The following is a 96266-nucleotide window of genomic DNA, read 5'->3' as shown; positions in this document are numbered from 1 at the left end:
CAACGTCATCCTCGGGCTCGTCCCGAGGATCTGCCGAGGGTTGGTCTGGGCTGGAAGGGCATGGATTTTAACGCCGGTGGGCTGTCCATGACCGTTGTGCTGGCGGCGGCGTGCTTAGATCCTCGGGACGAGCCCGAGAATGACGTCGCTGGGTGTGGTTGGCGTGGTGGCATGCTGGCACGAAAGGCTGCCAGCACCCTCAAAACCCGATGGTTTCTTCAAACGCGTCCCAGGAGCGGGTGAGTTCGTAGCGGCCGATGCCGGGGAGGGCGAAGTGGCCGAAGTAGGGGCTGAGCTGGAATTCGGCGAAGGCTTCGCTGAGCTTGCCGACGGCGCCGACATAGATGGCCGATGCCAGGCCCGTGCGGTTGGCGCCGTGTTCGCAGTGGATGAGGAGCGGCTTGGGCGCATCTGCCATCAGCTTGGCGAGGCGCTCGGCCTCGGGGATCGGCAATAGCTTCGACGAGGACATCGGGAAATCGATCAGGGTGATGCCGGCTTTCTCAGCGGCGGCCGCTTCATTGTGGTACCAGTCCGTGCGCTCCTCGTCGCGCAGGTTGACGATGGTCTTGATGCCATAGGTATCGGCATAGGTGGCGATGTCAGTGCCGCTCGGCTGGGCCGAGCGGTAGAGCTCGCCGGGGATGACTTCGTGGAAATTTCCGGTGAGCTGGCCGATGCCGGCATGGCCGAGGACCAGGAGCACCGCGCCAAGCGCGAGGCCCGCGGGCCACTTCAGAAATTTCAGATATTTACGCGTCATGCCTTCACTTCTCAGCCGTCGTCGTGGCTGTTCCAGCGCCTCTGTCACAGCAACCACGCCTCAAATAGGCAGCCGGATCGCGCCGTGCCAGCGTTTTCGACGACCAGCCTCTTCAACGAAACGTGAGCGGTGGGCTCTAGCGGGCAAATGGCGCGATGATGTGGCGGCGGGGTAAGCGAAACTTCTCACGGGAAACTTAGGGGGCGAAACCTGCGGGGGACAAATGGCGCTTGCCAACCTTTCGGAAAGGATTGCGCGGCGATAATCGGCCATCACGGGAATCGGGACGCCATGGCCAAGACAGCGACACGCCGCAAGACATCGACACGCTCGCGGGCGGGAGCGAGAAAGAGCGGAGGCGGCAGCGCGCTTCCCTGGGTGGTCGTGGGTGCGCTCGCCTTTGGCGGCATCGCCGTCTACGACAACTGGAAGAGCGTGAAGCCGTTGCTCGCTTCGCATGCGCCTTCGCCATCGGCCTCGCGGCCGGTCAGCGTGGCGAAGAACACGCCGCGCGAGCGCGATGCGGTACGTGAGGCCATCAAGGATACGAGCCGTGATACGGGGCCGAGGCAGACGGCGTCGATCGCGCCGGTCTCGAAGATCGTGCCACCGGCGGCAGTGCCGATCCCGTCGTCCAAGGGGCCGGCTTCCGAAAGGGCGGAGCCGGCGTCCATCTCGCCAGTCTCCATTTCACCGGCGCAGACGCAATCCGCAAAGGCTGCCTTCGGCTATTGCGGGCAGGGCGAGCATATCAACTGCGTCGCCGACGGCAGCACCTTCTGGTACAAGGGCGAGAAGATCGTGATTGCCGATATCGTCAGCCCCGGCATCGACAATGCGCGTTGCGACGGCGAACGCAAGGCGGGCTTCGCGGCCAAGCTCCGGCTGCTCAACCTTTTGAATGCCGGGTCGTTCTCGATGAACGCCGCCGGCCAGCCCGACAAGGGGGCCGCACCCCGGGTCATCTCGCGCGACGGTCGCTCGATCGGCGCGCAGCTGGTGGACGAAGGCTTGGCGCGCAAGCCCGGCAAGGGCGCCTGGTGCGCCTGAGGATCGTTTAACCTACTTCTGCTTCGGCGCCTTGCCGTTGGTCTTGAAGACGGCGGAGAAGGCCGTGTCGGTGCTCTTGGCGCTGCATTCGATTGCGACCGGCTTCCCGTCATAAGGGTTGCCGAGCGTGCAGCTTCCCGAGACCTTGACCTGGCCGGTCATCTTCTGGCCGGCGCCCGTCACGACCATATCAAGCGGCAGCGTGACATTGCCCGCTGATGCCGGCTTGATCTTGGTGCCGTCGCCCTGAAAGCCGAGCATCTTGCCTTCTGCGGAAAAGATGAAGGTGACCTGACCGTTGACCAGCGTAACGCTGGCGATCTCGTTTTGGCAGGGCTTGGAGACATCGACCTTGCCGACGACGAGCTTGCTGCATCGGCCGGCCAGCGTTAGCGCGCCAGGCGCGCCGGGGAAGTTCTGCTGTGCCGTGCCCGCTGCCTGCGCGATCGATGCCGACAGAAGCGCGCCGGCGGTCAAGATTACCAGTTTCATTTCAATACCTCGTCATGCCTAAAGCGTGTCGCCACGGCACCGAGGCCATGACATTCTACTGTGTTCGAAATTGGTCAGCACGCTAGACTTTCAATGTCTTGGCACACAACTTCGCAGTCCAAGAAAAGCCACCAGAAATGGCTGCCGAAACCACTTTTACATATGCTCATCCGATAATAAGACCGTCGCGCCCCGTGTGGGGCGTTTTGAGGGGAAACATGAGAAACATCACGCTGTCGGCGGTCTCCGCCATCGCATTTCTGGCATTTACAGGCGTCTCTCACGCGGAAGACCTGGTCTTCACGCTGAAGAACGGCACCAACTCGGTGCTCACCAATTTCTATACCTCGCCCGTTGGCGTCAACGAGTGGGAAGACGACGTCTTCGGTAAGCAGGTGCTGACCCCGGGCGAGAGCATGGACATCACCATCGGCGACGGCCGCGACGTCTGCAAATACGACATGAAATTCGAGTTCGAGGAAGGCTCCAACCTCGACACGACCACCGACACGCAGGATCTCTGCGAAATGGGCTCCTATACGATCCACGAATAAGCGTTCGCGCGATACGCTCGACATGAAGAGGTCCGGCCCATCCGCCGGGCCTCTTTTCGTTTGCGCGCCTGCCTTGCCCGATGCCCGACAGCAAAACGCCCCGGAGACCGGGGCGGTGGTTGCTGCTTTGGTGCCGGGCACAATGCCCGACATCGTTAGCGGCAGACGCGGATGCTTTCCATGTGGTAGCCGCCGTCATAGGCGTTCTGGACCTGGCGATCCTCGAACCAGCAACGCGGCGGGGGCGGCGGTGGCGGGTCGATGTAGCGCGGGCCGGAATTGCCGTTGGCAATCGCGCCGCCGATCAGGCCGCCGATAACGCCAGCCGCAAGACCTCCGGCGATAACGGCGCCATCATTGTTGTGATGGTGGCGGCGCGGGGGTGGGGGTGGCGGCTGGTCGCGGTAGCCATAGCCCGGCGGGCGACGGTCGTAATACTGCGCCATTGCCGGCGCGGTGGTCGCCAGGACGCTGCTGAACGTGGTTGCGGCAACCACGGCGTACAGAGCCATCTTCTTCATTCGCATGCGTCTCCGTTAAGATCGAGAGGCTCGATAGCCACTCAACATGCCCAGAAGATGGCATTGGTTGGCTTAATGGATTCTGAACGAGGTTGGGGTGTGGACAGGTCTTGAAGCGAGTGGGTCGGGGCCTGTCGCGCCCGGCGGATCGGCGCAGGCCGCGTCGCCTCATGAAAAACATTTCGCCGACGAAGCGTCGATTGCGCGCTTTGGATAGCCGATTGCCGAAACGAAAAAGGGCTCAGCGATTTCTCGCTAAGCCCTTGACTATTCAGTCTAATCTGGATGGTGGGCGTGACAGGGATTGAACCTGTGACCCCTACGATGTCAACGTAGTGCTCTCCCGCTGAGCTACACGCCCATCCGATGTCGGCGCATAGACCACAAACCTATTTGGCCGTCAATAGGCCTTTTTCAGATTTGTGACATGGGCCCACAGAACCCTTAGGCCGCAAGCATTTTATTGACTTCGTCAACGAGGTCGCGGAGGTGGAAAGGCTTGGAAAGGACCTTCGCGTCCTTCGGTGCCTTCGAATCAGGGTTGAGTGCCACGGCCGCAAAACCGGTGATGAACATCACCTTGAGGTCGGGATCGAGTTCGGTGGCGCGGCGCGCCAGCTCGATGCCGTCCATTTCGGGCATGACGATATCGGTGAGAAGAAGGGAAAAGGGTTCTTCGCGAAGGCGGTCGTATGCGCTGGCGCCGTTGTCGTAGGACAGGACCTTGTAGCCTGCCTTTTCGAGCGCCTTCACAAGGAAGCGGCGCATGTCGTTGTCGTCTTCTGCAAGAAGTATCTTCTGAGTCATTATCCAGACCGCTGATCAGTGGAATTTATGCGTGAGTATTGGTCATTTACACTAGATTTCGGCCGGTAAACAACCGGTGAAGCGCCTGTGCAAAGCGTCATCCCCATGAGATAGTATGGACTTGGCGGCCTTCAACTGGCAACATGGGCGCGATAGCTGCCTGCCAGCATGGTTAAGAGGGAAACAGGTGGACGAGATTCCCGCGTACGAGCTTTTTGAGATACGGGAACCCGCGTCGCACACCATTCCATTCGTCTACAATTCCCCCCATAGCGGCCGCATCTATCCGCCAGAATTCATCGCGCAATCGAGATTGCAGGGGATTTCGATCCGCCGCTCGGAAGACCATTATGTCGACGAGCTGTTTTCGGCGGCAGGCGCGCTTGGGGCGCCGCTGCTGCTCGCCAATTTTCCGCGCGCCTATCTCGATGTGAACCGCGAGCCCTACGAGCTCGACCCGCGCATGTTCGACGGGCTCCTGCCTGCCTACGCCAATATCAATTCGCTGCGCGTGGCCGGCGGGCTCGGGACGATCCCACGCATTGTTGCCGAGAACATGGAGATCTACGCGCGTCGCCTGCCGGTGCAGGAGGCGCTCGATCGGATCGAGGCCGTCTACAAGCCCTATCACGCCGCACTGCGCCGGCTGATCGCGCGCACGCATGTGCAGTTCGGCTTCGGCGTCTTGATCGACTGCCACTCGATGCCGGGCAATATTCGCGTCGCGGGCGCCACGTCGCGGCCGGATTTCATCATCGGCGATCGCTACGGCACGAGCGCGTCGGCCGAGCTGTCGCGCATGGCGGTCAGCATCTTCGAGGAGATGGGCTTTGCCGCGATCCGCAACAAGCCCTATGCCGGCGGCTTCATCACCGAGCATTACGGCCGCCCCTCGCGCGGCCTGCACGCGCTGCAGATCGAGGTCAACCGCTCGATCTATGTCGACGAGGTGACGCTCGAGCGCCGCGCCGATTTCCCGCTCGTGGCCGCCGCGATCACTTCCTTCATGCGCCAGATGGCCGACTACGTCGCCAAGTTCGCCGGCGATACAGCGCTGGCGGCGGAGTAGGGTGGTTTTCCGAGCGCGTTGACGCTGGGGCCGGCTGGCTCTATTTTTTGGCTATCGGTCAATGGTGGTGACGATGGATATCGCAGCTACGGTTTTGGGAACTGTCAATGCGCCTTACGGGCGCAAGCTGACGGCCGCTGAGTTGGCGTTTTATCTGTCGCATGCGGGTGAGGCGACGACCGTACCCGGCCACATGTCGTCCTTCTTCGCGGAGGTGACCCCGCAGCTTCAGGCGGCGTTCGCGGCCTCGGTCGGCATTTCGCTGCCTGAATTGGTGGAGGCCGCCAGGGCGTTCTCCGTCTATTCCGGCGAAACCTACCCGTTGGCGGCGTGACGATCGGCGGTCCTCCGGATTGGAGGCGGCTTTTCCGCATCGCGACAAGCCTGATCGATCAGGTCAATCGCGCCTATCCTATTATCGACGAGTGGTCCTTCGGTGGTGGCACCGCGATGATGCTGCAGATCGAGCATCGGGACAGTCATGACGTCGATATTTTCCTGCCAGATGCCCAGGTGCTGGGCTATCTCGATCCCGCGAAAGCCGAATTGAAGTTCGATGTCTTTCCCGACGGGTACGAGGGGGATGGCGTCAAGTTCCAGAAGTTTGCCTTCACTGGGGTCGGGGAGATCGATTTTATCGTCGCTCAAGGACTGACGTCCGTTCCCTATGCTCGGGCCTCCGTCGAGAATTTGGATGTACTTCTGGAGACAGTGCCCGAGATCGTTGCCAAGAAGATCTATTATCGCGGGTCGTCCATTCGACCCCGTGACATTTTTGACATTGCCGCCGCTGCCGAGAGCCATGAGCGCGAGCTCGTTGAGGAGCTTCGGGGTTATCGCCCGCATGTCGAGGCGACGTTGTCAGCAATTGCCGGGCTCAATGCCGATTTCGTCTCGGCCGCTATCGCTCAGCTGATGATCCGGCCGGCGTTTCAGCATGTCGCGGCGACGGCGATCCAGCGTACTAATACTGTCTTGAAGATGGTGTAGCTTTTCAGCGTCAAAGTTGCGGACTTCGGCGGTTCCTCTTGGTTGCCATTCCAACCCGACAAAAAAAGACCGCCTTGCGGCGGTCCAAGTCTAGGGAGGAAACACCCAAGGAGGGTATTTACAGTCAGAAGACTGTAGGGAGACGTTACTATTGCAGTGCACAATTGTCAATCATTTTATTGCGGTGCGCAAAATATGTGCAGCCGGCTAAAAATTGCTGCTTCCGTTTGCAAAACGGGCCTTTTCGGCTATGGAAAGCGGCATCGACAGTCTCACACGGATGTCCCTCATGTTTCCTGATCGCACCTTCTTCAATCGACTCGCGGAAGCCGCCAAGGCCGAGACACTGCCGCGGTTTCGCTCCGGGACCGGCGTGACGAACAAGCTTGCATCCGGCTTCGACCCCGTCACCGAGGGCGACCGTGCGGCCGAAGTGGCGATCCGGGCGCTGATCGAACAGCATTTTCCCGAGCACGGCATTCTCGGCGAGGAGTTTGGCAATGTCGGGCTCGATCGCGAGCATGTCTGGGTGATCGATCCGATCGACGGCACGCGGGCGTTCATCTCGGGCGTTCCCGTCTGGGGGACGCTGATCGGCCTCTACAGAGACGGTCGGGCGATCATGGGGATGATCGAGCAGCCGTTTACCGGCGAGCGCTATTTCGCCGATGAGAGCGGATCCTATTACACTGGTCCTGAGGGCGAGCGGAAGCTTCAGGTGCGCGATTGCGCCGGGCTTGCCGATACGATCCTGTTCACCACCTCGCCGCATCTCTTCGTCGGCACCGAGATGGACCGCTATCGCGAGATCGAGAGCCAGGTGCGGCTCTTCCGCTATGGCACCGATTGCTACGCCTATGCACTTCTGGCGGCTGGGCATATCGATCTCGTCGTCGAAAACGGCCTGAAGCCCTACGACGTCGGCGGCATCATTCCCGTCATCGAGAAGGCCGGCGGCATCATCACCACTTGGGATGGCGGGCGGCCGGAGAATGGCGGCTCGATCATCGCCGCCGGCAGCCAGGCGGTCTATGACGCGGCGGTGGCGATCCTGCGACGCTAAACCGAGGGTTGTTCAGAACCGAGCAGGATCAGGCCCGGTTTTGTTAGGTTTAGACAATGTTCAATAGCATTGGTTGTTATCGATCGATGTGATCTCTCATCGGTTGTTTGTTTCGCGAAAACATGCGGTTACTTGACCGAGACCATGCTCGCAGGGGATGAACATTAATTGAACGGAAAGACTTCGCTGCAAATCTTGCCGCTGAAATGAATGTTTATGGACCTTTGCTTTTTCGGCGGTCCGCATTTCGGTTTGAGGCAAATTATAATGCAGCTTTTTTCTTTCGGATCCGCCGCGGGCGCCAAGGCCGTTCTTGATGCCGTCAGCCGTTCCCAGGCCGTGATCGAGTTCGACATGGCGGGCAAGATCCTCTTCGCCAACGAGAATTTCTGTCAGGCCATGGGATACAGCCTGATCGAGATCGTCGGGCGACCCCACAGTATGTTCGTCGATCCGGAAGAGGCTCGAAGCGCGGAGTACGCTGCCTTCTGGAAGGGCCTGAACAAGGGCGAGTTCGATCGTCGGCAGTACAAGCGCATCGCCAAGGGTGGGCGCGAGGTGTGGATCGAGGCCTCCTACAATCCGGTCTTCAAGGGCAGCACACCCTACAAGGTCGTGAAGTTCGCCACCGTGATTACCGATACGAAGCTGAAGAGTGCTGAAGATGCCGGCAAGCTCGATGCGCTCTCGCGCGCGCAGGCGACGATCGAGTTCACGCCGGACGGCCATATCCTGACAGCCAACGAGAATTTCCTGAAGACGCTCGGCTATACGCTGGAGGAAATCCGCGGGCGGCATCATTCGATGTTCTGCGATCCGGCCTATGCCGCAAGTGCGGAGTACAAGGAATTCTGGCGCGGCCTAGCGGCCGGGCAGTTCGCCGCCGACGAGTTCGCGCGCATCGGCAAGGGCGGCCGCAAGGTGTTCATCCAGGCCTCCTACAACCCGATCTTCGACATGAGCGGCAAGGTGTTCAAGGTCGTCAAATTCGCGACCGATGTCAGCGAGCGGGTGCGGGCCGTCAACGAACTCGCCGTTGGCCTGCAGGCGATGGCGGATGGCGATCTGGACCAGACGATCGAAAAGCCCTTCATCGCCTCGCTGGAGACGCTGCGCACCGATTACAACTCTTCGATCGGCCGGTTGCGGGCGGCGATGCAGGCGATCGCCAGGAACGCGACGCAGATCGCATCGGGAACGCGCGAGATCAGTGCGGCGTCCGACGATCTTGCCCGCCGTTCGGAATCGCAGGCTTCCTCCGTCGAGGAGACTGCGGCGGCGGTGACCGAGATTTCCACGACCGTTTCGGATTCGGCGCGCCGGGCGGCCGATGCTGGGCGGCTTGTCGACGACACGACGAAGAGCGCGCAGGATTCCGCCGATGTCGTCAAGCAGACGGTGGACGCCATGGCCAGGATCGAGCGTTCCTCGACCCAGATCGCAGGCATCGTCAGCGTCATCGACGATATCGCCTTCCAGACCAATCTTCTGGCGCTGAACGCTGGCGTCGAGGCGGCGCGTGCCGGGGAAGCCGGCAAGGGGTTTGCGGTCGTGGCACAAGAGGTGCGACAGCTGGCGCAGCGTTCGGCCGATGCGGCCAAGGAGATCAAGGCGCTGATCCACGATAGCGAAGCCTCGGTTCGTGATGGGGTGGCGTTGGTGGACAAGACCGGTGCGGCGCTGGAGGCGATCGCGACGCGGGTGCTGCAGGTGCACGACAATGTCTCGGGCATCGTTGTGGCAGCGCGCGAGCAATCGCAGGCGCTGGGCCAGATCAACGAGGCCGTGATGTCGATGGATCAGGATACGCAGCGCAATGCGGCGATGGTCGAGCAGACCGCGTCCGCCAGCCGCAAGCTGGCGGCGGAGGCGAGCGCGCTGTTCGAGCTGATCGGCCAGTTCAAGGTCGGCGACGAGCGAAGCGCGCGGGGCATGACGCCGCTGGCCAGGGTTGCCTGACGATCGCGATCTGGCGCGTCGGCGATGACGCGCCATTGGGGCGGGGCGAAGGGCCGACCGCCTGACAGTCCAGACAGATAGGCAAAGAAAAAGGGTTCCGCCGGCAGGCTGGAACCCTTTTTTGTTCGGTCATCTCCTAAGGCTGAGATCAGCCGCCGATGCCGCCGCGCATGCGGGCGGTGTCGAAGGCCGCCGGGCGCGGCGTCGGCACGGCCACTGCCGTCGGCACGGTGTAGGCAACGGCCTCGAAGGCGGCGGGCGCCGGCTCGGACGGGACATAGGCCTGCTGGACTGGAACCTGCAGCACGTGCTGCTGCTTGGCCTGCGCCTGCTGCGGCTGAGCTTGCTGGAACCGATCCTGCTGGAATTGCGGCTGCTGAGTTTGCGCCGGCTGAAGCTGGGCGGTCTGTACCTGTGCCTGCTGAACCTGCGGCTGTTCCATGCGGACCGCTTCGGCGGTCGTCTGCATGGGAGCGGCCTGCGGTACGGGGACGCTTTCCGGTGCTTCGTATGCGGTTTCGACGACGCCCTGCGCCATCGGGATCGGCTCGCGGGCCGGCGAGGCGGCTGGCGTCAGCAGCTCGAACTGCGCGGCCATCTGACTGTGAGCGGGCACGAAATTCATCGCGACTTCGTAGGCGGGGAGCGGCGAGGGGGTCTGCAGCTCGCCATCGGCACCGCGCTTCTCGTAGAAGGCATTGCCGCCGGCAACCGTCACGTAGTGCATGTTGTCGTAGGGGAACTTCATGCCGTCGGTGTGGAAGAACATGGCTTCCTTGACGGCGGGATTGCGCTCACCCTTCAAAAGTGCGTCGGCGGCCGCGTTGAGATCGGGCTCCGCCTGGGCCTTGACCTCACGGGTCATGACGCCGGGGGCGAACTGCTTGGCCTGCGAAACGACGCCGCAAATGGACTTGGGATAGGCCGGGGATGTCAGGCGGTTCATCACGACACTGCCGACAGCCATGTAGCCGTCGTGATCGGAATGCAGCGATTCGAAATACATCGCCCGCTTGAGACAGGTTCGGTCTTCCGTCGTGTAATTGTAGGTGACCTTACCGGGCGTGCCGGTATGCAGACGCTTGGTCGTCTGAATGCTGCCTGTGGTCTTTGGCGTGCTGGTGCAGCCCGTGGCAGCTAAGCCCACAATCATGATCCCGAAGAGAGATCGTCCCAATACGTAATGCGCCCTCAACGCCAGGTGCCCCCTATGTGATTAGTTCAGCCCTTATCGAAAAAGTGGGTAACTATTATCTTACAATCGTAAAAATTCAAACACCGCGTTACATTTTTGTCTCAAAATGTGATCGGGCCGGCCGGAACTTCACGATGCTGGACAAGTGGGGCGCGGAATGGGACCCGCCTAAGGCGCTCCGGCTCAGGTGCCGAAGCCTTCGAATTCCTCGGAAACCTCGGCATCCGCGCCCGGAATGAAGGCGTGGAAGGCGGCAAGTGCTGCCTGTCTGTAGACGTCGCGTTCCTGCAACACTTCGTGACGAGCGCCGTTGATCGGCACCAGCTGGCCGGCGCGGAAATAGCGCGAGAGACGCTCCTGGGCGATGTAAGGCACGATCGTATCGCGCGTCGGGGCTATCACGACGGTCGGGATGGTGATCGAAAAGAGGTGGTTCGGTGCTGTCACGCGCTCGATGGTCTTGAAGGATTCGACCAGCCAGCGCGCGGTGGGCGGGCCGAGCGTGAGATCGGGATTTGCCTGAGCGATCGCTACGTTGCGTTCGAAGCGGACCTCGTCCGATGTCAGCGGATTGTCGCGGAACGGTTTTTCCCTGAGCTTGCGCGACAGCGGGTGCGAACCGAGGCCGAGCGCGCAGGCCGCGGACGCGAGCCAGCGGATGGTGCCGGCGGAGGCTACCTGACCCGAGAGGCCGATGAAGGGCGCCGTCAGCACCATGCGCTCGATGCGCGTCGTCAGATAAGGAGCGGCCGACAGCGCGATCAGCGCGCCGGTCGAATGAGCCAACATATAGAAGGGCAGGCGGGTATCGGGCAGCACGACTTTCTCGAGGAAGGTATCGAGGTCATGCTCGTAATCGACGAAGCGGCGGACATGGCCGTAGTGACGCTTCTTCAGCATGCGGTCGGAATTGCCCTGGCCGCGCAGATCGAAGGTGGCGACCCAGAGGCCCTTGTCGGTCAGGTCGCGGATCGTTTCGTAATATTTCTCGATGAATTCGTTGCGGCCATGCAAAAGCACGACGGTGCCCTTGGCAACGGGTGCCTGGGAGCGGAAGACGGCGTAGCGCAGCTTCAGGCCGTCATGCGTCTCGAAGAAGCCTTCCGTGCGATTTTCCGGAACCGGATTGCCGGGTGTCGAAAACAGAACCTGTTCCATAGCCGTCAGCGCGCGCCCTTCGAAAGGATTCGGAATAGAAGTAAAGCGGATAGGCGATCGGCCTGTCAAATCAAAGAAAAAAGCGTTCCTGAGGTGCGCGTCGCCGGCGCCCGCTCAAAAAAGTGGCCGGCATGCGGGACCTGAGGGGAGCGCAGTGCCGGCCGGAGATCGGGCTGAAGACGAAGGGACGATACACTCCAGCCATCGAGCCAGTGTAACCCGATGACGCAATCTTTAGGCCCACGCGTCTGAACGGATGCCGAACTAGGTGTTCATGCGCGGTTCACGGTGGCTGGCCGCGGATTTTCAGTGGTTGTGGGCGGCCCTCAGAAAGGGTCTTGAAGTCCGAAAAAGCCATCCCCATCTCATGGTAGCGGACGCCAGAACGGGTCCGCGGAACCGTCCCGAAGCTGCCGATCAAGGGGTTTCTGGGGCAATTTATCGCAATCAGTCGCTTCCTCAGGAGGACATCATGCGTCACGTAGACTTCTCTCCCCTCTATCGTTCCACCGTCGGTTTCGACCGTCTCTTCACCATGCTCGACAGCCTGGGCCAGCCCGACCAGGGCCAGACGTATCCGCCCTACAATATCGAACGCACCGGTGAAAACACCTACCGCATCACCATGGCCGTCGCCGGTTTCGACGAAACCGAAATTTCGATCGAAGCGCAGGCCCATGCTCTCACCGTCAAGGGCGAGAAGAATGAAGACAATGCGGAAGGCTCCGAATTCCTCTATCGAGGTATCGCCAAGCGTACCTTCGAACGTCGCTTCCAACTCGCCGACCATGTCGAGGTGACGGCTGCTTCGCTGAAGAACGGTCTGCTCCATATCGACCTTCTTCGCAGCATTCCCGAGGCCATGAAGCCCCGCAAGATCGCGATCGCCGCCGAACCGGTGAGCGCGCCGAAGGCCATCGAGGCCCAGGTCACCAACTAAGTCACCAACGAACCAATCCCTCCCAGGATATGGCAACGAGGCGGCGTCCCCCACGGGGCGCCGCTTTTTTGTTGTCGGGTCACGCCGCCGATGCGGCGCGACCGGTCATGCCGGGTTGGCGGCCTGTTCCACCTCGGCGGCGGTGGCGCGGCGGTGGTGGGCGGCGGCGTATTTTTGGGCGATGACAGCGCAGACCATCAGCTGGATCTGGTGGAAGAGCATCAGCGGCAGGACGATGGCGCCGATCGCCTGGCCGGCGAAGATGACGTTGGCCATGGGAACGCCGCTCGCCAGGCTCTTCTTCGAGCCGCAGAAGGTGATGGTGATCTGGTCGGCTTCGTTGAAGCCCATCAGGCGGCTGCCGAAGGTGGTGGCGCAGAGCACGAGTGCCAGCAGAACCATGTCGGCGACGATGACGACCGCGATGTCGGACAGCGAGAAGGTGTGCCACAGACCCTCGACGACGGCGGTCGAGAAGGCGAGGTAGACGACCATCAGGATCGAGCCGCGATCAACAGGCATCAGGATCTTCTTCTTGGCGCGGATCCAGTCGCCGATCCAGGGCTGCAACGCCTGACCGACGATGAACGGCAGCAGCAGCTGCGTGAAGATCTGCAGCAGCGCATCCCACGAGAAGCCGCCATGGCCGCCGACCGAGAAGAGCAGGCCGACGAGGAGCGGGGTCAGGAACATGCCGAAGATGTTCGACGCCGAGGCCGAGCAGATCGCGGCCGGCACGTTGCCGCCGGCCATCGAGGTGAAGGCGATCGAGGACTGTACGGTTGATGGCAGCACGCAGAGGAAGAGAATGCCGAGATAAAGCGAATGCGGCAGGATCGAATCTGGGATGAAGCCGAGACCCATGCCGAGCAGCGGGAAGACGCCGAAGGTGGTGAGCAGGATCACCAGATGCAGCCGCCAGTGCAGCAGGCCCGCAATCACCACGTCGCGCGACAGGCGGGCGCCATGCAGGAAGAAGAGGAGCGCGATCGCGATGGTGGTCGCCGTGCCGAAATAGCCGGCGAAGGCGCCGCTCGCCGGCAGGATCGATGCAAGGATGACCGTGCAGACCAGGAGGATCGTGAAAGTATCGGGCAGGAAACGGCGCATGGGCTTGGTCTCGGCTTGTTCGGCATTGTAGCCGGCTTTTGATGGATCAATTCTGTTTCTTCCATTATGATACGCGATGCAAGAAATAACAGTTATCACGACGCGGGATAATCATGCTTGATCTTACGCAATTGCGCAGCTTCGTCGCCGTCGAGCAGATGGGGAGCTTCACGCTGGCCGCCGAGCGGCTGGGGCTTGGGCAATCGACGGTGAGCCAGCATATCCAGCGGCTGGAGACGTCGGTCGGGCGGCGGCTCTTGGCGCGCGATACGCACAAGGTGGTGCTGACGACGGATGGCGAGGCGCTGCTGTCGCATGCGCGCGCCATGCTCTCGATCGAAGGGCAGGTGCAGTCGCTGTTTGGCGGGCCAAGCCTGCGCGGCAAGCTGAGGCTCGGGGTTTCTGAGGATTTCGTCACCAGCCAGCTGCCCGGCGTGCTTGAGGATTTCGTGCGCTCGCACCCGTCGGTCGATCTGGAGCTGACGGTGGCGCTCTCGGGTGTGCTTTATGAAATGCAGGACAATGGCGAGATCGATCTGGTGCTCGCCAAGCGGCGGCTGGGCGACGCGCGCGGGCGGCTGGTCTATCGCGAGCCGCTGGTGTGGCTGGCGCGCGACCCCGACCATATCATGAGCGCGTCGCCTTTACCGCTGATCGCCTTTCCGCCGCCGAGCGTGACGCGGGCTATCTCGCTGGAGGCGCTGGGACGGCACCAGATTTCCTGGCGGATCGTCTGCACCTGCGGGAGCCTCAGCGGTCTGACGGCGGCGGCGCGCGCCGGGATGGGCGTGCTCGTGCAACCACGCAGCATGGCGCCATCGGGGCTGAAGGTGATCGGCAAGGGCAAGCTGCCGGTGCTCGAGGATGTCGAGTTCGTGCTGGTGCCGCGCAAGGGTGCGGACCAGGCGCTGGTGTCGGCGCTGTCGGACGATATTCTTTCCAAGGTCCGGAGCCTCAGGTCGAGCTGAGATCGTATGGCCGCTCGGATGGCACGATATGTGGTTAATCGATTGCCAGGCATTTTAAGTATCCTTCAACCCTGTCGCTTAGGCTTCTGGTTACCTTGGACCCCTTAGTTTGATCCTCGCTCAAGGTCGACGTTCGGGGCTACAGGGAGAACGGACGATGGTATATGGAGCGCTCTTCGTCTCCGGGCTGGTCGCCTGCGTGATGCTCATCGTCGTGGCCGGCCACGATAGCAAGACGACGGATAACGGGGCGCCGCCCTCCGCCGTGATGCTGCATCAGAATTAGACGTTCACGAGAATCAGAAGACGATCTCGATAGTGGTGATCCCGCCCTTGGGCGCGGATCACCATTGTCATTCACGCATTATCGCCATGGTTTTCGCGGTGTTGCCTTCACCGGATGCGATTTTCCAGACTTAGGTAGCCGTTGCCACCGATGACCGCAGTCGGCCCGAAGCGGACATAGCCTTCTGATGGCAGAACACATATTTATGGAGCTAGCCTTAAAGGATCCAAAGATTTTAGAAATGCGTCGGGAAGCTGCCCAATTTCAACAACATCGAATTCCTCGATGCCTGCGGGTATGACGCGGAAATCGTATGTCTCAAAAGAGCTGTCGAAAATTTCCACCTCCATCAGCGGATCATCCCAGCATATGCGCACTGTTGGAAAGGCACCCTCCAAAACTTCGGACGGTGACACCAAATTTGCGCTTGCGAAGCTTACAAAGGATGCGACCACAGACTTTGTGGATATGCCTATACGCCCGGAGAAATTTTCGACCGTTTCCAGAACTTTTTCCCACTCCATGCCAATTGCGCGCTCCGCCTGTGTTTGTTCGGGTTCCATCTAACTCTGATAGCAAATGACCGCTATTGGCGCGAAGCGGAAGACCGCAGTCGGCCCTAGGCAGACGTCGAATCCGCATCGATGGTCCTCTCCAACGCAACTCTTTCGGTGAGGATTGCACCAACAACAAGCTTAAAAAGATCGTTGCTGCGTGATGCGAATGACGGTTGATCGCCGATCCAGCCGAGAGCGCCGATCAACGCGAAAAGATCGTTTCCATCCAAGTCGCGACGAGCCACCTGGTCCGCCTGCGCCTGTTTTAGAAGACGCGCACCCGCCTCGCGTAGATCTTTACAGGAGGCATGGAGTGCAGACTCGGGGTCGGCCAATGCCGAGGCCATCATCGTCACAACACCGCTGTAGATCTGCACAAAAGAAACAGCATCACGAAGCCAGATCACGAGAGCGTCTTTTGACGACAGCGACGCTTCGAGCATGTCCGCTCTTTGGGTCAATTCCTCCAAACTCCTACGCAGCAAGGCATCCAGCAACGCCTCGCGTGTCGGAAAATGACGCGACAGCGTTGCCCAGCCGATATTTGCCCTGCGTGCGATGTCGCGCAGCGATGCGTTGACCCCTTGCTCCGCAACGACAGCGCGCGCGACCATAAGCAAGTGGTTGTAGTTCTCCCTGGCATCCGCGCGCATCGCTTCTCCTTGACAAACGGGCCATTGGCCCATTTATATGGATCAGTGGCCCGTTTGATATAACGCGACCACCATATGATCCACAAGAAGGAATGTTCTCTTGCGTTACAAGTTGTTTGGTAAGAAGACGGGATTACGGGTGTCCGAATATGTCCTGGGTACAGCGAACTTCGGGACGGCCTGGGGCGGACACGGCGCCGACTCGGAGGAATCTCGTCGCATCATTGACGCCTATGCCGATGCCGGCGGCAACTTCATCGACACGGCAAACGGCTACCAGGAAGGGCAGTCCGAAGAGCTGCTCGGCGACCTTTTGAGAGGACGACGAGATGAATTCGTCCTATCGACCAAATTTGCCGTCAAAACGAATGCAAGTTCCGGAATTCTCGTCACCGGAAACAGCCGGCAAGCTATGGTGTCCTCGGTGGAGGCAAGCCTAAAGCGCCTGAAAACAGATCGTATCGATCTCTTCTGGGCGCATGTCTCTGATGGCGTCACGCCGCTGGAAGAGCTCGTTCGTGGGTTCGACGATCTCGTACGGGCGGGAAAAATTCTTTATGCCGGCCTCTCGAACTTTCCCGCCTGGCGTGTCGCCCGCGCTGCAACTATCGCGGAGATCCGCGGCTCGGTTCCGATCGCCGGAATCCAAGTCGAACACAGCCTAGTCCAACGGGCAACCGAGCAGGATCTGATACCTGCCGCTCAGGCGCTTGGAATTGGCGTGGTTGCCTATTCGCCCCTCGGGGGCGGCGTCCTGACCGGTAAATACCGTCAGGTAAAGGATAACGCACGGCGCGACGAAGCTTGGGCTGGTGCGGGTTTCCAGCCGGAGAACACCCCGCAACGCACGGCGATCATCGACACGCTTATCGCCGTGTCTGCAGAGATCGGCGTGACGCCTGGAGAAGTCGCGATTGCCTGGGTCGCGGCAAAAGGATCTCTGCCGATTATCGGGCCGCGAACGCTGGCGCAGCTCGACACCAATCTCGCTGCGTCAAAGGTCAGGCTGGCTCCCACGCAGATTGCCAGATTGGAGCACGTCAGTGCTATTGCGCGAGGCTATCCTCACACTGTGCTTGACGATCCTCGGATTCAGGATCTTATCACTGCCGGGAAGATGGATCAGATCGACATGCCTGCTGAAACCGCCGCTTGAGTTCAGCTGCCGTGCATTCCAATCGCGATGAGCCGTTCATCGGCCGCTTTGTCGGCCGATGGGCCGCCATGCTGTAATGACCGCTGTTGGCGCGAAGCGGCCGGCTCTGAAGGTCGGCCATCGGCCCTTTGCGGTCATACCTTCGCTAGCAAGTCTATGAGGCCATCAGGGAAAACGGTGTCGCTGGTCTCTCGAAGCTCCTGTTTAGACCACCAGCGATGATCGGCCATCACCTTTCGTTCATTCTCGGTCCAACCTATGTCGGAGATGGGGCTCCGTTCGGCCCGGACACCGAAGAACCTTTCTTCGGCCCATACTACCTCGCCGTTCGTTAGAGGAAGTTCAAAGGACCGCCGACCAACTTCGCCGGTTAAATCCAAGCCAACAAGGCCCGTTTCCTCCTCCAACTCGCGCAATGCAGCCGCCTCAAAGGTTTCGCCCTTGTCGACAGCACCACCCGGCGTTGCCCAATATGCTTTACCAATCAATGGACCCTCGGCATGGGAGAACTTGAAAAGCAGGACGCAATCAAATTGGTCGATGACCAATAGTCGAGCAGAAGGTCGTGAACGCATAAAAAATCTCCTAGCATCCTCGTGTAGCATAGCACGCTCGACGCGACTCTCTACGACCGCTTTTGGCACGAAGCCGCCGCGCGCTGGTTTGGTGGCGACTGAGACCGGACTGCGCGATTTTCGGCCGGCACACAAAAATGTCGCAGCGAAATCCCCGGTCATCGGGATCAAAGTTTGATCTATGTCAAAGCTGCCGCGCGGGGGGCGACATAGCTTCCGGGCATGCGCCAGAAAACATTCATATCACGAAATTTTCGCCGGTTTGTCGCACCTCTTGCGCTGCTTCCTCTCAGCGGTTGCAATATGGTGGTGATGAACCCAACGGGGGATATCGCTCTTCAGGAGCGTAACCTCATCCTCGTCGCACTCGGCATGATGCTTCTCGTCGTCATTCCGGTGTTGACCCTGATCGTGGTCTTCGCGTTCCGATACCGCAAGGGCAAGGCGCCCGGCAGGTACGATCCGAACTTCACCCATTCGACGCCGATCGAACTGGTGGTCTGGTCGATCCCGCTCATGATCATCGCGTGTCTCGGCGTGGTCACCTGGATCACCACCCACAGCCTCGATCCCTTCCGCCCACTCGATCGAATTTCCGCCGACAAGCCGCTGGCCAAGGACCACAAGCCTCTCGATATCCAGGTCGTCGCCATGGATTGGAAGTGGCTCTTCATCTATCCCGAACAAGGCATCGCGACCGTCAACGAGTTGGCCCTCCCGGTCGATGTCCCCGTACGTTTCTCCATCACCTCGACCAACCAGTTCAACACCTTCTCGGCGCCCACGCTGGCGGGCATGATCTATGCGATGCCGGGCATGAAATCGATGCTGCACGCCGTGCTCAACCAACCGGGCGACAGCTGGGGCTATTCGGGCAACTACACCGGCGCCGGCTATTCCGACATGCGGTTCAAGCTGCACGGTGTCGATCAGGCAGGGTTCGACCAATGGGCCGCGGGGATAAAGGCCGCGGGCGAGACGCTGTCGACCGATCGTTACGTCGAACTGGACAAGCCGAGCGAGAAGGTGCCCGTCATGCACTTCTCCACCGTCGCCTCCGGTCTCTTTGATCGCGTTCTCAATCGTTGCGTGGTCGCCGGCACCGAATGCGCCGCCGACATCATGAAGAAGGATCGCGCGCTTGATCGCGACAATGGCGGCATGTTCGCGCCGCAGCCCATGGATCACTCGTCGATGAAAGTCAGCGAAGGGCAGATGAGCCAGGGCATGCCATCCATGAGCCACACCTCGACATCCGGCGACGTCACCGCCGCCGTTCCGGCCGCTCATGACCACACCAACACCGGCACCAACACTGGCACCAACAGTGGCGCGCTCGCCGCGCCTGAACAGCAGGGCTCCAATGCAAGACCATAGCTTCACCACGACAGTCTTCGGGCGGCTTACGCTCGAATCGCTGCCGATCCACGAGCCGATCCTTGTCGGCACTTTCATCGCGGTCGCCGCGCTCGGTCTGATCATCGTCGCAGCACTCACCTATTTCCGGCTCTGGGGCTATCTCTGGAAGGAGTGGTTCACCTCCGTCGATCACAAGCGGATCGGCATCATGTACATCGTGCTGGCGATCATCATGCTGCTGCGCGGTTTCTCGGATGCCGTGATGATGCGCCTGCAACAGGCGATTGCTTTCGGTGGCAACGAGGGCTTCCTGCACTCGAGCCACTACGACCAGATCTTCACCGCCCACGGGACGATCATGATCTTCTTCGTGGCGATCCCACTGGTCGTCGGCATCGTCAACTTCGTCATGCCGCTGCAGATCGGCGCGCGCGACGTCGCCTTCCCTTATCTCAACAACCTCAGCTTCTGGCTGACGGTCGCGGGTTCGGTGCTGGTGATGATCTCGCTGTTCGTCGGCGAATTCGCACGCACCGGCTGGCTGTCCTACGCGCCGCTGGCGGAAAAGGCCTTCAGTCCGGATACCGGGGTCGACTATTATCTATGGTCGCTCGAAATTGCCGGCATCGGCACGACGCTCTCGGCCGTCAACATGGTCGCAACCGTCATCAAGATGCGCGCGCCCGGCATGACGCTGATGAAGATGCCCGTCTTCACCTGGACCGCGCTTTGCAGCAACGTTCTCGCCATCGCCATCTTCCCGGCGCTGACGGCGGCCTTCTTCCTGCTGCTGCTCGACCGCTATCTCGACACCGCCTTCTTCATCAATGATCTCGGCGGCAATGCGATGCTGTACTGGAACATGGTGTGGATGTGGGGTCACCCCGAGGTCTACGTCCTGATCCTGCCGGCCTTCGGCATCTATTCGGAAATCACCTCGACCTTCACCGGCAAGCGCCTGTTCGGCTACGGCTCGATGGTCTACGCCACGGTCGTCATCACCATCCTGTCCTACCTCGTCTGGCTGCACCACTATTTCACCATGGGATCGGGTGCGAGCGTCAACGCCTTCTTCGGGATCGCCACGATGGTGATCGCCATTCCGACCGGGGCCAAGGTGTTCAACTGGCTGTTCACGATGTTCCGCGGCGAAATCCGCTTCGAACTGCCGATGATGTGGGTCGTCGCCTTCATGCTGACCTTCGTGGTCGGTGGCATGACGGGTGTGCTTCTCGCCGTGCCGGCTGCCGACTTCGTGTTGCACAACTCGCTGTTCCTGGTGGCGCACTTCCACAACACCATCATCGGCGGCGTCGTCTTCGGTCTCTTCGCCGGCATGACCTACTGGTTCCCGAAGGCCTTCGGCTTCAAGATGGACGAGTTCTGGGGCAAGGTTGCCTTCTGGGGCTGGGTCATCGGCTACTGGGTCGCCTGGACGCCGATCTACATCGTCGGCCTGATGGGCACCACCCGCCGCGTCAACCACTTCGACGATCCGACGCTGCAGCCCTACTTCGTCATCGCGCTGATCGGCGCCGTGATCATCCTCATCGGTGTGCTCGGCTTCGTCATGGCGATCGTCATGGGCATCGTGAAGCGCAACAAGCTGCGGGATGTCACCGGCGACCCCTGGGATGGCCGTACGCTGGAATGGTCGACCACGTCGCCTCCGCCTGCCTACAACTTCGCGATCACGCCCGTCGTCTACGAACTCGACGCCTGGCACGACATGAAGGAGCATGGCTACAAGCATCCGACCGAAGGCTTCCGCCCCGTCCACATGCCGCGCAACACCGCCACCGGCGTCGTCGTTGCGGCACTCGCCACGGCACTTGGCTTCGGCATGATCTGGTACATGTGGTGGTTGGCTGCCATCAGCTTCGCCGGCATCCTCGTCGTCTCGATCGTCCACACCTTCAACTACAGCCGCGATCACTACATCCCGGCCGATGCGATCGCGCTTACCGAAGGCAAGCGTGCGCAGCAGCCGGCAGCGAGGGCCTGACATGACCATTCAACTCGTCAACAAGGACGCCCAACGCGTCTACCACCAGCCCGAAGCCGAGGAGCATTATCACAGTGGCGGCGCCACGATGCTCGGCTTCTGGATCTACCTGATGAGCGATGCGCTGATCTTCGCCTCGCTGTTCGCCGTCTACGGAACGCTCAGCCGCAATTATGCGGGTGGGCCTCCGCCGCAGCACCTGTTCGAGCTGCCGCTGGTGGCGCTGAACACCGGCTTCCTGCTCGCATCGTCGATCGTGCTTTCGATCGGCATGCAGGCGATGGCAGCCGGACGGACGGCCACCATGTGGCGGCTGCTTGCCGTCACCGGTGTGCTCGGCGCGGCGTTCCTCTGCGTGGAACTCTACGAGTTCTCCTCGCTGATTGCAGAGGGGGCAACGCCGCAGCGCAGCGCCTTCCTGTCGGCCTTCTTCACGCTGGTTGGCACGCACGGCCTACACGTCTTGTTCGGCCTGATCTGGCTGGTCACGCTGCTGGTGCAGATCGCCCAGCGCGGACTGAATGAGGACAACAAGCGTCGCCTGATGTGCCTGTCGATGTTCTGGCACTTCCTCGACATCATCTGGATCGGCGTCTTCACCGTCGTCTACCTGTTTGGAGCACTTCGTTGAGCACACATCATCACACCGAACCCGCTCACGGCAGCAAGGGCAGCATCTGGACCGGCTCGATCCTGTCGATCATCCTGACGGTCATTCCGTTCTGGCTGGTCATGTCCGGGGCGCTGGAAAATGCCGCGGCGACCACCGTGATCATCTTCGCGCTGGCGATTGCGCAGATCATCGTCCACGTCGTCTGCTTCCTGCATGTAGACAGCCGCTCGGAAAACGGCTGGACGCTGCTCGCCTTCATCTTCACGGCCATCATCGTGGTCATCACGATCGTCGGCACGATCTGGGTCATGTACCACATGAACGTGAACATGATGCCGATGAGCGCAGGCGAAATGAGCAACATGTAAGTGAGGAGTGCGCGCCGCATGGCTGGGTGCGGCGCCATGAGGATCGGCCCGGTGATTTCGATCGCCGGGCCGATCGGCGTTTATGGGTTTGGGATCAGCTCAGGATGCGAGGCAGCTCAGGAAGCCGTCGACGTCCTTTTCCTCTGTCGCGAAGCTGGTGACGAGGCGGATCAGGATCTCGTCTGCGCCGACGAGATCAGGCGTGGCTGAGGGGATCGGCCATTCGTAGAATTTCGCGCCCTTGTCTTCCGCCGTCTTTCCGGCACTCTTCTTTATAATGGCGAAGACTTCGTTCGACGTTGTCGACCAGGCAAGGCGGGCCGAGTTGCTGGCGCCGATGCCCGCGCGCAGGCGGTCGGCCATGCCGTTGGCGTGGCCGGCGAGATCAAGCCACAGGCCGTTGTCCAGATAGGCGTCGAACTGGGCGGCGATGAAGCGCGACTTGGAGAAGAGCTGGGCGGCGCGCTTGCGGATGAAGGGCATCTCTTTCGCCTTTTCAGGATCGAAGACGACGATCGCCTCGGCACACCAGCAGCCATTCTTGGTGCCGCCGAAGGAGAGGATGTCGACGCCGCGCTTCCAGGTCATCTCGGCCGGGCTTGCATCAAGCGCCACCAGCGCATTGGCGAAGCGAGCTCCGTCCATGTGGAGCGGCAGCTTGCGCTCCTTGCAGATCGACGAGATGGCATCGATCTCGTCGAGCGAGTAGACGGTGCCGATCTCGGTCGCCTGGGTGATGGTGACGGCCGTCGCGCGGCCATGATGAACGGCGTTTTCAGGGAAGCCGGCGATCGCCTTGGAGAGCTTTTCCGGATCGATCTTGCCCAACTCGCCATCGACGGGCGACAGTCGCGCCTGGCTGAAGAAATCGGGCGCGCCGCATTCGTCGGCGATCACATGGGCTTCGGCGTGACAGAAGGTGATGCCGCCGGGGCGCTGGACGCTGGCAAGCGACAGCGAGTTGGCGGCCGTGCCAGTCGCCACGAAGAAAACGGAGACCTCGCGCTCGAAAATTTCGGCGAAGCGGGCCTCAACGCGGCGGTCGAGATCGCTAGTGCCGTAAGCGGCGGCGAAACCGGCGGATTCCTGCAGCAGGCGCTCGGCAATGGAACGGTGGGCGCCAGCCCAGTTGTCGGAAGCGAAGATCATGGAAAATGCCTGGGAAAAATGGAGGTGGGGGCGGGTTCGCATCGGAGCTTAATCCAAAGCTTCACCGGATCAAGCGATTGGGGCGCAACCCATCACAAAAATTGAATTCCGCAATCAAGAAACAATATAATACGAGATGGCGTAATTTTATGTCGCCAACTTGATTGATTTAGTAATCTTGATGCGCCAATTGACGTTTTTTTAATTTCTGGCTCTTGCGGAGCTGCTGCGTTTCTGGCATAGAACCGATGGATTAGGACAGGGTTGCTGTCCTATTTTGGCCGTCAAGGCCGAAGAGGCGCTGAGGGACCTTACACTCGTGGGGTTTCACGCTATAGTTCTTGGAGCGCGGACAAAGTTCCCGCACGGACCTATGGCAGGCGCGGAGCGCAACGGTTGCTTTGTCGGGAAAGGCTCTGTCTTCCCAGAGAAAGCCTGCCGCCGGCGACCGGATCTTCGATAATGCAACAGCGCTGTCATGCGCCGAACCTAAGATCAGGGACGGTGTGCGACGAAGAGCCGCCCGCACGATCGCGGGCTCTGACAGGAGGCAAAACGATGACGAAGAACACGCCATCCACTGACATCGACCAGTTCGCAGCAGCAGACATGCGCGCGGTGGCCGATACGCGTAAGTTCGCCAACGGTCTCCCGGGCAAGCAGGGCCTCTATGACCCACGCAACGAACATGACGCCTGCGGCGTCGGCTTCGTCGCCCACATGAAGGGTCAGAAGTCGCACCAGATCGTCAAGGACGGTCTCTTCATTCTCGAGAACCTGACGCACCGCGGTGCTGTCGGCGCCGACCCGCTGATGGGTGATGGTGCTGGTATTCTCGTGCAGATTCCCGATCGCTTCTTCCGCGAGGAAATGGCCAAGCAGGGCATCACCCTGCCGAAGGCCGGCGAATATGGCGTCGGCCATATTTTCATGCCGCGCGACGAAAAGCAGATCGCGCATTTCAAGAAGGTGATGCAGGACGTCATCTCCGAAGAGGGCCAGGTTCTCATCGGCTTCCGCGACGTGCCCGTCGATAACTCGTCGCTGTCGAAGGCGCCGGATATCGCTGCGACCGAACCGCATCACTGTCAGATCTTCATCGGTGCGGGCGATAGCGCCGCGACCACCGATGAATTCGAACGCCGCCTGTTCACGCTGCGCAAGGTGATCTCCAACCGTATCTATGACGAGTTCGACGGCGAGGAGAGCCACTTCTATCCGGTGTCGCTGTCGTCCTCGACGATCGTCTACAAGGGCATGTTCCTGGCCTACCAGGTCGGTGCCTATTACACGGACCTGTCGGATCCGCGTTTTGAGTCCGCTGTCGCGCTCGTGCATCAGCGCTTCTCGACCAACACCTTCCCGTCCTGGAAGCTGGCGCACCCTTACCGCATGGTCGCCCACAACGGCGAAATCAACACGCTGCGCTCCAACGTCAACTGGATGGCGGCGCGCCAGGCATCGGTGTCTTCGCCGCTCTTCGGCGAGGATATCTCCAAGCTCTGGCCGATCTCTTATGAAGGCCAGTCGGATACGGCCTGTTTCGACAACGCGCTCGAGTTCCTCGTGCGCGGCGGCTACTCCATGGCGCATGCCGTGATGATGCTGATCCCGGAAGCCTGGGCCGGCAACCAGTCGATGTCGAAGGAACGCAAGGCGTTCTACGAATACCACGCAGCGCTGATGGAGCCGTGGGACGGCCCCGCCGCTGTTGCCTTCACAGACGGCAAGCAGATCGGCGCGACGCTCGACCGTAACGGCCTGCGTCCGGCCCGCTACCTCGTCACGTCAGACGACCGCGTCATCCTCGCTTCTGAGGCCGGTACGCTGCCGGTGGCCGAAGAGGATATCGTCAAGAAGTGGCGCCTGCAGCCGGGCAAGATGCTCTTGATCGACATGGAAAAGGGCAAGATCGTCTCCGACGAGGAGCTGAAGACCGAGCTCGCGACCAAGCATCCCTATCGCAGCTGGCTCGATCGCACGCAGCTGATCCTCGAAGACCTGAAGCCGGTGGAGCCGCGCGCGCTGCGCCGCGACGTCTCGCTGCTCAACCGCCAGCAGGCCTTCGGCTACACCACCGAAGACACCAAGATCCTGATGTCGCCGATGGCGACGACGGGCCAGGAAGCCGTGGGCTCGATGGGCACCGATACGCCGATCTCGGCCATGTCGGAAAAGTCGAAGCTGCTCTACACCTACTTCAAGCAGAACTTCGCGCAGGTCACCAACCCGCCGATCGATCCGATCCGCGAAGAGCTGGTCATGAGCCTGGTGTCCTTCATCGGCCCGCGCCCGAACATTCTCGACCACGAGGGTGCGGCCAACGCCAAGCGCCTGGAAGTGCGTCAGCCGATCCTTACCAATGGCGATCTCGAAAAGATTCGCTCGATCGGCCACACGGAAGACCGTTTCGACACCAAGACGCTCGACTTCACCTATGATGTGGAGCGTGGCGCCGAAGGCATGCCCGAAATGCTCGACCGCCTCTGTGAGCGCGCGGAAGCGGCCGTCAAGGGTGGCTACAACATCATCGTGCTGTCAGACCGCCAGATCGGGCCGGATCGCATCGCGATCCCGGCGCTGCTCGCGACGGCCGCCGTGCACCATCACCTGATCCGCAAGGGTCTCAGAACCTCCGTCGGCCTCGTCGTCGAGACGGGCGAGCCGCGCGAAGTGCACCACTTCTGTCTTCTCGCCGGCTACGGCGCGGAAGCGATCAACCCGTACCTGGCCTTCGACACCCTGCTCGACATGCATGCCAAGGGCGAGTTCCCGAAGGAAGTGGACGCGTCCGAAGTCGTCTATCGCTACATCAAGGCGGTCGGCAAGGGCATCCTCAAGGTGATGTCGAAGATGGGCATCTCGACCTATCAGTCCTATTGCGGCGGCCAGATCTTCGATGCGATCGGCCTGCAGCAGGAGCTGGTCGACAAGTATTTCTTCGGCACCGCGACGATGATCGAAGGCGTCGATCTGAAGGCGATCTCCGAAGAGACCGTTGCCCGTCACACCTCGGCCTTCGGCAAGGACCCGCTGCTCGCGACCACGCTCGATATCGGCGGCGAGTACGCCTACCGCATGCGCGGCGAAAGCCATGCCTGGACGCCGGATGCGGTGGCCACGCTGCAGCACGCCGTTCGCGGCAACTCCGAGGATCGCTACCGCGAGTTCGCCGAGATGGTGAACACGTCTGCGCTGCGCATGAACACCATCCGCGGCCTGTTCAAGATCAAGACCGCTGAACAGATCGGGCGGAAGCCCGTCTCGCTCGACGACGTCGAGCCTGCAGTCGAGATCGTCAAGCGCTTCTCGACCGGCGCCATGTCCTTCGGCTCTATCAGCCGCGAGGCGCATACGACGCTGGCGATCGCGATGAACAAGATCGGCGGCAAGTCCAACACCGGCGAGGGCGGCGAAGAGAGCGATCGCTACTTCCCGCTGCCGGATGGTTCGGCGAACCCGGAACGCTCGGCGATCAAGCAGATCGCATCGGGACGCTTCGGTGTCACCACCGAATACCTCGTCAACGCCGACATGCTGCAGATCAAGGTCGCGCAGGGCGCCAAGCCCGGCGAAGGCGGCCAGTTGCCTGGCCACAAGGTCGATGCAACGGTCGCCAAGACCCGTCACTCGACCCCGGGTGTCGGCCTGATCTCGCCGCCGCCGCACCACGACATCTACTCGATCGAAGATCTGGCGCAGTTGATCTACGACCTGAAGAACGTCAACCCGACGTCCGATGTCTCGGTCAAGCTCGTCTCGGAAGTCGGCGTCGGCACGGTTGCCGCCGGTGTCGCCAAGGCGCGCGCCGACCACATCACGGTCTCCGGCTTCGACGGCGGTACCGGCGCGTCGCCGCTGACCTCGCTGAAGCATGCCGGTTCTCCGTGGGAAATCGGCCTTGCAGAAACGCAGCAGACGCTGGTGTTGAACGGCCTTCGTTCGCGCATCGCGCTGCAGGTCGACGGTGGCCTGAAGACCGGCCGCGACGTCATCATCGGTGCGCTTCTCGGCGCCGACGAGTTCGGCTTCGCGACGGCTCCTGTCATCGCCGCCGGCTGCATCATGATGCGCAAGTGCCACCTGAACACCTGCCCCGTCGGCGTTGCCACCCAGGATCCGGTTCTGCGCAAGCGCTTCAAGGGCACGCCGGAGCACGTCATCAACTACTTCTTCTTCGTTGCCAACGAAGTGCGTGAAATCCTGGCCTCGCTCGGCTTCACCAAGTTCGATGACATCATCGGCGCTTCGGAGCTGCTCGAGAAGGACGAGATGCTGGCGCACTGGAAGTCCAAGGGTCTCGACTTCAGCCGCATCTTCCACAAGGTCGAGGCGCCGAAGGAAGCCACCTACTGGACGACCCGCCAGAAGCATCCGATCGACGACATTCTCGATCGCAAGATGATCGCCGAGGCCGAGCCGGCACTCGCGTCGAAGACGCCTGTCAGCTTCGAAGTCGGCATCAAGAACGTCGACCGTTCGGCCGGCGCGATGCTGTCGGGCGAAGTCGCCAAGCGCTACAACCATCGTGGCCTGAAGGAAGACACGATCAACGTGACGCTTCGCGGCACGGCCGGACAGTCGTTCGGCGCGTTCCTGGCGCGTGGCGTGACCTTCAAGCTGATCGGCGACGGCAACGACTATGTCGGCAAGGGCCTTTCGGGCGGCAAGATCATCGTGCGTCCGCCTGAGAACTCGAAGATCATCGCTGAGGACTCGATCATCGTCGGCAACACCGTGCTCTACGGCGCGACCGAGGGCGAGTGCTACTTCCGCGGCGTCGCGGGCGAGCGCTTCGCGGTGCGCAACTCCGGTGCCATCGCCATCGTCGAAGGCGTGGGCGACCACGGCTGCGAATACATGACGGGTGGCGTGGTGGTCGTGCTCGGCGAGACGGGCCGCAACTTCGCGGCCGGCATGTCGGGTGGCGTCGCCTATGTTCTCGACGAGAGCGGCGATTTCGCCAAGCGCTGCAACATGGCGATGGTCGAGCTCGAGCCGGTTCCTGAGGAAGACGACCTGATGGAGAAGCTGCATCACCATGGCGGCGATCTCGCGCACAAGGGCCGCGTCGACGTCTCCGGCGACATGACCCGCCACGACGAGGAACGCCTCTACCAGTTGATCTCCAACCACCTGCACTACACGGAATCCACCCGTGCCAAGCAGATCCTGGACAACTGGGCGGAGTATCGTCCGAAGTTCCGCAAGGTCATGCCGGTCGAATACCGCCGCGCGCTCGAGGAAATGGAGCGCAGCCGGATGGGGATCGCCGCGGAGTGATTGGAGTTTGATTGGTTGTGTGATATGCTTTTGTCATATCACACAACGGAGGCGCCGATGAACGAGCATTCCAGTGCTGTCAGGATCGCACAGGTCTTTAACAACGGTCGTAGCAGAGCAATCCGCATTCCGAAGGAGTTCGAGTTCGACGCGGACCAGGTGGAGATAAGAATGGATGAAAATGGCGATCTGCTTGTTCATCCGGTTAAGAAAAAGACTTTGTTAGAGGTTCTGGCGACTTTGGAGCCGCTTGGAGAAGATGAGATGTTTGAGATCGATGACAGTGATCTTCTGCCGCTCGACGAAATCGACCTCTAATGATTTACCTTCTCGACACTAACACGCTTTCGGATCTTTCGAGCGACCCGCAAGGGCGGGTCAAACAGAACATAGAACGGTGCGGCATGGAAAATGTCGTGACCAGCGTCATCGTTGCTGGAGAAGTCGAATTCGGGCTGGAGTGGAAGCAGTCCAAAAAGTTGCGCGGAAACATGGACGCAATTCTGCGGTCGATCAGGGTGATGCCCCTGGAAGAGGCGGTTTGGCGTCGATACGGATGGCTCCGGGCGGACTTGAAGAAGAAGGGTACGCCTATCGGGCCTAACGATCTTTGGATCGCGTCGCATGCTTTGACGCTGGATGCGGTCATGGTCACGGCGAATGTACGAGAATTCTCCCGCGTGCCGGGATTAAAGGTTGAAAACTGGCTGCGCTGAACGAAAGAGGCGGTCATGAGTGTAAGGGAAGACAGCAGCATGGGTAAGGTAACAGGGTTTCTGGAAATCGACCGGCAGGTGGCGAAGTATCAGCCGGCGTCGGACCGTATCCGGCATTTCCGCGAATTCACGATCCCGATGTCGGACCCGGAAGTGCAGAAACAGGCCGCGCGCTGCATGGACTGTGGCATTCCCTATTGCCATGGCCCGACCGGCTGTCCCGTGCACAACCAGATCCCCGACTGGAACGATCTGGTCTACAACAACAACTGGGAAGCAGCGATCCAGAACCTGCATTCGACCAACAACTTCCCTGAATTCACCGGCCGCGTCTGCCCCGCGCCTTGCGAGGAAGCGTGCACGCTGAACCTCGAGGATGCGCCGGTTGCGATCAAGACCGTCGAGCAGGCGATCGCCGACAAGGCCTATGAGCTCGGCTTCATCCGGCCGCAGCCGGCTGCCGTTCGCACCGGCAAGAAAGTGGCGATCATCGGTTCGGGCCCTGCCGGCATGGCGGCTGCCCAGCAGCTCGGCCGCGCCGGTCACGAGGTGCATGTCTATGAGCGTGAATCCAAGCCCGGCGGCCTGCTGCGCTATGGCATTCCCGACTTCAAGATGGAGAAGAACTTCATCGATCGTCGCGTCGAGCAGATCTCCGGCGAGGGCGTGACCTTCCATTGCGGCGTCAATGTCGGTGTCGATCTGAAGGTCGAGCAGCTGATCGCCGATCACGACGCGGTTCTTTACTGCGGCGGTTCGGAAACGCCGCGCGAAGCAGGCATTCCGGGCTTCGATCTCGCCGGCGTTCACGATGCGATGCCTTATCTCGTGCAGCAGAACAAGCGCGTCGGCCGCGAAAATATCGACAGCGTCGGCTGGGCATCGGACCCGATCCTTGCTGGCGCCAAGCATGTCGTCGTCGTCGGTGGCGGTGACACCGCGTCGGACTGCGTCGGCACGGCGTTCCGCCAGGGGGCCGTGAAGGTCACCCAGCTCGACATCCGCCCGCAGCCGCCGGAGAAGGAAGACAAGCTCGCCGTCTGGCCGTTCTGGGCCACGAAGATGCGCACCTCCTCCAGCCAGGCCGAAGGCGTCGTGCGCGAGTTCCAGGTCGCGACGCTCGAGTTCGTCGGCGAAGACGGCGTCCTGACCGGCGTCAAGTGCTGCGAAGTCGATGAGCGCCGCAAGCCGATCGCCGGCACGGAGTTCATCATCAAGGCCGATCTCGCCTTCATCGCCATCGGCTTCAGCGGCCCGTTCACCACGAGCGTGCTCAAGGAACTCGACGGCAAGCTGACGCTCAACACCGACCGCCGCGGCTCGACCAACGTCGTTGCCAACGATCGCGACTACAAGACCTCGGTCGACAAGTTCTGGACGGCGGGCGACGTGCGCCGCGGCCAGTCGCTGGTCGTCTGGGCGATCCGCGAGGGACGCCAGGCGGCACGCGCGATCGACGAGGCGCTGATGGGCTCGACGGTTCTGCCGCGCTAAGCGGACGGGACGTTCGGATTGATTTTGGCTCGGGGCTGCCTTGCGCGGCCCCGAGCTTTTTTGTGCCTTGTGCAGCGTAGCTTTGAGAAAAGTCCTGAAGCAGTTGTGGAAACGCTTTCTCACCTGCTCGTGGTGTCTGCTTTGGGTGGTAACGTCCCGATCGGCGATTGTACTGCAGGAGATTGGCGTGGGTGCAAAAAGCGATCAGTTGGCGATTCTCACCTACCTGCATGCGCGGCTAGCGAATGGCGATGCTCGCTACTGCACCATCTCGACTATCAAGAAAAACACCGGTCTCAATAAAACTAACCACTACCTGTTAGCTTTAACCGATGACCTTGAAACGATGGGGTTGGTTATCACGCGGCAGGCATATCAGATGTCTGGAGGACGTTTGTTTCAGATTACCGCCTCAGGCTACGACGCAGTGGAAACAGGCAGAGTTCCCACTGCTGTTGATAGTGCAGCGTGGACTGGTCGCTTTAATCTTTCAGAATATCAGAAAGAAGAGATTCGTCGCATTCTCAAGGAAATGCGCGTTGTCATTGAAACGGCGAAGTTGTCGAACGCTCGAACGGCAAACGCGATGGCTTTGATAGAATCTGCCGAAAAACTGGTGGAGACTCCAGACCCTCTCTGGCCTGAGATCATGCGTCTTTTGCGCTCTCCGACACTCGCTAGTGTGGTGGGCATTGCCGGTCTCTTGATGGCATTCGTACAGATTGTCATGGCGGCGGCGAGTTCCTGACCGCTGTATGCCTCGTTCAAGTTTGGGCCATTAGCGTAACGCAGGGCCCCTTGCGACCTCAGCGCTTCAATGCGTAGCCGTGGACACGTTGCCGGCGTCCTCGCCGCTGCCACGGGAGACGTGGTTGTAGATGAGGAAGCCAGGCCCCCCACGCTACATACCGAGAAAGTCTATCTGGTGGCCCGCGCGTCAGTTCGGCGACTATGGACGGACTGTTTGTTGTACGGGGGTCAATGAATATGTCTTTTCGATCTGTCATCAGCATTGTCGCGGCTTTCCTATGCGTCGCGGCATCGCCAGCCGGGGCCTGGGAGCGCGCCGGTTACGTCAGTTATCCGGCGACGGCGAAGTGCCTGAGCGAGAACATGTGCCTGCTGGTCAGTTGCCCGGCCGTGGGTGCGCCGAGCTTCGAGATGCTGATCTACGAGCACGGCAAGGCGACGGGCGAGCCGTTCGATATCATCATCGATGGCCGCACGTTCACCTTCAATCTACCGGAGCGCGGCGCCCACGATCTCTATCGCTGGCCGCTTGCCGATGATTTCGCCGATGCCCTTCAAAAGGGGAGCCGGGCCAAGCTGGCTTTCGACCCGGTCGGGCTGCCCTATGCGTTTTCGCTGCGCGGAAGCGGGGCTGCCGTGCGGCGGGTGCTTTCCGGCTGCGGATCGTCGTCCGCGCCCGTCGTCACGGCGGCGGGATCGCGTGAGCGTCTCTCCGGCCTCAGCCCGGAGACGGATTGCCAGGTGGCCACGACGACAGGCGAGGTTGTGGATCTGACGTTGAAGGCATCCAGCCGGGAGATCGAGGGCTTCCAGTTCAAGGACAAGTACGGCACCGGCTACATAAACGTCGATCCGCCAGGCAATGCCAAGGTCATCCAGGCTAAGCTGATGACGATCATCGTTCCAGGTGCGAAGCTGAAGATCGAGGTGCATGGATGCGGTGCCGCCGCTCGCGTGGAGGTGTTGTCGGCGGTCGAGGTGATCGAGTAGGGGGCTGACTGGACGTCTCAGTCCCGCCGGCGCGATGGGATTGCGCCATGGTCAACGGCGATGCGGCGCTCTATGGTGCGCGGGCCATCGCTTCGCATGGCTATGCGGCAAGGAACAACACCGGATGCCATCCACCGAACTGCTGATCACCTTCTTCGTCACGACGGCGCTCTTTGCCTATATTCCCGGGCCGGCCATGCTTTACGCCGCCGCCCAGACGCTGGCGCGCGGACGGCGAGCGGGGTTTATGGCGACGCTCGGCATCCATGTCGGCTGCTATGTGCATGTGATCGCGGCCGCTGCCGGCCTGTCGATCATCTTTCATGCGGTGCCGGTGCTCTATATGGCGGTCAAGCTCGCGGGCGCGGCCTACCTGGTCTGGCTCGGCATCTCGCTGTTTCGCAGCAAGTCTCAAGGGGAAACGACGCTCGCTGCCATCGATCCTAAGTCCGGCCGGCGGGCCTTTGTCGAGAGCATCTCGATCGAGGTCTTGAACCCGAAGACGGCGATCTTCTTCCTGGCCTTCCTGCCGCAATTCATCGATCCCGTCGCCAGCTTTCCGGTCTGGCTGCAATTCGTGCTGCTGGGGACGATCGTCAATTTCATCTTCTCGTCGGCCGATATCGTCTGCGTGATGCTGGCTGGCGCCGTGGTTTCGAGGCTGAAGCGTTCGGGTTCGGCGCAGCGGCTGGTGCAGCGCGCGGGTGGCGGAATTCTGATCGGCCTCGGGGCGCATCTGGCGCTGCAGCGGAGCTAGTTGCTGCGATTGATTTGGGCTCGGGGCTGTCTGGCGCGGCCCCGAGCTGCAAGATCGCTTCTCCATCGCGGGAAGGGCTCAGAGGCCTGCTTCGGCCATCCAGAGTTCCGCATCGGCGCCGCCTGGAATACGCAACGGCGCGGATGGATCGGTCGCAGCCCGCCACACGGCTTCGGCCACGTCGGCGGCATGGGTCACCGGGCCGGTATCGTCCCGCACGTTCTTGATGAACTGCTGGAGCATCGGCGCATAGTCGGCATGATCAAGACCACGGAAATGGGGGCGCGCGTTTTCGCCGAAGCGGGTGGTTGGCGAGCGGCCCGGCAGAACGATATGCACGCGCACGCCGAATGGCTCCATCTCGACCGCGAGCGATTCCGTCAGCGCGTTCACGGCGGCCTTGCTGGCGCGGTAGACCCCGATGACCGGCAGCGTCTTCACCGTCACCGTCGAAGTGACGTTGATGACGACTCCCGCGCGTCGCTGGCGCATCTGCGGCACGACGGCCTGGATCATCGCCAAGGTGCCGATCGTGTTTGTCTCGAACAGGGAGCGCACGGTCTCCGGCGCGGTGAGCTCGATGGGCGAGGGAGCTCCGAAGCCGGCGTTGTTGACCAGCACGTCGATATGACCGGCTGCGGCCACGGCCTCGGCTATGCTTTTGGGGTCGGTGACGTCGAGCGCCAGGATGCGCAGGTGTTCGGACACAGGCAGCAAGTCGGGGTCGGGCTTGCGCATCGTTGCGATCACATCCCAGCCACGGTCGAGGAAGAGTTTCGCGGTCTCCAGGCCAAAGCCGGACGAGCAACCGGTGATCAGTATCGTGGGCATCTGCGTCTCCAATTGAAAAGGAATGATTGCAGGGTAGTGACCGCATGCGAGACTTGATATAGGCTGAAGTCTCAATTTCTTTAGCGATAGTCCTGATTGTGGCCGTTGATCCCCTTGCCGAAATCGTCACGCTGCTGCAGCCCACAGCACGTTTCTCGAAGCTGGTCGAATGCGCCGGCCTCTGGCGGATTGAACGCGAGGCCACGGGCGAGCCCTTCTATTGCGCTGTTATCGAGGGACGCTGCCGCGTGGCATTCGGGGAAGAGCCGCCGTTCATTCTTGAGGCCGGCGACTTCGTCCTGGTGCCGGCCATGCGTGATCTCGTCAATGAGAGCGTCGACGCGCCGCGCGATCTGCCCGCCATCGTTCCGAAGCAGATGAGCGACGGTCGCTTCCGTGTCGGTCGCCTCGATGGGCCGGCCGATCTGCGCATGCGCATCGGGCATTGCAGCTTCGGCTCGCCGGATGCGGCGCTTCTGGTTTCGCTGCTGCCCGATGTCGTTGTCGTTCGCGGCGAACCGCGTCTGGCGACGCTGATGCAATTGGTCGGCGAAGAGACGCGCGAGCGGCGGCCGGGGCGTGAGCTGGTGCTTGAGCGGTTGCTGGAGGTGTTGCTGATCGAGGCGCTCCGATCCGGCACGCAGCCAACGGGGGCGCCGGGGCTCAGCCGGGGTCTGGCGGATGAACGGCTGGCGGCAGCGCTGCACGCGTTGCATGAACGGCCGGCCCATCCCTGGACCGTGGCGGATCTCGCAATCGAGGCGTCACTCTCCCGATCGGCCTTCTTCGCCCGTTTCAGCCGTGTCGTCGGCCTGCCGCCGATGGAGTATCTGCTGGCCTGGCGCATGGCGCTCGCCAAGCAGCTGTTGCGCGGCCGCGAACTCGCGATGGATGAGGTGGCGGAGCGCGTGGGTTATGGCTCGGCGAGCGCGTTCAGCGTCGCCTTCTCGCGATATGCGGGCGTGCCGCCTGCTCGGTATGCCCGCAGTCAGCCTCTGCTTGAGAGGTGATCGACCAACACGCGCAGCTTCTGCGGCTGGCGGTGGCGGCGAGGGTAGTAGATGTAGAAGCCGTCGAAGGGTGGGCCGTAGCTTTCGAGAAGAGGTACGAGCTCGCCGCGCGCGATATAGGGCGCGAAGGTTTCCACCATGCCGAAGGTGATGCCGGCGCCCGAAGAGGCCATGCGCAGCATCATGCCCATGTCGTTGGTGGTCATGTCGGGATCGACCGCCACATCGAAATCACGGCCGTTCTCAGTGAATTCCCAGCGATAGGGGGCGGTGTCGGGTCTGGGGCGCCAGCCGATGCAGACGTGATCGACGAGATCGCGGGGATGTTGCGGCGCGCCGCGTCGCGCGATGTAATCGGGTGATGCGACGGCGCACTGGCGCTGGGCTGAAGAGACGGACACGGCCACCATGTCCTGCTCGATCACCTCGCCCAGGCGGATCCCCGCATCGAAGCCGGCCTCGACGATATCGAACTCGCCGTCGGTGATGGTGATATCCAGGCGCAGCTCCGGATATTTCGCCATGAAGCTTGCCAGCAGCGGGCCGGAGATGACGCGCTCGGCGATGGACGACACGGCGATGCGCAGCAGGCCCGATGGCCGCGCGCGGACCTCGCGCACGGCTTCGATCGCCTCCGCGACGCGGTCGGCAGGCTCCTTGACCAGGGATTGGAACAACTCGCCGGCTTCGGTCAGCCGCACGCTGCGCGTGGTGCGCTGGACGAGCGTGACGCCCAGCCGGTCTTCCAGCCGCTGCAGTGCCTGGCTGACGGCGGAGCGGGTCACGCCCAGCCGCTCGGCGGCGACGCGGAAATTGCGCGCTTCCGCGACGGCGAGGAAAACGGAGATGCCTTCGAACTGGTCGCTCATTGGTTAGAATAACTAACCAAGCTATCTCGGATTGGCAACTCGTTCGATGCCAATGTCGCCCCTATCTCTCATCCCATGGCAAGACGGAAGAGCCGTCGCCTGCAATCGCATCGGCCCTGCGAGGGCGGAAGAGGAGAGAGATGATGAGCGATCACCCCTATGTCGGCATGTGGATCACCGATGACGGCCGGGTTCGGCACGAGCTGCTGGCGAGCGGCCGATGCGACGAGGCACGCGGCAAACGCGAGAGCGCCTATCAGGGGCGCTACGAGGTTCGTGGCGCCCATATCGACTACTGGGACGACACCGGCTTCACCGCCGACGGCGACTTCGTCGACCGCGACACGCTGCACCATGGCGGCATGATCCTGCGCCGGCGCTGAGAACTAACGAAAGAGTGGGCGAAAAGCCCGGAAGGAGACGACATGACTGAGACTTCCCCCATCTGGTTCATTACCGGTGCTTCCTCCGGCCTCGGCCTCGCGCTCGCCGAAGCCGTATTGGCGCGCGGCTGGCGGGCGGCTGTCACGGCGCGCAAGCCCGGCGCGCTCGACGATCTGGTCGCGCGCTACGGCGATCATGTGCTGCCGCTTGCGCTCGATGTGCGCTCCAAAGCGTCGATCGACGAGGCGGTTGCTGCGGCGGAGAAGCATTTTGGCGGCATCGACGTGCTGGTCAACAATGCCGGCTACGGCTATCTCGCGGCGATCGAGGAGGGCGACGATCAGGAGATCCGCGACCAGTTCGAGACCAATGTCTTCGGCCTGATCGCGGTGACCAAGCAGGTGCTTCCCGGCATGCGCGCGCGGCATCGCGGCCATGTGTTCAACACGTCGTCGCTCGGTGGCCTCGTGGCGTTCGCGGCGACCGGCTATTATCACGCCACCAAATTCGCGGTTGAGGGCTTGTCGGAATCGCTGGCGCATGAGGTGGCGCCTGTTGGTATCAAGGTCACCATTCTGGAGCCGGGCGCGTTTCGCACCAACTGGGCCGGCAGTTCGATGATCGAATCGGCGACCGTCATCGACGATTACGCCGAGACGGCGGGCAAGCGAAGGGCCGCGACCCGTGCGGTCTCCGGCAATCAGCCGGGCGATCCGGCGCGTGCCGCAGCGGCCGTTATTGCGGCCTACGAGGCGAAGGAGCCGCCGTTGCGTCTGCTGCTTGGCGCGCCGGCGCTGAAGATCGCGCGCGAGCGGCTGGATGCGCTGCGGTCGAATTTCGATGCCTGGGCGGATGTGACGCTGAGCGCGGATTTTCCGAGCTGAGCCAGTTGAGCTGAGAAAGAGAGAGGCGGGCGTGCGAGCGCCCGCTTTTACTTGACCGAGACCTCGGCGGCCGATTTGGCGGCGGGGCGGCTGTAGTCGTCGACGCGGCCGGCCGGGGGCTTGGCCATCTCGCCATCCTGCACCAGCTTGTCGCGCGGCGACTTGGTGGCGCTGACGGGAATGGCGGCGCCGCCGAGAAGCGCCGTTCCGCCGTCGAGGTTGGGGTCGGAGAGCGCGATCGGGTCGGTGTGATCGGCCGGGTTCGACGACAGGCCGATCGCAGGCGCGCTGCTGTTGTCGAGGCGCACGAGATCGGGGCTTGCCTGGGTGCCGAGTATGCGGCGGGCGGGCTTCTCGACGTAGAAGGCGACCTTGCGGCGGCCTGCATCGGTCATGTTGATGCCGTCGGAGGTGCGCAGGCGCACCTGCTGGCCGTTGATGTCGGAGCCGGTGACGATGAAATCACCGCTTTCGCTGACGAAGCCATCCCAGATATCGACGAACTCGCCGCCGATCGATTCCACCTGCTTGCGGTATACCTGGTTCATCTGCGCCGCATCTGCCATCATCGAGGGTGAATCGAAGGCGGGCAGACCGACCCAGAGCAGCGGGATCTTTCTAGCCGTCACCGCCTTGCCGAAGGCGAGAACGCGGCGCTGGTATTCGGTGTACCAGCCATCGGTGCGGAACTTCTCCTTGCCGACATCGGTCACCATCTGCTGGCGGTCGTTGGCGCCGAGCATGACGACGACCATGGCGGGCTTGGCCTCGTCCATGAATTTCGTCAGCTGCGTCGGCCAGTCGTAATAATCGTCGCGCACGAGGCCGGAGGCCACATTGCTGTGGGTCTCGATGAGGATGCCCGGCGAATCCTGGAAGGCCGCGTCCATGCCGACGCCGAGACCGCCGGCCAGGAAGTCGCCGACGACAAGGATCTTCTGGGCGTTGTCGAGCTTCTCGACGACCTTTTCTTCCGGTGCGATCACGGGTGCCGCGCGTGGCGTGGAGACGGCGGCCTTGGGCGGCGCCTTCTTCTTGCGCTGGGGTACGGCGCGCGGCTGCGTGTACTGGCCGGGCGCCTGCGGGGCCTCGTCGATGTAGCGGCGGCCCAAGAAGAAATCCATGAGCGAGCGGCGCTGATAATAGCGCTGCTCCTGGGCTTCGGCCGAAACGGGCGGCAGGACAGAAGTGGAAAAGACCAGCACCGCCGCGCCCAACGCGCCCCAGCGGAGCATGCCGTGAACGCCACTCTTGGCTGTTGTCTGATCTACTCGTTTACGCATATCGGCCGCCCTGCATCGACGCTTATTTTCTCATGGAGCGGGACGGGCGTCCACACCCCAAAGCGCGGTGCGCGTGTTTTTGATCGCGACGTGACGGCTACTTGCGAAGCGCGTTCAGGAGCGGCAGCGAGGGCTCGCCATCCGCCTGCATGCCGATGCGGCCCTGGACGGCGGCGATCGCGGCCTTGGAACCGCTGCCGAAATTGCCGTCGACCTCGCCGTCATAATAGCCGAGCGCCTTCAGGCGGGTCTGCAGCTCGAACTTCTCCTTGACGTCGAGCGTGCCATCCGGGCGCGGCCAGCGCTGCTTCATGCCGCCATAGCCGGCGATCTCGTCGGCGAGCAGGCCGACGGCGATGGCGTAGCTGTCAGAGGCGTTGTACTTCTTGATGGTGTAGAAGTTGCTGGTCATCAGGAAGCCCGGGCCGTCATTGCCGGCGGGCATCTTCAAGACCGCCTTGCCGGAGCCGTCCTTGAAGCCCATGCCGCTCGGGCGCTTCAGGCCAAGGGCCGACCACTGCGACAGCGTCATGGTCTTGCCGACATGCTTCAGCGCGCTCGATGGAACCTTGACTTCGTAGCCCCAGGTCTTGCCGAAATCCCAGCCGTTCTTCTTCAGGAGATTGGCGGAGGTGGCGAGCGCGTCGGGAACCGAGTTCCAGATGTCGCGGTGGCCGTTGCCATCGGCGTCGACGGCGTAAAGCAGGTAGCTGGTGGGGATGAACTGGGTGTGGCCCATGGCGCCGGCCCAGGAGCCGGTCATGCCATCGGGCGAGATGTCACCGTTCTGCAGGATCTTCAATGCGGCGATCAGCTGCTTCTGCGCGAACTTGGTGCGTTTGGCGTCGGCATAGGCGAGTGTCGCCAGCGCGCGGGGCACGTAATGCAGCCTGTCGTCCTTCTCGAGCACTGCGCCGTAATTCGATTCCATCGACCAAATCGCCAAGAGAATCGTCTTGTCGACGCCGAAGTTCCGCTCGATCCAATTCAACGTAGAGGCGTGTTTGGCCATCATCTTGCGGCCGATCTGGACGGTATAAGGATTTACGCGAGAATCCACGTAATCCCAGATTTTCGTCGTAAATTCAGGCTGATAAGTAGCCTTTTCGAGCACCGTAGGGTCAGGGTCGCTGACGCCTGAGAAAGCTTTACGATAAGTTGCCTTGCTGATGCCATTTTGAGCGGCAGTTTGATAGAAGTCCGCGATCCACTTCTGGAACCGCTGGTCGGCCATGGCGTTAACAGGCGCCAGACTGGCGGATGCGGTCATGATGAATGCGAATGCAAGACCACGAAGGGAGATTTTGTGATTTTGAGTCATCGGCGGTCATCCGTCCTTTCGTTTCAGGCACAGCAGAGCGCAAAAATTCCGCTCAGGCCTGAGACTACCCGAACGGAGTCAACAAATTCTTTACCATGACGCACGAACACAGTCACTATTTGCAAAACCGTAGCAAATCTCATCTAATCCGATCAAAATCGCGTTATATTTCAAGCGTTAGAATCATCCCAGGAGGCCTGTGTGGCAGAGCATAAAAAAGTTCGCAAAGCTGTATTCCCGGTCGCCGGTCTCGGCACGCGCTTCCTTCCGGCCACCAAGGCCGTTCCGAAGGAAATGCTGACTGTCGTCGACAAGCCGATCATTCAGTATGTGGTGGACGAAGCGCTGGAAGCCGGGATCGAGCATTTCGTTTTCGTGACGGGCCGTAACAAGCACATCATCGAAGACTATTTCGACATCCATTTCGAGCTTGAGCAGACGCTGCGCGAGCGCAGCAAGAACGCCGAAATCACGCTGCTCGCAGGCCAGCTTCCCAAGGCTGGTACCGTGAGCTTCACGCGCCAGCAGGAGCCGCTCGGCCTCGGTCACGCCGTATGGTGCGCCCGCGAGATCATCGGCGACGAGCCATTCGCGCTGCTGCTTCCCGACATGATCATGAAGAGCGAAGCCAAGGGCTGCATGAAGGGCATGATCGACCTTTATGCCCAGAGCGGCGGCAACATCATCGCCGTGGAAGAGTGCGCGCCCGATCAGGCCCACAAGTACGGCATCGTCGGCGTCGGCGACGCGATCGGTGACGGCTTCCGCATCACCGGCATGGTCGAAAAGCCCGCCAAGGGCACCGCGCCGTCGAACTTCTTCATCAACGGCCGCTACATCCTGCAGCCTGAAGTGTTCAAGATCCTGGAAACCCAGGAACGCGGCGCCGGCAACGAGATCCAGCTCACCGACGGCATGCTGAAGCTCCTGAAGGACCAGGCTTTCGCCGGCTACCACTTCAAGGGCACGACCTACGACTGCGGCGCCAAGGATGGCTTCATCCTCGCCAACGTCGCCTTCGCGCTTGAGCGTGCGGATATCCGCCCGACCGTGATCGAAGGCTTCAAGGACCTGCTCAAGGGTCTCTGATATCAGGCGATCAAAGGGGAGGCCGCAGCGCGGTCTTCCCGATCGCTGTCAGCGTTTCAGCTTCAGACCGACGCCGGCTCGCCATTGCTGCGAGTCGGCGCCGACTTTTCTGGAGGTGAGTTCGTAGCCGATGGTGCTCGTCAGATCGAGATATCGGTTGATGTTCCAGGTCAGGCCGGCGCTGGTCGTATAGACCGTTTCGTCGCTGATCGTGCTATCCGACGGATAGTCGCGCAAGGTTATCCCACCCAGGAAGGTTCCGACCAGATTGTCGCGCAGCTGATGCGTGACCGTCGTCGTCATGGCACGCGAGATATAGCCCGCGACACCCGGCGTGGTGGATGGCTGCAAGCTGGTCTGCAGGCCGAAGTCGATATCCGTGCCGCGCAGAGGCGACCAGCGGACGCTGGCATCGAGCACGGTTGCGTCGATATCGGACAGCCTGTTGTCGTCGAAGCTGGCGATCTCGTAGCCGACGCCCACTTCGCCGCGCAGTTTTTCGCCGAGATCCACCTCGACGCCGACCTTGGCGCCGTAGCTGTCGCCGGAGCGCTGGTAACCGGCCACGTCGGTCGTCTGGTCATAGACCGTCTTGCCGACATTGCCTTCGATGAAGGGGATCAAGGCAGGCGACAGCTCATAGCCGACGCGGCCACGCAGCGTGCCGGATGTCTGGTCGCGGTCGCTGAGCGAGACGACGGTGCCATCGGACAGCGTGGCGTCGGAATAGATCGTGCGGGTGAAATCGATGCCGGTGCTGCCGCGCAGGATGCCGAAGTCGCGCTCGATCGAGGCGCCGAGGGTGAACTCCTGCACGTCCGACTGCTGGTCGGCGTTCTGGATGGCGTTCGGGTCGTCGGTGTCTTCGCGATAGAAATGGTAGCCGCCGGTGATGTGCGCGGTAGTTTCCTCCGGCAGGTCGAGCCTCAGATCGCCGTTGATCCTGAAGTCCGGCTGCTCCTCGCCTTCGCCGCTGATATTCTTCTGCCAGGCGCCTTCGCTGGTGATGAGCAGCTGATGCAGCGCCCAGTCCGACGTCAACGTCGTCTTCATGTCGGTTTCGAGGAAGGCGCGCGTCTGCTTGACGTCGCCGTCCTTCTGCGTCTCGGTGTTGATGCTCTGCGTCACGGTGGGGCGCAGCACGAAGGTGCCGACGCGAATGCCAGGGGTTTCCTCGGTCGAGAGATTGACGTCGGGCTTGCGCGGCCTGCGCTCGTCGAGCGGGGCTTCGCGGGTGTTCAGCCGCATCATGTCTTCGTCGAGAATGGAGCCGGTGGTTTCGTCGCTCGGCTGGTCGCCTGATGTCGTTTGCCGTGCGGTCGCGGTGGTGTTGGCGTTGGCGCTGTTGGCGGCGCCGTCGTTCGCATTGGTCGGGTCGTCGGTGGATGCGGCGGCGCCGGGTATGGTCGTGCCGTCATCCGGTTGATCGCCCGTCGCATCCGGGGTGGCGATGTAGGCGGACTGGGCAAGTGGGGAGGAGGATGCGGCCGTGCGCGCCGATTGGGCGAGCGCCGAAGTGGGGGCTGCGAGCTCAAGACCAGCTAGTGCCACGGACACGGCAACGCCCGCCGCGCGGAGCGGCGTCAGACTGCTCGTATGTCTCCAATGGCCCATATGGTCGCGCTCGGCATGCTTCGAAGTGGTTACTCGAACGTAAAGCCTCGTGGTTAACCATTCGTTGCCATTTGGCCGAAGGCGGTGGTCAATCCGCCGCTATGGTGGACACCGCGCTGGAAAGCGGCTAACGGAGGACGATGATCAAGCGAGCGGTAAATCTCATCGACAACGGCGTGATCGACTCGGCCAGGCGCACACTCGCCACCGAACGACAGTCGTTGGTGTCCCTCGAACAGGCCTTTGACGGCGATCTCGCCGGGCCTTTCCTGCAGGCCGTAGAAACGATCGGCGGGATTTCGGGGCGAGTGATCGTCACCGGTGTCGGCAAGAGCGGCCATATCGGCGTCAAGATCGCGGCGACGCTGGCATCAACAGGAACGCCCGCCTTCTTCATGCACGCCGCCGAGGCCAATCACGGCGATCTCGGCATGGTGGGGCTGGGGGATGCGGTGCTGGCGCTGTCGAAGGGCGGCGAGAGTGCGGAACTGCGCAACGTGATCGCCTATACGCGCCGCTTCTCCATACCGCTGATCTCCATGACCTGCTCGCCGGACTCGTCGCTGGCCAAGGCGTCCGATGTCGTGCTGTTGATGCCTAATGTCGAGGAAGCCTGCCCGCACGGCCTGGCGCCGACCACGTCGACGATGATGCAGTTGGCCATGGGTGATGCGCTAGCGATCGCGCTGCTTGAGGCGCGCGGCTTTACGGCGCGCGATTTTCATGTGTTCCATCCGGGCGGCAAGCTCGGCGCTGCCCTGAGCCATGTCGCCGACGTCATGCACACGGGCGAGCGCGTGCCGCTGGTTGCCAAGGGCACACCGCTGCCGGAGGCAATCTCGACGCTATCACGCAAGCATTTCGGCTGCGTCGGCATTTTGGATGAAGATGGCCGGCTTTGCGGCATCGTGACCGAGGGTGACATGGCGCGCAACCTGTCGCGCAACCTCTCGGAGCTCGTGGTCGACGATATCATGACGCGGGCGCCGAAGACGGTGAAGCCGAATGTGTTGGCGACAGCAGCACTGGCATTGCTCAACAAGCACAGCATTGGCGCGCTGATTGTCGTCGATGACGACAACAAGCCGGTCGGGCTCATTCATTTCCACGATCTTCTCAGGATCGGCGTGGCCTGATCAAGCCAGCTTGATCGGGATCAAGGCCAGCTTGATCGGGATTAGGCTTCCTCGACCGTCAGGTCACGGCCGTTGCTTGCGATGACCTTGACGCGCGCGCCGACGGGCAGATCCGGGCCGCTCACCTTCCATTGGGTGTCATCCAGCTTGATGCGGCCACGGCCCTCGGTGATCGGTTCGGCGAGCGTCGCGGTACGGCCGACGAGGCTGGCGCCGCGCTGGTTGAGGAAGGGCTCGTCCGTCTCGCCGTGATCGCGCGTCAGCTTGCGGCCGATGAAGGTGGCGGCGACGGCGAAGGCGGCGAACAGGATCGCCTGCAGCTGCCACACCCAGAAGGCGCTATCCCAGAAGAGCAGCGACAGCGCGCCGACGGCGATTGCCGCCAACCCGATCCAGACGAGGAAGAAGCCGGGCACCAGCATCTCGGCGGCGAGCAGCACGAGGCCGACGACCCACCAGCTCCATGGCCCCAATTCCGATGTGATGGCAGCCAGCATCTATCAGCGCTCCGGGTTCTGGTTGAACGGGTTGACCTGCGGCGTGGTGCGCGGGGCCTGAACCTGGCGCGGGGCAGGGGCTGCCGGCGGATTGTCGCCGCCGCCGAAGACTTCCTTGGCGATGGCGCCGATGCCGCTCAGCGAACCGATGATTGACGAGGCCTCGATCGGCATCAGCACGACCTTGGAATTGGTGGCCGAGCCGATCGCGGTCAGCGCCTCGGTGTATTTCTGCGCCACGAAGTAGTTGATCGCCTGTACGTCGCCGGCGGCGATGGCTTCCGACACCATCTTGGTGGCCTTGGCTTCGGCCTCGGCCAGGCGTTCGCGCGCCTCGGCGTTGCGGAAGGCGGATTCGCGCTGGCCCTCAGCCTGCAGGATCGCCGACTGCTTGGCGCCCTCTGCGCGCAGGATCTGCGCATTTCTCGAGCCTTCGGCCTCCAGCACCTGGGCGCGCTTCTCGCGCTCGGCCTTCATCTGGCGGGCCATGGCGTCGACGAGGTCGCGCGGCGGCTGGATGTCCTTGATCTCGACGCGGGTGACTTTGATGCCCCAGGGCTGGACGGCATCATCGACGACGCGCAGCAGGCGGTCGTTGATGGCGTCGCGGTTGGAGAGCAGTTCGTCGAGATCCATCGAGCCCATGACCGAGCGGATGTTGGTCATGGTCAGGTTGAGGATGGCGTTCTCGAGATTGGAGACCTGGTAGGCCGCCTGGGCGGCGTTGAGGATCTGGTAGAAGGCGACGGCATCGGCCGAGACGGAGGCGTTGTCGCGGGTGATGACTTCTTGCGTGGGAACGTCGAGCACCTGCTCCATGACATTCATGCGGGCGCCGACGCGCTCGATGAAGGGGGTGATGATGTTGAGGCCCGGGCCCAGCGTGCGGGTGTAGCGGCCGAAACGCTCGACCGTGTACTGATAACCCTGCGGGACCGTCTTGATGCCGGCGAAGAGCACCAGGATGACGAAGACCACCAGTGCGATGACCACGATGTCGAAGCCGCCCAAAACCATGAAATACCTCCCAAACCCGAATCGAATAGCCGCACCTTAGCCGAGACGATTTCAAAAGCCACGCTCTCAGGTAGTCGTGAGGCCTCACCCATCAAATATGGGGGTTCGATTGGTTCTTCACAATGCGGTCCCTTTGGCCTAGAAGGCGCCTATCCGGTCGCAGCCCACCCGGTCAAAACAAGGGATCAAACATCATGAAGACTATCGTCATCTGCTCCGGCGGATTGGACTCCGTTTCGCTTGCGCACAGAATCGCTGCGGAACAAACCCTCATCGGCCTTCTCTCCTTCGATTACGGCCAGCGCCATCGCAAGGAACTCGACTATGCTGCCGCCTGCGCCAAGAGGCTCGGCGTGCCGCATCAGATCATCGACATCAGGCCGATCGGCAGCCATCTCACCGGCTCGGCGCTGACCGACAATATCGACGTGCCTGATGGACACTATGCCGAGGAAACCATGAAGGCGACCGTGGTTCCGAACCGCAACGCCATCATGCTCGCCATCGCCTTCGGGCTTGCCGCCGCGCAGAAGGCGGATGCCGTGGCTGTAGCCGTGCATGGCGGCGACCACTTCATCTATCCGGATTGCCGCCCCGGCTTCATCGACGCGTTCCAGGTGATGCAGGATGCGGCGCTGGACGGCTATGCCAGTGTCAAGCTGCAGGCGCCCTACGTCAACGCCACCAAGGCGGATATCGTTACCGATGGGGCAAAGCACGGCACGCCATTTGCGGAGACGTGGTCGTGCTACAAGGGCGGGGCGCGCCATTGCGGGCGCTGCGGCACCTGCGTCGAGCGTCGCGAGGCCTTTCATCTGGCCGGCGTCGCGGACCCGACGGAGTACGAGGACGCGGATTTCTGGAAGTCGGCGACATCGGGCTTCTCGGCCACGGAGGTGTAACCCCGTGTTCCGCATCACCAAGGAATTCCACTTCTCCGCCTCGCATCAGCTCTCGCACCTACCCGCCGATCATCAGTGCGCGCGGCTGCATGGGCACAACTATATCGTCGTCGTCGAGCTTGCGGCTGCAGAGCTCAACGCGGACGGCTTTGTACGCGACTATCACGAGCTTGCTCCGCTGAAGCGCTATATCGACGAGCGCTTCGACCACCGGCATCTGAACGAGGTCTTGGGCCACGACCGGGTGACGTCGGAATATCTCGCCAAGCACTTCTACGACTGGTGCAAGGCGATCCTGCCGGAAACGTCCGCCGTTCGGGTCAGCGAGACGCCGAAGACCTGGGCGGAGTATCGGCCATGAGCGCCGATCACAAGATCCGCGTCAGCGAGATCTTCGGACCGACCATCCAGGGCGAGGGCGTGCTGATCGGCCTGCCGACGGTGTTCGTGCGCACGGGAGGCTGCGATTACCGCTGTTCGTGGTGCGACACGCTGCATGCCGTCGACAGCGAATACCGCGATCAATGGACGCCGATGTCGGTGGAGGAAATCTGGGCCGAGGTCGTTTCGCTCTCGGGCGGGCAGCCGCTCACCGTCTCGCTGTCCGGCGGCAATCCGGCGATCCAGCCGTTGGGACCGCTGATTGCGCGCGGACATGCGGAGGGCTATCGGTTCGCGCTGGAGACGCAGGGCAGTGTCGCCAGGGATTGGTTTGCCGATCTCGATACGCTGGTCGTGAGCCCGAAGCCGCCGTCGAGCGGCATGGAGACGGACTGGGGGCAGTTCGAGGACTGTCTGGCGCGGGCGGCCGGCGTGCCTGAGGTTGCGCTGAAGATCGTGGTGTTCGATGAGCGGGATTATCGCTATGCGCGGGAGGTTGCGGGGCGGTATCCGGATATGCCGGTCTATCTGCAGCCCGGCAACCACACCCCGCCGCCTGCTGATGACGATGATGCCAGGATCGATATCGATGGGATCATGGAGCGGATGTTGTGGCTGGTGGGGAAGGTGACCGAGGATCGGTGGTTCGAGGCCAGGGTGCTGCCGCAGCTGCATGTGCTGTTGTGGGGGAATAGGCGGGGGGTGTGAGTGGGGCTTTGTGGGCTACGGGTTCTGTTTTGCCGTGGGTTACCCCCCTCTGTCCTGCCGGACATCTCCCCCACAAGGAGGGAGATCGACTCGTGGTCTGCTCCCAGCCAAACAATGAGCGTGGAGCGAGCGGGCAAGCCCAGCCAATCTCCCCACCTGTGGGGGAGATGCCCGGCAGGGCAGAGGGGGGTAATGCTGGTCGCAGCGGCTGACGAGGCCTAGCCGCTACCCTCAAACCCACCCCAACAATTCCCGCCGCACCACCTTCTCCAGCACCGCCATCCCATCATCGCTGTCGTTCAGACACGGAATATGCGCGAACTTCTCGCCGCCATTCTCGTGGAACGAATGCGCTGCCTGCTCGGCGATCTCTTCCAGCGTCTCGAGACAGTCGGAGACGAAGCCGGGGTTCAACACGGCGATCTTTTTCACGCCGTCCTTGGCGAGCTGCTCCACCGTCTTGTCGGTGTAGGGCTGCAGCCATTCTTCCGGGCCGAAGCGGGACTGGAAGGTGACCATGAACTGGTCCTTGGACAGACCGAGCTTTTCGCGCAGCAGGCGGCCGGTCTTCTGGCATTGGCAGTAATAGGGGTCGCCCTTCTTGAAGTAGGACATGGGGATGCCGTGGAAGGAGGCGATGATCTTTTCCGGTTGCCAGTCCAGCGTCGACAGATGCTTGGTGATCGAGTTGGCCAGCGCCTCGATATAGGTGTCGTCGTCGTGATAATCGGGCACGGTGCGCAGCGCCGGCTGCCAGCGCATCTTCAACAGGTGCTGGAAGGCCTTGTCGTTGACGGTCGCGGTGGTGGCGGCGGCATATTGCGGGTAGAGCGGGAAGAGCACGATGCGGTCGCAGCCGTCATCCTTCAGCGCCTGGATGCGCGAGGCGATCGAGGGGGTGCCGTAGCGCATGGCCCAGTCGACCTTGACGTTCTCCAAATCCTTCAGCCGCTCGGCCATCAGGTCCGACTGGCTGCGGGTGTAGGTGCGCAGATAGCTCTCGTCCTTCTCCTTGTTCCAGATCAGCTCGTAAGCCTTGCCGACCTTGCCGGGGCGGGTATTCAACACGATGCCGAAGAGGATCGGATACCACTTCCAGGGCGACCATTCGATGACGCGCTTGTCGGTCAGGAATTCCTTGAGATAACGGCGCATCGAGGTGTAGTCGGTGCCGTCAGGGGTGCCGAGATTGACGAGCAGGACGCCCACCTTGCCATAGTTCACCTGCGGGTGGTTCGCGGGATGGTGCGTGGTATCAACGGTCGTCATTCAAACCTCAGTTCTGCTGCTCAGCCGCTCATACGCGGACGAGATCGAATGGTTCACCCTATAGGAACAAAAGCCGGCCCGGGAAACCCCGGACCGGCTCACATCATTGGGACAAATCGTCATACTTTATTCCGTCCAGCCGCAAGGCTTACTTGGACGGGATCTGCAGCTCCTTGCCAACAGTCAGGTGGCGCGGGGTCGGCTTGCCGTTGGCCTCGGAGATCTTCTTCCAGAGCGTGCCGTCGCCATAGAACTGCTTGGCGAGATCCCACAGCGTGTCGCCCGATGCGATGACGTGGGTGGTCGGCGTGTTTGGGGCGAGAGCCGCAGGGGCTTCCGTGGACGGTGCCGTTGCCGCCGGGGCGGCGGGAGCAGGCGTTGCTTCAGGCGTGGCCGGCGCGGTTGCTGCCGGTGCGGTTGCTGCCGGTGCCGAGGGGGCGGCCGGTATGGTCGTCTCGGATGCCGTCGGTGCAGGCGCTGCGGCCGAAGAGGCGACCTCGGTCACGCGTCCATCGGTGTAGGGCTTGTAGGGCGAGTGGGCGGCGAGGAAATCGGCGGTGACGTCGGCGAGGTCGGGGCCGAAGTCATAGGCGTTCTTGCCCGCTGTCGCGAAGATCGAATAGCCGTCGCCGCCTGCGCGCATGTAGTTGTTGGTGACCACGCCGTAGGTCTTGGCGTCGTCGAGCGCCACGAAGGCGTCGCCGTCCTTGACCTCGACGGAGACGACGCGGCTGCCTGGCGGCTTCGACTTGTCGAAGCTGTACTTCATGCCAGCCACCTGCGGGAAGCGGCCGGCGCCTTCCTCGATCTTGCCGAGGCCGTTTTCCAGCGCCGCGCGGATATCGGCGCCTTTCAGCTGGAAGGTGGCGAGCGTGTTCTGGAAGGGGAGCACGGTGATGACTTCGCCCTGGGTGACGTCGCCGCCGTCGATCGACGAGCGCAGGCCGCCGCCGTTCTGGATGGCGATCTGCATGCCCTGGCTCTTGCCGCGATCGAGCATCGCGTCGGCGACGAGGTTGCCCATCGAGCATTCCTCGACGCGGCAGACCTTGCGGTCGCCTTCGATCGGGCCCTCGGAGGAGCCGATGACCTTCTTGCGCAGGTCTTCGATCGGCTTGGCGAGCTCGGTGATGCGGGCGGCGATTTCGGGGTCGGGCGTGAACGAGCTGTCGATCAGGATCGGGTCGCCCTTGGCTTCCTTGACGACGCCGTTGTCGTCGAAGGTGATCACGACATCGCCGAGATACTTGCTGTAGGAGGCGGCGGTGACGACGGGGACCTTATAGCCACCGGGATTATCGACCATGGTCGGATAGGGGCCTTCGGCCTTCGGATCGGTGTTCGACAGAAGCGTGTGCGAGTGGCCGCCGACGACGACATCGACATCGGGGATCTTGGCGATATCCGAGAGGTCCCTGGTGTAGCCGACATGGGTCAGCGCGATGATCTTGTTGACGCCTTCGGCCTTGAGCTTGGCGGCTTCCCTTGATATCGCCGCGACATCGTCAGTGAACTTGACGTTCGGACCGGGGGAGGCGAGTTCCGGGGTTTCGGTGGTGACGACGCCGATGATGCCGATCTTCTGGCCGCCGATCTCGAGCACGACCGAGGGTTCCGGCTTCTTCTTGATCGTCGAGGCGTCGGAGATTTCGACATTGGCGGCGGTGACGGGGAAGGCGACCTTGTCCATGAACGGCGCCAGCGCCTTTTCACCGTCGTCGAATTCATGGTTGCCGAGCGTCATGGCGTCGAACTTGATCGCGTTGACCATCTCCAGTTCGGCGGTGCCCTTATATGTCGAGTAAAACAGCGAGCCCTGGAAATTGTCGCCGGCGTTCAGTGTCAGCACGTTCTGGCCGGCCAATGCGGCGCGGCGCTGGTCGATCGCGGTCTTCAGGCGAGCGGCGCCGCCGAAGCATTCCTTCTTGCTCTCCTCTTCGGCCGAGCAGGTGGAATCGAACTTGTTGATCGCCTCGATGCGCGAATGGAAATCGTTGATGTGTAAAATATTGAGCTGGTAATCGGCAAAGGCGGCGCTGCTCGACAGCGCCAATACGGACGCGGTCAGCAGACCGAATTGAAACGATTTCGTCATCCTGTTCTCCTGGTTTTATCGGCGGCGCTCGAACCTGATCCGGTTTGCCGGATGCCAGTCCCCCAAGCCCCGCCGTCCCTACACGGTCGATGTTTCCATCAACCCTTAGTGGCCGCAAGAGAAAAACCTGTGACAGCGCGGGTGCATTCCAAGAGCGGTAAACAAAAAAAGCTCCCGCGAGGGGAGCTTTTCCGATCGACCATACAAGGCGATTTACATGTGGCGGTTGAGGCTGAACTGCGAGCCGCTGTCGGAGGTGCAGTTGAGCTGGCTCTGGGTGACCAGCGCGCAGTTGACCTTGGACTGCGTCTTGCGCACCAGCGAGGTCATGTTGATCTCGACCAGCGTCGGCGACGTGTTGATGTAGGTGCCCGAGGCCAGCATCTGGTTGGTGTCGGTCGTGCGCGTCGTGAACGTGCCAGCCTGGAAGGTGGAGATGATGCCGTTCGGATCCGACCAGGAGCCTTCCACGCCTGTCTGCGCCGGGGCGGCGGCAACGGGCATCGGACGCGGTGACTGCGGAACGCATGCCGAAAGGGCCGCCGAAGCACTCGCGATCACGAGGAGGGTTTTGAGTCTCATAAGATTCTCCCGGAGGTTCAGACCGAAAAACATAACGCTTGGTTAACGAACACATGGCGCGAGCGTTCCGGGAAGGCAAGGCTTCTTGCGCGCGTCAGGGCATTTATACAGCAGGCGTTACAAAAATGCCCGCCTTGCGGCGGGCATCTGGTGATCGTGATCTCGTTTCTATCAGCGAACGAGGATGTTCTTGAACTGCCAAGGATCCTTGGTGTCGATGTCCTCGGGGAAGAGGCCCGGGCGGCCATCGAGCGGGGTCCAGTCGGTGTAGTGACCTTCGACCGGGCCGAGGTAGGGCAGCTGTACTTCGAGGCAGCGCTTGTAGTCGATCTCGTCGGCTTCGACGATGCCGGCCTTCGGGTTTTCAAGCGCGTAGACCATACCGGCCAGAACCGCCGAGGTGACCTGCAGGCCGGTGGCGTTCTGGTAAGGCGCGATGCGGCGGGTCTCTTCGAGCGACAGGCGCGAGCCGAACCAGTAGGCGTTCTTCTCGTGGCCGTAGAGCAGCACGCCGAGTTCGTCGACGCCATCAACGAGTTCATGCTCGTCGAGAACGTGGTGAACCGGCTGCGCGGTGCCGCCGTTGCCGAACATCTCGTGCAGCGACAGAACGGCGTCGTTTGCGGGATGGTAGGCGTAGTGGCAGGTCGGGCGGAAGGTCACTTCGCCGTCCTTGTCGCGCACCGTGAAGTAATCGGCGATCGAGATGGACTCGTTGTGGGTGACGAGGAAGCCATACTGCGGGCCAGGTGTCGGGCACCAGGTGCGAACGCGGGTGTTGGCGCCCGGCTGCTCGAGGTAGATGGCGGCCTGGCAGCCCTTCTTGTGCTTCTTGGCGTTCTTCGGCATCCAGTTTTCGTGGGTGCCCCAGCCGAGTTCGGCCGGCTGCAGACCTTCGGAAATGAAGCCTTCGACGGACCAGGTGTTCCAGAAGACATTGAGCGGCTTCGGGTTCTTGGTGAGTTGCGTGTCGCGCTCGGCAATGTGGACGCCCTTGACGCCGAGCTTCTTCATCAGCTTGGCCCAGCCTTCGCGGTCATGCTGATCCGGCTCGTCGAACTTCAGGCCGGTGTCGTTTGCGAGGTTTACCAGCGCCTGCTTGACGAACCAGGAAACCATGCCCGGGTTTGCGCCGCAGGTGGAAACGGCGGTGGCGCCGCCCGGGTTCTTGGCCTTTTCCTTGCGAACGGTTTCGCGCAGCGCATAGTTGGTGCGGTCGGCGTTCTTCATGGACTTGTCGAAGTAGAAGCCGAGCCACGGCTCGACGACGGTGTCGATATAGAGAACGTCGAGCTTGCGGCAGAGCTTCATCAGGTCGAGCGAGCCGGTATCAACAGAGAGATTGACGCAGAAGCCCTGGCCTTCGCCTTCGGTCAGAAGCGGCTTCAGCAGCTCCTTGTAGTTGTCCTTGGTCACATATTCCTTGATGTGACGGACGCCGTGCTGCTTGAGGATCTCCATGTCGGAGGGTTCTTCACGCGGGTCGATGACGACCATCCGGCTCTTGTCGAACTTGAAGTGGCGCTCGATCAGGGGCAGCGTGCCGCGGCCAATGGAGCCAAAGCCGATCATGACGATCGGGCCGGTAATTTCGGCATATACCGGGTGGTTCTGTTCCGTCATTCTTTTCTCCTGTGGAAGGCGACGAAGGCGAGAAGCCTCTAAGAATTCATTTGAAATCGTTCAAATACCGCTAGGTGACCGGCTCTAATCACAAAATCACGTCACAATAAAGAGCGTTCCGGCCGGGAATGTAAATATCAGGTGAAGCGATCATTGCTTGCAAACGCGTGCAATTTCGCCGCCAACTCGCGCTTCTGCAGGCTCAGTCCCTTGTAGGCCGCCTGGTGCTCGTCGAGGCTTTCGAGCTGCGCGGCGAAGCTGGCCGCCAAGCTTTGCGCCTGCGGGTGATGGGCAATAGCGGAGATCGGGTCGACGTAGACGCGGATGGTGAAGAGGATATCGCCCGAGCGTGGGAGCTTGCGCAGCGTCTGGCGCTCGACGCGGGCGAAGCGATCGTCCAGCGTAAACGGTTCGGCCTGCGGTGGGCGGCGGTGCTTGGAGAGCGGCAGGAAGAGGGCGCTCGAGGTGTTGACCGACCAGTTCAGCCGCTCGACCGGTTGAGAAACCTGCAGATTGTCGAAGATGCGGTGGATCAGGGTGGCGTTTCGCGTGCCCTCGCTAAAGCCCGGCACATCCGCATGGATCGCATGCATCGGCCGGCCGAATTTTTCGCGCAGCGACCATGAGGAGGGGAAGGCGACGAAACCGGCCACGAGATGCCAGCCATCCTGCCTGCGGCGCATGATGACAAGATCGTCTTGGATCATCAGGCCGGCGCGGAGCAGCGGCGGAAGGTCACCTGCGATCTCGGGACAGAGGTTGGGGTGGCGTTCGGTTAGATGTTGCCGCAGCAGGTCGAGCGCTTCCTGTTGTGCGTCCGATGTGTCGGCTTCAGCGACGAAGACGTCGTCGCGACTGCTCTCGACCAGCGCACGCTTTTCGCCGACATAGCGAGCCCAATCGGCATCGGGCTCGATCCAACGGTCGGGATCGAGCGGCATCAGGCCGATGGTGAAGGGCTTGGCCGAGCCGTCATAGGGCGTGTAGGTCGGTGGCGTCATGGATGAACTCTAGCGCTCCGGCGTACCCTGATGGAAGACCATGCGCCACGTGCCGTTGGCATCGCGGCGCCAGATGGAGCTGCGGAGCGCCTGGACGGGCGGCTCCCCCCGGACGATGCGCTCCGAGCGATAGGTGGCGAGAACCACGTCGGATGCGAGTGTTTGAATTTCGAAATCCGTCAGCTGGCGCGTCGTGCCGTCGCTGGGCTCTTCCAGCAGAGCGGCGATGATCTCCTCGTAACGATAAAGGCGACCGGAGCTGCCGATCTCGCGAAAATCCGGTGAGAGCAGGGTCTCGAGCAGGCTGCGCTTGTTGCGGACCGTCTGGTCGAACAACCTCTCTTCCAGCAAACGGATATGGTCGCGCAGTTCGCTGTTCATCGGCTTACCCCTCCCAAACCTCCAGCCCGGCTATCTCCGCCGTGAACCAAGGCGTCGCATTCCGGAACAACCAAATAGTGCAATTGCGCCGAAACCATCCATCTTCTTTTCAGATTTCTGCGTCAAACTGCGAATCATCTTATATCCACGCCCCGGAACCATCGGATGAACCAGATATCGGAGCGGCTTGCGGAATTGCAGGAAGACAGTTCCGTCCTGATCGCGCTTTATGATCAGGACGATCGCCTGCGCTACGCGAACCCGGCCTTTCGCAGCACCTATTCGCTGGACCCCGAGGAGTGCCCGCTATGGGCCGAGCTGATGCGGCGCAATACGCGCAGCGGCAAGGGCACGATCATCCGGACCTCCGACTTCGAGACCTGGCTGGTCTCGGCACAATCGCGGCGCGGCAAGCTGCCGTTTCGCGCCTTCGAGACGGATGTGGTCGACGGGCGCTGGCTGTGGATGACGGAGACGGTTCAGAAGGACGGCTGGATGCTCTGCATCGCCAGCGACATCACGCATCTGAAAGCCAGCGAGCGGGATGTCCGGCAGGATCGCGACTTCGCGCTGAAGGCCTCACAGACGGACGAGCTCACCAGCGTCTCCAACCGCCGCTTCATGATGGCGGCGCTCGACAGTCTCGCCAACGGTCATGCCGCGCCGCGGCCCATGGGTGGCTGCATCTGCATCATCGATCTCGATTTCTTCAAGCGCATCAACGATCTCTATGGGCATCAGACGGGTGACGACGTGCTGGTCGATTTCGCCCGGCGGGTGCATCCTCTCGTGCGCAGGCGCGACAGTTTCGGCCGGATTGGTGGGGAGGAGTTCATGCTGATCCTGCCGGATACGACCCTGGCGCAGGGCGAGTTGATCATCGAGCGGATCTTGACCACGGTGCGCGGCGCCCGGCCGATCCTCAGCGTGCCGAGTTTCTCCTACACCTGCTCGGCCGGGCTTGCGGAACTGCATCCCGGCGATACGGCGCGCGAGCTCTATGCGCGCGCCGACGAGGCGCTCTATCACGCCAAGCAGGGCGGGCGGGATCGGTTGCGGATCGTTGCCTAAAACGTGTCGCGATCCTGCGGATTCGCTTGCCACGCTTTAAGTCTTTGTTTGGTCGCATGTCGGAGCCGCAAAACCGCTGCACACTTTTGCGCGACATGCTTTAGTCAATGAGCCTTGCCGGGATCAGCCCGCGCAGGGAGTTGCCGACATAGAGTTTTCCGGTCTTCAGATCATCGCGCGTGATGCGGCCGACGCGGGCCTTGCGCTGGCAGATCAGCTCGGTGCGCAGCACGCCCGCGAGCAGGCCGCAGGAGATCGGCGGCGTGCGCAGCGTGCCCGAGCCATCTTCGAGGAAGATCGAGGTGATCGTGCCCTCGCAGGCCTCGTCGCGCTCGTTCAGCATCAGCACTTCGTCGGCTTCATGAGGGGCGTATTCGGCGCGTGCGGCCTCGTAGACGGCGCGGTGCGTCGTCTTGATGCGCAGCAGCTTGTCGGCGGAGTCGAGCCGCTGGTCGGCGATGCGGATGGTCCAGGTGGTGTCGGGCGCGAGCGGCGTGAAGGAGGCTGATGTGACCTCGATAGTCGCGTTCTCGTCGAAGGTCAGCCGGACGCGCTGGGGAGACGTGGCGCCGGCAACGGCTTGCTGCAGTCTTTCGAGCGCACCCGCCGGCTGCGGGAAACCAATGCGGCGGGCGGAGCGGGTTAGGCGGGCGAGATGCAGGCGCAGGCGGATGAAGCCTGTGTCCGGCTCGTAGCGCAGGGTTTCGATCAGCGAGAAATCGGCCACGGTCAGACGCTTCCCGTTCCTGCGATCGGCTGGTCGCCGATGGCGAAGCGGGCCTTCAGGAGGCACTCCTCGTATTCGGCTTCTGCGGTGGAATCGATGACGATGCCGCCGCCGACATTGAAGACGGCGCGGCCGTCGTCAAAGAGCGTCAGCGTGCGGATGGCGACGGAGAAGCGCATGGCGCCCGATGGCGCGATCATGCCGATGGCGCCGCAATAGACGTCGCGCGGGCCGTCTTCCAGTTCGTGCAGGATGGTCATGGCGCTGATCTTCGGCGCGCCCGTGATCGAGCCGCAGGGGAAGAGGGCGGCGAGGATGTCGCGGATTTCGAGGTTGGGGAGGAGCTTTGCCTGCACATGGCTCACCATCTGGTGTACCGTAGGATAAGTCTCGATGTCGAAGAGCTTTGGGACGTCGAGCGTGCCGACTTCCGTGATGCGGGAGATGTCGTTGCGCAGGAGATCGACGATCATGCGGTTTTCGGCCTGCGTCTTGATATCGGCGAGCATGGCTTGCTTGATCGCCTCGTCCTCGGCGGGGGTGCTGGCGCGCCTTGCCGTGCCCTTCATCGGATGCGTCTCGATCCAGCCTTCCTCGTCGGTGCGGAAGAAGAGTTCGGGCGAGCGCGACAGGATGACCGGACCGCCGAGATCGACCAGCGCACCGTATTTCACCGGCTGTCGTTCGATTAGCGACCAGAAGGCGGCGCGCGGGTCACCGGACCAGCGGGCCGTAATCGGCATGGTGAGATTGGCCTGGTAGCAATCGCCCTGCATGAGGTGGTGGTGGAGGCGGTCGAAGCGGTTCTTGTAGGTGGCGAAGTCCCATGCGGCTTGCGGCGCCGTCAGGAACTCTTCGTTTTCGAGGCGTTGTGTTGGTTGGGCGAGCGGGTGGTCGTCCGGCTGCGGGTGGTCGAAGACGCCGAAGCACAGCAGCGGGGTCGTGCGGTTCTCGATGGCGAAACCGGCGAGCTTGTCCTCGAAGAGGTGGCCGGCTTCGTAGGCGATGTAGCCGGCGAGCCACTTGCCCGACTTTCTGGCCTCCTCCATGCGGGCGAGGCCGGTAAAGACCTCGGCGCGGGTGTGGGCGACGATGATCTCGGTCGGGTCGGCGAAGAGCATGACCTGGCCGGATGTGTCGTCGCGGAAGAGGATGTGGGGGGCGGACATTAGTTCACTCCCTCATTCCTGTGCTTGTCACAGGAATCCAGCCACGGCGCGTCCGCGCCGTGAGAGGACCTTTTCTTCGCGGCATAACATCTCCCATGCCCAAGGACTTGGGCATGCTGGATTCCTGTGACAAGCACAGGAATGAGGGAGAGTGAGGGGCTGCTGGGCGGTCTATCAGTCATCTTGGTGCATTCGCTCAAGGCGTCGCTTGCGCTCCGCCCCCTCATCGCCTCGCTACGCTCCGGCACTTCTCCCTGTCGGGGAGAAGAGACCTGTGGCGGCGTAACGCCCCAACTCTTTGTTTAGCTGGAGATAAGGAACAGCGCTTGTGAAGCTTCCTATCTCAGCCCTTATCTAGCGCTTCCAGCTCGTCGATCAGCCCCTCGATCATCGACAAACCCTTGCTCCAGAACGACGGATCGGTGGCGTCGAGGCCGAAGGGCTTGAGGAGTTCGGAGTGATGCTTGGTGCCTCCCGCCTTCAGGAGTTCGAAATACTTGTCCTGGAAACCCTGATCGGCCTTCTGGTAGACGGCGTAGAGCGAGTTTACCAGGCAGTCGCCGAAGGCATAAGCGTAGACGTAGAAGGGCGAGTGGATGAAGTGGGGGATGTAGGTCCAGTAGGTCTCGTAGCCCTCGGAGATCTTGATCGCCGGGCCGAGGCTTTCGGCTTGGACGGACAGCCACAATTCGCCGATCTGCTCGGCCGTCAGCTCGCCTTCCTTGCGCGCGGTGTGAACCTTGCGCTCGAATTCGTAGAAGGCGATCTGGCGCACGACCGTGTTGATCATGTCCTCGACCTTCTGGGCGAGCATCGCCTTGCGCTCGCGCTTGTCCTTGGTCTTGTCGAGAAGGGCGCGGAAGGTCAGCATTTCGCCGAAGACGGAGGCGGTTTCGGCGAGCGTCAGCGGCGTCTGGCACATCAAAGCGCCCTGGCCGCCGGCCAGCACCTGGTGGACGCCGTGGCCGAGTTCATGAGCGAGCGTCATCACGTCGCGCGGCTTGCCGAGATAGTTGACCAGCACGTAGGGGTGGGCGGAGGGGACGGTCGGGTGCGCGAAGGCGCCTGGCGCCTTGCCGGGACGGACCGGCGCGTCGATCCACTCCTCGTCGAAGAAGCGCTTGGCGATCGCGGCCATCTCGGGGGCGAAATTACCGTAGGCCGAGAGAACAGTGTCCTTTGCCTCGGTCCAGGAGATGACGGCGTTTGAGGTTTCCGGCAGCGGCGCGTTGCGGTCCCAGAACTCCATCTGATCCATTCCGAGCCACTTCGCCTTCATCGTGTAATAGCGGTGCGACAGGCGCGGATAGGCGTCGCGGACGGCGGCTGCCAGCGCATCGACCACTTCGCGCTCGACGCGGTTGGCGAGGTGTCTTGAATCGGCGATGTCCTCGAAGCCGCGCCAGCGGTCGGAAATGTCCTTGTCCTTGGCGAGCGTGTTGGTGATGAGCGTGAAGATGCGCAGATTGTCCTTGAAGGTCTTGGCGAGCGCCATGGCACCCTTGCGGCGCACTTCGGGGTCGCGGTCCTGCAGCATGTTCAGCGTCACTTCGATCGACAGCATCTCGCCATCCACCTCGAAGCGCAGCTCGGCCATGGTCTCGTCGAACAGTCGGTTGAAGGCGGCGGCCGAGGTCATCGACTTCTCAAGGAAGAGCTGCTCCAGCTTGTCGTCGAGCTGGTAGGGCTTGTCCTTGCGCAGGTCGACCAGCCAGGGGCGGTAGTGGCCGGCATCGGGGTCGTTGGCCATGCAGGCGTCGATCACGGCGTCGTCGATGCGGTTGAGCTCGAGCGTGAAGAACAGCAGGTGGCCGGAGAAATCGGTGATCTTCGCCTGCACGTCGCCGTAGAGCTTGCCGTTGGCCGGGCTCGACGTGTCGGAGAAATAGGTGAGGCCCGCGAACGAGCCGAGGCGGCCGATGATGTCGTCGAGCGCTTCATATTCCTTCAGCGCCTGGCCGATGCCGTCTGCGCCCTTCTTGGTCGCGGCGTCGGCGAGCTTGCCCTTCCACTTGGCTTCGAAGGCGAGAGAGTCCTTTTCGGCCTTCGCCATGTCGGCCTTGAAGGCATCGGAGGTGGCGGAAGGATAGAGGTCCTGAAGCTTCCAGGTGGGGAGGTCGCCGAGTTCGATCGCCTTCGCGGAACCGGCATTGCTTACCGAAAAGTTGTATTCGGCGCCGAAGAGCGGGTTTTTCATAAGCGGGATCCTCTTCCTATTTTACGACAGGTCTGACTGTCTAAGCGCCCAAAGCCTTGGCATCAAGGGGCTTTTCGTCGCGCAGGAGCGTCGTTTCGAGGCGAATCCGCCTTCGTCACAAACGTTAAAATGCGATTATTTCTCAAAACTGGATGTTCAAGCCTTTCTGCGACATTGCCATTCAAGGTTTCGCATGAAGTGAGGCAGCAATGACCGGTTACAACGAGCACAAGGGTGCAGCGCAGATACTTGTCGTCGAAGACGATCCTGTACAGCGCAGACTGCTGAAGAACGCCATCGAGCGTCACGGACACGTCGTCCACCAGGCAGAGAATGGCCGGATCGGTCTTGAGATGGTGAAGAGGGCCGGTGGCCTCTACAACGTCATCGTTCTCGACCTGATGATGCCCGAGATGACGGGCCTCGAATTTCTCGAGGCGATCCATGCCTTCGGTACGCAAATTCCTGTGATCGTACAGACCGGGCAGGGTGGGATCGAGACGGTGGTGCAGGCGATGCGCGCCGGTGCTTTCGATTTCGTCGTCAAGCCCGTCTCGCCGGAGCGGATTTCCAATTCGATCGCCAATGCGCTGAAGCTCGATCAACGCGAGGTCAAGGCACGCGCCGGACGGCGTTCGCGCTCCGGTGCCGTCGGCTTCGACGATATCGTGTCGGCAAGCCCGGCGATGATCCGCGTGCTGGATCTCGCCCAGCGCGCCGCGCAATCCAACATTCCCGTCGTGCTCGAAGGTGAATCCGGCGTCGGCAAGGAGCTGGTGGCCCGCGCCATCCAGTCGGGTAGCGACCGTTCCGGCAAGCCTTTCGTCACCGTCAACTGTGGCGCCATTCCGCACAATCTGGTCGAGAGCATCCTCTTCGGCCATGAGAAGGGGGCCTTTACGGGCGCCACGGAGCGGCATGTCGGCAAGTTCATGGAAGCCGATGGCGGCACCATCTTCCTCGACGAGATCGGCGATCTGCCGCTCGACGTTCAGGTGAAGCTGTTGCGCGCCGTACAGCAGGGCGAGATCGAGACCGTCGGCGCGCGCACCGCGCACAAGGTCAACGTCCGTCTGATCTCGGCGACCAACAAGGATCTGATCGAAGAGGTCAAGAACGGCCACTTCCGCGAGGATCTCTATTATCGCCTCAACGTGTTCCCCATCACCATCCCGGCGCTGCGCAAGCGCAAGGAAGACATTCCGCATCTGGTGCGGGTGTTCACGGAGCGCTTCTCGAGCGAGCAGAAGAATGGCAACCGCATGACGGTCAATGCCGGCGCGCTGGCCCTGCTCACCGCTTACGACTGGCCGGGCAATATCCGCCAGCTGGAGAACGCGATCTTCCGTGCCGTGGTTCTGGCCGATGGCCCGGAGCTGACGGAAGCCGACTTCCCGCAGATCGCGGCGCAGCTTCCGGAATACGACGTGGTCGATCATCTGGCGCTGGTTGCCGACAACAGCAGCAATGTTCGCCTCGGCGAGATCGCCGCTGCCGAATTCGGTGTCTCGCAGACGGTGGCCGACAATGTCGCGGCGCGGATCAACGACGCACCCGACAACGCGATTTCGAGCACCAATCCATCAGGTGACGTGCGCAAGCTTGCCGATGTCGAAGAAGAGCTGATCCGATTCGCGCTCAAGTTCTATCGTGGCCAAATGAGCCAGGTCGCTCGCAAGCTGGGCATCGGTCGCTCGACGCTTTACAGAAAGTTGAAGGACTACGGGATCGACCCCGACAACCCCCAAAAGGACGCTGCATAGGGTGTTTCAGTTAAGATTCCGGCAAGCACGTATCTACTAAAGCACACAAGCCTAAGAATGCACGAAGCGCTGTTTTTACAGCGCTTTTTGCGTTTCGACTCTTTTGGCTAAACTGGCACTCTTCGCTCGCTTATCAGGACAACGGAAATACACTGCTCGTGTAAGTTGAAACACGGAGCAAGTTGATGCAAATCCAAATTGAAGCGGAGTCGGCATTTCGTGTATGGGGCAAGATCGATGGCGTGGCTTTCGATGAAACCTATGCAAGCGTTGCAGAATGGAAAACGGAACGCAAACTGATCGAGCAGCGCTTCGCCGTTGAGGTGAAGGGGATGGCTTCGGTATGATCCTGTTGACACCTGAACTACGTGCGCAGCTGATCCGCAACAATCTCGAAGCAGGTGAGGCCGATCATATCCCGGTGGTGAAATGGTTCACGCCCTGGGCAAACGCGACATGGATCATCACAGAGATGGAACCCGATGGCCGTTGCTTTGGGCTTTGTGGTGTCGGCCAAGGCACGCCCGAACTCGGTTATGTGAGTTTGGAGGAGTTGGAGAGCATCAAGGGGCCGTGGGGTTTGCGCATCGAGCGCGACCTACATTTTCATCCGAAGCGACCACTGTCCGAATATACAATAGCTGCACGGGCGGCACAACGGATAGTAGATCTTTAAGGGTTACGTCGTAGAACGAGATCGGCCGACCGGGCCACTCCTCAAATTGATATCACAAACTTAGGCCCGCTCTGTCCAGCGGGCCTCTTTTGTTTGCGGACATGAAAAACCCTTCCCGGGAGACAAACACGGGAAGGGTCAAGGAAAACTATGAGAACTGCCATGCAAGCAACCGTCACCGGTTATTTATACCGAGGTGAGAGGTCCGCCGCATTGGGGCGCCAGCGGACCTCTTCGGGGCTCGGTTCCAGGCAGAACCGGTTATCAAAGTAGCATAATCTAATGTTCGAGAAAGAGGACGTGGTAAATAATTCGTCGTATATGCGATGGCTGCTCAAACGGGTTCGGCAATAACGTCGGACCCGTAGTCATGAATAATGACTGCCATGGTCCTGCGGCTGCATAATTGCGGAAAAGGAGACCAGCATGGACGAGCAACAGACCGCATTTTTCGAAGACTTCTATTGGAGAGCACGCAACCGCCGTGGTCGCGATGGTTGGGCTATCGAGTTGAATGAATGGCTGACCTTTTGGGGCAGTCATCCGCTTCGTGATTACAAGATTGAAAAGCCGCGTGGTGTCTCAATGCTCCGCCAGGACGAGACTGCCGATTGGACGATTGCGAACTTGGTTGTCGTGACGAAATCCGATGTGCTGCAACGTCGCCCGCGAGTGGTCCCACCGGTTGATACGACGGTGCGGCGCACGATGAGCGTTTCGGAGTGGTTATCCGAAGTCAGGGGCTAAATAGAACGTGAGCGCTTTAAGCCGGCCCTCACACTCCAAGAACGGTATGCCCCTTCTCTCAACGCTCCGAGGGAAGGGGTTTTTCTTTGAGCCGGTAAATACGGCAACACGCCAAGAAGGAGCGAAATCCCATGACCGAAATGACCCGCAACGACCTTGCTGCGTTCACCCTGTTCAAAAAAATGATGAACCGCTTGGCCGACAACCGTGAGGAATACACGGCGCGCCTAGCTGTCCATCAGCACGCCTACGCGGTCTTCAACCAGCTGAACGGCATTGTCTCGGCAAGCAGCGTGTCGCATCCGACGACCTTCACATTCATGCCGGGTCACACCCATAGTGTCAGCCCGGTTGTCGCGGAATGGACCCCGTACATGTTGCCATCGGAATATGAGGTGTTCGAAGCCTACATGCGTGGTGAAGATGTCATCCTGCATGTGCTGGCCGAGGAACGATAAGGCGTACCTCCAAAGTGGTAGGCTCTTTCTCTGGAACTTTCGTGATGGTTGTAGGTAAGTACATATGCCGACCCCAGCGTCTTTACCTGTTGTGACGCTCGGCACTTGGGAGGGGTTAGCCTGCTGACGCTTGCCCCTCCCATCTAATCTAATGCGCCGTGGAACGTCACTGGCGCGTTTTCCATATCCGCACACAAGCACGCGTCGGATACGCCCATTGCGTTCCTGGGGCATCTATGGCGGCCAGTGACTGCTTTAATAGCCAGCCTTGCGCCAGCCCGCAGCGCGTGCTTCCGCTTCGGAGCAGAACCAGCGTTCGCCGTAATCGGGTCGGATTTTCGTGGCGGCATAGTAGTGCTGGCCCGGCACGTGAAAGATGCGCTCGCCCGAATTGATGCTGATGTTGCCTTTGATCTTACAGCTCGGATTGAAAGCGTTGGTGATTGCGCTCGGCAGCACCGTATAGCCCCCGGCTCCGAGAAAAGCCGTCGTCGAACACAATAGAACAACTGCCGGAAATTTCATGTCCGCCCCCAACTGAACTTACGAGTTGTATCAGGGTCGACTTATTTTCGCGTGTACGGGGTCGCTAAAATTTGCCCGATCCCCAGGCGCGACTCTTTTAAGAAAGATATCGCTATTTCAAGCAGTTATCTGTTAAATTGCATAAATAATATGTGAACACAGCGTCGTCGGAAAACGGAGTGTTCGAAAACTCCGCAGACAACGTTGGTTTCCAGTTTTCTTCTGAAATGAACCCACTTGCTACTCCGACGACAGCAAGTGGGTTCATTGTTTCAAACAAGAAGAAAAAGAATGGAAACGAAAATGTCTACACAATCTCACACTGCTGCCGAAATCCTCGCCCTGGTTCGCGCAAATCGCGCTCGTCAGGAAGGCACGTCACACGTAGTCGTCGCCAACGATTACTTTTCCAACCGCGACTCTTTTAAGGATATAAAGGCGGCTGCGAGTGATGCTATCCAAGGCGCGACTCTTTTAAATGATAAGAATGATAATGTAATCCTTAAAAGCGTCGCGCCTGTGGCGCACATCGACGCTGACGTAAGGGGTGACTTTCCTGTCTCGGATGATAAGGCGCTCGCGGCTCTGCCTGCTTCGCCAGTAACCGCGCTCGCTGCATCCGCAACGACGCCTGACAACTCCGACACGTCTTCGCTCTGCTCATCCGCCTCGGAAGACAAGTCTGTTAAGCCCCAGACGACCCCCGCCGAACCTGACACCGACGACCTGGGCGTTGACCTAGATGACGTTGCGGTTCTCGATGACGAGGCCGAGCCGGAGCTATTTGATCCCGACTTCTACAAGGTCCGCGTCGATTATTTTGACAACGGTGTCGTGAAGAACAAGACCCAGCACACGGCGAAGCTGACGATGCAGATCAATCCGACCAGCGCGAAAGAGGACGATTATGTCTGCATCGCAAATTTCTACAGCCGCTCGCGTGACCTCCGCCAGAAGGTCAAGGCCAAGGACATGTGGAACGGCTGGTACGACGACCTAGAGGCGTTCTTTGCCGAATTGTGCGCAGCGGAGCGTTCTTTCGAACTCAAGCCGCAGATCGCAATCCTCAAGGAGCAGGGCAAGGATCAGTTCGGCAAGACCCGTTTCGAGCCGGTCGGGTACAGCGCCTGCATCATCTACAAGGAACACGGCAAGCCGCACGTCGTCCACATGTTCTATCAGAACTTCATCCAAAGCGTGGCCTTGGATAAGCCCTTCACGAAGACGAAGCAGTCGTCATTGGTTGCCATTGGTCTCTATCGCGATGAGGCACGCGCTCATCTGGAGCCGCGTTCGGAAGAGCCGAAGAAGATGATCGTTCGCGACCGCAGTTTCTTCGGGAAGTGAGGCCATCGAGCCCGGCTTCCGACGCCCAGGCATAAATAAGAACGTAGATAACAATAAAAGGAGAAAACTCCCGATGCCAAAAAAAGGCCAATCACTTAGCCCCGAACATCTGGCTGCACTCAGTGCGGGTCGCACCAAGGCGCTCAAGGGCAAGAAGCAATCCCCGGAGCATGTGAAGGCGCGCTTTGACGGCCTCGCTAGGGTCCGCGCTGCAACTGTCCGCGTCTCCCGTAACGATGCGGCGATGCTCGAAATTGCTCGCCAGCTGATCGGCAGCATGAACGAAGCGGCAATCCTCGATAAAGAAATTCTTCGTGCCAATCCAATGGACCCCTCGAACAACAGCTTGTTTGAGAGAAGTTCAAAAGCCGACAGTCGTGTGCAGACTTTGCATGCGATCGGAGCCGCCTGGCTCGACGGCGAAGACGTGCTGCTCGCAAAACTATCCCAATAATCAAGAAGGAGAAAACTCCCATGTTCGCATTCTTTAGAAAGCAATCAGAAACGTCAGAAGCGCCCGAACTCACGGCAGAGCAGGCAACCGAACTTGTCCTCACGGCCCTGAACGCTGACAGCGATACAAGCAAGTTCTTTGCCCTTGATGATGCCCGTTCTGAATGGAAGTCCGACACTCGTGACTTCGCAAATCCGGCCTTCATCGGAGTGCATTATCGGATCTATCAGATGGCCGGTCCTGACGGCATCAACATCGATAAATCGCAAGTCCTGTTCGACTACAGCGTGGCAGCCGAATTCCAGACTTGCCATGCGGTTGCAGGAGTGCGTGCCGATTGCATGGGCTTTGAGGTTGTCTATCGTTTTGGTCGCGCTCACCAAGCCGTAGAATTCCAGCAGATGGCCGCCTTTAGTTTCCCACGAGTTCACTAATCAAGAAGGAGAAAACTCCCATGCAAGACCTAGACACAAACCTATTCGAAACAACGCCCGCCGCCACGATCCGCGCAACAGGCGATGCAGTCATCGCCTCAACCCTCATCGAGCGCCCGTCGAAAACGACCCGTGCCAACGTCCAGTACGTCAGGCTTTCCGATGCCGAGCATAGCTATCTGCGCAATGCCATCGACATTCTCGACAAGGCCCGCACGAACAAGGACGATCCGACCATCTATGTCGGCTTGAACCTGATCCTCGACAGGAACAGCGGCATTTGGGGAAGTCAGCTACGCAAGTTCTCCACCCAGCGTGAAGTGCTTGAGGGCGTTATCGGCAAACTTGCCAAGCCACACAAATATGTCCGTGGCCGTGCTGGCGAAGACCTTAGCGTAAAGCAGCTGACGGCGATCAATCAGATCCTGGCCGCTGTTGGTTGCGACGAGATCGCTGTTCCGGCGAAGGAGGCGTGATCATGTCGGTGATCAGTTCTCTTTTCATCTTCGCGATCACTGCCGGTATCGCAGGATTGCTACATTTGTTCGGGTTCTCCGATCTGTTCGTGACTGCCGTCATGATCTCGGCGTCGGCGCTCACCTCTGCGATTACATGCGTTCGTTGTTCAAAAAGCGCGAGGGAGATGTCGCATAAAAGGTCACGGGTCTTTCGTGTCGGCCCATTTTCCTTCGCGATTAGCCCAATCCAGATATTCCTTAGAGTTGCGTGGTGGCACACGAGTCTCCACCGACTCGGTATTGGTTTGGTATATCTGGTCACCCAGATTTTGGGTGTTGATCACGTAGTCGAGCAGCGACGTACTTGTGCCATTGATCAGCCAGCGACTGCCCCAACCCAACCCGTAAAATATAACGGTTAGGACAGCGCAGCCGGCCAAATCTTCGAGGCGTAACATCACCAGATTCACGGCGGCGAACATCAAAGCGACGGCCGAGGCCAAGGCGAACACTACATAGGTTGCCTGAGCAATACGGTCGATAGGCTTTGCAAATCTGGTCATCAGCACAATCCCTTTGATATTCTTTTCTGTGAAATTCTCTACCGACCCGAAATTCCAACTGCAACCGTTTTGGGTGACTTCCTAATCATTCTACCGGGAAGAGCGTCTTTCCGTAGTGTAGGAGGTAAATACGGGATAATCCAAATAGGAGTGCCCGTATGGCCGTCACAAACACATTCTCCGCTATCCCGACAAACACCGCATGGACGCAGATCGTTGATGGAACGACCATCGCAAGCTGCGGCATTCAACTTGATCCGACCAGCACCAGCGTATTCCTGGCGATAGCGCAGAGCCTTCCCGCTGCTACGACAGATGATTACCTGCACTTTGACCGTCAGCGCGACGTGTCGATCAGTTTCACCCTGAATGCGACGGATAAGGTCTATGCGAAGTCGCCATCAGCAACGTCCGTCAAGGTTCGCGGATATCAGGTGACACGCTAATATGGGTTTCGGCTTTTCATTCTCGCTGAGCCCCCAAGGTACGACAACCCCGGCGGCTCCACCGACAGCGGCTCCGACTGTGACGACAGCGCCAGCGATCAGCGGCACACCACAGAGCGGCAGCACGCTTGGAACGACATTCGGCGTTTGGACACAGAGCCCAGACGGATATGCATATCAATGGAAGGCGGCGGGAACGAACATTTCCGGCGCAACTTCTCGCACTTATGACCTGACAGACGCAGAGGTTGGCAAGACCATCACCGTCACGGTCACAGCGACCAACAGTTTCGGCTCTGCATCTTCTACATCAGCAGCCACGGCAGCGGTCACAGCTAAGCCGATCACGGAGAAGCCAGCGAACACGGTTGCCCCGGCCATCAGCGGCAACGCGCTTGTCGGCTCCACACTGATGACGAGCAACGGCACTTGGGCGCATAGCCCATCCTCGTACAGCTATCAGTGGTTCAGGAACGGCACGGCCCTTTCCGGCGCCACAGCCAATATCTTCGCGCTGCTCACAGAGGACTACGGTGCAACATTCTATGCCCGCGTCACGGCAACCAACGTTGTTGGCTCGACCAACGCTTTCACCGCGACAGTCGGCCCTGTCAGCCAGAATGCTCCGACGAACACAGTCGCTCCTTCGATCTCCGGTCTTCCGCAAATCGATGCTGTTCTCACGGCAAACCTCGGCACATGGACGAGCGACCCAACTTTGACCGTGCAGTGGTTGAGCGATGGCTTCGAAATCAACGAGGCAACCGACCTGACCTATACGGTACAGGCATCGGACAAGGATACGATGCTCAGCGTTATCGTCACGGCGGTCAATTTGGGCGGCACGACAACGGCTACGTCGGCGGAAATTGGCCCGATCACGAAGGCCAACTTTACCTACAAGATCGTTGCGGAGGGTGATTCTTTGACAGCTGGTGCGTTGGCATCGGATGAACAGCACGCTTATCCTCCGGTCGCATTCGCACAGTTGGATGCAGGTCCGGTCATGGAACTCGCGAACATCGCGACAGGCGGCTACACAGGTCAGAACATCGCGGACGATTTCGACAATCGCGGTGGTGCTGCATACGACCCGACCAAGGACTTCAACATCTTTACGTTCATGATCGGCGCAAACGACCGCTCGCAGCAGTACAATGACCGACAGACCTATGTGAACCTGCGTCGTGTCCTAGTGGCTGCAAAGCGCAAGGGTTATCAGCGCCGCATTATCGGCACGATCATTGCCAGCGATGAAGGTGACGCGCCGTACCAGAGTTGGAACGTCGCTGACGTGCAGTTCAACACCTGGATCAAAAACTACTGGTCATCCGACCTCGATGCCGATGGCCTCTTTGACTTCGGCGCTGATCCTCGTTTCGACATGGCGAGCGACGCCAGCAACACCACCTATTATGCGTTCGACCGAAACCACCTCACTGATACCGGCTATGCGGCACTAGCTGCGATCTACAAGCCGGTGCTGCAAGCGGCCATCAACGGGCCGGGTACTCGCACAACGCTGCCTCCGACATGGTTCGCCGTCGATTGCTCGAAGCAAATGGCGTTGAAGAACTCGGATCGCACCGTCTATTGGCCCGAAGACGGCTTCACCAACGCCTGCGTTCGTGGTGCTCCGGGTAAGGAAACCGGCAAATGGTATTTCGAAACCGCGCATAAGGTCGGCAATGATCCGACGACCGGCGTTGGCCTGATGAACATCGACTTTGCGACAAACCTGGAAGCCGACTGGATCGATCCCGGTCAGGACGCAAACGCAATCGGCTACATCAGCCACGAAAGTTACATCCGCTATCAGGGACAGAACCTCGCGTTCATGGGCCAGATCGCAGATGGTGATGTCGTAGCTGTTGCTTTCGACGCGGACACTCGCCGCATGTGGATCAGAAAGAACAACGGCCTGTGGAACGGCGGCGCGGCAGAGGGCAGCGAGCCGTTCGATCCGGCAACGGGTATCGGCGGCATTGATATCTCCGCACTCGGCACAGGCAAGTTGTACCCGGTCGGCTACATTCTGAACTCAGGCAGTGAAATCACGGCTCGATTTGCGGGAGGTCAGACAACGTTGCCGATCCCATTGGGCTTCTCGATGATCGGGGCTTAATCGCCCCGATCACGGAACATGAACGCCATCTGATCGCCAACAACGGGGATTTGGCTCGCGGCCCAAAACGTTGGAACTACCCAAATAAGGGTGAGGATCACGCCATACACTGCGAACCTGCCGTGAACTTCGTCATGCGACGATTTCGCGTAGCTGATCGGACGTTCGTACTTTGCTTTAGACACGCGGTAGGTGAAAATTGAGAGGAAAGCCCAACTGATGAGCGCATCGTATCCTAGAACGAGTAGAGCGATCCACTTACTAAACCAGCTGCAAACGAGGCCAAAACGTTCACGTCACGGTAGTCCCGCACTGCGAAAAAGATCGCGCATAGAAGGACTGCGACCAAAAGGAATGGCCAAAACACGAGAACTGATGAAACCTGCTTTCGCATTTCCACCGCAGATTCACGCCATGCAGCTAACAGGATTCTCATGTTTCCTCAGTAACCGCGTTTTTTGATGATTGCTGCTGCTATCATCTTTGGTTCTTCTGTTTCAGATGCGCCGATGTATCCCTTCGCGAAATAGGGACCTTTTGCCTTTACCAAAGCATCGTAGAGCGCATAGCGAGATCGGTTGCAGCTGGAGGACGCGATTTGCCCCAACTCCAGGGGAGACCCCTGGACTCGCGAATATTCGTTCACTTTGTCCCGCAAACATTCCCAATGCGCGGCGCGCTCTGGCAGTTTATCGATGTCGACATTCGATTTCGAATCTCCGGTCGTCTCACAGCTAACCAACGCGAGCGCGGCAAATGCCAATGCGATAAACTTTTTCATGACGTTCCTAAAATGCATTCGAGTATTTGGCTCTGGATCAGATGCAGACGTTCGACCCGTCTTTGACGATTACAGCCCATTTCGGACCAAGCGTTTCTCGAGCGGAGAGGGCTTGATTGCTGCCGGGCTCACCCTGCTTAAACATGCGAACGCCAATGGATTGATCATGAGAACCACTCATGATGACAGGGCCGGGCATGTAAGTGGTGGTCGCGTTCACTGTCCCGTAGCCGCCATGGGAATTTACGGTGCCGTAGGTCTGGTACGATCCCGGCAGCTGCGTTGCGTGAACGTTGCTGGCAGCAGCAGCGGATGTGATGACATAGAGGTCATATCCGGCTTTGATCGTTTCGATAGCCGCTTGCTTTTGGGCTGCCTTCGCGGCTCCCACCGAACCACATTCTGGGTCAGCGCTGGTTTGAATTATCATCTGGTTCTGAGAGACACGCATAGCAGTGGATTGCACGCAGCCGCCAAGCATCACGCCAGCCGCGACTAGCGCGAGAGTAGTCTTAAACATTAGATTGCCCCCAACCTTTACGGGCAATATTTGGCAGCAAAGACAGTAGAAAGTCAATCGCACGGTTGGCTGAAGGTTAATTCTCGCACGACTTATCGCATCATCATGGAGAAGGCGAACCACACGTCTTTCTTGCTTCCACAGCTACGGCACACAAGCAGTTTGGCGATATCGTACATGCGGGTATCCGGGGGGAAACGAGCCAGCCGCTTACGATCGATAAGACGTAGATGCCCGCAACGGCATGACGCGGATAACACCTGCCACTCCGATAGCTGACCAACGGTAATGTCGGGCAATTGCATTAGCCCTTTCGGCAGTCGCATCATATCCCGCATTGCCTGGGCGGCAGCATCGACGTGAACCCGCTCAATCCGTGCGGTCATGGCGCAATCTCGATCCACACGCGGGCAACCAAGAGCGCGGGCTGTGGCAACGGGTAGGCTATCGAAAGTCATGTCACCGGAACGAGCAACGATGTTGTCGATGGCATAGCGATGGCGGGCTTTACATAAGACGCACGACAGGTAGGCGATTTGCCCTTTCCGATTAGAAAGCCAGTCCCGGCCATTATCGAATGTGTGGTCCACGGGCATAGGTCACGCAGTTCGCGCTTTCACGGTTTCCACGGCAAGCAGTCGCACCCGATTACCCGGCATCAACTCGATACGACGGGCATCAACGAGCCAGTACAGGGCGTTGACGATCTCACCCTCGGTATGTCCACGGCCCACCAGAGTAGGCCCGATCTCCAAAAGGTTGATCGGCTCCTCCGTCAATAACGAGCAAATGGTTTCGCTTAATGCGGTCGGTTTTTCCATCCCGGCAAGTTAGAACAAAAGAGGAACAAAGGCAACGGCGAATTAACCCTGCCAACTACCGCCCACAGTCTTTAATTGAATGGTAAGCGCCACGGCTGTAGCTGCAACGAAATGCACGCAAAGGGCCAAGCAATGATGAATGAGCGACCTGAATCGACCGACTATTCCGAGATCATCGACTGGTTTTCCCAATATTCAAGCCTGAACACCGTAGCGCGGGCAAAATGGTATGTGCTGACTGGCTTTCCCCCGGCAATCGCAAAGACACACCCGGACTATCAGGACATCAAGGACCGTACTCTGGAGTTTCCCCATGCCCTGGTGAACTTGGCGTACATCAGAGGGATGAAAGAGCCACTAGGCTATTTCCGCTGCATCGATCGGCAGGTGCTTATCGACAAGTGGAAAGCCGGTGACACAAAGACCGGAAAGAAGTTCAAGGACATGCTTGCGTTCCAAGATTTCATGCTGGATGAGATGAAAACGGCAATCCGCTTGAACGGCTCGGCAGCTATCGTGTTCGATAAGTCCGTGCCGTGGTTGTTGACGAAGACGGCGATAGCTGAGTTCGAAGACGATTATGAGGTCTTCTACACGCTGTTTGAGGACAAGCGTGATGCAGCCAAGTTCCTGACGGTTTATAATCGCTGGTACACCTGAGTTTCCGATCAGTACGATATCAGCGCTGCAATCCACACGGCAATAATCCTGTCGGGCTCAACAGACCGGCCTAACTTAATCAACACATCCAGTGCGCCGCTGCCAGACGTGGCCCGATATTTCCGCACCTTTTCGGTCAGGAACTCGGTTCACGCGCGTTATTTCCACCCATGTCAAAAGGCAACCGAAAAGATCGCTCGCCCTTTAACTTTTTCGGCAGCAGGAACGAGCAACGCACGCTGCTCGTGCCGAAGGAGTTACAACCAATGCAACCACAACAGTATGTCGCATATTATCGTGTCTCGACGCAGAAGCAGGGACAGAGCGGATTGGGCTTGGAGGCGCAGCGGGCAGCTGTCGCCCACTGTAATCCGATAGCGGAGTTCACCGAGATAGAATCCGGCAAGAACGATGATCGAGCCGAGTTGATGAAGGCGATGGCATTCGCCAGGACGAATAATGCCACGCTGATCGTCGCCAAGTTGGACCGACTTTCACGTAAGGCCGCATTCATCTTGAACCTGATGGAGACAGGCACTCGCATACGCTGCGCGGACATGCCGGATGCTGATGAGTTCCAACTCCACTTGTATGCGATCCTAGCGCACAAAGAGCGCAAGATGATATCGGATCGGACCAAGGCAGCGCTGGCAGCTGCAAAACAGCGTGGGGTCAAACTCGGCGGCATACAAGCAGCTAAAGCCGAACAGATCGCCAGCTACGACCAAGCAGTCGTTCCCGTTATCCAGAGCATCATAGACAGCGGCGAGACAGGACCGGCAGCAATTGCACGCGGACTTAATGAGAGAGGCGTTACGGCAGCTAATGGAGGACAGTTCACCTCGACGCAGGTAACGCGCATTTTAAAAAGATTGCAGCCCTGAGTAATCTTGGGCTTGTTTTGTTCCCGTTATGGTAGCAGGACAAGAGCACGGCAGCAACGGTGCTGCTGGTGCAAAGGACTTATACAATGGCTAACGCTCTCGAACTCCTCAAGGCTTCTGCAACGACCGGTGTTGTTGGTGGTCAGACCCCGCTGGAAATCTTCTACGGCAAACTGGCAGCGCAGATCGAAAACGCAAAGCAGGTGAAGGCGGGCAAGGAACTGAACACTCGGTCGCTGTGGTTCCGCAAGGACGCGCAGGGCTACGTGGTCCGCATCGGTCGCAATGCTTTCGAGATCGCCGGCAGCAAGTTGTTCCGGGCAAAGGATCTCGACGGCGTGGTCACGATCCTGGCTGCGGCTCACGATGCGATTGCGGCGGATGAGAAGTTGCAAGCGGCAATCGTCGAGCACTCGGCTGAACGGTCGGAGCGGCTGAAGGCCGGACGTGCGAAGAAGGCGAAGTAATCAGCAGCATCAGTTAGCGCGAACTGATGGAGCCCTAGTCGGAAACGGCTAGGGCTTTTCCATGACCTGTTGCCAGCTGCACAAGCGCACCACTGGACCCTTAGGAGGCTCGTCCGCTGGCTCGGCTACTATCCGTGCGCGCTGATGCAGCAGCGGCTTACCGCCAGCGTATGACTGTCCTGTGGACCCTACGACTGTAGTGCCAGGCCGAACCTCAGAGGGGTCATAGAGTAGCGGGGTGTCAGGGGTTAGCGCTGTTGCGCAGGGCATTGCCATCGCAGCGGACGGCGCTCCATTGGACCCTATGACTGCGGCTACTGCGCTGGGGGAGGTGTTTTCACGGCGGAAAACCAGCCATAGGCCCCCCTGCGCCGCTCTACAAAAACCTCTATACTTCGCCAACCATTTGATATGATTTTAAAACATTTCAGCTGTCGAAGTCGCACTCGACTAATTGCAATTCTGCTATCTGTGTGAATAATGGCCCAGCTGACTGGTCGCTGCGCTTTAGAGGTCGAACCTAAAGCGCTTCTACATCGAGGGGTGGGCCAGTCAGCACTACCGCCAATTTTGCACATTTCGGCCATTGTCGGACGCCCGATCAATTGCAATTCAGCTATGTGTGTGAATAATTATCTGGCTGGCTGATCACCCGCGCTTTGGACCTCGAACCTGGAGCGCGGCTTCATGGAAGAAGGATCAGTCAGCACCATCTCATCGTCGGTACCGTACGCTTCATATTCAGATATTGCTATCCGTGCATATTTGGCTAAGATTGCACGCGCTGGCTGAGTGATCCGTAATGGTCCCAAACCCAAAGCGTGCACACCACATCATTCAGTCAGCACCATTTGTATGATTTTTAAAATTTTCAGAAATTTCAGATTCAATTGAATCGGGTATTTTCATTTTCAGAAATGCCAGTACACTACCGATATCGACGCTAGTACAAGTGGTGTACTCCGCTTAGGAGTTACACCTGCTCTTGCCCAGGCAGGGGAAGGGCAGGAGCCTTAATCATGTTGATGTTCGATATGTTAACGGACCAAGAGATTGAACATGTCACCAGCGCAGTATGCGAATGGTGTCGCCTCAATCACTGCGATCTCGACAGCCAGGAAGGCCGTCGTGCGATCACGATCAGCGTCGATCTAATCCAGACAAAGCCATATGAACCGCTCCTTGATCAGTTGATCAGGGTGCTCGGACCGTTTGAGACTAGGCCGGAGATATGCAGTGGGAATGCATCGACAATCGATAAGCCAAGAACAACGACGCCAACAAGCAGCTGACACCGATAGTGTGGCCCGCGCTATCATTGAAGAACAGCGTGCAGCTCGTGCAGCCAAAACCGCTCGATTGCGTGAGGCTCGCTTGAAGATGGAAGCGGAGGCCAAAGCGCCGACCACGACCAAGGCGAGCAAGCACTGACCTTCTACTGATCTTCATCCCTTAGAATTTGGAATGGCAGCAACTCGCAGCGTTCCCACATCTTGGCATTCTGGCTGGTCTAGTCGAATTGCCCGCGAGGGACACCCCCAAGGATACTAGGTCAGTCAGTTCCATCAATCCGGCTGCATCGGCAGCAGAATATGCCCATGCTCTTCCAAGCGGAATTTCGTCGCAACTCGCATGTCGATAAAGCCCGCATACGCGAACCTTCCCGCTGGATGAAGCGTAGTCAGGAAAATGGCGGCGCCAGTTTCCCGAAGGGCGTCAAAAGCGTCCCCTACCAGCGCGTGAAACGGAACTTCGAAAAGACCTTCGCACTCGTTGAAGATCGCCAGCTCGGCCAGAACGTCTTCCGGCAGCAAGTTCCGGTCTTTCAGGGTTGAAATCGTCCCGTCATCATCATCTTCCAGGAACTCAATCTCTCCAGTGATCCGCTCCTTGAAATACTCGACTTGCCGTCGGTTTGCCTCGCCGCGAGCAGCGTTGAAAATGTGCCCGTTCACGATGATCTCCAGGACAATTATCGGGCCGGTGTTTGCGAGCATGTCGTCAAATGTCTGGCGGATGCGCTGGCGCACCGCCGCTTTATGCTTCTCGTATGTGTGCATCTCAATTCTCGTTTTCGATTGGGCTAGCCGGGAAGAATTAAGATCCTCCCGGCATGACTGAGCTATCTCAAGGGATTTCCCGATAGATAAGGCGACGGCGAATCTTGCTGATAACCGTTTGGCTCACGCCGTAGCGCTTTGCCGCAGCCACAGTAGTTTCACCGCTGCTTCTGATCTCGACCACATCTGCCGCTTCAAGTTTGCGAAACAGCGAACCTTCCAAGAAACGTATGTTGTGTGGCCCAAATGGTTTGTGCGGATCGCTTAGGGCTAACACTCGATTGAATGGCTCGTTGCCTAGGGCAATCAAGTCAGCCTTAAACTGATCAAATTCTTTCCATTCTTCCGAGACTGTGACGCCGCGTGCTCCATAGAGGTGGTAGTCGGAATGGTTTGGGTCGTAGCAAGCGCTCATCATTCTAACCCAACGTCTATATAGGCGGCTGTATTCCGCTTGGTGCTCCGTCGGCACGTAAGGCTGATGCTTCTCTACGCTTCCCGCCGTTTCCGGGACGCCGGGAGATACATCATCGTTCGGTTCGGGCTTGTCTTTGAATGTTCGGCGTCTGCGCCAGCGGCCCTTTCGCGAAACGATATAAGACACACCCGGCTCGAATTGGATAGGTCGACCGTTTTTGTCTGTCGGGGTTGGGAAAATCACCTTCCCGTTGTCTAGAAAGACAACGGCAGGGCTTGCCTCAATGATTTCCGGCCTGACTGTTGTCGCACGCACGTAGCCAAAGCGTTTCAGAATATGATCGAACGTGGGCTGAATTCTATTCTTCATGGCTGGCCTCCATCGATCCATGCCGCGCCGCCTGTCAGCAGCCAGCTATGAAACGTTGCGACGACCGGAGGCTCAACCGTGAGAAGATCGGCACGGTTAAAAAAGGCGAGGTTCAACGACGGATCGTTGATTTTCGTCTGCCAGTCCGAAACGACTACCTGAGTGTTCTGGACGAAAATGCCCTTGGAGATTCGAGTAGGGCGGTAGACCTGGATGAACGCCGCAACGCTCTGGCGATCGGCAACCGTCGCGAAATAGCTGACGGTATATCCGAGGACGATAGTCTGGCGGATGGGGTCGTGCATCAATCCATTGATCAGGATGTAATGCGGGTCGTGCTTGTTGGTCATAGACCGTTCTCCGTAATGCTGACGGAGAGGACCGGATTTGGCTTCGATGTAGGCACAGTGATCCGATCACGCGTCAGCGTGTTTTTGTCAGATTTTTCGGAAAACGTGCCCTAATAGCCGCTTGCGCTATTGGTACGGTCAGGCCGGTCTCGCGTAATAGAGTGCCAGAGGACAAGGCTATTCGCAGATCCAATTCGTTCTCTATAACCGCATCGAACCGGATAGCGCAATATCTTTGTTTACGAATGGTTAACGGCAAAATCGCGTCTGGTGATGACGGAGTATCTTGCGCGGATACATATTGTTTGCTTAATATATGTCCAGGTTCAATGCGGAGCCCACACACCAATATTCTGAATGCCTTACCGGCTATTGATCTGCTGGCGCTCTGTCGTTTGTAGGAGGTAGACGAGATGCTTCAATCACTGATGAGCCTGTCCGACGAAGACGTATCGGCGGTTATCGCCGCTGTTCACAAATACTGTGGCGACCACGGTTATGACTTGCACAGCCCGCAGGGCAGGCGGACAATCACCACAGCGCTGGAGTTAGTGCAGAAAAAATGCGATCCAGAAACGCTAATTATTGATCTAGATCAGAGGCTGCATTCGTAGTCGCGACAAGATGCCGGGCTCTGGACCGGCATGAGAGCCAGCCGGGCGCGATCGGGCGGTGCGTTGCAAGCCAGCCGCTCGAAACGGAGACTCTTCGACGTGGCGTCCAGCTGGCCTCACTCAATTTATCTTGGCGGCTTCAATCACAGTAGCCTCGATCACCGGGACGGTTTCGGAATGGGCAATCTCCTTTGCCTTGTTCCAGCTGTCGAGCGCGTCGAGCATCGCGGACCAATCCTGTTTGTGGTTCACATCGACATCGACGGTCTGCTTAGGCGCACCCCATCCACGGTTTAGGATCGCGGTCGCCGCAGCTACGCGGCTTGCGCCGTTCTTGCCGTTCTTCATTTCATCAACAAGCGTTTCGATGGCCGTCATGGTGTGAGCCTTAGCGGCTTCTTTTACGTCGGCGGGGATAGGTGTACGGCCCTTGGCGTTGCCGGTCGAGCCTTTCTTGAATTGCGCTGCCTTTTGCGCAGGGGTGCGGGCTGTCTGTCGATTAGCTGGCATCGGACACCTCCGATGGAATGATCTTGCCGCCGACATGTCGGGTGAAGAAGTCTTCATCGTTCGGATTTTCGAAATCCAGATAGAACACGCATTCCTTATCGCCCTTGTCTGTCGTCTCGAAATCAACCGACACAATCACCCACGGCGAGGCATCGACAATGTGTTTCGTGATCCAGCCGCCGTATCGGGTGTTGACCCAATCCGTGATGTTCTCCAGCTGCGTCTTCTGCGGATTGTCCTCGATCAGTCGGGTGATCTCGCCGCGCATGTGACCGCCAGCGATTACAAATCTGATTTTGCTCATGAAGCACTCCCTAAAACCATATTTAGGGGAATCCGGCAGTTCCGCGCCGCTTACGTCTTTGGCGTCTGTTTGGCTTCTGTTTGAGCGTCAATTTGGCTGTCACCCGTTAAATAAGGACACACTCATACAGATCGGGCAGGGCAGAATGTTCATCGACCACACATACAGGGGAACATTCCAGGCGGTGACCGGTGCTTGAATCAGTCTCCGCATTCCTCATAGCTATCGGCATCAACCCCACACACCTTGCGGCTGGCCTAGCAGGCAGCATCGTCCGCGCAATGCTTACGAAAGCGCGCAGCAAGTGGGAAATGTTCAGCGTTAGTATCGTTGGCATGTTCTGCGCAACGTATCTGACCCCCATCATCGTGAAATGGATCGCGCTCGATGCGGATACGACCAACGGCGTTGCTTTCGGTATCGGGCTTATAGGCATGTCATTGGCCGAAGGCTTCGTGCGGATGGCGCAGAATTGGTCGGCAAATCCGCGTCTGCCGGGTGAAGCAAGTTTGAAGGGCCTAGCTGACGCCGTAAACCCGCCAGCGCCACCAATCGCAGTCATCGAGCCACCAGCCGAAGAAAAACCGGAGCCTGTAAAAGCCCCGGTCCGCCGAAGAAACCGACGTAAAGTTGATGGGATCGAGTAGTCAAAAGTTGCGAAATGAATGAATTACGAATGCACTGCTAGTCATTTTGCCTTTGTGATGCCCTCCATTCGCTTGATTGAATCCGCTACGTGCTTGGGCGGCTCATTGCTCGACCACATCACGCTAAAATAAGCCCACGCAATCCAGCCGATAACGAGCAGGCTCAAGCCGAAATAGCCCACGCAGACGATGTGCAGCCAATTCAGCCGGTAAGTCTCCGTCGCGTCCAGCGTCATCAGCCCGGCAAACACAGTGGGGAGCAATGCGAGGCAAACAGCGACCGGCACGGCCAGCACGTAATACAGTTCCCTCCAAAACACGATTGCAAGTATTGCGACGATAATCCAAAGCGCCATTGCTAAGCCCTCAAGCAGTTGTTGTGCTGCTATTACTTAGCCATGTGCTGGTAAGGGCAAGAAAAAACACAGGAAAATCAGTAAATTCCTGTTTTTAACTAAATATCCGAAGTCAAGAAACTTCGGAATATTATGGCAATCGACAACAAAAAAATGCAGGAATTGCTTGCTGCATTCAAAAACGACCCTCAGTTCTTCGTCACGACGATCTTTGGTGAGAAGCACGCACTCCGCCCCAAGCAGCTAGAGTTCTTCGAGAAATTTATAGGCAACGACCACATCACTTTTAAAGGTGGTGTCGGCTTCGGCAAGACCCGTGTCATGGCAATCGCCGTCTGGTGGGCGTTGTTTTGCTTCAACGACTTGAAGGTCAACATTTTCGGGCCGTCAGAGAAGCAAATTCAAGACAACCTCTGGAACGAGATCGGCATTCTCTACAATCTCATTCCCGAAGCGATCAAAGAGCAATTCGAGTACACGCCGTCGATTGCGTATCGCAAAGGCAGTCGCAACGAATGCTTTGCGACGTATTGGGCGGCAAATCAAAACAATCTCGGTACGTCTCGCGGTATCCACGCGACCAATAACTTTGTCTTTGTTGACGAGGCCTCAGACGTTCCGAACGTGGTTTTCACCAACCTCGAAAACATCATGACCGACGTCAATCCGAAACTCGTGATCGTTTCGAACCCCGCGCACACTAGCGGCTTTTTCTACGACACTTGGGAACACAAGACGATCAGCAAGGCATGGACGAAGGTTCATGGCCGCATGGCTGACAACCCGAACATGACGAAGGAGAAACTAGACGCGCAGATCGCCGTGCATGGCGGCGTCGGTTCTCGAAATCACCGCATCATGGTCGAGGGCGAATTTCCTCTTGATGATGTAGCAGGCGTCATCCCGCTGGCAGCAGTGCTTGAAGCGGCGAACGAAGAAGATGCGATCCCGCCTCACGATGCACCTGTCATCTGGGGTCTCGATCCGAATGGTGGCGGTAAGGACCGTTCTGCGCTCGCGAAACGCCACGACAACGTCGTGTTGGAGAAGGTCAAGGAGTTCAAAGACCTCGATGCGGTCCAGCTGGCGCAGGCGATCTATGACGAATACCGGGCAACACCTCAAAAATTGAAGCCTGCGGAAATTTGCGTGGACGCCAACGGCCCCGGCTACGGCGTCTACACGATGCTGCTCAGCATGGGTCTTCCGGCTAAAAAGGTCATGGCGCAGTCGAGCCCGACGCGTGACCAGCAGCTATATTCTCGCCTCCGCGATCAGCTGTGGTGGGCCTGCCGCGAATGGTTTGTCGGCGGTGGCGTTTCAATTCCGAACGACGCGGAGTTGATGAAGGAACTGACGGTTCCAACCTACGACTATGAGGCGACTGGCAAGATCAAGGTCGAAAGCAAGCCTGAAATCAGAAAGCGCAACAAAAACTCGCCAGATTTGGCCGACGCTCTTTGTCTGACCTTCGCCAGCAACGCCAAGCAGCATGTTGGCAAATGGGCTTGGTCGAAGCCCATCGAATATGACGTTCGCCACTACCAATGAGCCGTAAACCGCTCAATCCGCTAAATATGGCAGAGGGCTAATAAGCCCATGGAGGAGCGACCAATGGCTAACGAAAATTCCGCGCTGATCGCAGCGATCGAGGACACCACCATCATTCTCGGTAGAGCGATCCAAGAACTAGAGACACGCAACAGTGTCCACGAAAGGCATACATGGCAGACAAGAAGAAGGGCAAGAAAGCCCTCAGCGATGAAGATATTCTCAACCGTGTGGGCAATGCTGTTCGGGAGGCCGTAGGCTTTTCCGACGATAACATCGCATACAAGCAGGAACTCGGCCTGGAACTCTACAATGCCGAGCTATTCGACACGGACATTGCCAAGGACGGCAAGCCCGATCCGCTTCATGGCCGATCCAAGTATGTCAGCCCCGACGTGCAAGAGCGCGTTGACTGGCTGCTTGCTCAGAAACTCAGCCTTCTCGATAGCCAGACCAAAGTAGTCGAATTTACGCCGACCGGGCCGGAAGACGCTGCCTTGGCAAAGCAGATGACAGATACGGTCAACGCTATCGTCCGCAATCTCAATTCTCATGCCACCATGCTGACACCATGGATGAAGAACGGCCTGATCACCGGGCTCGGTGTCGTCAACGTCGATTTCTATCAGGAAAAGGGATGGTCAGTTCCGCAGACCCAAAAGGGCATTCCAGAGGAGCAACTGGTCGAACTGGTCGCACAGGAAGAGGCCGACGAACTCAAGATTCTGGAGCGTAGCGAGCCATATCCGGCGCCATTGCCACCGGAACTAGAGCAGCAGGGCATGACCCCGGAAGCATTACAGCAGATGGGTGTCCCGCTGCCGATGCTCCGCGACATCAAAATTCGCAAGCGCAAAAACACATGGAAGATGCGCGTTACGAACGTGAAGCCGGAAGATTTCTTCGTGTCGAAGGATGCGGATTGGGATCAGCAGACCGGCGGCATCAAGGCGCGTTTGCAGGGCCATAAGTGCGTGAAGGCTCGCGCTAGTCTGGTTGAGATGGGCTTTGACACCGATAAGGTCGAGAAGATCACCCGCGCTACCGACAGCTTGACCGGCATTGCCGAGGAACGCGCCAAGCAAACGGATTATGATCAGGGTGTCTCCGACGTTGAGGACGATGTGGACGTTTATGAGGTCTACATGCGTCTTGATGTCGATGGTGACGGCTGGCGTGAACACGTCCATTTGACGATTGCCGGCGACCTGCAGAGCGCTCCGGTCCTGCTTCGTGTCGAGGAAGTCAGCGAGACATATCCCTATGCGGCGTATTGCCCGTATCCGATGCCGAACACGCTTTTCGGCCATGGCATCGCGGACAAGGTTGGTGATCACCAGCGTCTAATCTCTCAGATCACCCGCGCAAACATCGACGGTCTGAACAACTCGGTCAATCCGATGAAGGTGGTCAATCCAGAGAGCGTCAACCTGGACGACCTTTTGAATCCGCACCCTGGCAAACTTATCCGCTCGTCCGATCCGACCAACGGCATGAATTACATGAGTGCGCCGTTTACTGGTGGTCCGTCGATGCAGTTCATCGAAGCCCTCAAGCAGACCATGGACAGCGTGACCGGCGTCGGCGCGTCGATGACCGGCATGAGCGCCACCGACATGCAGAGCACATCGGCAAGCGCGATCTCTCAGCAGCGCAGCGCCATGCAGCTGATCATCGAGAGCAGCACGCGCTTCTTCGCAGACACCGGCTATCGCTATCTCTTCCGCATCATCGTTGACCAGCTCGTCAGCAAGCCAGAGGGCGCACAGGCGCTCATCACTCGCCTTCTCGGCTCCTACACGGAAATCAAAATCGATGATTGGGATCCGAGTATGGACATGTCCACGACGGTTGCCTTCGGCATGATGAACAAGGATTTCAATCAGGCGATGCTTGAGAAGATCATCAACATGCAGACGACCGCCGTGCAGTCGCAATCCGCACTGGCGTCCGAACAGAACATTTATAATGCCACCGTCGCCTTCCTCGAGAACGCCGGTTTCAAGAACACCGCTGCTTTCGTCAATGACCCGTCGAAATCCCCGACAGCTGGACAGCCCAAGCCTGAAAAGCCCTCGGAGGCGGAAATCATGGCGCAGGCGCAGAAGGCAGACACCGAGGCTAAGGCCGCGGATGCCAAGCAAAAACGCGAACTCGAATTGCTCCGTTTGCAGATGGAAGACGACCGCGAGCGCGACAAGATGGCGATGGATTTTCAGCTACGTAAGGCAGAGATCGAGGCCAAGTATGCGGCCCAGGTCAACGTTGCGCGTGTAGACGCCGAGGTTAGCGCACGTCGCGATTCATTGCAGCAGGGCTTTGCGGACATCGCGGCAATGCAGCCTCAGACCCCACCACAGCAGGCACCTCAGATGCCGCCACAGGCATAAGGAGCCGGTATGACCGACAACGAAATTATACAGCGCAGCAAGGATGCCGACCGCATTTGCAGCGATCCCCTTTATGTCGCCGCATGGGAAGCCATCATGCGCGATCTGTTCAAGCAATGGGCCGAAAGCCCGCTTGATGATGTTGCAGGCCGCGAACGTCTCCGTCTGGAACTGGACGTGCTGACGCGCCTAAAGGGCAAGTTCCTAACCTACATGAACGACGCAGCTGTGACGAAGGCAACGGCGCAATAAAATTACGTGTCCAGCTAAATAAGGACAACAAAAACAACAAATTTGGAGCAACCAAATGATCGATGCCAGCAACTCCGACAACGGAATTGGCCTTTCGCAGAACGACGCTGCGAGCCACATTTCTAGCCTTCTCGACAGCAATCTCGATATTGCTGCAACCGACGAAACTGGTGATGTTGAGAACGAAACCGATGAGGTTTCAACACCATCCGATGACGCATTCGAAACTTCCGACGAACAATCCCTTGGGGACTCAGACGATCTAATAGAGGCGGTAGAAGATGAAGCGGCTGTTGCCGAAGTAGCCCCTTTCAAGATTTCCGATGACAGCGTTTTCGACCTCGACGGCGAAACAATCACCGGCAAGCAGTGGAAGGAAGCAAACCTTCGTTACGCCGACTATACGCGGAAGACACAGGAACTAGCCGATGCACGCAGAGGCGTAGACACCCAAGTCGATGATATTCGCGGCCAGACAATCGCATATCTCCGCAACATGGAGCGCGACCTGTCTATGTACCTCCCACAAGAGCCTGATTGGGCGTCATTGGCAAAGGACTTTCCTGCCGATTACGTCGTTGAAAAGGAAAAGTGGGCGGCAATTCATGCTCAAATCGGAAATCTCCGACAGGAGCGAGCGAACCTAGAACAGCAGGAACAGGCCCGCGCCAAGGTCCAACATGAAGCGGCTCTTCGCGAGGGCTCCGTCAAACTGGCCGAAATGCATCCTGAACTTTCGAAGAAGGAAACAGGCCGCGCACAGGCTTTGTTTTCCTACGCTGGATCACGCGGCGTCTCAGCGGAACAATTCAACTCGATCACAAATCCGGAATGGATGAGCATGGTCTACGAGTCGATGTTGTATCGCGAGTTGCAGTCGCAGAAGGCAAAGGCCGTCAAGGTAGTTGACGCGAAACCACCGTTGACCACGCCCGGTTCTTCCCCGGCACGTTCGAACTCCTCGCAAAGCGTCGTTGAACGAAAGATGAGCGCTCTCAAGCGTACCGGATCGCAGGCAGCTGCGGCCGACGTTCTCAAGCATCTACTATAATAAGGAGAAGGCAAAAATGCCCACATTGATCACTAATAACGCGACTAACATTCGCGAAGACCTCGGAGACGTAATCTCCCGCATCTCGCCAGAGAAGACACCGTTCAAGACTGAAATCGGTACTGCCAAGGCGACTGCTACAAATCACCAGTTCCTGCTCGACACACTCGCTGCTGCCGACAAGAACAACGCTGCGATTGAAGGCGCTGACGCTGTATTCGGCACGCTCGTTCCGCCAACGAAGATTTCGAACACCACACAGAACTTCGTCAAGTTCGTGCAGGTTTCGGCTACTTTGCAGGCCGTCAACACAGCTGGCACGAAGGACGAATATGCTCGTCAGGTTGCTAAGGTTGGCGCAGAACTCAACCGCGACATCGAAGCCGCGCTAGTTTCCGCGAATGCTTCCGTATTCGGTTCCGGCTCCGCTGCTGGTAAACTCGGCGGCGCAGAAGCGTGGATCAAGACCAACGCATCTCACGGTGCTGGTGGTTCGACAGCTGGTTACACGACCGGCGCTGTTGGCGCTGTTGTGAACGGTACTGTCCGTGACATCACTGAGGCTATGTTCAACGACATGGCTCAGAATGTTTGGGATCAGGGCGGCGACCCCACTCTGGTTATCGCACCGGGCAAGTTGAAGCAGAAGATTTCGGGCTTCTCCGGCAATGGCACAAAGCAGCAGCAGGCGGATTCGAAGACAATCTACGCTGGCGTTGACTACTACGTTTCCGACTTCGGCAAGCACCAGATCATTCCTCACCACTTCATGTCCGCGACGACTGTTATCGCGTTCGATCCTTCCCTTTGGGCTGTAGCTACACTGCGTCCGCTCAAGAAGGTTGACCTGGCTAAGACAGGCGACAGCGACAAGAAGATGCTGGTTACAGAACTCACTCTTGAGTGCCGTAACGAAGCAGGTAACGGCAAGATCGCCGACGTAAAGTAATCAGACTGAGGGCCTGCCAACGAGCAGGCCCTTTTCATATCGCCAATAAAAACAACAAGAAAAGGCGAACAATGGATGCGTTTAACGCCCTAAATCCCCTCGGACTAACCCGCGCAGATATCATCCCTGATGGCACGACGATCCCCGTTTACGAGGACGAGACGAAGACCGTTTTCTGGACCAAGCGCGGCGAACTATGCGACGAAACGACCGTATGGAAAGACTTCAGTTCGCTTCTCGAAGCCAACATGGCCGAGGCTAACGAATTCAGTAAGACCGGCAAACTCGGTGAAATGGTTCGCGTTGCGAGCATTCCCATGGGTGTCTATCAAGACTGGAAAGCCAAAGGCTACCTAGACGATCCGGTCAAAATGGCTCGCCTCCTGAACGATAGCGATCACAGCAAGTTCCGCACGAACGGGTTGGTGATCTGATGGCTATCGCTTCATATTCCGACCTGATCTCCGCAATCGACAGCTACACGGTCAACGCTGGTGCGCCCGCTGACCTATGCGTGATGCTCGCGGAAGAGGCTTTGCGTCCTCTCCTCAAGCACTATCGCATGGAGAAGAAGATCACGCAGACGATCCCCGCTGGCACATCGCCGGTCCTGCCTGATGATTTTCAGGAAGCGCGTGCGATCCTCGTAAATGGCAAGAAGCCGCGCCCGATCTCGTTTCAGTCGAGCAACCGCGACGGCTGCGCTCTCGGCTATGTCCTATCTGGCAGCACGTTGGAAATCCGACCAGTGCCGACAGAGGAATATCAGTTCGACCTCTATTATTACCAGCGTTTGCCGTCGCTCAGCCCGACTAACACGACGAACTGGCTGCTCACATATTTCCCGACCGTCTATCTCCGCGCCTCGCTTGCGCAGGCCTATCACTGGCTGAAAGACGACAAGGCCGAGCAGCTGGAGAAAGACCTGACGAACGACGCGATCAGCGCCGTTGTTCGCGATCACACCCGCGCAACGGTCTATGGCAACACCATCATTGAGGAGTTGCCCTCATGGTAATCGATGGCGTTCTCGGCCCATGGCGTCCTGATCGACCAGCATTGAACAATGTAGGCGTGACTGTGGCTCGCAACGTCCTCCCGGCAATCGGAGCGACGAACGGCGCTATCGCCTATGAGCCGATGAAGCGTGTCAAACTGTATTCGGACAGTGTTTTGCCGTCTCGTCCACTCGGCGCGATCTCAGGCCAAGACACTGCCGGTAACGGCAAGGTTTATGCGGGTTGCAGCGAAGGGCTCTTCAAAGTCAGCCCATCCGATCTGTCCTGGCAGAACGTGTCCCGCACATCGAGCCCATACACGAGCGGCACCGAGAAGTGGAATTTCACTCGATACGGCAGCTGGGCCGTGGGTACGAATTTCGTCAATGCACCTCAGTTCATCGACATGAACGAGGACTTGAACTTTGACGACCTGACCACGCTCGTCAAAGCCCGTTACATCACGAACTCTCGTGGCTTCGTCATCGTGGCGAACACCAACGACCCATTCGACGGCGACGTGCCTTATCGCGTGCGTTGGTCCGGTCTTGATCAGCCGCAGAGTTGGGATTTCTCGCTCACGACGCAGGCAGATTTTCAGGACATCAACGGCGGCTCCGGTGTCATTCAAGGCATCGTGGGCGGCGAGGACGTAACCATTTTCATGAAAAACTCCATCGTGAAAATGACCTACGTCGGCACTCCGCTGATCTGGCAGTTTGACGAGATCATCCCCGGCAAAGGCTGCGCCGTACCCGAAAGCCTGATCACCGTTGAGGGCATCACATACTTCCTCTCCGATGACGGCTTCTACATGTACGACGGCTCCACGTCGCTCAAGCGTATCGGTGAGGGCAAGGTCGACAATTACTTCCTGCGCTCGGTCAATACCGCCCAATACGGCTATATGAGCGTTGCTGCGGACCCGGCCAAGAAACTCATCTACTGGTGCTATTCCAGCCAAGACGGCATCGACGGGACGCCCGACAAGATGCTCATCTACAATTACTCCCTTGGTGAGTTCACGGAGGCCGAGAGCGAAGTCGATTTCATCTACAACAGCGTTTCGCTGCCATGGACTATCGAGCAGCTAGACCAGTTCGGCACTATCGAGAACCTTCCGGCACCGTTCGATTCTTCGATCTGGGCCGGTGGCAATAGTCAGCTGGCAGGTATGTCGATCAGCGGCAAGCAATGGCTGTTCACTGGCGATAATCAGACTGGCTTGATCGAGAGCAACGAGCAATTCCTAATTCAGCAGTTGCAGCAGATGAACCCGAATATCAGAGGCGACCGCACGGTTGTCACCCGCGTTCGTCCGATTGTCGATGGCAATGGCCAAGTCACAGCGCGTGTCGGTTCTCGATTGCTCTCCCACGGTGACGTGGTGATGAGCCCGATGGCCGCGCCGAATGAAAGCGGCTGGTGCAACATTCGCCAGCAGGGCCGGTTCCATCGTGTTCGCCTGATTTTGACCGGCAATTTCACTCAAGCGCAGAGTTTCCAATACGACGCGGTTCCGGCGGGTCTTCGCTAAATACGGCAAGCGAGGAGGCCGCAATATGCTGAAATTGAAACAAAATCATACGTCACGCGACGTGAAGGTGTTGACCGATCAGCTGGTCGATAGCGTATCCGGGCTGACTTCCTACGTTCCGAAAACCGGCAATCTCACACTTGCTGTTTCTTCCACGTCAACGCTGGTCACGGACGCCCGAGTTGTTCCGCAGAGTGTCATTTTATTCTCCGCGATCTCCCCGGCTTCGCAGGGTTTGGCCCATTACGTCGCAGCAGCCGGGCAATTCACCGTGTTCCACGATAGCAGCACAGATGCCGACCGCACCTTTGCGTATGTGATTTTCTGAAAGGCGAGGATGGCGATTAGACAGATCACGACGCTTGAGGATTTCAGAACCGAATATCCGCGTGTTCGTGGCTGGCTGCTTGATGCGCTTGCACATTCCACCAATGGCGATGAGCGCGGCATTCTCGATGGGATTGTTGATCGCAGCTATGTGCTGTGGACCGGCCCGAACAGTGCGGCGATCACGCAGAATATGCAGTGGGACAATCGCCCGGTCTGCATTCTCTATCTCGTTGCGGGCGATCTCTCCGAAATTTTAGGCGAGGGGCAAGAGGTCATTTCGACCTGGGCCAAAGCCAACGGCTGTGAGGCATTCGTGCTTTTCGGTCGCAAGGGCTGGGAGCGTGTGCTTGCGCCCCACGGCTTCGAATTTTCATCCATCGTCATGTTTAAGGAATTTTAAAAATGGCCAGTACACCAAAACAGACTGAAACAAAGACCAGTACAGAGCCGTCGAGCATCGCCAAGCCGTACTTGGAACAGCAGTACGCGACTATCGATCAGGCTATCAAGTCAGGTGCGCCTGCATATTATCCGGGTTCGACGGTCATTGACCAGTCCGACGCCACAAAGCAGGCTCAGCAGAGCATCATCAACACAGCTGGTGACGGTTCGCAGATCATCAAGAATGGTCAGAATGCGGTCAATGGCGTGACGACTGGTGCGGCCTTCGATCCGACCGGCGCAAACACGTTGAAGGCTGGCACTTCCTATACCAATGGCGCAGCTGGCAACGCTCAGTCGCTATCGGACATTCTCAGTGGCAGCGCAAATCCGGGTCAGGCATTGTTGCAGGGTACGGCGAACGGCGATTACCTGAACAGTAACCCGTATCTCGATACGATGGTGAAGAACGCGAATGCCTCGCTAGTTTCGGACTTCAACAACAATATCGCACCCGGCATCGATAGCGCATTTGCGAAGGGCGGTCGCAACGGCTCCGGCGCATATGCGAGTGTTCGCAATACAGCGGAGCAGTCTGTTTCCGATGCGATGGCGAAGAACGCCGAGAACATTTACGCCGGAAACTACGCGACCGAACGTGCAAACCAGCTAGACGCTTCGAAGTCCATCGGCTCGCTCTACGATCAGAACGCGAACACACAGATCGGCGCGAACAACTCGCTCGCCGGGATTCTGCAAGGCCAGCAGGACAGCCGAAACGCGGCTGCTTCCGGTCTCATGTCGGGTCAGAACGCACAGGCTCAGACGCAGTTGCAGGGCGCGGGCATGGCAGGCGATCAGCGTGCCAACGACTATTACGATGCAAACCAGCTGGCACAGGTTGGTGCGCAGCAGGACGCCTACGCGGACACGAAGTTGCAGGGCGATATCGACCGCTGGAACTACGAGCAGAACAAGGACATCAACAACGCGACGAACTTTACCAACGTCCTCAACGGTGGTGGTTACAACACGCAGACGACGACGAAGCCGGTCTATTCCAATGGCCTGTCTACGGGTCTTGGCGCTCTCGGTTCGCTCGCATCGATCTTCGGCATGCTTTGCGACATTCGCGCAAAGGAGAACATCGTGTTCGTTGGCTACATGCTCAACGGAACCCGCATCTACGAATTCACCTACAAAAACGACCCATCCGGCCAACGCTACGAAGGCCCGATGGCGCAGGAAGTCGAAATTACACGTCCGCAAGCGGTTCGCGAAATCGACGGCTTTAAACGCATCGACGCTCGCGCACTAATTGGAGAAGCAGCATAATGTTCAGTAATATCGATGAAATCCTCGCCGCTCTAAAGGGCTTGCCCGGACAGATGGGCGGCGCGATGCCGCAAGTCGGCGCTGACGGTCAGGTTCCGATGGCTCCCACGCCGGTTGCTCCTCCGCAGGCTGCACCCGCTGTTGATCCAGCCACAACGGGCTCGATCCCGCCGAACGCTGGTCAGTATGCTAGTTTCGCAAATCCGAGCGGCCCATCGGCACCGGGTCTGACAGGTCAGTTTCCAGATGCACCGGGCATGGGCGGTATGCTCGGCGGCGTAGGTCGCGCACTCGGTACGAACGATGGCACAGCTGGCCCAACGGCTCTCGGTGGTCTTCTCAAGTTCAAGGACGAGGACAGCAAGCAGGCTGCAATGCGTGGTCTTCTCGCAGGTTCTATGGGCTTGATGGCTGCTGGTGGTCCTTCGGATAAGCCGCATTCGGTTGGTCAGGACATCGCACAGGGCGGCATGGCCGGTATCGCAGGCTATGAAGGCTTCAAGGATGCCAAGTCGGATCGCGCTTTCAAGGACGCGCAGATTTCGGCATCAGGCGTGAAGAACGCGCAGGAACTTTACAAACTCCAGCAGGCTCAGAAAGATGCGGCGACACGTCAGGCTCTCTTCGGAGGCGGTCTAGGTTTTAACGGTGGTAGCAACGCTGGCGCTACCTCTGAACCTGTTGCTGCCAGCGGTCCCGGTGTTGGCGGCTCTAACGATCTCGCAGGCGACATCAATGCTCGTCGTGCGATGTACCAGAAGCAGTACAATGGTTTGATGGTCATGGGCGATGGCGATAACGCCCGCTCGATCTTCACGCAGATGAACTTCATGGACAACGAGGCAGCTAAGCAGGGTCTCGCTTGGGACGGTCAGCAGTATTCGAGTGTTCCCGGCTGGCGCAAGGGTATGGCCGAGAACGAGTATGCGACGAAGGCAGCAGGTCAGGCCGGTACAGAAAGCCAGATCCGCACGACCGACCAGCGTGATTATGACGCTTCGCGCGTCGATCCCGGTTACGCGACCTTCTTGGATCGTCAGACCGATGCGAAGCGTCAGGCTAATCGTTTGCAGAAGGAAGGTGCGTATATCGATCCGAAGTCGAACAACCGCTATTCTGCAACGTTCGACAACGCGACCGGCAACGTCATCTATAAGGACGGCTTGAACAATGTCGTGAGCGATCCGACCGTGATTAACCGGCTTGTTCAGGACACACCGGGCCGCACGAAGGCCAACATGAGCGATCCAGTTGTGAAGGACGAGCGCAGCGCAGAAGCCGCGCTTGCACAGGCAGCGGGTCGCACCGCACAGACTGTCGGTATTGTTGACCGTATGCGGGCGATCGGTGGCGATCTCAATCGCAACAGCTGGATTGGCACTGGTGGCTGGAACAACTTTGCGAAGACCGTCGATAACTGGCTGCTGTTCGATAACTTCTCCGGTTCGAAGCGTCAGGAACTCGACAACCTGATGTCGGACCAGATCAAGACGGAAATCGAACAGATGCGCGGTCTCGGCGCAATGTCGGATAACGACTTGAGGCAGATCGAGAACCGAGTGCTTAACGGCAACCTCAATCCCGAAGCGCTCAAGGAAATCGGCAATCGTCTCCGCAAGATCGCTCAGTACAACGCGACGAAGTACGAGGCTTGGAAGGGTTCAGGTCAGACCGACGAGTTCCGCAACTGGGCCTACAATTTCGACAAGGCCAATTACGAGCAGTTCATGTCCGGCGATCAGGCGGCTGCACCTTCGCAGCAAGCCCCGGCTGAAGCAGCACCATTGACGCCACGCATTAGCGGCGTCGAGGACTTCCAGAAACTAGCACCCGGCACCGTTTACATCGATCCGCAGGGAGTAACCCGCACGAAGCGATAACTAAAATAACCGGCCCAAAAGAGGTCGCGACAAGAAGCCCCGCAAAAGGGGACGAGGTAAAATGTTCGACTACATCACTTATCGTAATCAGGGAGCGACCCGCAGTCAGCCCCTTGATGATGGACTAGCTAAACGCCTTGGCTACTTGAAGAACTTGGGCGTCAGCATGGAAGTCTTCTCCGGTGGTCAGCCCACGGCAGAGGAAGGTGGTCCGAGAACGGGCAGTGTCCGTCATGATCACGGCGGCGCAGCAGATGCCTTCTTCTACAAAGATGGCCGCAAACTCGATTGGGCCAATGAGGCCGACCGACCAATTTTCAAGCAGATCGTCAGTCAGGGGAAGGCCAACGGCATCACCGGATTTGGCGCAGGCCCCGGCTATATGCAGCAGGGCTCCATGCACATCGGCGGTGGCACACCCGGCGTTTGGGGTGCTGGTGGCAAAAGTGCCAATGCGCCGGAATGGCTGACCAACGCCTATAACGGCACTGTCGGTGCTGTTAGCCCGCAAAATGCGATGGCACAGGTTCAGGCAAAGCAGATCGATCCGATTGCCGAGGTTCTAGCAGCTGGTGGCAATGCGCCTGCAGGCTTTAACGCACAAGCACTCGCAGGGTCCACAGGAGGCTCTTCCGCTGCGGCCAGCGCCCCCGCTGCACCAGCGGACACGTCTAAGGGACTGCTAGGCATTGATGTTCCTGGGCTTACTGGAAACAAGAATCTTGGTGGCTTGCTTGCGTTTTCGCAGATGGCAATGCAGCAGCCGCAGGTAGCCGATGACACCCCGCGTGGTGGTCTGCTTGCCTCGCAGCCCGTGCAGATCGCTCCGATGACGACCCCCAAACAGACATTCAAGCCTTGGGAACGATACCTCGGCCTGATGGGGAGGGTCTAATCATGGCGGATAATATGCCTTGGGAAAACGACCCCATCGTTGCACCAGCTGGTTCAGCTGCACCGTGGGAGAACGATCCTATTGTTGCTCCGACGAAGAGCCTCAACCCCGATGATATCGATTACGATTTGAAGACCCCTTCGAGCGTTCGCGTGCAAGTCGGCGCTCTCGACAAGCCAGAAGATCGTTTGAACGCTCTGCGCAAGACCTATCCAGATGCGCAGCCTTTGGACGGCGACAACTTCATGATGACCGATCCTCAGACCGGCAAGACGATGATCTATAATCGTCCGAACTGGATACCTGATGCCGGTGACATCGCCAGCATCTTGCCAGAAATCGGTGAGGGTGTCGGTGCTGTCGGCGGCGCTATCGGTGGTGCTGTCGGTGGTTCCGCTGTTGCGCCGGGACCGGGTACGGTTGCCGGTGGCATGTTGGGCGCTGGTGCTGGTGCGACCGCTGGCCGTGAAGCCACACAGCGCGGTTTGAACTGGTACTACGGCAACGAGGACACGCGCTCGACCGGCGAACAGATCGGTGATGCCGCTAAGACATTTACGATCAACGCAGCTGGCGAAGGTCTTGGCATGGCAGCGGCGCCCCTCATTTCTAAGGGTGTCCGTGCGGTCAAGAACACGTTCGGTGATGGCGGTAAGAACCTGCTGGTTGGTGCTGCTGATGATGCGGCGCAGGCCGGTCAACGTGCTGCTGACTTCCGCGCAATCGGTGTTGAGCCGACCGCTGGCATGGTCAACGGCAATGCGAACACAGCTATCCGTGAGCAGGCACTTGCCGCGACACGCGCTGGCAAGCCCATTCAGGATCGTATCGGACAGGCGTTCGACGGCATCAACTCGGAAACCGACCGCATTATCGGTGGCCTCACTCCGCAGACAATGAGCCGTCAGGAACTCGGTCAGGCGTTGAAGGATCAAGCAGCCGCCTACAAATCGGCTTCGAAGGCTCGCGGCGATTTCCTCTACGATGAGGCAGGCCGTTTGACCGGCGATGCACCGGCACAGGGCGCAAACACCCGTCAGTTCCTTGAGGGCTTGCAGGTCGAGCGCAAGGGCATGACGAAGTCCGCTGCCCTCAATGACGGTAAAGCGCTGGATGAGGTGATCAAGCAGACGAAGGCAATCACCGACGATCTCGGCGCAGGCATCAATTTCAACCAGCTGAAGGAAGCCCGCACGCGCATTGGCCGTATCGCGAACGACCCAGCTGTTGAACAGGTCACGCGTGATCGAGCGCAAGGTCTTTATAATGCGATGGCCGCCGACATGGGCGCGACCGCCGAGGCAGTTGGTGGCGATGCTTTGCAGGCGTGGAAGAAGGCGAACAATCGTTTCCGTCGCACACGCGATGCCGAAGGTGTTTTCGGCACGAAGAACAGTCTCGATCCGATCTTGAAGGCACAAACGCCGGAACAGGCGGCGGATTGGGTTCTAGCGCAAGTCAACAAGGGCGGCACACGCGTCAATGCCGTGCGTCGTCAGATCGAACGCACCGAGGGTGGTCCCGAATTGTGGAACACGCTGACAGGTTCGACAGTCGAGCGCTTGGGTATCAATCGCAGTGGCGAGTTTAGCCCGACACGCTTGCTTTCGGGTTGGCGCAATCTGAGCGACGAGGCCAAGAACGCAATGTTCCATGGCACCGGTCGAGCGCAGTTTCGCCAGGACTTGGATCGCCTTGCTCGTGTCTCCGAGAACCTCAAAGGCTATCGCGGTTTCGACAACCATTCCGGCACGGCGAAGGTTGGTGCGGCGATGGGCGAATTGAACCTCGCGGATGGCAAGTCGCTGCTTGCGGCTGCTTTTGGTGGTCCGAAGGCATGGGCCGGTATGGCCGTCGGCAAGGCCGCAAGTTTCGGCACGACGCGCTGGCAGGCCAAACTCCTGACCAGTCCTCAAACGGTCAATTGGCTGTCTCGTATCCCGCAAGCACAGATGCAGCGCGGCGGCTTGTCCGCGCATTTGGGCCAGCTGGCGAAGGTTGCCGCTGACACCTCCGACAACGCGCTGGCAGTCGCGATCAACGACTATCTCAGGGAGGTTGGCTACTCCGACCAATAACGAAATGCCCCGGCCAACGTGCCGGGAAGCACCCAACAACAAAAATAATAAAGTGGTGAAAAATGGTAGATTTTACAGACCCTCGTTGGAACGAGAGCGATTCCCAGAACACAAGTCCAAGCCCAAACGGCATCTCGACAGGCTCCCAGCCGAGCGCAGTTCCCGCGGTCATTCGCGCTAACATGGGTGCTGCGGTTCGATCATTCGACCGCATCAATCCCCACGGCGGCCTGCTTACCAACAGCGGCAATGTCTATTCGCTGACCTACGATGTTGGACCCCAAGCATATGAGAAGGGCGAGCTGTTCTCGTTCTTCATGAATGCGACGAACACAGGCGCGGCGACCCTCAATATCAATGGTCTCGGCTCTCGCGATCTCGTCCAGAACGACGGTTCCGCATTGAAGGCTGGCGATCTCGTAGCTGGCATGGTGTTCACCGCCACATACGACGGCAGCAAGTTCCGCATCACCAATGCCACGGCAAACCAGTCGTTCAACAGCGTCAACGCCGTTACGGTCAACGCGACAACTGGCATGACCATCAACGGCAAGCCGGTGTTCAACGTCGACAACGACGGCGCTGGTTCCGGTCTCGATTCCGATTTGCTCGATGGTCAGCAGGGCGCTTGGTATCAGGCTCGTGCAAACCACACTGGCACGCAGGACGTTGCGACGATTTCTGGCCTACAGGCTGTTCTCGACGCGATCGTTCCCGCAGGTACGGTCATTCACGTAGCTGGTTCGACCGTTCCGAGTGGCTATCTCGCAGCTAACGGCGGTCTTGGTAATCGCACCACTCACGCTCGTTTGTTCGCGGCCATCGGCACGACATATGGCGATGGCGATGGCACAACAACGTTTGGTCTGCCTGACCTACGTGGTGAGTTCATTCGTGGTCTGGATAGCGGGCGTGGTGTTGATACGTCGCGTGCGTTGGGTTCTGCGCAAACGTCTCAGAACCTTGCTCACAACCACGCTATCACCGATCCGGGTCACGCTCACAGCATCTACGATCCGGGCCACTCGCACGGTTTCTGGATTTCGGGCGGTTCTGCAAACGGCAACTTCGTCTATCCGGCGGAAACACGTTACAGCAGCTACCGCACGTCTCCGACGACTACGAACGGCACTGGCATTGGCATCTATGCTGCAGCTACCGGCATCACAATCAACGCCAATGGCGGTACAGAAGCGCGTCCGCGTAACATCGCGCTTCTTGCGTGCATCAAGTTCTGAGCCTTCACTTTGAGTGAGGCTTTTTGTCGGGGTGGTAATCAGGAAGATCACCCCGGCGACGACGCTCTTTCAGGGCGATCACGTAGGGATCATTGAGGCGGGGGTTAGTTGCGCCTGCCTTAGCCACGTTTGTTGCCAGTATATGCCTGCGAATGAGTTCTTTCCGATCCGCGAGCGCAGTTGGGTCCGTTATTCCATTGAATAGCCCCGAGTTTCGTAGACACCCTCGGGTTACGTTTTCTGCTGCCTTTCG

General features: G+C 59.5%; 100 protein-coding genes, 1 tRNA gene and 4 pseudogenes. 64 read left to right on the top strand and 41 right to left on the bottom strand.

From position 1 onward, the window contains the following. Window positions 1–199: 199 nt before the first annotated feature. Window positions 200–763: a dual specificity protein phosphatase family protein gene (locus ACODTZ_RS31140; protein ID WP_489030539.1), complete on the bottom strand. Its 564-nt coding sequence runs from the start codon at window positions 761–763 to the stop codon at window positions 200–202. A gap of 291 nt (window positions 764–1054) precedes the next feature. On the opposite strand from ACODTZ_RS31140, the gene ACODTZ_RS31135 reads away from it, so the two are divergent. Continuing rightward, complete coding sequence (locus tag ACODTZ_RS31135) at window positions 1055–1813, top strand: hypothetical protein (RefSeq protein ID WP_489030537.1); 759 nt, start codon at window positions 1055–1057, stop codon at window positions 1811–1813. A gap of 12 nt (window positions 1814–1825) precedes the next feature. Here ACODTZ_RS31135 and ACODTZ_RS31130 read toward each other — a convergent pair whose 3' ends face one another. Next, complete coding sequence (locus ACODTZ_RS31130; protein ID WP_018899780.1) at window positions 1826–2305, bottom strand: hypothetical protein; 480 nt, start codon at window positions 2303–2305, stop codon at window positions 1826–1828. 218 nt (window positions 2306–2523) lie between these two features. On the opposite strand from ACODTZ_RS31130, the gene ACODTZ_RS31125 reads away from it, so the two are divergent. Next, a complete protein-coding gene (locus tag ACODTZ_RS31125; RefSeq protein ID WP_489030535.1) occupies window positions 2524–2859 on the top strand; it encodes a hypothetical protein in 336 nt (111 codons plus the stop codon). Window positions 2860–3014: 155 nt separating this feature from the next. Here ACODTZ_RS31125 and ACODTZ_RS31120 read toward each other — a convergent pair whose 3' ends face one another. From ACODTZ_RS31120 to cpdR1, 3 genes are all read right to left on the bottom strand, one after another. Continuing rightward, a complete protein-coding gene (locus ACODTZ_RS31120; protein ID WP_018899778.1) occupies window positions 3015–3380 on the bottom strand; it encodes a hypothetical protein in 366 nt (121 codons plus the stop codon). 286 nt (window positions 3381–3666) lie between these two features. Next, a tRNA-Val gene (locus ACODTZ_RS31115) sits at window positions 3667–3741 on the bottom strand. Window positions 3742–3824: 83 nt separating this feature from the next. After that, window positions 3825–4187 carry a response regulator CpdR1 gene (gene cpdR1, locus ACODTZ_RS31110; RefSeq protein WP_003542883.1) on the bottom strand — a complete coding sequence of 121 codons (363 nt, stop codon included), beginning with the start codon at window positions 4185–4187 and terminating at the stop codon, window positions 3825–3827. Between the two features lie 187 nt (window positions 4188–4374). Here cpdR1 and ACODTZ_RS31105 point away from each other — a divergent pair, with 187 nt between their 5' ends. The 5 genes from ACODTZ_RS31105 to ACODTZ_RS31085 all read left to right on the top strand — a co-directional run bounded on the left by ACODTZ_RS31105 (window position 4375) and on the right by ACODTZ_RS31085 (window position 9268). Then, window positions 4375–5256, top strand: coding sequence for an N-formylglutamate amidohydrolase (locus ACODTZ_RS31105; protein ID WP_018899777.1), 882 nt, complete (start codon window positions 4375–4377; stop codon window positions 5254–5256). Between the two features lie 73 nt (window positions 5257–5329). After that, a complete protein-coding gene (locus tag ACODTZ_RS31100) occupies window positions 5330–5590 on the top strand; it encodes a hypothetical protein (RefSeq protein ID WP_489030532.1) in 261 nt (86 codons plus the stop codon). Continuing rightward, window positions 5587–6246, top strand: a complete 660-nt coding sequence (locus tag ACODTZ_RS31095) for a nucleotidyl transferase AbiEii/AbiGii toxin family protein (RefSeq protein ID WP_489030530.1) — start codon at window positions 5587–5589, stop codon at window positions 6244–6246. The genes ACODTZ_RS31100 and ACODTZ_RS31095 overlap by 4 nt, the downstream gene beginning before the upstream one ends. Before the next feature lie 289 nt (window positions 6247–6535). Then, entirely contained in the window at window positions 6536–7309 is a 774-nt protein-coding gene (hisN, locus tag ACODTZ_RS31090; RefSeq protein WP_489030528.1) for a histidinol-phosphatase, read from the top strand. A gap of 267 nt (window positions 7310–7576) precedes the next feature. After that, window positions 7577–9268 carry a methyl-accepting chemotaxis protein gene (locus ACODTZ_RS31085; RefSeq protein ID WP_489030526.1) on the top strand — a complete coding sequence of 564 codons (1692 nt, stop codon included), beginning with the start codon at window positions 7577–7579 and terminating at the stop codon, window positions 9266–9268. Between the two features lie 430 nt (window positions 9269–9698). On the opposite strand, the pseudogene ACODTZ_RS31080 reads toward ACODTZ_RS31085, so the two are convergent. After that, window positions 9699–10463: pseudogene (locus ACODTZ_RS31080) on the bottom strand (cell wall hydrolase); the annotation flags it as partial. Window positions 10464–10646: 183 nt separating this feature from the next. After that, window positions 10647–11621 carry an alpha/beta fold hydrolase gene (locus tag ACODTZ_RS31075; protein WP_489030524.1) on the bottom strand — a complete coding sequence of 325 codons (975 nt, stop codon included), beginning with the start codon at window positions 11619–11621 and terminating at the stop codon, window positions 10647–10649. Between the two features lie 472 nt (window positions 11622–12093). On the opposite strand from ACODTZ_RS31075, the gene ACODTZ_RS31070 reads away from it, so the two are divergent. After that, window positions 12094–12561, top strand: a complete 468-nt coding sequence (locus ACODTZ_RS31070) for an Hsp20 family protein (protein WP_018899772.1) — start codon at window positions 12094–12096, stop codon at window positions 12559–12561. Between the two features lie 105 nt (window positions 12562–12666). Here the strand turns inward: ACODTZ_RS31070 and ACODTZ_RS31065 are convergent, their stop codons facing one another. Next, the gene (locus tag ACODTZ_RS31065; RefSeq protein WP_489030522.1) at window positions 12667–13671 is read right to left on the bottom strand and encodes a bile acid:sodium symporter family protein; all 1005 of its coding nucleotides are present in this window, start codon (window positions 13669–13671) and stop codon (window positions 12667–12669) included. Window positions 13672–13784: 113 nt separating this feature from the next. Between ACODTZ_RS31065 and ACODTZ_RS31060 the strand changes: the two genes are divergently transcribed. Both ACODTZ_RS31060 and ACODTZ_RS31055 read left to right on the top strand, forming a co-directional pair. Then, window positions 13785–14639 carry a LysR family transcriptional regulator gene (locus ACODTZ_RS31060; RefSeq protein WP_111563399.1) on the top strand — a complete coding sequence of 285 codons (855 nt, stop codon included), beginning with the start codon at window positions 13785–13787 and terminating at the stop codon, window positions 14637–14639. 157 nt (window positions 14640–14796) lie between these two features. Continuing rightward, complete coding sequence (locus ACODTZ_RS31055; RefSeq protein ID WP_018899769.1) at window positions 14797–14925, top strand: hypothetical protein; 129 nt, start codon at window positions 14797–14799, stop codon at window positions 14923–14925. Between the two features lie 203 nt (window positions 14926–15128). Here ACODTZ_RS31055 and ACODTZ_RS31050 read toward each other — a convergent pair whose 3' ends face one another. Further along, on the bottom strand, window positions 15129–15488 hold the full coding sequence (locus ACODTZ_RS31050) for a hypothetical protein (protein ID WP_489030519.1): 360 nt from the start codon (window positions 15486–15488) through the stop codon (window positions 15129–15131). 56 nt (window positions 15489–15544) lie between these two features. Continuing rightward, window positions 15545–16135, bottom strand: a complete 591-nt coding sequence (locus ACODTZ_RS31045; protein WP_489030517.1) for a TetR/AcrR family transcriptional regulator — start codon at window positions 16133–16135, stop codon at window positions 15545–15547. A 100-nt stretch (window positions 16136–16235) separates the two neighbouring features. Here ACODTZ_RS31045 and ACODTZ_RS31040 point away from each other — a divergent pair, with 100 nt between their 5' ends. Continuing rightward, entirely contained in the window at window positions 16236–17291 is a 1056-nt protein-coding gene (locus ACODTZ_RS31040) for an aldo/keto reductase (RefSeq protein ID WP_489030515.1), read from the top strand. A 134-nt stretch (window positions 17292–17425) separates the two neighbouring features. On the opposite strand, the gene ACODTZ_RS31035 is transcribed toward ACODTZ_RS31040, so the two are convergent. Next, window positions 17426–17866, bottom strand: a complete 441-nt coding sequence (locus tag ACODTZ_RS31035; protein ID WP_489030514.1) for an NUDIX hydrolase — start codon at window positions 17864–17866, stop codon at window positions 17426–17428. A gap of 222 nt (window positions 17867–18088) precedes the next feature. Between ACODTZ_RS31035 and cyoA the strand changes: the two genes are divergently transcribed. Genes cyoA through cyoD form a run of 4 tightly spaced genes read left to right on the top strand, consistent with a single transcriptional unit; the run spans window position 18089 to window position 22211 of the window. Further along, complete coding sequence (gene cyoA, locus ACODTZ_RS31030; RefSeq protein WP_489030512.1) at window positions 18089–19243, top strand: ubiquinol oxidase subunit II; 1155 nt, start codon at window positions 18089–18091, stop codon at window positions 19241–19243. Further along, window positions 19230–21230, top strand: coding sequence for a cytochrome o ubiquinol oxidase subunit I (cyoB, locus tag ACODTZ_RS31025; protein ID WP_112981574.1), 2001 nt, complete (start codon window positions 19230–19232; stop codon window positions 21228–21230). The genes cyoA and cyoB overlap by 14 nt, the downstream gene beginning before the upstream one ends. Window position 21231: 1 nt before the next feature. Then, a complete protein-coding gene (cyoC, locus tag ACODTZ_RS31020) occupies window positions 21232–21861 on the top strand; it encodes a cytochrome o ubiquinol oxidase subunit III (RefSeq protein WP_209191648.1) in 630 nt (209 codons plus the stop codon). Next, on the top strand, window positions 21858–22211 hold the full coding sequence (cyoD, locus tag ACODTZ_RS31015) for a cytochrome o ubiquinol oxidase subunit IV (RefSeq protein WP_489030510.1): 354 nt from the start codon (window positions 21858–21860) through the stop codon (window positions 22209–22211). The genes cyoC and cyoD overlap by 4 nt, the downstream gene beginning before the upstream one ends. 99 nt (window positions 22212–22310) lie before the next feature. On the opposite strand, the gene ACODTZ_RS31010 is transcribed toward cyoD, so the two are convergent. After that, window positions 22311–23360 carry a threonine aldolase family protein gene (locus tag ACODTZ_RS31010; RefSeq protein ID WP_489030508.1) on the bottom strand — a complete coding sequence of 350 codons (1050 nt, stop codon included), beginning with the start codon at window positions 23358–23360 and terminating at the stop codon, window positions 22311–22313. A 558-nt stretch (window positions 23361–23918) separates the two neighbouring features. On the opposite strand from ACODTZ_RS31010, the gene gltB reads away from it, so the two are divergent. The 7 genes from gltB to ACODTZ_RS30975 all read left to right on the top strand — a co-directional run bounded on the left by gltB (window position 23919) and on the right by ACODTZ_RS30975 (window position 33350). Continuing rightward, entirely contained in the window at window positions 23919–28643 is a 4725-nt protein-coding gene (gene gltB / locus ACODTZ_RS31005) for a glutamate synthase large subunit (RefSeq protein ID WP_489030506.1), read from the top strand. Between the two features lie 57 nt (window positions 28644–28700). Further along, window positions 28701–28961, top strand: coding sequence for an antitoxin (locus ACODTZ_RS31000; protein ID WP_183900377.1), 261 nt, complete (start codon window positions 28701–28703; stop codon window positions 28959–28961). After that, window positions 28961–29359 carry a type II toxin-antitoxin system VapC family toxin gene (locus tag ACODTZ_RS30995; protein ID WP_489030504.1) on the top strand — a complete coding sequence of 133 codons (399 nt, stop codon included), beginning with the start codon at window positions 28961–28963 and terminating at the stop codon, window positions 29357–29359. The genes ACODTZ_RS31000 and ACODTZ_RS30995 overlap by 1 nt, the downstream gene beginning before the upstream one ends. A 39-nt stretch (window positions 29360–29398) precedes the next feature. After that, window positions 29399–30853 carry a glutamate synthase subunit beta gene (locus ACODTZ_RS30990; RefSeq protein WP_489030541.1) on the top strand — a complete coding sequence of 485 codons (1455 nt, stop codon included), beginning with the start codon at window positions 29399–29401 and terminating at the stop codon, window positions 30851–30853. A gap of 187 nt (window positions 30854–31040) precedes the next feature. After that, window positions 31041–31601, top strand: a complete 561-nt coding sequence (locus ACODTZ_RS30985) for a hypothetical protein (RefSeq protein ID WP_489030502.1) — start codon at window positions 31041–31043, stop codon at window positions 31599–31601. Window positions 31602–31840: 239 nt separating this feature from the next. After that, window positions 31841–32593 carry a hypothetical protein gene (locus ACODTZ_RS30980; protein WP_489030500.1) on the top strand — a complete coding sequence of 251 codons (753 nt, stop codon included), beginning with the start codon at window positions 31841–31843 and terminating at the stop codon, window positions 32591–32593. 124 nt (window positions 32594–32717) lie between these two features. Beyond that, window positions 32718–33350 (top strand): LysE family translocator, encoded by a 633-nt coding sequence (locus ACODTZ_RS30975; protein WP_489030498.1) that lies wholly within the window; start codon window positions 32718–32720, stop codon window positions 33348–33350. A gap of 78 nt (window positions 33351–33428) precedes the next feature. On the opposite strand, the gene ACODTZ_RS30970 is transcribed toward ACODTZ_RS30975, so the two are convergent. Then, entirely contained in the window at window positions 33429–34181 is a 753-nt protein-coding gene (locus ACODTZ_RS30970; protein ID WP_489030496.1) for an SDR family oxidoreductase, read from the bottom strand. Window positions 34182–34279: 98 nt separating this feature from the next. Between ACODTZ_RS30970 and ACODTZ_RS30965 the strand changes: the two genes are divergently transcribed. Then, entirely contained in the window at window positions 34280–35191 is a 912-nt protein-coding gene (locus ACODTZ_RS30965) for an AraC family transcriptional regulator (RefSeq protein ID WP_489030494.1), read from the top strand. Here the strand turns inward: ACODTZ_RS30965 and ACODTZ_RS30960 are convergent. After that, the gene (locus tag ACODTZ_RS30960) at window positions 35170–36060 is read right to left on the bottom strand and encodes a LysR family transcriptional regulator (RefSeq protein ID WP_489030492.1); all 891 of its coding nucleotides are present in this window, start codon (window positions 36058–36060) and stop codon (window positions 35170–35172) included. The genes ACODTZ_RS30965 and ACODTZ_RS30960 overlap by 22 nt on opposite strands. A 143-nt stretch (window positions 36061–36203) precedes the next feature. Between ACODTZ_RS30960 and ACODTZ_RS30955 the strand changes: the two are divergent. After that, window positions 36204–36443: pseudogene (locus ACODTZ_RS30955) on the top strand (Atu4866 domain-containing protein); the annotation flags it as partial. A 42-nt stretch (window positions 36444–36485) separates the two neighbouring features. Then, entirely contained in the window at window positions 36486–37328 is an 843-nt protein-coding gene (locus tag ACODTZ_RS30950; protein WP_489030490.1) for an oxidoreductase, read from the top strand. 47 nt (window positions 37329–37375) lie between these two features. Here ACODTZ_RS30950 and ACODTZ_RS30945 read toward each other — a convergent pair whose 3' ends face one another. Continuing rightward, window positions 37376–38611: an SGNH/GDSL hydrolase family protein gene (locus ACODTZ_RS30945; RefSeq protein WP_489030488.1), complete on the bottom strand. Its 1236-nt coding sequence runs from the start codon at window positions 38609–38611 to the stop codon at window positions 37376–37378. Between the two features lie 97 nt (window positions 38612–38708). Beyond that, a complete protein-coding gene (locus ACODTZ_RS30940) occupies window positions 38709–39932 on the bottom strand; it encodes a lytic murein transglycosylase (protein ID WP_047509502.1) in 1224 nt (407 codons plus the stop codon). A gap of 201 nt (window positions 39933–40133) precedes the next feature. Here ACODTZ_RS30940 and galU point away from each other — a divergent pair, with 201 nt between their 5' ends. After that, window positions 40134–41021, top strand: coding sequence for a UTP--glucose-1-phosphate uridylyltransferase GalU (gene galU / locus ACODTZ_RS30935; protein WP_018899750.1), 888 nt, complete (start codon window positions 40134–40136; stop codon window positions 41019–41021). Window positions 41022–41069: 48 nt separating this feature from the next. On the opposite strand, the gene ACODTZ_RS30930 is transcribed toward galU, so the two are convergent. Continuing rightward, on the bottom strand, window positions 41070–42635 hold the full coding sequence (locus tag ACODTZ_RS30930; protein WP_489030486.1) for an outer membrane beta-barrel protein: 1566 nt from the start codon (window positions 42633–42635) through the stop codon (window positions 41070–41072). Window positions 42636–42775: 140 nt separating this feature from the next. Here ACODTZ_RS30930 and ACODTZ_RS30925 point away from each other — a divergent pair, with 140 nt between their 5' ends. Beyond that, entirely contained in the window at window positions 42776–43771 is a 996-nt protein-coding gene (locus tag ACODTZ_RS30925; protein ID WP_489030484.1) for a KpsF/GutQ family sugar-phosphate isomerase, read from the top strand. 41 nt (window positions 43772–43812) lie between these two features. Here ACODTZ_RS30925 and ACODTZ_RS30920 read toward each other — a convergent pair whose 3' ends face one another. Beyond that, the gene (locus tag ACODTZ_RS30920; protein WP_413395072.1) at window positions 43813–44268 is read right to left on the bottom strand and encodes an NfeD family protein; all 456 of its coding nucleotides are present in this window, start codon (window positions 44266–44268) and stop codon (window positions 43813–43815) included. Between the two features lie 3 nt (window positions 44269–44271). Continuing rightward, window positions 44272–45285, bottom strand: a complete 1014-nt coding sequence (locus ACODTZ_RS30915) for an SPFH domain-containing protein (RefSeq protein WP_037182834.1) — start codon at window positions 45283–45285, stop codon at window positions 44272–44274. 194 nt (window positions 45286–45479) lie between these two features. On the opposite strand from ACODTZ_RS30915, the gene queC reads away from it, so the two are divergent. Genes queC through queE form a run of 3 tightly spaced genes read left to right on the top strand, consistent with a single transcriptional unit; the run spans window position 45480 to window position 47276 of the window. After that, a complete protein-coding gene (gene queC / locus ACODTZ_RS30910) occupies window positions 45480–46187 on the top strand; it encodes a 7-cyano-7-deazaguanine synthase QueC (protein ID WP_489030482.1) in 708 nt (235 codons plus the stop codon). 4 nt (window positions 46188–46191) lie between these two features. Beyond that, a complete protein-coding gene (queD, locus tag ACODTZ_RS30905) occupies window positions 46192–46548 on the top strand; it encodes a 6-carboxytetrahydropterin synthase QueD (protein ID WP_209235534.1) in 357 nt (118 codons plus the stop codon). Further along, the gene (queE, locus tag ACODTZ_RS30900) at window positions 46545–47276 is read left to right on the top strand and encodes a 7-carboxy-7-deazaguanine synthase QueE (protein ID WP_489030479.1); all 732 of its coding nucleotides are present in this window, start codon (window positions 46545–46547) and stop codon (window positions 47274–47276) included. The genes queD and queE overlap by 4 nt, the downstream gene beginning before the upstream one ends. Before the next feature lie 231 nt (window positions 47277–47507). On the opposite strand, the gene hemH is transcribed toward queE, so the two are convergent. The 6 genes from hemH to ACODTZ_RS30870 all read right to left on the bottom strand — a co-directional run bounded on the left by hemH (window position 47508) and on the right by ACODTZ_RS30870 (window position 54227). Then, window positions 47508–48545: a ferrochelatase gene (hemH, locus tag ACODTZ_RS30895; protein WP_489030478.1), complete on the bottom strand. Its 1038-nt coding sequence runs from the start codon at window positions 48543–48545 to the stop codon at window positions 47508–47510. Window positions 48546–48693: 148 nt separating this feature from the next. Next, window positions 48694–50640, bottom strand: coding sequence for a 5'-nucleotidase C-terminal domain-containing protein (locus ACODTZ_RS30890; RefSeq protein ID WP_489030476.1), 1947 nt, complete (start codon window positions 50638–50640; stop codon window positions 48694–48696). Between the two features lie 213 nt (window positions 50641–50853). Then, window positions 50854–51222, bottom strand: a complete 369-nt coding sequence (omp10, locus tag ACODTZ_RS30885; protein WP_026283239.1) for an outer membrane lipoprotein Omp10 — start codon at window positions 51220–51222, stop codon at window positions 50854–50856. 171 nt (window positions 51223–51393) lie between these two features. Then, the gene (locus tag ACODTZ_RS30880) at window positions 51394–52845 is read right to left on the bottom strand and encodes a homospermidine synthase (RefSeq protein ID WP_047509483.1); all 1452 of its coding nucleotides are present in this window, start codon (window positions 52843–52845) and stop codon (window positions 51394–51396) included. A gap of 137 nt (window positions 52846–52982) precedes the next feature. Further along, complete coding sequence (locus tag ACODTZ_RS30875; RefSeq protein WP_489030473.1) at window positions 52983–53846, bottom strand: heme-dependent oxidative N-demethylase family protein; 864 nt, start codon at window positions 53844–53846, stop codon at window positions 52983–52985. Window positions 53847–53855: 9 nt separating this feature from the next. Continuing rightward, window positions 53856–54227 (bottom strand): nuclear transport factor 2 family protein, encoded by a 372-nt coding sequence (locus ACODTZ_RS30870; RefSeq protein WP_113236414.1) that lies wholly within the window; start codon window positions 54225–54227, stop codon window positions 53856–53858. A 165-nt stretch (window positions 54228–54392) separates the two neighbouring features. Here ACODTZ_RS30870 and ACODTZ_RS30865 point away from each other — a divergent pair, with 165 nt between their 5' ends. Next, window positions 54393–55298 (top strand): GGDEF domain-containing protein, encoded by a 906-nt coding sequence (locus ACODTZ_RS30865; RefSeq protein ID WP_489030471.1) that lies wholly within the window; start codon window positions 54393–54395, stop codon window positions 55296–55298. 100 nt (window positions 55299–55398) lie between these two features. On the opposite strand, the gene ACODTZ_RS30860 is transcribed toward ACODTZ_RS30865, so the two are convergent. The 3 genes from ACODTZ_RS30860 to ACODTZ_RS30850 form a co-directional block, all read right to left on the bottom strand. Then, on the bottom strand, window positions 55399–56025 hold the full coding sequence (locus ACODTZ_RS30860; protein ID WP_489030469.1) for an aminotransferase class IV family protein: 627 nt from the start codon (window positions 56023–56025) through the stop codon (window positions 55399–55401). A 2-nt stretch (window positions 56026–56027) separates the two neighbouring features. Beyond that, on the bottom strand, window positions 56028–57194 hold the full coding sequence (locus ACODTZ_RS30855) for an aminodeoxychorismate synthase component I (RefSeq protein ID WP_489030467.1): 1167 nt from the start codon (window positions 57192–57194) through the stop codon (window positions 56028–56030). 343 nt (window positions 57195–57537) lie between these two features. Then, the gene (locus ACODTZ_RS30850) at window positions 57538–59391 is read right to left on the bottom strand and encodes a M3 family oligoendopeptidase (protein WP_489030465.1); all 1854 of its coding nucleotides are present in this window, start codon (window positions 59389–59391) and stop codon (window positions 57538–57540) included. A gap of 209 nt (window positions 59392–59600) precedes the next feature. Between ACODTZ_RS30850 and ACODTZ_RS30845 the strand changes: the two are divergent. The 6 genes and pseudogenes from ACODTZ_RS30845 to ACODTZ_RS30820 form a co-directional block, all read left to right on the top strand. Then, window positions 59601–60855 (top strand): annotated as a pseudogene (locus ACODTZ_RS30845) (sigma-54-dependent transcriptional regulator); the annotation flags it as partial. A gap of 86 nt (window positions 60856–60941) precedes the next feature. Further along, window positions 60942–61154 (top strand): annotated as a pseudogene (locus ACODTZ_RS30840) (helix-turn-helix domain-containing protein); the annotation flags it as partial. Window positions 61155–61339: 185 nt separating this feature from the next. Continuing rightward, window positions 61340–61501 carry a hypothetical protein gene (locus tag ACODTZ_RS30835; protein ID WP_489030463.1) on the top strand — a complete coding sequence of 54 codons (162 nt, stop codon included), beginning with the start codon at window positions 61340–61342 and terminating at the stop codon, window positions 61499–61501. Further along, window positions 61498–61830, top strand: coding sequence for a DUF2958 domain-containing protein (locus tag ACODTZ_RS30830; protein WP_489030461.1), 333 nt, complete (start codon window positions 61498–61500; stop codon window positions 61828–61830). The genes ACODTZ_RS30835 and ACODTZ_RS30830 overlap by 4 nt, the downstream gene beginning before the upstream one ends. A 426-nt stretch (window positions 61831–62256) precedes the next feature. Next, the gene (locus ACODTZ_RS30825) at window positions 62257–62577 is read left to right on the top strand and encodes a hypothetical protein (protein ID WP_489030459.1); all 321 of its coding nucleotides are present in this window, start codon (window positions 62257–62259) and stop codon (window positions 62575–62577) included. A gap of 131 nt (window positions 62578–62708) precedes the next feature. Beyond that, window positions 62709–63035, top strand: coding sequence for a hypothetical protein (locus ACODTZ_RS30820; RefSeq protein WP_489030457.1), 327 nt, complete (start codon window positions 62709–62711; stop codon window positions 63033–63035). Window positions 63036–63290: 255 nt separating this feature from the next. Here ACODTZ_RS30820 and ACODTZ_RS30815 read toward each other — a convergent pair whose 3' ends face one another. Then, window positions 63291–63560: a sunset domain-containing protein gene (locus tag ACODTZ_RS30815; RefSeq protein WP_489030455.1), complete on the bottom strand. Its 270-nt coding sequence runs from the start codon at window positions 63558–63560 to the stop codon at window positions 63291–63293. A 291-nt stretch (window positions 63561–63851) separates the two neighbouring features. Between ACODTZ_RS30815 and ACODTZ_RS30810 the strand changes: the two genes are divergently transcribed. The 4 genes from ACODTZ_RS30810 to ACODTZ_RS30795 all read left to right on the top strand — a co-directional run bounded on the left by ACODTZ_RS30810 (window position 63852) and on the right by ACODTZ_RS30795 (window position 66271). Further along, window positions 63852–64907 (top strand): hypothetical protein, encoded by a 1056-nt coding sequence (locus ACODTZ_RS30810; RefSeq protein WP_489030453.1) that lies wholly within the window; start codon window positions 63852–63854, stop codon window positions 64905–64907. Window positions 64908–64980: 73 nt separating this feature from the next. Continuing rightward, window positions 64981–65361 (top strand): hypothetical protein, encoded by a 381-nt coding sequence (locus ACODTZ_RS30805; RefSeq protein WP_489030451.1) that lies wholly within the window; start codon window positions 64981–64983, stop codon window positions 65359–65361. A gap of 20 nt (window positions 65362–65381) precedes the next feature. Then, on the top strand, window positions 65382–65795 hold the full coding sequence (locus ACODTZ_RS30800; protein WP_489030449.1) for a hypothetical protein: 414 nt from the start codon (window positions 65382–65384) through the stop codon (window positions 65793–65795). 20 nt (window positions 65796–65815) lie between these two features. Then, window positions 65816–66271 carry a hypothetical protein gene (locus ACODTZ_RS30795; protein ID WP_489030447.1) on the top strand — a complete coding sequence of 152 codons (456 nt, stop codon included), beginning with the start codon at window positions 65816–65818 and terminating at the stop codon, window positions 66269–66271. 182 nt (window positions 66272–66453) lie between these two features. Here ACODTZ_RS30795 and ACODTZ_RS30790 read toward each other — a convergent pair whose 3' ends face one another. Next, window positions 66454–66816 carry a hypothetical protein gene (locus ACODTZ_RS30790; RefSeq protein ID WP_489030445.1) on the bottom strand — a complete coding sequence of 121 codons (363 nt, stop codon included), beginning with the start codon at window positions 66814–66816 and terminating at the stop codon, window positions 66454–66456. Between the two features lie 158 nt (window positions 66817–66974). Between ACODTZ_RS30790 and ACODTZ_RS30785 the strand changes: the two genes are divergently transcribed. Then, entirely contained in the window at window positions 66975–67262 is a 288-nt protein-coding gene (locus ACODTZ_RS30785) for a hypothetical protein (protein WP_489030443.1), read from the top strand. Between the two features lie 79 nt (window positions 67263–67341). Beyond that, entirely contained in the window at window positions 67342–69387 is a 2046-nt protein-coding gene (locus tag ACODTZ_RS30780) for a GDSL-type esterase/lipase family protein (RefSeq protein WP_489030441.1), read from the top strand. A gap of 442 nt (window positions 69388–69829) precedes the next feature. Here ACODTZ_RS30780 and ACODTZ_RS30775 read toward each other — a convergent pair whose 3' ends face one another. The 4 genes from ACODTZ_RS30775 to ACODTZ_RS30760 all read right to left on the bottom strand — a co-directional run bounded on the left by ACODTZ_RS30775 (window position 69830) and on the right by ACODTZ_RS30760 (window position 71509). Continuing rightward, window positions 69830–70168, bottom strand: coding sequence for a hypothetical protein (locus tag ACODTZ_RS30775; RefSeq protein WP_489030439.1), 339 nt, complete (start codon window positions 70166–70168; stop codon window positions 69830–69832). Between the two features lie 37 nt (window positions 70169–70205). Continuing rightward, a complete protein-coding gene (locus ACODTZ_RS30770; protein WP_489030437.1) occupies window positions 70206–70688 on the bottom strand; it encodes a hypothetical protein in 483 nt (160 codons plus the stop codon). Window positions 70689–70780: 92 nt separating this feature from the next. Further along, window positions 70781–71074 (bottom strand): hypothetical protein, encoded by a 294-nt coding sequence (locus ACODTZ_RS30765; protein WP_489030435.1) that lies wholly within the window; start codon window positions 71072–71074, stop codon window positions 70781–70783. Between the two features lie 213 nt (window positions 71075–71287). Next, window positions 71288–71509 (bottom strand): hypothetical protein, encoded by a 222-nt coding sequence (locus ACODTZ_RS30760; RefSeq protein WP_489030434.1) that lies wholly within the window; start codon window positions 71507–71509, stop codon window positions 71288–71290. Between the two features lie 132 nt (window positions 71510–71641). Between ACODTZ_RS30760 and ACODTZ_RS30755 the strand changes: the two genes are divergently transcribed. The 4 genes from ACODTZ_RS30755 to ACODTZ_RS30740 all read left to right on the top strand — a co-directional run bounded on the left by ACODTZ_RS30755 (window position 71642) and on the right by ACODTZ_RS30740 (window position 74812). Further along, the gene (locus ACODTZ_RS30755; protein WP_489030432.1) at window positions 71642–72169 is read left to right on the top strand and encodes a hypothetical protein; all 528 of its coding nucleotides are present in this window, start codon (window positions 71642–71644) and stop codon (window positions 72167–72169) included. Between the two features lie 170 nt (window positions 72170–72339). Next, window positions 72340–73053: a recombinase family protein gene (locus ACODTZ_RS30750; protein ID WP_489030430.1), complete on the top strand. Its 714-nt coding sequence runs from the start codon at window positions 72340–72342 to the stop codon at window positions 73051–73053. 86 nt (window positions 73054–73139) lie between these two features. Then, window positions 73140–73520: a hypothetical protein gene (locus ACODTZ_RS30745; RefSeq protein WP_489030428.1), complete on the top strand. Its 381-nt coding sequence runs from the start codon at window positions 73140–73142 to the stop codon at window positions 73518–73520. 1019 nt (window positions 73521–74539) lie between these two features. Then, a complete protein-coding gene (locus tag ACODTZ_RS30740) occupies window positions 74540–74812 on the top strand; it encodes a hypothetical protein (protein ID WP_489030426.1) in 273 nt (90 codons plus the stop codon). A gap of 273 nt (window positions 74813–75085) precedes the next feature. Here ACODTZ_RS30740 and ACODTZ_RS30735 read toward each other — a convergent pair whose 3' ends face one another. From ACODTZ_RS30735 to ACODTZ_RS30725, 3 genes are all read right to left on the bottom strand, one after another. After that, a complete protein-coding gene (locus ACODTZ_RS30735; protein ID WP_489030424.1) occupies window positions 75086–75580 on the bottom strand; it encodes a hypothetical protein in 495 nt (164 codons plus the stop codon). A gap of 67 nt (window positions 75581–75647) precedes the next feature. Beyond that, on the bottom strand, window positions 75648–76367 hold the full coding sequence (locus ACODTZ_RS30730) for a hypothetical protein (protein ID WP_489030422.1): 720 nt from the start codon (window positions 76365–76367) through the stop codon (window positions 75648–75650). Further along, window positions 76364–76717, bottom strand: a complete 354-nt coding sequence (locus tag ACODTZ_RS30725) for a hypothetical protein (RefSeq protein WP_489030420.1) — start codon at window positions 76715–76717, stop codon at window positions 76364–76366. Before ACODTZ_RS30725 ends, ACODTZ_RS30730 begins: the two co-directional genes overlap by 4 nt. 413 nt (window positions 76718–77130) lie before the next feature. On the opposite strand from ACODTZ_RS30725, the gene ACODTZ_RS30720 reads away from it, so the two are divergent. Beyond that, entirely contained in the window at window positions 77131–77331 is a 201-nt protein-coding gene (locus ACODTZ_RS30720; RefSeq protein ID WP_489030418.1) for a hypothetical protein, read from the top strand. A 120-nt stretch (window positions 77332–77451) separates the two neighbouring features. Here ACODTZ_RS30720 and ACODTZ_RS30715 read toward each other — a convergent pair whose 3' ends face one another. After that, a complete protein-coding gene (locus tag ACODTZ_RS30715) occupies window positions 77452–77841 on the bottom strand; it encodes a hypothetical protein (RefSeq protein WP_489030416.1) in 390 nt (129 codons plus the stop codon). Beyond that, entirely contained in the window at window positions 77831–78145 is a 315-nt protein-coding gene (locus ACODTZ_RS30710) for a hypothetical protein (RefSeq protein ID WP_489030414.1), read from the bottom strand. Before ACODTZ_RS30710 ends, ACODTZ_RS30715 begins: the two co-directional genes overlap by 11 nt. A gap of 191 nt (window positions 78146–78336) precedes the next feature. Here ACODTZ_RS30710 and ACODTZ_RS30705 point away from each other — a divergent pair, with 191 nt between their 5' ends. Then, window positions 78337–78792, top strand: a complete 456-nt coding sequence (locus ACODTZ_RS30705; protein ID WP_489030412.1) for a hypothetical protein — start codon at window positions 78337–78339, stop codon at window positions 78790–78792. A 41-nt stretch (window positions 78793–78833) separates the two neighbouring features. Here the strand turns inward: ACODTZ_RS30705 and ACODTZ_RS30700 are convergent, their stop codons facing one another. Further along, window positions 78834–79148 (bottom strand): hypothetical protein, encoded by a 315-nt coding sequence (locus ACODTZ_RS30700; RefSeq protein ID WP_489030410.1) that lies wholly within the window; start codon window positions 79146–79148, stop codon window positions 78834–78836. A gap of 132 nt (window positions 79149–79280) precedes the next feature. On the opposite strand from ACODTZ_RS30700, the gene ACODTZ_RS30695 reads away from it, so the two are divergent. The 15 genes from ACODTZ_RS30695 to ACODTZ_RS30625 all read left to right on the top strand — a co-directional run bounded on the left by ACODTZ_RS30695 (window position 79281) and on the right by ACODTZ_RS30625 (window position 96013). Then, complete coding sequence (locus ACODTZ_RS30695; RefSeq protein ID WP_489030408.1) at window positions 79281–80699, top strand: terminase large subunit domain-containing protein; 1419 nt, start codon at window positions 79281–79283, stop codon at window positions 80697–80699. 173 nt (window positions 80700–80872) lie between these two features. Continuing rightward, complete coding sequence (locus ACODTZ_RS30690; protein WP_489030406.1) at window positions 80873–83089, top strand: portal protein; 2217 nt, start codon at window positions 80873–80875, stop codon at window positions 83087–83089. A 9-nt stretch (window positions 83090–83098) separates the two neighbouring features. Further along, complete coding sequence (locus tag ACODTZ_RS30685; RefSeq protein WP_489030404.1) at window positions 83099–83341, top strand: hypothetical protein; 243 nt, start codon at window positions 83099–83101, stop codon at window positions 83339–83341. Between the two features lie 55 nt (window positions 83342–83396). Beyond that, the gene (locus ACODTZ_RS30680) at window positions 83397–84392 is read left to right on the top strand and encodes a hypothetical protein (RefSeq protein ID WP_489030402.1); all 996 of its coding nucleotides are present in this window, start codon (window positions 83397–83399) and stop codon (window positions 84390–84392) included. Window positions 84393–84408: 16 nt separating this feature from the next. Continuing rightward, window positions 84409–85341 carry a DUF5309 domain-containing protein gene (locus ACODTZ_RS30675; RefSeq protein ID WP_489030400.1) on the top strand — a complete coding sequence of 311 codons (933 nt, stop codon included), beginning with the start codon at window positions 84409–84411 and terminating at the stop codon, window positions 85339–85341. A 71-nt stretch (window positions 85342–85412) separates the two neighbouring features. Next, window positions 85413–85775, top strand: a complete 363-nt coding sequence (locus tag ACODTZ_RS30670) for a hypothetical protein (RefSeq protein WP_489030398.1) — start codon at window positions 85413–85415, stop codon at window positions 85773–85775. After that, complete coding sequence (locus ACODTZ_RS30665) at window positions 85775–86359, top strand: phage adaptor protein (protein ID WP_489030396.1); 585 nt, start codon at window positions 85775–85777, stop codon at window positions 86357–86359. The genes ACODTZ_RS30670 and ACODTZ_RS30665 overlap by 1 nt, the downstream gene beginning before the upstream one ends. After that, window positions 86353–87876 (top strand): hypothetical protein, encoded by a 1524-nt coding sequence (locus tag ACODTZ_RS30660; RefSeq protein ID WP_489030394.1) that lies wholly within the window; start codon window positions 86353–86355, stop codon window positions 87874–87876. Before ACODTZ_RS30665 ends, ACODTZ_RS30660 begins: the two co-directional genes overlap by 7 nt. 25 nt (window positions 87877–87901) lie before the next feature. After that, a complete protein-coding gene (locus ACODTZ_RS30655) occupies window positions 87902–88204 on the top strand; it encodes a hypothetical protein (RefSeq protein WP_489030392.1) in 303 nt (100 codons plus the stop codon). A 9-nt stretch (window positions 88205–88213) separates the two neighbouring features. Next, window positions 88214–88606: a hypothetical protein gene (locus ACODTZ_RS30650; RefSeq protein WP_489030390.1), complete on the top strand. Its 393-nt coding sequence runs from the start codon at window positions 88214–88216 to the stop codon at window positions 88604–88606. 2 nt (window positions 88607–88608) lie between these two features. Further along, entirely contained in the window at window positions 88609–89922 is a 1314-nt protein-coding gene (locus ACODTZ_RS30645) for a tail fiber domain-containing protein (protein ID WP_489030388.1), read from the top strand. After that, window positions 89922–91802, top strand: coding sequence for a hypothetical protein (locus ACODTZ_RS30640; protein ID WP_489030386.1), 1881 nt, complete (start codon window positions 89922–89924; stop codon window positions 91800–91802). Before ACODTZ_RS30645 ends, ACODTZ_RS30640 begins: the two co-directional genes overlap by 1 nt. A gap of 61 nt (window positions 91803–91863) precedes the next feature. After that, window positions 91864–92697: a hypothetical protein gene (locus ACODTZ_RS30635; RefSeq protein WP_489030385.1), complete on the top strand. Its 834-nt coding sequence runs from the start codon at window positions 91864–91866 to the stop codon at window positions 92695–92697. Window positions 92698–92699: 2 nt separating this feature from the next. Next, entirely contained in the window at window positions 92700–94775 is a 2076-nt protein-coding gene (locus tag ACODTZ_RS30630; protein ID WP_489030383.1) for a hypothetical protein, read from the top strand. Between the two features lie 182 nt (window positions 94776–94957). Beyond that, window positions 94958–96013 carry a tail fiber protein gene (locus ACODTZ_RS30625; RefSeq protein WP_489030381.1) on the top strand — a complete coding sequence of 352 codons (1056 nt, stop codon included), beginning with the start codon at window positions 94958–94960 and terminating at the stop codon, window positions 96011–96013. A 4-nt stretch (window positions 96014–96017) separates the two neighbouring features. Here ACODTZ_RS30625 and ACODTZ_RS30620 read toward each other — a convergent pair. Beyond that, window positions 96018–96266: hypothetical protein (locus tag ACODTZ_RS30620; RefSeq protein ID WP_489030379.1), on the bottom strand; the 249-nt coding region annotated here is incomplete at its 5' end.

The organism is Rhizobium sp. FG113 (assembly GCF_057809895.1).
Note: the sequence above shows the minus strand (reverse complement) of the source record. Positions and strands in the feature narration are given on the sequence as shown.

Coding starts and splice junctions, on each gene's coding strand:
- ACODTZ_RS30715 (WP_489030416.1), bottom strand. CDS start 77,841: ATGCCAGCTAATCGACAGACAGCCCGCACCCCTGCGCAAAAGGCAGCG.
- ACODTZ_RS31070 (WP_018899772.1), top strand. CDS start 12,094: ATGCGTCACGTAGACTTCTCTCCCCTCTATCGTTCCACCGTCGGTTTC.
- ACODTZ_RS30740 (WP_489030426.1), top strand. CDS start 74,540: ATGTTGATGTTCGATATGTTAACGGACCAAGAGATTGAACATGTCACC.
- ACODTZ_RS30945 (WP_489030488.1), bottom strand. CDS start 38,611: ATGCGTAAACGAGTAGATCAGACAACAGCCAAGAGTGGCGTTCACGGC.
- ACODTZ_RS31075 (WP_489030524.1), bottom strand. CDS start 11,621: ATGGAACAGGTTCTGTTTTCGACACCCGGCAATCCGGTTCCGGAAAAT.
- ACODTZ_RS31125 (WP_489030535.1), top strand. CDS start 2,524: ATGAGAAACATCACGCTGTCGGCGGTCTCCGCCATCGCATTTCTGGCA.
- ACODTZ_RS30665 (WP_489030396.1), top strand. CDS start 85,775: ATGGCTATCGCTTCATATTCCGACCTGATCTCCGCAATCGACAGCTAC.
- ACODTZ_RS30760 (WP_489030434.1), bottom strand. CDS start 71,509: ATGGAAAAACCGACCGCATTAAGCGAAACCATTTGCTCGTTATTGACG.
- ACODTZ_RS30960 (WP_489030492.1), bottom strand. CDS start 36,060: ATGAGCGACCAGTTCGAAGGCATCTCCGTTTTCCTCGCCGTCGCGGAA.
- ACODTZ_RS31085 (WP_489030526.1), top strand. CDS start 7,577: ATGCAGCTTTTTTCTTTCGGATCCGCCGCGGGCGCCAAGGCCGTTCTT.
- ACODTZ_RS30825 (WP_489030459.1), top strand. CDS start 62,257: ATGGACGAGCAACAGACCGCATTTTTCGAAGACTTCTATTGGAGAGCA.
- ACODTZ_RS30830 (WP_489030461.1), top strand. CDS start 61,498: ATGATCCTGTTGACACCTGAACTACGTGCGCAGCTGATCCGCAACAAT.
- ACODTZ_RS31035 (WP_489030514.1), bottom strand. CDS start 17,866: ATGCGTTCACGACCTTCTGCTCGACTATTGGTCATCGACCAATTTGAT.
- ACODTZ_RS30800 (WP_489030449.1), top strand. CDS start 65,382: ATGTTCGCATTCTTTAGAAAGCAATCAGAAACGTCAGAAGCGCCCGAA.
- ACODTZ_RS31050 (WP_489030519.1), bottom strand. CDS start 15,488: ATGGAACCCGAACAAACACAGGCGGAGCGCGCAATTGGCATGGAGTGG.
- ACODTZ_RS30750 (WP_489030430.1), top strand. CDS start 72,340: ATGTCAAAAGGCAACCGAAAAGATCGCTCGCCCTTTAACTTTTTCGGC.
- ACODTZ_RS31130 (WP_018899780.1), bottom strand. CDS start 2,305: ATGAAACTGGTAATCTTGACCGCCGGCGCGCTTCTGTCGGCATCGATC.
- ACODTZ_RS30815 (WP_489030455.1), bottom strand. CDS start 63,560: ATGAAATTTCCGGCAGTTGTTCTATTGTGTTCGACGACGGCTTTTCTC.
- ACODTZ_RS30685 (WP_489030404.1), top strand. CDS start 83,099: ATGACCGACAACGAAATTATACAGCGCAGCAAGGATGCCGACCGCATT.
- ACODTZ_RS31065 (WP_489030522.1), bottom strand. CDS start 13,671: ATGCGCCGTTTCCTGCCCGATACTTTCACGATCCTCCTGGTCTGCACG.
- ACODTZ_RS30745 (WP_489030428.1), top strand. CDS start 73,140: ATGGCTAACGCTCTCGAACTCCTCAAGGCTTCTGCAACGACCGGTGTT.
- ACODTZ_RS30925 (WP_489030484.1), top strand. CDS start 42,776: ATGATCAAGCGAGCGGTAAATCTCATCGACAACGGCGTGATCGACTCG.
- omp10 (WP_026283239.1), bottom strand. CDS start 51,222: ATGAGACTCAAAACCCTCCTCGTGATCGCGAGTGCTTCGGCGGCCCTT.
- ACODTZ_RS30675 (WP_489030400.1), top strand. CDS start 84,409: ATGCCCACATTGATCACTAATAACGCGACTAACATTCGCGAAGACCTC.
- cyoB (WP_112981574.1), top strand. CDS start 19,230: ATGCAAGACCATAGCTTCACCACGACAGTCTTCGGGCGGCTTACGCTC.
- ACODTZ_RS30880 (WP_047509483.1), bottom strand. CDS start 52,845: ATGACGGAACAGAACCACCCGGTATATGCCGAAATTACCGGCCCGATC.
- ACODTZ_RS30725 (WP_489030420.1), bottom strand. CDS start 76,717: ATGACCAACAAGCACGACCCGCATTACATCCTGATCAATGGATTGATG.
- ACODTZ_RS30810 (WP_489030453.1), top strand. CDS start 63,852: ATGGAAACGAAAATGTCTACACAATCTCACACTGCTGCCGAAATCCTC.
- ACODTZ_RS30775 (WP_489030439.1), bottom strand. CDS start 70,168: ATGAAAAAGTTTATCGCATTGGCATTTGCCGCGCTCGCGTTGGTTAGC.
- ACODTZ_RS30995 (WP_489030504.1), top strand. CDS start 28,961: ATGATTTACCTTCTCGACACTAACACGCTTTCGGATCTTTCGAGCGAC.
- hisN (WP_489030528.1), top strand. CDS start 6,536: ATGTTTCCTGATCGCACCTTCTTCAATCGACTCGCGGAAGCCGCCAAG.
- ACODTZ_RS30980 (WP_489030500.1), top strand. CDS start 31,841: ATGTCTTTTCGATCTGTCATCAGCATTGTCGCGGCTTTCCTATGCGTC.
- ACODTZ_RS30650 (WP_489030390.1), top strand. CDS start 88,214: ATGGCGATTAGACAGATCACGACGCTTGAGGATTTCAGAACCGAATAT.
- ACODTZ_RS30855 (WP_489030467.1), bottom strand. CDS start 57,194: ATGTCCGCCCCCCACATCCTCTTCCGCGACGACACATCCGGCCAGGTC.
- ACODTZ_RS30630 (WP_489030383.1), top strand. CDS start 92,700: ATGGCGGATAATATGCCTTGGGAAAACGACCCCATCGTTGCACCAGCT.
- ACODTZ_RS31135 (WP_489030537.1), top strand. CDS start 1,055: ATGGCCAAGACAGCGACACGCCGCAAGACATCGACACGCTCGCGGGCG.
- ACODTZ_RS30930 (WP_489030486.1), bottom strand. CDS start 42,635: ATGGGCCATTGGAGACATACGAGCAGTCTGACGCCGCTCCGCGCGGCG.
- ACODTZ_RS30625 (WP_489030381.1), top strand. CDS start 94,958: ATGGGTGCTGCGGTTCGATCATTCGACCGCATCAATCCCCACGGCGGC.
- cpdR1 (WP_003542883.1), bottom strand. CDS start 4,187: ATGACTCAGAAGATACTTCTTGCAGAAGACGACAACGACATGCGCCGC.
- ACODTZ_RS30735 (WP_489030424.1), bottom strand. CDS start 75,580: ATGCACACATACGAGAAGCATAAAGCGGCGGTGCGCCAGCGCATCCGC.
- ACODTZ_RS31100 (WP_489030532.1), top strand. CDS start 5,330: ATGGATATCGCAGCTACGGTTTTGGGAACTGTCAATGCGCCTTACGGG.
- ACODTZ_RS30915 (WP_037182834.1), bottom strand. CDS start 45,285: ATGGTTTTGGGCGGCTTCGACATCGTGGTCATCGCACTGGTGGTCTTC.
- ACODTZ_RS30730 (WP_489030422.1), bottom strand. CDS start 76,367: ATGAAGAATAGAATTCAGCCCACGTTCGATCATATTCTGAAACGCTTT.
- ACODTZ_RS30795 (WP_489030447.1), top strand. CDS start 65,816: ATGCAAGACCTAGACACAAACCTATTCGAAACAACGCCCGCCGCCACG.
- ACODTZ_RS30695 (WP_489030408.1), top strand. CDS start 79,281: ATGGCAATCGACAACAAAAAAATGCAGGAATTGCTTGCTGCATTCAAA.
- ACODTZ_RS30875 (WP_489030473.1), bottom strand. CDS start 53,846: ATGACGCCACCGACCTACACGCCCTATGACGGCTCGGCCAAGCCCTTC.
- ACODTZ_RS30640 (WP_489030386.1), top strand. CDS start 89,922: ATGTTCAGTAATATCGATGAAATCCTCGCCGCTCTAAAGGGCTTGCCC.
- ACODTZ_RS30765 (WP_489030435.1), bottom strand. CDS start 71,074: ATGACCGCACGGATTGAGCGGGTTCACGTCGATGCTGCCGCCCAGGCA.
- ACODTZ_RS30770 (WP_489030437.1), bottom strand. CDS start 70,688: ATGTTTAAGACTACTCTCGCGCTAGTCGCGGCTGGCGTGATGCTTGGC.
- ACODTZ_RS30790 (WP_489030445.1), bottom strand. CDS start 66,816: ATGACCAGATTTGCAAAGCCTATCGACCGTATTGCTCAGGCAACCTAT.
- ACODTZ_RS30835 (WP_489030463.1), top strand. CDS start 61,340: ATGCAAATCCAAATTGAAGCGGAGTCGGCATTTCGTGTATGGGGCAAG.
- queC (WP_489030482.1), top strand. CDS start 45,480: ATGAAGACTATCGTCATCTGCTCCGGCGGATTGGACTCCGTTTCGCTT.
- ACODTZ_RS30870 (WP_113236414.1), bottom strand. CDS start 54,227: ATGAACAGCGAACTGCGCGACCATATCCGTTTGCTGGAAGAGAGGTTG.
- ACODTZ_RS30805 (WP_489030451.1), top strand. CDS start 64,981: ATGCCAAAAAAAGGCCAATCACTTAGCCCCGAACATCTGGCTGCACTC.
- ACODTZ_RS31060 (WP_111563399.1), top strand. CDS start 13,785: ATGCTTGATCTTACGCAATTGCGCAGCTTCGTCGCCGTCGAGCAGATG.
- ACODTZ_RS31120 (WP_018899778.1), bottom strand. CDS start 3,380: ATGAAGAAGATGGCTCTGTACGCCGTGGTTGCCGCAACCACGTTCAGC.
- ACODTZ_RS30655 (WP_489030392.1), top strand. CDS start 87,902: ATGCTGAAATTGAAACAAAATCATACGTCACGCGACGTGAAGGTGTTG.
- ACODTZ_RS30680 (WP_489030402.1), top strand. CDS start 83,397: ATGATCGATGCCAGCAACTCCGACAACGGAATTGGCCTTTCGCAGAAC.
- ACODTZ_RS30920 (WP_413395072.1), bottom strand. CDS start 44,268: ATGCTGGCTGCCATCACATCGGAATTGGGGCCATGGAGCTGGTGGGTC.
- cyoC (WP_209191648.1), top strand. CDS start 21,232: ATGACCATTCAACTCGTCAACAAGGACGCCCAACGCGTCTACCACCAG.
- ACODTZ_RS30700 (WP_489030410.1), bottom strand. CDS start 79,148: ATGGCGCTTTGGATTATCGTCGCAATACTTGCAATCGTGTTTTGGAGG.
- ACODTZ_RS30690 (WP_489030406.1), top strand. CDS start 80,873: ATGGCAGACAAGAAGAAGGGCAAGAAAGCCCTCAGCGATGAAGATATT.
- ACODTZ_RS30850 (WP_489030465.1), bottom strand. CDS start 59,391: ATGAAAAACCCGCTCTTCGGCGCCGAATACAACTTTTCGGTAAGCAAT.
- ACODTZ_RS30635 (WP_489030385.1), top strand. CDS start 91,864: ATGTTCGACTACATCACTTATCGTAATCAGGGAGCGACCCGCAGTCAG.
- ACODTZ_RS31140 (WP_489030539.1), bottom strand. CDS start 763: ATGACGCGTAAATATCTGAAATTTCTGAAGTGGCCCGCGGGCCTCGCG.
- ACODTZ_RS30670 (WP_489030398.1), top strand. CDS start 85,413: ATGGATGCGTTTAACGCCCTAAATCCCCTCGGACTAACCCGCGCAGAT.
- ACODTZ_RS31000 (WP_183900377.1), top strand. CDS start 28,701: ATGAACGAGCATTCCAGTGCTGTCAGGATCGCACAGGTCTTTAACAAC.
- ACODTZ_RS31045 (WP_489030517.1), bottom strand. CDS start 16,135: ATGCGCGCGGATGCCAGGGAGAACTACAACCACTTGCTTATGGTCGCG.
- ACODTZ_RS30950 (WP_489030490.1), top strand. CDS start 36,486: ATGACTGAGACTTCCCCCATCTGGTTCATTACCGGTGCTTCCTCCGGC.
- gltB (WP_489030506.1), top strand. CDS start 23,919: ATGACGAAGAACACGCCATCCACTGACATCGACCAGTTCGCAGCAGCA.
- queE (WP_489030479.1), top strand. CDS start 46,545: ATGAGCGCCGATCACAAGATCCGCGTCAGCGAGATCTTCGGACCGACC.
- ACODTZ_RS30710 (WP_489030414.1), bottom strand. CDS start 78,145: ATGAGCAAAATCAGATTTGTAATCGCTGGCGGTCACATGCGCGGCGAG.
- ACODTZ_RS31010 (WP_489030508.1), bottom strand. CDS start 23,360: ATGATCTTCGCTTCCGACAACTGGGCTGGCGCCCACCGTTCCATTGCC.
- ACODTZ_RS30890 (WP_489030476.1), bottom strand. CDS start 50,640: ATGACGAAATCGTTTCAATTCGGTCTGCTGACCGCGTCCGTATTGGCG.
- ACODTZ_RS30785 (WP_489030443.1), top strand. CDS start 66,975: ATGGCCGTCACAAACACATTCTCCGCTATCCCGACAAACACCGCATGG.
- ACODTZ_RS30970 (WP_489030496.1), bottom strand. CDS start 34,181: ATGCCCACGATACTGATCACCGGTTGCTCGTCCGGCTTTGGCCTGGAG.
- ACODTZ_RS30975 (WP_489030498.1), top strand. CDS start 32,718: ATGCCATCCACCGAACTGCTGATCACCTTCTTCGTCACGACGGCGCTC.
- ACODTZ_RS30755 (WP_489030432.1), top strand. CDS start 71,642: ATGATGAATGAGCGACCTGAATCGACCGACTATTCCGAGATCATCGAC.
- ACODTZ_RS30660 (WP_489030394.1), top strand. CDS start 86,353: ATGGTAATCGATGGCGTTCTCGGCCCATGGCGTCCTGATCGACCAGCA.
- ACODTZ_RS30720 (WP_489030418.1), top strand. CDS start 77,131: ATGCTTCAATCACTGATGAGCCTGTCCGACGAAGACGTATCGGCGGTT.
- ACODTZ_RS31055 (WP_018899769.1), top strand. CDS start 14,797: ATGGTATATGGAGCGCTCTTCGTCTCCGGGCTGGTCGCCTGCGTGATG.
- cyoA (WP_489030512.1), top strand. CDS start 18,089: ATGCGCCAGAAAACATTCATATCACGAAATTTTCGCCGGTTTGTCGCA.
- ACODTZ_RS30990 (WP_489030541.1), top strand. CDS start 29,399: ATGGGTAAGGTAACAGGGTTTCTGGAAATCGACCGGCAGGTGGCGAAG.
- ACODTZ_RS30865 (WP_489030471.1), top strand. CDS start 54,393: ATGAACCAGATATCGGAGCGGCTTGCGGAATTGCAGGAAGACAGTTCC.
- ACODTZ_RS30820 (WP_489030457.1), top strand. CDS start 62,709: ATGACCGAAATGACCCGCAACGACCTTGCTGCGTTCACCCTGTTCAAA.
- ACODTZ_RS30940 (WP_047509502.1), bottom strand. CDS start 39,932: ATGACTCAAAATCACAAAATCTCCCTTCGTGGTCTTGCATTCGCATTC.
- hemH (WP_489030478.1), bottom strand. CDS start 48,545: ATGACGACCGTTGATACCACGCACCATCCCGCGAACCACCCGCAGGTG.
- ACODTZ_RS30645 (WP_489030388.1), top strand. CDS start 88,609: ATGGCCAGTACACCAAAACAGACTGAAACAAAGACCAGTACAGAGCCG.